Source organism: Acidobacteriota bacterium, assembly GCA_009861545.1.
GTDB lineage: Bacteria > Acidobacteriota > Vicinamibacteria > Vicinamibacterales > UBA8438 > WTFV01.
In genome coordinates this window covers 1-115,343 of the sequence record VXME01000160.1, presented here as the reverse complement: position 1 = coordinate 115,343, position 115,343 = coordinate 1, and the positions used below count along the sequence as shown (strand labels likewise).

Genomic DNA, 115,343 nt, shown 5'->3' with positions numbered 1-115,343 from the left:
GTAACGGATCGGGCGACTACGCGATCGCCTTCTCGACCGCGGCGGGCGTGCGGCGGCGGCCGGACGACCGGGTACGGACCGTGGAGGACCTGTCGAACGGCAACATGTCGGCCCTCTTTCAGGCGACGGTGGAAGCGACCGAGGAGGCGATCTACAACTCGCTGTTCAAGGCGGTCACGGTGAGCAGCCGACGGGGGACGCGCGAGGCGTTGCCCATCGAGGCCGTGATGGAGGTGCTCGAACGCCACGGCGTGATCCGGCGTTGAGCCGCGGACGGCGGCTCCGGCGTCGAGGCTCGTGGGTGTCCGGCGCAGACGCTCAGGGCTGGGCGGCGGTGTCGGAGTCCTCCCACGTCACCGCATCGCCCACGGTAATCTCTCCGTCGTCGAGCACTTCGGCGAACGCGCCGCCGGCCCACGCCGGATCCAGCGCACCGCGCAGGCCGGGGCGGGCCGCGTCCATGTGCTCGCAGGGACGGGTCTCGCCCCATATCCGCAGGCGGCACGATCCGACGCGCAGGGTCCGGCCGCGCGTGTCGTCGAGGTCGATACCCTCGATGAGCATGTTGGCGCGGCGCAGGGCCGGATCGATGTCGTCGGTCAGCGCCTCGTTCACGCCGTCCCACCGCCGGCGGGAGATGATCGTGACCTGGCGCTTCCCGCCCTGGTCGGCGTTGCCCACCAGGCCGCGCCCGGCGCGCAGCGTGGCGCGCTCGACCGCGTCCATGGGTCCCCGGTGAAACCGCTTGATCCACAGGCGTTCGAGTCGTGCAGTCATGCCCGCTAGTGTAAGATCACCGGTTGATGAGTACGCTGACGACCGATTTACAGGGCAGGGCCGACGCGGCGCGCGCGTCGCTCGACGCCTGGGTGCGCGAGGTGGTCGCGTGGCATTTCGACCCGGCGACCGGCTGTCCGTTCTGGCTGGAATGGGCCGAGAAGGCCGGTTGGGATCCCCGCAAGGAGGTCGAGCGCTTCGACGATCTCCGCAAGTTCGGCCACTTCGAGGATGAATGGCTGCGGGGCGGCCCGGTGCGCCGCTGGGTGCCGCGGGCCTACGCCGACAAGCCGATCTTCGTCTTCGAGACGGGCGGCACGACCGGCATCCCCAAGAGCCGCATCGCCATAGACGACTTCCGAACCGACTACGAGCTGTTCTCCGACACGCTGCCCGACGAGTGCTTTCCGAAGGGAGCCAACTGGTTGATGCTCGGCCCGAGCGGGCCGCGGCGGCTGCGTCTGGCGGTGGAGCATCTGGCGCAGCACCGCGGCGGCATCTGCTTTTGCGTCGACCTCGATCCACGCTGGGTGATCAAGCTGATCAGGAAAGGCTGGATGGACCACCTGAAAGCCTACCAGGCCCACGTGATCGATCAGGCGATCACCGTGCTGTCGGCCGGCCACGACATCAAGTGCCTGTTCTCGACGCCGAAGCTGATCGAGGCGCTGGCGAACCGCCTGGAGGAAGAGGGCTCGAGCATCCGCGAGACCGGCATCACCGGCATCTTCGCCGGCGGCACCGAGTTCACGCCGCAGTGGAACCGGTTCGCGAACGAGGAGCTGCTCGACGGCGTCTACATGACGCCCACCTACGGCAACACGCTGATGGGGCTGGCGGCGAGTCCGCCGAGCGGAGCGGCCGAGGGCTACAAGATCACGTATCATGCGCCGCAGCCGCGGGCCGTGCTGCAGGTGGTCGATCCCGACGACGCCGATCGGGTCGTCGACCACGGCGGCACCGGGCGCGTGATGCTGACCACGCTGACGAAGGAGTTCTTCGTCCCGCGCTTCCTCGAGCGCGACGAGGGCGAGCGGGAGCCGCCCTGTGAACAGTATCCGTGGGACGGAGTCAGCGGCGTGCGGCCGTTCAGCGCGCTGGCGTCCTCCACTACCGTCGGGGTCTACTAGTCGGGGCGCCGGCCGGGAAATCGCGATGAAGTCCGCCGCGCGGTCACGGTGTCGAAACACCGGCGCGGCGGGTTCCTGCGAGCAACCAGCGGACGAGCATCCCATGCAAGGAGCGGGTGTAACGATGCGAACCGATCTACTACGCGTCAACTGGAAAGTCATGGCCTGCCTGGTCCTCGTGCCGGCGCTCGCGGTCTTCGGCTGCGGCGGCGGTGGCGGCGGCATGGAGGCTGAGCCCGAGGTGGCCGAAGAGCCGATGGAGGAGGAGGCGCCCGCGCCGAGCGGACCGCCGCGGGTCTTCTTCGTCGCGCCGCTGGACGGCGATCAGATCTCGAGCGACCACGACGTGGAGGTCGAGTTCGGCGCCGAGAACTTCATGATCGCGGCCATTCCCGAGGGGTTCGACCCCGAGGCCGACGCGCCGCGGGCCGACGTGGGCCACTATCACCTGGGCGTCGATACCGGTTGCCTGCCGGCCGGGGAGATCATCCCGGAGGGCCAGGGATGGGTGCACTTCGGCGACGGCTCGAACGTGTTCACGCTGCAGGTCGAGCCGGCGGCCTACGAGCTCACCCTGCAGATCGGCGACGATCTGCACCGCACGCAGGAGGGGCTCTGCGAGACGATCAGCATCGAGGTAGCCGACGGGATCTGACCGGATCCCGTCCCGGACGATTCGGGATGCGTCCGGCGAGGCGGTGGGAAGCCGTCTCGCCGGGCCTTTGAAGGAGCGAGAGCGTAATGCGATTCGACAGTTTGAGAACGATTGCGGCGACCGGTCTGGCGATCGTGATGTTGGCGGCGGGCGCTGCCGGCGCGGCGGCCCGGGAGGAGGCGCGGGTCTTCTTCGTGTCGCCGGCCGACGGATCACAGCATGCGGACGACGTTGTCAGCATCGAGTTCGGGGCCGAGAACTATCCGATCTCCGCCATTCCGGAGGGCTTCGATCAGGAGACGGGCACGCCGCGCGACGGTGTGGGTCACTACCACCTGGGCTACAACACGGGTTGCCTGCCGGTGGGCAAGATCATCCCGCAGGGCGAGGGCTGGCAGCACTTCGGTGACGGCTCGAGCACGACGACCCTGGAGAACGCGCCGGCCGGCACCTACGAGCTGACCGTGCAGATTGGCGACGATCAGCACCGGACGCAGGAAGGCCTCTGCGCGACCATCAGCATCGAGGTGACCGACTAGGAGCCGGCGGCCGGCCGACGGACTGCCGGGAGCGGAGAGCACCGTGATTCATTTTCCAGCACTCCGGTGGGGCACGCCCTACCGGAGCCTCGACATCGACAAGGTCGTCCACTTCGACACCGGCGAGCCGGTGGCCGAGGTCAGCCAGGCCAATCCCGGCATCGTCGCGCGCGATCTGCGCAAGGCGGCACGCGCCCGGCAGGTGCTTCGCCAGGCGCACCCGGCCGATCTCCTGCAGATGGTGAAGAAGGCGGCCGAGCTCTTCTCCACCGCCGAGCTGCCGCTCGGCGACGGCACGCAGACGCCGGACGAGTTCGTCCGGCAGCAGTCCGCCACCACCGGGCTTCCCGAGCACATGTGCCGGATGAACATGGAGAAGCTCCGGTACGTGCTCGAACACATCGATGAGATCCTCGCCTCGCTGACGCGCCATCTCGACCCCGGCATCCTCGCGCGGGGTTACGGAGAAGAGGCCGGCGTGATGCGCAGCTATCAGGCCACCACGTCCGTGCTCGGGATGGTGCTGCCGTCGAACTCGCCGGGCGTGCACAGCCTGTGGCTGCCGATCATCCCGCTGCAGATCGGTCTGGTGCTCAAGCCCGGACCGCAGGAGCCGTGGACGCCCTGGCGCATGACGCAGGCGTTCTTCGAGGCGGGCGTGCCGCGCGAGGCGGTGGCGCTCTACCCGGGCCAGGGCGAGGTGGGCGCCGCCGTGCTCAACAACTGCCCGCGCAGCCTGATCTTCGGCGGGACCGCCACGGTGGAGCAGTACGCCGGCAACCCGGGCGTCCAGGTGCACGGACCCGGCTTCAGCAAGATCCTGCTCGGCGACGACGAGGCGGACAACTGGGAGCAGCACCTTGACCTGATGGTCGACAGCGTGCTGATCAACAGCGGACGGAGCTGCATCAACTGTTCCGGCATCTGGACCCCGCGCAACGGCCGGGCGATCGCCGCGGCGCTGGCCGAGAGGCTCGGGCCGATCGCGCCGTTGCCGCCCGAGGATCCGAACGCGGCCCTCGCGGCGTTCACGGTGCCGGGGCAGGCGCCGGCCATCTCGGCCGACATCGACGCCGCGCTCGACGAGGGAGGCGTGGACGAAGTGACGGCGGCGCACCATCCCGACGGGCGTCTGGTGTCGCGCGAGCGGTGCGACTACCTGCGCCCGACGGTCGTCTACTGCCCGTCCCCCGACGTGGCGATGGCGAAGAAGGAGTACATGTTCCCCTTCGTCACCGTGGTCGAGTGCGAGCAGCGGAAGATGATCGGCGCGATCGGCCAGACGCTGGTCGCGACGGGGCTGACCAGCGATGCGCGGTTCGAGCAGGAGCTGCTCGACGCGCGGAACATCGACCGTCTGAACCTCGGTCCGATTCCGACGATCAAGCTCAACTGGCTGCAGCCGCACGAGGGCAACATCGTCGACTTTCTCTTCCGGCCGCGCGCATTCCAGCGCGCGTCGTAGGCACGGCAGGGAACGGGGGGCTGCCTTGCTCGAAGTCAGCCAGCTCAGCAAGACATACCCGACGGTCCGCGGGCCGTTGCCGATCCTGACCGACGTTTCGTTCTCGCTCTCGCGCGGGGACGCGGCGTCGATCATGGGTCCTTCGGGAAGCGGCAAGAGCACGCTCCTCTACATCGTGGGCGGACTCGAGCCGCCGACGAGCGGGAAGGTGACCCTCGACGGCGCCGACCCGTTCGCGCTCGACGAGCGGCAGCAGGCCGCCTTTCGGAACTCGCAGGTCGGTTTCGTCTTTCAGGACCATCTCCTGTTGCCGCAGTGCACGGTGCTGGAGAACGTGCTGGTGCCGACGCTGGTCAATGCGCCCGATGCGGCGGTCACCGACCGCGCGCGATCGTTGCTGGAGCACGTCGGGTTGCAGGACCGCCTGGACCATCGGCCGGCCGAGCTGTCGGGCGGCGAACGCCAGCGGGTCGCCCTCGCACGGGCGCTCATCCGGAAGCCGCCGCTCGTCGTCTGCGACGAGCCGACCGGGAACCTCGATCGCCGGTCGGCGGACACCATCACGTCGCTGCTCTTCGAGCTGCACGAGCGGCAGAACAACGTGCTGCTGGTCGTGACGCACAATCCGGAGCTGGCTGGCCGCTGCCCCATCCGCTACCGCCTCGACAACCAGAAGCTCGCCCCCGCGCCCGCCTAGGCGCGGCCGGGGAGGAGGCGCGCATGAGCCTGCTCGCACTCATCCGACGGAACGTCCTGCATTACTGGCGGACCAATCTCGCGGTCGTGGCCGGCGTCGCGGTGGCGGTGGCGGTGCTCGCCGGCGCGCTGCTCGTGGGCGCGTCGGTACGGTCGAGCCTGCGCGCGCTGGCGCTCGAGCGCCTGGGCGCCATCGACCGCGTAGTCACCAGCGCACGCTTCGTGCCGGCGTCGATCGGCGCGGACATGCTGGCGGCCGACCGGCTGGAAGGGCGGTTCGAGACCGCTGCGCCGGTGGTCGCGGTCGAAGGCTTCGTGACGCACCAGTCGAGCGGCCGGCGGGCGTCGGCGGTCCAGGTCTACGGGGTCGACGAGCGCTTCTGGGCCTTTCACGGTCTGGATCCGGCAGCGTTCGCGCTGGGGCGCAACGCGGCGTTGGTGAGCAGCGGGCTGGCCGGTGAGCTGGAGGCCGCGCCGGAGGATGCGCTGCTGGTGCGCGTGGAGAAGCCGTCGGCGGTGCCGCTGAGCTCGCTGCACGGCCGGCGCGACGACGTCGGCCGCACGTTGCGCCTGGGTATCGAGCGGGTCCTCGACGCTGCCGAGTTGGGCGAGTTCTCGTTCCGGCCGCAGCAGGGTCTGGCGCGCTCGGTGTTCGTGTCGCTGGAGCGGCTGCAGGGCGAGCTGGAGCAGGAGGGGCGGGTCAATACGCTGCTGCTCGGTCATGGCCCGGCAACGGGGAGCGACGACGGCGGATTCGGAGCCGTCGAGGACGCGGCGCGGCAGGCAGCGGCCGAAGCCGCAGTGCGTGACGAAGCGACCCTCGAGGATCTCGGCCTCCGGGTTCGCGCAATCGCCGACCATGGCGCGGTGGCCGTCGAGTCGGAAGCGGGGCTGTTGACCGACGCCACGGTAGCCGCGGTGGAGAGCGTGGCGTCCGGGCTGGGCGTGCGGGCCGAGCCGGTGCTCTCGTACCTGGCGAACCAGATCCGCAGCGGGGAGCGGGTCACGCCGTACTCGGTGATCGCGGCGCGGGACCTCGCGGCAGTGGGCGACGCGGACCTGACCGCCCCTTCCGAGGCGGCTGCGCCGGTCATCCTGAATCAGTGGACGGCGGACGATCTGGATGTCGGGCCGGGTGATCCGCTGACGATCGAGTACTACCTCTGGGCGGACGAGGGACGCCTGACTACGCACGAGGCCGAATTGCGCGTGGCCGGCGTCGTGCCGATCGCCGGCGCGGCCGCCGATCCCGATCTCACGCCGGACTATCCCGGGATCACGGAGGCAACCAACGTCATCGACTGGGACCCGCCGTTTCCGGTCGACCTCGAGTTGATCCGCCCGGTCGACGAGACGTATTGGGACGACTACCGGACGACGCCCAAGGCGTTCATTCCCCTGGCCGCCGGGCAGCGGATGTGGGCGTCGCGGTGGGGACAGGTGACGTCGGTCCGACTGTATCCGGCGCCGGGCGAGGACCTCGCGGCGACCCGCGACCGGCTGGCTGCCGCCCTGCGCGAGGCGCTCGACCCGCTGGCTCTGGGTTTCGTCGTCTACCCGGCGCGCTCCCTGGCGCTCGAGGCGTCCGCGGGGGTGACCGACTTCGGGCTCTACTTCATCTACTTCAGCTTCTTCCTCGTGGTGTCGGCGCTGCTCCTGGCGAGCCTCTTCTTCCGCCTCGGCGTGGAGCAGCGCCTGCGCGAGCTGGGGCTGCTGCGCGCCACCGGGTTCCCCGCAGGTGCCATTCGGCGCGTGTTCCTGGCCGAGGCGGGCATTCTGTCGGTAGCCGGGAGCGCGCTCGGCGTCGTCGGCGCGGTGCTGTACGCGGAGCTCATCATGCTCGGCCTGCGGACCTGGTGGGTCGATGCGGTGGGGACGACGCGGCTCACCCTCGACGCCTCGCCGGCGATGCTGGGCGCCGGCGCTGCCGGCGGCGTGCTGGCCGCCCTGGGATCCATCGCCTGGACGCTGCGCGCTCTGGCCCCGGCCTCGCCGCGCAGCCTGCTGACCGGTGCGGTCGCGGAGGTGACCGGGGTCGCGGAGGTCGTCGCCCCGGAATCGCCTTCCGGATCGCGGGCCTGGCGGGTCGGCGCCGCGCTGACGGGCGTCGGGTTCGTCCTGATCGCGCTGGCGGCGGCCGGGTCGATCGGCGCCACGGGCGGGTTCTTCGGCGGCGGCCTGACGCTGCTGGCCGCCCTGCTCGTGCTGGCGTGGGCGTGCCTGAACCAGCGTCCGGGCCGCTCCTCGGACGGCTCCTGGTCGGTGTCGCAGGTCGGGTTCCGCAACGCGTCGTACCGCCCGGGCCGCAGCGTGCTCTGCATCGCCCTGATCGCGTTCGCGGCGTTCATCATCGTGGCGGTCGATGCATTCCGCCGCGAGGGCGCGGGCGACGCGCTCGACCGGTCCTCGGGCACCGGGGGCTATACCCTTCTCGCGGACACGCTCCTGCCGGTGGTGCACGATCCCACGACGCCGGAGGGACGGAGCGAGCTCTTTCTGGACGACCTGTTCGCGGAGGGCGAGCCGCTCGCCGGGGTGACCTTGGCGCGTTTCCGCCTGCGCCCCGGCGAGGACGCCAGTTGCCTGAACCTGTACCAGGCGAAGGACCCGCGCGTGCTGGCCCCGTCCGCGGCGTTCGTGGCCGAGGGCCGCTTCGGCTTCGGCGCCACCGCCGCCGAGACCCCGGAAGAAAAGGCCAACCCGTGGCTGCTGCTCGACCGCGAGTTCGACGACGGCGCCATCCCCGCCCTCGCCGATGCCACGTCGCTGGCCTACGCGCTGCATCTGTCGATCGGCGACGACTTCGTGCTGAACCGCGACACCGATCGCCCGGTCACCCTGCGCATCGTCGGGGCGCTCTCGGACAGCATCTTCCAGCGTGAGCTGCTGATCGGCGAGCGTCACTTCGAGCGCGTGTTCCCGGACTACGACGGCTATCGTTTCTTTCTCATCGACGCGCCGCCCGAGCGCGCGGGGGAGGTGAGCGCGGCCCTCGAGGACCGGCTGGTCGACTTCGGTTTCGACGTCGTCTCCGCCGCGGAACGCCTGGCGGCGTTTCATCGCGTCGAGAACACCTATCTGGCGACGTTTCAGACCCTGGGCGGCCTCGGCCTCGTCCTCGGCACGTTCGGGCTCGGCGCGGTCCTGCTGCGTAACGTGCTGGAACGGCGCCGCGAGCTCGCCCTGATGCGGGCGGTGGGCTACAACGCCGGCCACCTGTCGGCGATGGTGCTGGCGGAGAACGCCTTCCTGCTCTTCGCCGGGCTGGCCATCGGCGCCGGATGCGCCATCGTCGCCATCGCGCCGGCGTGGCTGGAACGGGGGGGCGGGGTTCCGCTGCTCTCCCTCGGCGGCCTGCTCTTCATCGTCGTCGCCACCGGCCTGGCCGCGTCGCTGGCCGCTACGGTCGCGGCGGTGCGGTCGCCACTTCTCGGATCGCTGCGCGCCGAGTAGCGTTGCGGTCCGGCGTGACGGGTCGAGGCCGCGTCCGACGTCGGATGTATAGCGTGCGATGTATATTGGAGGCAGCGCCGGCCTGTTTCGGCAGCGCGCGGCAGCGCCACGGCAGGCAAGCGCCGGGCTCGGAGCAGGACACGGAGTTCTCGAATGATTACCACCGAGACTCGCGATCACGTGACGGTCGTCCGGTTGGAGCACGGCAAGGTCAACGCCTTCGACGTCGAGTTGATGAGACGCTGGATCGCCGAGCTCGCGCGGCTCGAACAGGCTGACACGCGAGCCGTGGTCCTGACCGGGACCGGCACGGTCTTCTCCGCCGGCGTGGAATTGCGCCGGCTGACGGACGGGGGCCGCGAGTATGTCAAGGCGTTCCTGCCGTTGCTCGGCGATGCCTTCTTCAAGACGTTCACCTTCCCGAAGCCGCTCGTCGCCGCGGTCAACGGGCACGCCATCGCCGGCGGCTGCGTCCTGGCCTGCGCCTGCGACTACCGCTTGATGGCCGAGGGCAAGGGCCGGATCGGAACCCCCGAGCTGTCGGTCGGCGTGCCGTTCCCGAGCATGGCGCTGGAGATTCTGCGGCTCGTCGTGCCTGCGCACCGTCTGCAGGCGGTCATCTATCGCGGGCTCACCTGCACGCCGGACGATGCCGTGGCGAACGGCTTCGTGGACGAGCTGTCCGCTCCGGACGCGCTCCTCGGGCGCGCCGTGGAGGTCGCCGCGCATCTCGGTTCGCTGCCGAGCGCCTCGTTCTCGCTCACGAAGCGCATCATCCGCCAGCCCAGCCGGGATCGCGTGGTGCGCGCCATGCGATCGGTGGACGAGGAAGTGCAGGAGGCGTGGATGTCCGCCCCGGTGCAGGATGCCGTCCGCGCGTACGTGGAGCGAACGCTCCGCAAGTAGCCCGCGGGTGGTCCTCGGCGCATCCGGTGTCGGCGCCGGGGCCAAGTGCCGAATAATCAGTATGGTGTGCTGCGTCCGTTGCGCGGCGCCGGGACTCTTCCGTGGCGACGCCTCGCGTCGTGACCGAAACGCCGCGCGAGGGCTTATCGTCTGGCAGGATGGATGCGAGGGGTTCGCGTCCGTCCGCGACCAGGAGGCAACATGCTCCGACGACTTCCGATTTCGATGGTGACGTGGCTCGGCGCCGTATGCATGACGGCGGCCGCGGCAGCGCCCGCGTCCGCGCAGACGAAGCTGCTTCGTTTCCCGGACATCCACGGCGACCAGGTGGTCTTCAGCTACGCCGGGGACCTGTGGCTCGCCTCTACCGAAGGGGGCCTGGCGGCCCGGCTGACCGCCCATCCCGGCCTGGAGCTGTTCCCGCGGTTCTCCCCCGACGGCTCCCGTATAGCATTCACCGGGCAGTACGACGGCGACGAGCAGGTCTACGTCATCCCGGCGTCCGGCGGGGTGCCGCGGCAGCTCACGTACTATCCGGCGCGTGGTCCGCTGGCGCCGCGCTGGGGCTACGACAACCAGGTCTACGACTGGTCGCCCGACGGGCGGGCGGTCCTGTTCCGGTCGCTTCGCTACAGCACGGACCTTTCGGACAGCCGGCTATTCCTGGCCTCCGCCGACGGCGGGCTGCCGGTGCCGCTGCCGATGCCGGAGTCCGGGGCGGGAGACCTGTCGCCGGACGGGACGCGGGTCGTCTACTCGCCGCTCTTCCGCGACTTCCGGACCTGGAAGCGCTACGAGGGGGGCTGGGCGCAGGAGCTCTACATCTTCGACCGCGAGACGCACGTGGTCGAGCGGGTCACGACGCACCGGCGCGCCGACCGCGACCCGATGTGGATCGGCAACGCCATCTACTTCACCTCGGACCGGGACGGCACGCTCAACCTGTACAGCTACGAACTCGCGTCGCGCGAGACGACGCAACTCACCGATAGCGACACCTGGGACGTGCGCTGGCCGGGTGACGACGGCGCCGGCCGGATCGTCTACGAGTTGAACGGTGAGCTGCAGATCTATGCGATCGACGAGGGGACCTCGCGGCCGATCTCCATCACGGTTCCGGACGACGGCCTGGCGATGCGGCCGTCGCGGGTGGCGGCGGCCGACCTGATCGAGGATGCGGAACTGAGTCCCAAGGGAGAGCGGGCGCTCTTCGTCGCGCGCGGAGACGTCTTCACCGCCCCCATCGAGAACGGCCCCACCCGCAACCTGACGCGCAGCTCCTCGGCCCACGACAGGTGGGCGCGCTGGTCGCCGGACGGCGGCCGTATCGCCTACGTGTCGGACGCGACCGGCGAGGACGAGATCTACCTGATTGCCCAGAACGGATCCGGCGACCCGGAGCAGCTCACCACGGGCGGGCAGGCGATGCTGTACGCGCCGGAGTGGTCGCCGACCGGGAAGCACCTGGCCTACAGCGACAAGGACGGGCGGCTCCGCGTCATCGACGTGGAGACGAAGGAGATCGTCGAGGTCGCGGACGAGGCGCGCGGTCCGCTGCGCGACTACGTCTGGTCTCCCCGCGGCGGCCATCTGGCGTTCTCGATGACCGATCCCACCGAGTTCAGATCCATCTGGGTCTGGAGCCTGGCCGACGGCGCGCTGCAGCGGGTCACCGACGAGCTCTTCCACGAGTGGAATCCGGCGTGGGACCCGGACGGCGACTATCTCTACTACCTGTCCGACCGGCAGTTCGCGCCGCAGCTCGGCTCGTTCGAATGGAACTACCTGGTGGATCGCGAGACCGGCATCTATGCGCTGGCGCTGCGAAAGGACGTGGAGCATCCGCTGCCGCCGCAGAGCGACGAGGTGGAGGTGACCGGGGACGACGAGGCGGACGAGGACGCGGCCGACGACACGGCGTCGGACGCTGCCGGGGACGATGACGGCGATGACGGCGACGGCGGGGACGACGAGGCACCCATCACCATCGAGTTCGACGGGTTGTCCCGGCGCGTCGTGCGCCTGCCGGTGACCTTCGACAACTACGTGGGATTGAGCGGGGCGGACGACGGCGTCTTCTTCATCCGCGCAGGTGCGCAGTACTACGGGCGGGGCGCCGACGTGCAGCCGGCGCTGCAGCGCTTCACGTTCGCGGACCGCGAGACGGCGACCATCGCCGGGGGCATCGGCGGGTACGCGGTCTCGCGCGACGGCGAGAAGGTGCTGGTGCGGGAAGGCGGCGGCTGGAACGTCTACCCGGCGGGCGGCGGCGACGCCACCACGGTGTCGACGCGCGGGCTGATGGTCGACCGCGTGCCGGCCGACGAGTGGGCGCAGATCTTCGACGAGGTCTGGCGTCGGTTCCGCGACTTCTTCTACGTCGAGAACATGCACGGCTACGACTGGAAGGCGCTGCGCGACCGGTACCGGCCGCTGCTGGCCCACGTCGCCCACCGCTCGGATCTCAACTACGTCATCGGCGAGATGGTGGCGGAGCTCAACGTGAGCCACGCCTACATCGCGGGCGGCGACTGGGAGACGCCCGACCGGCCGCAGGTCGCCCTGCCGGGCGCGGTCTTCGAGCTCGACGCCGCGGCCGGCCGCTACCGCATCGCCGAGATCTTCACCGGCCACAACGAGGAGCCGCGCTACCGGGCGCCGCTCACCGAGATCGGCGTCGACGCGGGCCTCGGCGACTACGTGCTCGCCATCGACGGCGAGGAGCTGCTCGGGTCCGACAACCCCTACCGCGTGCTGCTGCACCGCGCCGACCGGCCGGTCCGACTGACGCTGAACGACGAGCCGACCTTCGACGGGTCGCGCGAGGTGACGTTCACGCCGGTCACCGAGGAGCGCAGCCTGCGCTACCTGACCGAGGTCGAGGCCAACCGCCGCAAGGTGTCGGAGATGACCGACGGCCGCGTCGGCTACCTGCACATCCCGGACATGGGCGCGCAAGGCATCCAGGAATTCGTCAAGTGGTTCTACGGGCAGGTCCGCAAGGAGGGACTCGTCATCGACGTGCGCGGCAACGGCGGCGGCAACGTCTCGCAGATGCTCATCGAGCGTCTCGGCCGCCGCGTCCTCGGGACGAGCTTCGCGCGGACCTACGACACGCCGGGCACCTATCCGGCCGTGGCGTTCCACGGCCACCTCGTCTGCATCCTCGACGAGGACTCCGCCTCGGACGGCGACATCTTCCCCTACCGCTTCCGCGAGGCGGGTCTCGGGCCGCTGATCGGCAAGCGCTCGTGGGGCGGCGTCATCGGCATCACCAGCCACGGCCCGCTCCTCGACGGCGGCTCGGTCAACGTCCCGCAGTTCGGCACCAACGGCGCCGACGGCAGCTGGGTGGTCGAGAACGTGGGGGTCGAGCCGGACATCGAGGTGGAGAACGACCCGCGCTCGGTCATAGCCGGCCGCGACCCGCAGCTCGAGCGCGCCGTCGAGGAGGTCCTGCGCATGATGCGGGAGGACCCGAAGGCGCTGCCGGAGCGCCCGGCGCCGCCGGTCAAGACGCCGTAGCGTAGGCGTCGTCGACCGACGGGGACGGAGACGCCATGGGGCTGACGCGCGTCGAGCTGGAGAACTTCACGGCCTTCAGGAGCCTGAAGCTCGACCTGTGCCCGGGCGTCAACGTCCTCGTCGGCGCCAACGGCACCGGCAAGACGCACCTGATGAAGGTGTGCTACGCGGCGTGCAATGTGTCCCGGAATCGTGGCGACGACTTCGGTCACAAACTGGTTGCCGTCTTCCTGCCGTCGCGCCGGAACCTGCATCGCCTCGTGAGGCGGCAAGAGGGCGTCGCAGGCGTAGCGACCATACTGGTAGCGCGGGGAGCCCGACAGTTGAAGGCCTCGTTCGTCAGTCATCTCGTCGCCTCAAAGCCGGTACCGTTGCGTCCGTCGACATTCACGGCCGATGAGCCTGACGACGATGCGGAAGAACGGGCTTCCAAGTCGATGGAGAGTGTCTATATTCCCCCGAAGGAAATGCTCTCGAACGCGCCCGGCTTTCGGTCGCTGTACTCGAACCGCGAAGTACACTTCGAGGAGGTCTACAGAGACATCTTGGATCGGGCGTACCTGCCCGCGCTGCGCGGACCGATTGGCAACGATGGTGAGTGCCTCCTGGAAAAGCTTCGAGAGGCCATCGGAGGCGAGGTCGCAGTTGAGGGCGAGGAGTTCTTCTTGCGCAGCGAACAGGGGGATCTTGAGTTTTCTCTGCTGGCCGAGGGGGTCCGCAAGCTGGCGCTGCTCTGGCTCTTGATGCGGAACGGCACGCTGCAGCCTGAATCCGTTCTGTTCTGGGACGAACCGGAGACCAACCTGAACCCGAAGCTGTTCGGCGTCGTGACGGATGTACTCCTGGAGCTGCAGCGCCAGGGCGTGCAGGTCTTCCTTGCCACCCATGATTACGTAGTCCTCAAGGAGCTCGACCTTCGCGCTACGGCCGCCGACAAGGTTGCCTATCACGCCCTATACCAGAAAGAGCCGGCGCGCGGCGTCCATTGCGATACGACGTACAGCTACCGGGACATCCACCCGAACGCGATCGCGGATACCTTCACCAACCTCTACAACCGCGAGATCAGGCGCAGTCTGCAGGGCGCGGCAAGATGAGGTTCGCGGAAGGCGACCTGGAGATGGACATCCCGGACGTGGTGGACGGCGGGAAGTTCGACGACGACGGCCATGGGCTGAATCGTTGCATGAAGGCAGTGGACTTCGTAGTCGAGCTTGCCGATCGGTATCTGTTTATCGAGTTCAAGGATCCTCAGCACCCGCACGCAACTCCGGAGAGCCGCGACGAGTTCATCCGAAGATTGGACGCCGGCCAACTTGACGAAGACCTCAAGTACAAGTACCGGGACTCATTCCTCTATGTAATGGGCATCTGGGCGCGCCGGCAAGCCTATCGACTACCTGGTTCTGATTGCTCTGGACACGTTGGACGAGACGCAGTTGTTGACCCGGACGGAGGCTCTGGAGCGGAATCTGCCGCAGCATGGACCCGATGACCAGCCCTGGCCTCGCGAGATTGTGCGTGCGTGTGGCGTCTTCAACCTCGAATCGTGGAACCGTGAACTGCCGCACTATCCCGTCACTCGTATCGGTGCCGGCCCTCGAAACACGGGGAACGCACCATGAGTGGCGAGGACAGCGGAGCCGCGTTTCCGACGCGTGGCGGTTTCGACACCAGCGTCCTCGATAGGGCCATACGAGATCGGCGACGGCGGCTGGTCGCCGAGCAGGCCGCGTTGTTGCCACGGGTTCGTCAGGCCCTGCTGGAGCTTCGGGAGCCGCTCGGTGTTCGGTCTGCCTACATCGTGGGCCCCGTTCTGCGGCACGAATTCTGGAGCGAAACTTCGGCTATCGCCGTAGCGGTGGCGGGCTGCTCGTCCGCCGTACTTGAGGTTATGAAGGCAGTCGAAGACGCAACCGGCCGCGTTGTCAACGGGCGGTGGTCAGGCGTGGCCGTCTGAGGAAAGGGATGTTCACCTGGACGCAGAAATGCGTGTCTTCGTGAAACGACCGGACATCCACACGACTTTCGTGGAACGATACAATTCCCTTTGGCACTTGCGCCTTTGCTTGGCCGCCTCGTTGCGGCACGACTACCGGGACTCGCCCGACAAGTCGTGGAACAGGCCGGGGTAGACGAAGGCATTCCGGATCGCATTGCGGTCGGTCTTGGTGACGCTGGCGCGTTGCATGGTCGGTTCCCACTCCACACGCACCGTCTCCACAATCCGCTCGAAGATGGCCGATGCATCCTCGTCCCGCAGCAGGAACCGGCCGCAGCCGCTCAGCAGGTTCGCTCTATTGGCATGGCGGCCAAACCGGCCGCAGGTCATGGCGAGGTCGCGGTGGTCCAGCGCGACGACCGGGGACGGCGTCAGGTCGAACGCCGGACTCAGGCGCCACCCGTGGTCTCCGGCGATGACCGCGTGATTGCGAGGGTGATCGTCGAGATTGGACACGGCGGCGTTGAAGCACATCCGCCCGAACAGCTCCCGCAGGTCGGTGTGCGGATCGGCGCTGGCGCGACGGATCTCGTCGGCCAGGAGCAGGTAGGACCAGTCCCTGCGGTCGACGGGACTGTCGCCGGTCCGGAGCAGCGTCAGGGCGCTGACCATGCGGTGGCGGCGGTAGCCGGTGTCCAGCCGCTCGCGGTCGAAGCGGCGGACGAGCAGCACATCGCGATCGGCAACGGTCTCGACGCGGCTGTCGGCCGCATGCAGGCCGCAACCGCGGGCCAGCGCGAGCATGCCGTGCTCGACGCGCGGGTGGTTCCAGCGGTCGGTCTGTCGTCCGAACTTGGCGATCCAGAGGCCCCGGGGGTCCTGTACCACCGCCTTGGGACGTGCACCGCCCAGGGACGTGCCAGGCCACAGAAGCTCTTCGACCCGCGCACCGGCGGAGCCGGCACGTGCGGGATCGCCGGACATCACGGAATCGGCTGTGCTCTGCAGTCTGTCGAGGTCCAATGTGCGGTCGAACGTGGACGCGGGCGCGGGTGGGGTAGTAGCGGGGCCGAAGCCGAGGGCGCCGGCCCGGTCGTCCGGTCCCCGCAGGAGATAGTCGAGCTCCTCCAGGCGAGTGAGACCGGCATGGCGCTCGATCACCCGTCGTCCCCAGGCATCGGGCATCGCGTCGCGAATGGCGCCGAAGAAGCCCTCCATGCGCGCGGTCTCGTAGATGCGCGCGGAGAGCCGCAGCTCGACCGGATCGAATTCCACGGCGTCCGCCCGCTCGCGGTAACGGCGGCCGTACACGAACGCGCCCACTGGGTCACCGGTCGCTCCCGCGGTGACGCGGAAACGCCCGGCGGTGAGGAACCCGGTGGCGCCCGGCGGAACGATGTAGACGAAGCACTCCCGCTCAGAAGTCATCGCTGAGGCTCCGGGCGCGCCGCGCCGTTCTGGGGCTCCGCGAGCGTTCGAGCGCCTTGCCTTCCTCGTCGCGGTCGGGATCGGCCACTGCCTGCAGATGCGGCAGCAGGCCGAGCGCCCAGAGCACGCCGAGGTGAGCGGCGATGCCGGTCGTCGGCTTGCCCTTCTCGATGTCGGCGATGACGAAGCGCGACACACCCACGCGTTCGGCGAGGACCGCCTGCGGCAGCCTGCGGCGGAGACGTGCGGTGCGCAGGTTGCGCCCGAGTCGTTGCAGCGCGTCCTGGACGGCGGCTGGCGGCGACTCGGCGATCCTTGTGCGGCCCGACATGTTATTTTAAATCTACTTTATACGGACTATTGTTGTATATGTATAACAGAGACGTGCGTTGCCGCATCCGCGGAGGACTCCGCGACGACTTCCAGCTCCAGGCTCGGCGCGCTGCCCCGCCGGGACGGTCGGCCGCGACCAGCGCGAGATCCCGGACGCGGCGCCCGCGGCCGTCGGTTCTCGCAGGTTTCTCCGGGATGCGCGCGGTTGCGTCCGGGCTATAATGCCCGTTGCCTCTCGTGCCGCCCAGTGCGGTGCGAATCGCCCGGCGCGTGTCTGAAGGGACTGACCATGTCGAAGATGCTGATTGTGCGTCTGGCGGGTCTGGCAGGACTGGTCGTGGCGGTGAGCTTCCAGCCGCTGGTGCAAGCCGCCTCCCCGAGCCCGCAGGCGGGTGCGGTCGCCGAACAGTCACAGGCGCCCGAGCCCCCGTCGCGGGCGCTGTTCGACCGCTACTGCGTCACCTGCCACAACGAGCGGCTCCAGACCGCCGGACTGATGCTCGACCGGCTCGACGTGAGCCAGGTCCACGCCAACGCCGAGACGCTGGAGAAGGTCGTCCGCAAGTTGCGTAGCGGGCAGATGCCGCCGGAAGGCCGGCCGCGGCCCGACGCCGAGGCCATCGACGCCTTCGCCGGCGCCCTCGAAGCGGCGCTCGACCACGCCGCGGCCGTCGATCCCAACCCCGGCCGGGTCGCTTCGCGGCGGCTGAACCGGCTGGAGTACGTCAACGCGGTCCGGGACCTGCTGGACCTGGAGATCGACGGCGAGGCGCTGCTGCCGAGCGACATGGCCGGCTTCGGGTTCGACAACAACGCGGACGTCCTGTCGATCACCCCGGCGCTGATGGGCCGCTACATCGCCGCGGCCACCAAGATCAGCCGCACCGCGGTCGGCAGTCCCGACAACCGGCCGGTCATGCAGGTCTACAAGGTGGGCTACGAGCGCCGGGACATCCGGCGCAGCGAGGACATGCCGTTCGCCACCCACGGCGGGCTGGCGGTGCGCCACACGTTCCCGCTCGACGGCGAGTACCTGTTCGCGATCCGGCTCAAGCGCAACGAGACAATCGAGACCATCGACGGCATCGCCGAGGACGAGCACCAGATCGAGTTGCGCATCGATCACGCGCTGGTTCGCCGGTTCGACATCGGCGGCAGGTTCCCGGGGCCGGATCCCGGGATGCTGATCGCGGTGCCGGAGGACGACGTAGAGGGTCAGCGGCTGCACGAGTACCGCATGACCGCGGACCACGCGCTCGAGATCCGGGTGCAGGTATCCGCGGGCACGCGTCTGGTGTCCGCCGGCTTCACCGACTCGGCGCCCTCGCCGAACGTGCCGGCCGACCTGCCCGGCATCGACATGCTCTACATCTCCGGCCCGTTCAACGGAACGGTGCCGGAAGACACACCGAGCCGGCGGCGCATCTTCACCTGCCGGCCGGCCGACGGCAGCGCGGCGGCGGAGCAATCCTGCGCCCGCGACATCATCGGCGCACTGGCCCGGCGGGCCTACCGGCGCCCGGTGACCGACGCCGACATCGATCCGCTGATGTCCGTCTACCGGGAGGGGCGCGCCGCGCGCGATTTCGAGGCGGGCGTCGAGCGCGCCCTCGAAGCGCTGCTCTCGATGCCCAGCTTCCTGCTGCGGGTCGAGCGGCAGCCGGTGGACACGCAGCCCGGCGTCATCTACAGCCTGACCGACCTGGAGCTCGCCTCGCGGCTCTCTTTCTTCCTCTGGAAGAGCATCCCGGACGACGAGCTGCTCGATCTGGCGGCAGACGACCGGTTGAGCGATCCGGACGTGCTCGCCGCGCAGGTCCGCCGCATGCTCGCCGACCGCCGCGCCACCCGGTTCATGAACGACTTCGTGGGCCAGTGGCTGGCGGTCCGCAACATCCACTCGCAGGATCCGGACGGCGCTTTGTTCGCGGGCTTCAACGACTCGCTACGCGCCGCTATGGTCCGAGAGACGGAGCTCTTCTTCGAGAGCCAGGTGCGCGAGGACCGGTCGATTCCCGAGCTGCTGCAAGCGGACTACACGTTCCTGAACGAGCAGTTGGCGCGCCACTACGGTGTGGACGACATCTACGGCAGCCGGTTCCGGCGCTACACGTGGAACGACGACCGCCGGCACGGGCTGCTGGGTCACGCCAGCCTGCTGACGGTGACGTCGTACGCCAACCGGACCTCGGTGGTGCTGCGCGGCAAGTGGGTGCTGGAGACCCTGCTGGGTTCGCCGCCGCCGCCGCCGCCGGCGAACGTCCCGCCGCTGGAGGAGAGCGACCGCGGCAATCCGAGGTCGCTGCGCGAGCGGATGGAGCTGCACCGTAGCAGTCCGGTCTGTGCGAGTTGTCACCGCCGAATGGATCCGCTCGGATTCGCGATGGAGAACTTCGACGCGATCGGCCGCTGGCGGGAGGACGACGGCGGGGCGGAGATCAACTCGACCATCGAGCTGTCGGGGCGCACCATCGACAGTCCGCGCGCCTTCCGTGAGGCGCTGCTGGCCGAGGGCGACAACGAGTTCATCAAGGCGGTGGTGGAGAAGCTGCTGATCTACGCGCTCGGACGCGGCGTCGACTACTACGACGCGCCCGCGATGCGGCGGATAACGCGCGAGCTGGGGGACGACGGCTACCGTTGGTCGTCGCTCGTGAGCAAGGTCGTCGCGAGCGACCAGTTCCGGATGCGGCGTGCGCAGCTTCCGGAGGAGAGCGTAGTAGCGAATCAGCAGTAGGGAGTCTGCGCCTTGGAAGGCGCGGACCCCCGGAGGAAGGGTCGGGCGGTACGGGAGCCGCAAGGCGAGGGTTCAGGGCGAGCGATTCGAACGGATCGCACACGCGCTTGCCGAAGGGAGTTCCGGCATGTTCATCACGAAGACGCATCTGCCCCGGCGCACGGTACTGCGCGGCCTCGGCGCGACCATCGCGCTGCCGCTGCTCGACGGCATGGTCCCCGCGCTGACGGCAACCAGCCGCACGGCGGCGGCCCCCATCAAGCGGTTGGGCGTCTTCTACGTCCCCAACGGGATGTCGATGCCCTACTGGTTCCCGAGGGCCGCGGGGCCGATGGAGAACCTGCCGCCGACGCTGCAGTCGCTCAACCACATGAAGGACCGCGTGCTGCTGTGCGGCGGGCTCGACGACGAGCCGGCCAACCTGGTCAAGGGGGGCGGCGACCACGCCCGGTCGGCCGGGACGTTCCTGACCGGCGTGCCGTTCAAGATCACCAACGGCGCCGACGTCTACGCGGCAGTGTCGATGGACCAGATGGCGGCGCGCGAGCTCTCGAAGGAGACCCAGATCGCGTCGCTGGAGCTCGGCATCGAGTCGAACGCGATGGTGGGCAACTGCGACGGGGGCGCGAGTTGCGCCTACACCAACACCATCGCCTGGCGGACACCGACCACGCCGCTGCCGATCGAGAACGACCCGCGCGCGGTGTTCGAGCGGCTGTTCGGCACCAGCGGCAGCACCGACCCGGAGGCGCGCCGGGAGCGGCTGCGGCGCGACCGCAGCATCCTGGACGCGGTCGGCGCGGAGCTGCAGGACCTCGGGCGCGTCATCGGACCGGGCGACCAGGTGAAGCTGGACGAGTACCTGGACGCGCTGCGCGACGTCGAGCGCCGCATCCGGATGGCCGAGGAGCAGAGCGCGCGCGAGCTGCCCGTCGTCGATCAGCCGGTCGGGGTGCCCAACGACTACCAGGAGCACGCGCGGCTGATGATGGATCTGCTGGCATTGGCCTACCAGACCGATCTGACCCGCATCAGCACCTTCATGCTGGCGCGGGAGGTGAGCGGGCGCGCCTATCCGGAGATCGGGGTGTCCGACTCGCACCACCCGCTGTCGCACCATCAGGACGAGCCGGCCAAGCTGGAGCGGCTGCACAAGATCAACGAGTACCACTTCCGGCAGTTCGCCTACCTGGTCGAGAAGCTGGCCGGCCTGCCGGAGGGTGACGGCACTATGCTGGACTCGACGCTGTTCCTCTACGGGACCGGCATCAGCGACAGCAACACCCACTTCCACGACGACCTGCCGATTGCGCTGGTCGGCGGCAAGGCGGCCGGGATCGAGGGCGGGCGCTACATCCGCTACGCGGACGACACGCCGCTCGCCAACATGCACATCACCATCCTGGAGAAGCTGGGGGTGTCACTGGAGGCGCTCGGCGACAGCACCGGCAAGGTCGACCGGCTCACGGGCGTCTAGAGGAGTCGAGGCGTGAGGAGTTGCAGCGCCCCCGTTCTCGCGCTCGGTCTGGTCGCCGCGGTATCGGTGTCGGCCGGTGCGGGGCTGCGCGCGCAGGACGGTCCGAAACCCTACCCGATCTACACGGCCGATCACTTGGCCGGCACCATGGAGACGCTCGGCCCGAACTTCGCCGCGGCGGTGCGCGCTCTCGAGGCGGCCGACTACCCCGCGGCGAAGGAGCGGCTCGCGCGCGCGCGCGAGCAGCTCGCCACCACCATCACCTTCTGGCGCCAGCACGAGCGGGCGGACGGCATAGGCTTCGTCCGGACCGCCGTCGGCGCGATGGACGACCTCGACGCGGCGATGTCGGCGGACGTCGTCGACGCCGCGGCCGCCTCGGGCTTCGCCGCCGAGGTGCAGGCGACCTGCAACGCGTGTCACGCGGTCTATCGCGAGCCGGACCCGGAGGGCGGGTTCCGCCTGAAGCCAGCGGCGCTGGAGCCGTAGCCGCAGCGCGCGGGCCGACTTTAGCGCGCACCCTTCCGGCGAAGGCTGCTGTCCGGTATTTCAGCGCAGACCTCACGGATCATGGACCACGACGCGACGATGCACACCGGGCCGCTGGGTTCCACCATTCATGTTCTCCGCGCCGATGCCGCGACGGTGACGGCGCTCGCGGCGATTGACTGGAACCGTTGGTTTCCGCGGGTCTGCCTCGATCCCGTTCGGGGTTTCATCACGTTGATGACGCCCTCACGACTGCACGAGAACCTGGCCGAGATCCTCGTGCATGTCGTCGACACCGCCGCGTCGGCCGTGACAGGCGCTTCGAAGGGACTGCTCTCGACCCGTCTCCGGGGGCCGGCAGAGCCGCCCGGCACGGGGATGGAGCCGGACTGCGCCTTCTACGTCGGCGAGCGCGCCCGGGGCTATCAGGCGGCACTCCTCGAAGGCGATGCGGCGGCGGATGCCTTCCTGGAACGGACAGCACCCGATCTGGTGGTGGAGGTGGAGATCACCAGCGCCGACGAAGGCAAGATTGGACGTTACGCGGAGCTGGGTGTGCGTGAGCTATGGCGGCTGCATGGCCGAAAGGGGACCCGCGATCTGCGCGTCGACTTGCTCGCGCTTCGAGCCGGAACGGATCCGCGCCCAGTTCCCGCTTCGGACCTCCTCGGCGGTCTCACGTCCGACGATGTCTGCGAGGCAGTGGACGGCGTGCGGTTCAGCATGACTGCGCAGGAGCGAATCGACGCCGTCGCCCGTATCGTCCGTCGCCGGCAGCGCGCCAGCGTGCGGGTGCGCGAGGCCGACACGCCGTATGCCGCGCGTTCGGGTTGACCAGTCCACCGCGGTCGGACCGCGCGTGCCCGGCGCCGCGGCATCTCTTCAACGGGCACGCAGCACGAAGAACTCGTAACCGTAGAAATCCGCGTAGGCGCGCCAGACGTCTATCTCGTGCTGACACTGGTTCGCCAGATCCCGGGCGTCCGGCGCGTCGGCGTAGCGCGTGCGGAAGGCGGTCACGTTCGCCTGGAGAGGTCGGTAGTAGTCGTCCCACCAGGCCGACGCGGGGAGCGGGAAATGGCCCACCGTGTCGTACCCGCACGCATCGATGGCCTCCAGAAGGGCTGGCGCGTCGCGGATCGCGGGGTACTCCCGCTGCCAGAACGCCGCGCATTCGGCGGGCCGGTACGGCTTTCTCCAGCACACCTCGGTCAGGGCGATGTGTCCGCGGGGTGCGAGCAGCCGGCGCCAGCCGCGCAGGCCTGCTTCGAAGCCCATGCTGTAGATCGCGCCCTCGGACCAGATCAGGTCGAAGCAGCCGTCGGCGAAGTCGAGCTTCCGCATGTCGGCCACGCGGGCTTCCAGCCGATCCGCGACGCCGAGGCGATCCGCTGCACGATTCAGGGCGTCGACGAACGGCGGGTGGTTGTCGACGGCGACGATGCCAGCCGCCGTGTTGCGGGCCAGCACCAGGGTCTGACAGCCGGTGCCGCACCCGATGTCGAGCACGCGCGTCCGCGGGCCGACGCCGGGCACGAGCGCCAGGGCCCGGAGCGTGCTCGCGGTGTCTCCGGGTCCCTGCCGGGGCAGTCCGCTGAACAGCTCGAAGAACAGCGTCGTCATTCGGTCCGGCGTCATGACCGCCCTCCGAGACGGCGGGGTCGGAGCGACGTTGCCTACTTCAGGCCGTGCCGGGCCTTGAACGCGGGCCAGTCGCGTTTCAGCTCCAGGAACGCATCGAGATCCGCGCACAGCAGGAACGGATTGGTCCGCTTCTCCAGCGCCAGGGTGGAACTTGGCCGCACGCCGTAGTCGTGGCCCGGCCAGACGGTGGCGTCGTCCGGAAAGGTGTCCATGACACGCTGAAGACTGTTCCACTCGGTCGCGGCGTCCTCGTCGTTCCCGGTGCCGCCCACCTTTCCCACGAACACGAGGTCTCCCGTGAAGAGCAGCCGGTGCGTCGGCTCGAAGAGGACGAGGTGGTCCGCTGCGTGCCCCGGCACGTGGAGGCAGTCGAGGGCCAGCGCGCCGATCGACAGCAGCGCCCCGTCGTCGAGCCGGACGCCGGGGTCGACCGGACAGGCGGGATGCGCGGCCACCGCCGCCCCGGTCAGACGCACGGCCTCGGCGTTTCCTTCCGTGTGGTCGGGGTGTCCGTGGGTGTTGACGACGTGCGTTACCTCGAGTCCCTGCGCGGCGGCCCGCTCGGCCAGCACCGCCGGTGAGTACGAGGGGTCGATCAGGACGGCGGCCCGCGCGTCGCGGTCGCCGAGGAGGTAGCCGAAGTTCCGGTCTCCACCGGTGCGGATCTGTTCAAAAACAAGCTGCACGGTTGTATATTTTATGGTCCGCGCGGTTGCGGGGCACGGTGCCGGGGGTACGGTGCGGCACGGCGTCGCCCGGACGTGCTGCGCGCACGAAGATCCGACCGCCGGGGAGCTTGGGACGCCAGGAACACTCTCGAAGGAAAGGGAAGCGTGAACCATGCGTAAGTCTCTTCTCGTCATTGCCGTGGTGGTCGCGTCCGGCCTGTTCGCCGGACCGGCCCTGCTGACGCAGGTCTCCGGTCCGTACGAGGCGGTCGACGGCTGGCTGAAGCCGTTCGCGCCGGCGGGGTACGCGTTCGGATCGGCCACGGGCGTGTTCGCCGAGTCGCCGGATCGCATCTTCATCGCCCAGAGCGGCGAGATCCGCCTGCCGGACCCGGTGCCGGACGGGTTCACCGGCTATGTCGGCTCGATCGGCCTGAACGCGCTCGAGGCGGGCGAGAACCGCGTCTGGCGCAACTCCATCTTCGTGGTCGACGGCGACGGCAACCTGATCGACGCCTGGACGCAGTGGGACGAGATGTTCGAGGGGGGCGCCGGCCCGCACAAGATCAAGATCAACCCCTTCGATCCGGATCGCAAGGTGTGGGTGGTCGACGAGACGAACCACCAGGTGCACGCCTTCTCCAATGACGGTTCGGAGCTCGTGATGTCGCTCGGCGCGGGTGGCGCGGGCAGCGACGAGACCCACTTCGACAGTCCGCGGGACATGGCGTTCCTCGAGGACGGTTCCATCTTCGTCGGTGATTCCGGCAACTCGCGCGTCGTCAAGCTCGACGCGGCGGGCAACTTCGTTACCTCGTGGGGCGTGCAGGGCAACGAACGGGGTCAGTTCAACGGGGTCCACGCGGTGGCCACCGACAGCATCGGCCGGATCTACGTCGCCGACCGGGACAACGACCGGGTGCAGGTATTCAACGAGACGACCCGCTCGACCTGGTACCACCCGAACATCTCGCCGGTCGCCACCTGGCCGGGATTCGAGTCCGCCAGCGACATCTACGCCACCGGCTACGAGGTCTGGATTGCCGACAACGGGCCGACGCGGATGGTCAAGCTCGACTGGAACGGCAACCCGCTGTACGAGTTCGGAGCCGACGGCGACTCAGCGGGGCAGTTCGGCGAGCTGCACCAGTTCTCCGTCGACGCCGAGCGCAACTTCTACGGGGCGGACAGCGTCCAGGGCCGGGTGCAGAAGCTCGTCCCGAGCGAAGGGGCCGGCTTCACCGAGCTGATGGGACGGCCGGACCCGGCGCTGCGCTAGGAGTCTGCGCCGTAGAGCGGCGCAGATTCCTGGTCAGGCCCGGTTGGGCGGCAAGCGGAGCCGTAGGCGAGGCTTGGCGGGCCGGGCGCTTCGGGGCACGGCTGCAATCGCGGCCGGCGACATGCCACGCGCGCGCCGCCCGCTTGGCCGTGAATTCGGGAAGGCCTGCCCGTGACCGGCGTGGGCAGGCCTTCGTTGCCGTTCCGATGAATTCCGCGGCCGCCTCCGGTCTTGACCACGTAACCGAAGCTCGAAGCGGTGGTGGGGAGGAGACTTCCGATGCAACAGACGAGACGTGTGCTCCTGGCGGCGTTTCTCGTCGCGATCGGCCATCCCGGCGCGATTGCGGCCGCGGGCGCACCGGCCGGCGCTTCGGTTCAGGAGGTTCGTGCCGGCGCTGCGGCCCCGGACCACGCCGCCTGTGACGCGCTCTTGCATCTGCGCAACCTGACCATCACCCACGCAGGGTTGTCCACCACCGCCGGCGGCGTCTCCTACTGCTACGTGCGCGGCATCCTGCCGCCTGCGATCCATTTCCACGTGCAGTTGCCGTTGCCGGCCGACTGGAACGGCCGGTTCCTCAAGTGGGGAGACGGCGGCAAGGACGGGGATCTCGACTACGCCGACCACCGCGTCGACGAGGGCTACGCGGTGGCCAACAGCAATACCGGCCACGACAACGGGGCCGAGCCGGGCTCGTCGTTCGCCTACGACAACCGGCAGGCCGAGATCGACTTCGGCTACCGTGCAGTGCACCTGACGGTGGCCGCGGCGAAGACGGTGGTGCGCAGCTACTACGGCGACGATCCGGCCTACTCCTACTTCGAGGGTTGCTCCACTGGCGGCCGGCAGGGTCTGATGGAGGCGCAGCGCTACCCGACGGACTTCGACGGCATCGTGGCCGGGGCGCCGGCGAACCACTACCAGGGGATGAACGCGGTCCGTGTCTGGCTGCTGCAGCGGATGTTCCGCGACGATTTCGCAGGGGCGCTCGCGTTCGACACCGACGGCGACGGCCGGTTCGACAGCGTCCGCAAGATCGATCTGCTGGCCGACGCCGTGCTCGCGGCCTGCGACGCTGACGACGGGGTGCGGGATGGGGTCATCGACGACCCGGTCGCCTGCGACTTCGAGCCGGACCGCGACCTGGCGGCGCATCGCTGTCCGGAGGGCAGGGATGGCGAAGGCTGCTTCACGGCGGCGCAGATACGGACCATCGAGGACTTCCACGCCGGGCCGCGCGATCGGGACGGCCAACCGATCTACGCCGGCAAGCCGTTCGGTTCCGAGCGCCAATGGGCAGGCCTGTTCATTCCCTATACCGGCAACCGGTTCGCGCCGGGCGCGGTGCGCCTGGGCGGCGACCACCTCAACTACCTGTTCTACGAGAACGATCCCGGCGTTCCGCCCGCGGACCTCCTCGACACCACGGTGGAGCTGGACCGCAACGTCACGCCGCCCGAATGGGCGTGGTGGGAGTTCGACATCGCCGACGTGACCGCGGGGAGGGGCGATCTGATGAAGGGGATCACCGACGCGGTGGATCCGGATCTGTCGCGGTTCCTCCTGGGGCAGGACGGCAAGCTGATCCTCTACCACGGGTGGGCCGATGCCCTGGTGGTGCCGCAGCCCACGGCCGCCTACTACGAGGACGTCGTCGACACCACCTTCGGCGGGGACGTGTCGGCGGCCCGCGAGCGGGCGCGTCTGTTCATGGCGCCCGGGATGAACCACTGTCGGGGCGGGGCGGGGCCGGACACCTGGGACCGGCTGAGGCCGCTGGTCGACTGGGTCGAGCGCGGCGCCGCGCCCGATGCGCTCATCGCCACGCACGCCACGGGCGGGGTCGTCGACAATGAGCGTCCGATCTGCGCCTACCCCGAGCGCGCCGTATACACCGGTCCGGACGGGGGCGCCGACGACCCCGCAAACTGGGTCGCGGGGAACTTCACGTGCCGCTGAGCGAGCGGGGCGACGTTCCTGTTCGACCGCCGCTGAGCGAGCGGGGCGAAAGGCACTCATGAGCAGGGATCTGTACGACGCGGGAATGACGATCCGGCGGCGCGTGCTGGGCGACGACTACGTCGACCGCGCCGTGGCCGGGGCGGATGCGTTCAACGAGGAGTTCCAACAGCTCGTGACGGAGTACTGCTGGGGCAAGGTCTGGGGGCGGCCCACGCTGACCGACAGGGAGCGCAGCCTGATCAACCTCGCGATGATCTCGGCCCTCAACCGGAGCGCCGAGTTCAAGGCGCACGTCCGGGGCGCGCTGCGCAACGGCTGCACCGTGGCCGAGATCCGCGACACGCTGCTGCAGGTCGCGGTCTACTGCGGCATCCCGGCCGGCGTCGAGGCCTTCAGGCTGGCGCGCGAGGTGCTGGAGGCAGAAGGGGTCTCGATAGAATGATTCCGCCGCCTGGCCACGGAGGCGGCGCGGGGGCGCCCGGCCGATCCCCGACCGCGGGACACCGAGCGGGCGGAAATCCCGCTACTGGGGCACGTAGGCGGGGGCGGGTCCGGCGAACTGGACGGACTCGTTCCCGGAAGGGGCGTTCCCGAGCATGCGGGCGGGCCGTTCGTTGACGGTCGGTGGAGAGCCGCTCGTCAGCACCAGCCAGTCGGAAACCGTACCCGCGTCGAGCGGACCTATCCGCAGCTCCGCGATGTCGTCGACCGCTTCGCCGAATGCGCTCTCCTCGAGCGCGCGCCACTCGACGCGCACCGAGGTGTCGCCCTTGTTGGTGAGCCGGTAACGGTACTCGTAGCCGTCCGCGGTTCGCTCGACCTCCGACTCGAAGACGACGTTGACGTAGTACCACAACTCGTACTCGACGTCGAAAGCGCGGGTCCCGCGCGAGGTCACGAGCGGCTCCCAGGTCTCCGCCTGCCGCGCGCCGGCGGGCAAGCCGAGTGCCAGGCAGCTCAACCCTCCAACCACGATCGCCGCGAAGAGACGGCCGCCGATGGTGGGGATGACGTGCCGGTCACGCCGTGCGCAATGGGCAGACATGCGCCCATTCTATCAGGGGCGCCGCAGGCCGCGTCACCGTTCGCGGAGACCGCGAACCACCGGCATCTGCCGACCCGGCCGGCGCGGCGCGGCCGCGAGGCTCGGCACGGCGCGGACCGCTGGACGCGCATCGGCGCGGTCGACGTCGACAGGCCGCTGCTGGCGCCGGTCGGCTGAGCGCCTGCCCCGACGTTGCCGTCTTCGCTGCGTCCGACTAGACTTGCCTGTTCCCCACAGGCGTTGTCCCATGAGGTGTGGTTGCCGATACCGTGAGCGTGTGCGCCGGGTCCCACTGGTCGCCGCGGCCGTGCTGGGCTGGTTCGGTCTCGGGCTTCCGGCGGCGCCGGCCGCGCAGCCCGTGGACGTGGTCCTGGTGGTTCCGTTCGCCAACCTCAGTCGGCAGGCTGCGGACGAGTGGATTGGTGCGGGCATCGCCGAGACCGTGTCGAGCGATCTGCGGAACCTGGGCGTGCCGGTGGTCGTCGATGACGGGTCGGCGGGGCCTGCGCGCGCGGGCCGTGCCGCGAGTGACGGGCAGGCTCTCGCCGCCGGCCGCATGCTCGGTGCGCGGTGGCTGGTCGCCGGCGGTTATCAACGGGTCGGAGACCGGCTGCGGATAACCGCGCGGCTGGTCGACGCGACTACCGGGATGGTGCGCCGGCACACCAGGGTCGACGGCTATCTCGCGGACCTGTTCGACGCACAGGACCGGATCGTTGCGGCGCTCGCGGATGCGTTCGCGCCCACTCGCTCGCCGGATGCGGACCCGGCGGATCGCGGGCGGGTGCCCGGTCTCGCGGCCGGGCGCGTCGATTCCATCGCGAACGGCGCCGATCGCGAAGACGTGGTCCCTGACCTGGGCGGCGCGGGACCGTTCGCCGGCGGCCGCGGCCGGCCGGGAAACGCCGCCGCCGGCGGAACCGGCGTGACCGGTGTTCTCGATCTCGGCGAGGCGGGGGCGGCGCTGTCTCCCGCCGGCAACGGTAACGGCAACGGACTCGGCGGCGCCGTGGACGGCGCGAGCCAGCCCCGTCGAACGGCCACGGTGTCCGAGCCGCGGCGCGGCGGCGGGTTCGCCGCGGTGCCGATCGCGCGGCGGCGCGTCACGATCGGCCGTGCCGCGCAGCCGCCGAACCTCGACGGCCGGCTCGACGACGCGGTCTGGGAGACCGCGACGTACATCGACGACTTCGTCCAGATCGCGCCGGTGGAGGGCGCCCCGGGCACGGAGGAGACCGAGGTCTGGATGGCGTACGACCGTGATCACCTCTACTTCGGGTTTCACGTCCACTACACCGATCCGGGGATGATCCGGGCCAACCGGGCGGACCGGGACGAGATCGGCGGCGACGACCGCATGTCCGTGCTGTTCGATCCGTTCCTCGACCAGCAGCGGGCATACCAGTTGAGCGTGAACGGCTACGGCGTTCAGAGCGACGAGCTGGTCAACGCCGACGGCAGCCGGGGCGCGTCGCGCAGCCGGTCGCCGCAGCAGTCGCGGTCGAGCGGCGGCGGCCGGGGCGGGCGGTCGAGCGGCGGCGGCAGCGGGCTGAGCAACTCGGGGCAGTTCGGCATCCGCGGCGACCGGTCGTGGGACGCCCTCTACGAGACGCGCGGACGGATGGTCGATGACGGCTGGACGGCCGAGATGGCGATCCCGTTCAAGAGCCTCCGTTATCCCGCGCTGGCGGGCGAGGGGGGGCGGCGCTGGGGCTTCCAGATCACCCGCGTGATCCGCGGCAAGTCCGAGGCGCAGTCCTGGTCGCCGATCTCGCGCGGGGTGGCGGGACAGTTGACGCAGTTCGGGATCCTGGAGGGGCTCTCGGACCTGTCGCAGAGCCGCAATCTGGAGATCCTGCCGGAGCTGACCGGCGCGCGGCTCGGCGCGCTCGACACGTCCAACGGGGCGTTCGACAACCAGGATCCGTTCGGCGACCTCGGGGTGAGCGTCAAGTACGGCATCACGCCGAACCTGACCGCGGACATGGCCTACAACCCCGACTTCTCGCAGATCGAGTCGGACCAGCCGCAGATCGAGACGAACCAGCGCTTCGCGCTCTTCTATCCCGAGCAGCGTCCGTTCTTCCTGGAAGGACAGGAGATCTTCCAGACCGCCACGCCGCTCACGCTGCTGCACACGCGGACCATCGTCGACCCGCGCTTCGGCGGCAAGCTGACCGGCAAGGTCGGCCGGACCACGCTCGGCGTCATCGTCGCGGACGACGAGGCGGCCGGTCGCTTCGACGACAGCGCCGATTCGCGCTTCGGGACCACGGCCCAGACCTTCGTCGGGCGGGCGCGCTACGACCTCTACTCCGAGTCGTACGTGGGCGCCATCATGACGGCGCGAGAGTTCGGGCACGACTACAACCGGGTGGGCGGCGTCGACGCGCGCTTCCGGCTGGGACGCACGCACCGCTTCAGCTTCATGGGCGTCGGCTCCGAGACCCGCAGCGAGGAGTACGGCTTTCTCCGCGGGCCGGCGTTCGAGGCCGACTTCACGCGCCAGGGGCGGAACCTGAGCTACGGCGCCGCCTACGGCAGCGTCGATCCGGAGTTCTGGACCGAGACCGGCTTCCTGCCCCGCTGGAACCTGCGGCAGGCGACCGCCAACGTGGGGTACCGCTGGTGGCCGGAGTCCACGCTCATCACCTGGGGGCCGACCGTCAACTACCTGCGGCTGTACGACCACACCGGCGTGCTGCAGGACGAGCAGATCCAGGGCATGGCCAGCTTCCAGTTCCGCCACAACATCTCGGTGACCGCCAACGTCAACCGCGACCTCGAGCGCTTCGAGGAGGTCGGCTTCCGGAAGAGCGGGTACGGCGCCTTCGGCGTCATCAGCTCGCGCCTCGTCTCGATCGTCGGCGGCATCAACCGGGGCGACGGCATTCTCTACAGCTACGACGGCTTCACGAACCCGCTGACCGCCAGTCCCTACCAGCGCGCGATCCTCGGCGAGTCGACGACCGGCAACTTCCTGATCAGCGGCCGGCCGTCGTCGCGGTGGCGGTCGGACCTGACCGGCATATTCAGCCAGCTCGTCGACCCGACCGCCGCGTTCGAGGTGATCGACGTCAAGATCTTCCGGACGCGCACCACCTACCAGTTCACCGACCGGCTGCTCCTGCGCTACATCCTGGAGCACAACACGTTCGGCAAGACGCTGGGCAACAACCTGCTGATGACCTACCGCATCAACGCCGGGACCGTGGCGTTTCTCGGCTACGACGACCGCTACCGGCAGGGCCGGCGCATCGACGAGCTCCTGTTTCCCACCGCGGCGCTGCAGCGGACGAACCGCGCCGTGTTCGGCAAGCTCTCGTATCTGTTCCGCTACTAGGAGCCCCCGTCCTGGAAACGATGCCGACGCGGACGACGCTCACCTGACCGGGTCTGGACAAGTACCGATGCTCTTCGATTCCGCGCGGCGCCGTCTGGCAGGCCTGATGTTGCTGGCGGCGTTCGCGCCGGCCTTCTCGTCCGCGCAGCGGCCGGTACGCGTCGACCCGGTGCTGCTGGAGCAGTACGTCGGGCAGTACCGACTGTCGGCGAACTATGTCCTGAGCATCCTCGTGGACAACGACCGGCTGTACGTGCGTGCCCCGAACCGCGGCACGCGGCTGCTCGTGCCTACCTCGGAGACGGAGTTCGTCGAGGTGGAGTCGGGGCTGCGCATCACGTTCCGCATACGTGCCGACACCCGCCGGGTCGATCACCTCGTCTTCGAGCAGCAAGGGTACGGGCGGCGCGCCGACCGGATCTCGGCAGAGGTCGACGCCGACCCCGCCACCCGTCCCGCGCTGACGTTGCCCGAGGCGACGCTGGCCCGCTACGTCGGGCGCTACGAGGAGCAACCGGGGTTCGCCATCGCCATCACGCGCGAGGGCCAGCAGTTGCTCGCGCGGATGACCGACCAGGATCCGGCGGCGATCTTCGCGGAGTCGGAGACGGACTTCTTCTACCGCGATCGCGACGCGCGCATCACGTTCCGCGTCGAGGGCGGCACGGTCGAGGCCCTGGTCTGGCGTCAGGCCGGGGCAGCGCTCGAGATGCGCCGCCTGGATTGAGTCGACTCTACTCTGTCAGTCTCCGGCCAGTTCGCCGTAGACCGCGGTGAGGAAGCGCTGCGGGTCGCCCCACTTGGCCTCGTAGTCGGATGTCGGGCCCGCGGCCAGCACCTCGTCGTAGCTTGCGCCGCCTTCGACCAGCGCCGTCACCTGTGCCGCGACGTCGATGATCATGTCGCGGAACTCGATGACGTCCTCGCGGCCCGACACCACACCGTGCCCCGGCACGATCTTCGTGTCCGGACCGGCGATGCCGGCCGCGATGCCGAGCGCCTCGATGGTCCCGTCGAGCGTCCCGCCGTTGCCGCGGTCGATCACCGGGAAGGCGACCGTCCGGAACACGTCGCCGAGGTGCAGCACGTCCGAGCCCTTGAAGTGGATGAAGCTGTCGCCGTCCGTGTGGGCCGGCGGCACCGGCAGCAGCTCGACCTCCTCGCCGTTCAGATGAATCCGGATCGCGTCGCTGTAGGTCAGCACGGGCAGGGCAATCGCCGGCAGGCGTTCGGCCAGACGCAGGCGCACGCGGTCCTGGGCCACGATCTCGACGCCCAACCGCCCCATGTTCTCGTTGCCGCCGACGTGGTCGCCGTGCACGTGGGTGTTGATCAGGTAGCGGATGTTGCCGTCGGAGATCCCGTTGATCGCCTCGACGATGCGCTCGGTCAGCGGCGCGAACTGATCGTCGATCATCACGACGCCGTCGTCGCCGATCGACAGGCCGATGTTGCCGCCGCGTCCCGCCAGGTAGTGGACGGTGCCGGCCACGTGGTGCGTGGAAATCTCCACCGCGTCCCAGTCGACGGGCTGCTGGGCGCGGGGGGCGAGGCCCGCGATGAACACGGCCGCGCCTACGAACGTGACGCCGACGAGCATGCTGCGATTCATGGACGTTCCCTCCAGAACGAGAAGACGACTCGGCCTCCGTGAATGTTGCGAAACGGATTGCCGGGGCCAGACGATGATACGGTCGATCGCGTCCCGGCGCGAGTCCCGCCGTGCGGCCCGCGCGGGCCGCCACGTCTCGTGCGCACGGCGCTGCGGCAGGACCGTGGACTATAGTGAGGGGCTGGAGAGTGGATCAGCGCAGGAGGATGCAGTGAGCGCCACGAAATCACACGCGACACGCGGGCGGGCTTCCGATCGTCGCCGTTTCCTGAAGCGGGCTGTCGGTGCGGGCGCCACGCTGGCGGCAACCGGCGTGGGGGCCGCCGTCGGTCGCGCCCAGGCGTCCGACGGGTTCGTCCGGTTCGACCACGTCTCGTTCCCCATGCGCAACACCGGGGCCATGCTCCAGTTCTACCGCGACCTCGGCTTCGACGTGATGGAGGGAGACCGCATCTGCTCGGTTCACTTCGGCGACGCCAAGATCAACCTCCACCGGCCGGAGATCTGGGAGAGCGTCGAGTTCACGCTGCGGGCGCCGCGGGCCGTGCCGCCGTGCGGCGACTTCTGCATCGTCTGGGGCGGAAGCGCGGCCGACCTCGAGCGGACGTTCGAGCGGATCGGCGCGGTGGTCATCGAGATGGGGCCCCGGCAGGGCGGGCGCAACGGCGGGGTCGACACGGGGACGAGCCGCTACATTCGGGATCCCGACGGCAATCTGCTCGAGTTCATCACCTACCCGTGAGGCGTGCGCTCGTCCCGCGCGTGCGCTCGTCGGCGCCCACCGCCCGCGGGGTGGTGGGCGGCTCGCCGAAAGCTACGACAGGTTCGACGCCAGCGTGATCAGGCCGAGCACGAACAGCACCGCCACCCCGGCGACCAGCGCCTTGGCCCCGAAGTCGCTCGCACCGGGGCTCAGTGCGTTGAGCAGTCCCACCAGCGCCGCGCCGGCCATCCCGACCGCCGCGATGCCGAACAGCCCGAAGAACAGGTTCGCCAACGCCAAGGTCACCATCTCGCTCACGTGACACCTCCCGCGGCAAATCCGACGGCCGCCGCAGCCGCCGGGGGAAGGACTGTACCATGATCGGCACATGCAGCGCCGACTTCTCGTAGACACCGACTCGGCCGTCTTCAACGACGACGCCGCCGCGCTGGCGATGCTCGTGCGGCGGCGCGACCTCTTCGAGCTGCTCGGGATCACCGTCGTGGCGGGCAACCACACGGTGCCGCAGGGCGCCGAGCACATGCTCCACCTGCTGGAGCTGACCGGGGCCGCGGACGTGCCCTTGCACCTGGGCGCGCATGCGCCGCTGGTCAACACCGCGGCGCGGGCGGCCCGCTGGGAGGCCGAGTGGGGACCCATCGGGTTCAAGGGCGCCTTCGCGGCCGAGCCCGGGGTGCGTCCGCCGCACGGCGGGCGACTCGCGTCGACCCGGCCGCGATCGAGCGACGCGGTGGCGTTCCTGATCGAGGCGATAGAGCGTCACCCGGACGAGGTCACGCTGGTGGCGCTCGGTCCCATGACCAACGTGGCGCTGGCCCTGCGGCGCCGGCCGGACTTGGCCCCGCGCATCCGCAGCCTGGTCTTCATGGGCGGCAACGCCCGCGTGCCCGGCAACGTCACGCCGGCCGCGGAGTTCAACTTCTGGTTCGATCCGGAGGCGGCGGCCGCGGTGCTGGCCGCGCCGATTCCGCGCATCGTGATGTTCGGCCTCGACATCACCAACCACGCGCCGCTGCACAAGACCCGCTTCGACCGCATCGTCGCGGTCGATACACCGTTGACCCGCCTCATGCGGTACGACATGGGGCCGCGGTTCGACGGCGACCCCGCTGCCACGGCGTACGTCTGGGACTGCATCACCGCCGCCTGGCTCATCGAGCCCTCCATCGTCACCGCGTCCGAGGGGCTGTCGATCACGGTCGACACGACGTTCGGTCCGAACTCCGGCGCAACCGTCGTCGGTCCCCGTGGCGTTGATGACGGCCGGCACGTCGAAGTGATGCTGGACCTCGACGTGGAGCGGTTCTACGCGCTGTATTCGGATCTCCTAACGCGGCCGGTCGGGTAGCATCAGCGTCCCGGTTGTCCAGGACTGAGACACCACTGCTGCTCGCGGGTTCGCGCCCCGGCGCTCAATTCCCCGCCTGCCGCTCCCTCAGCGCCTTGACGAGCAGGTGGATGCCGAGGCCGAGCGGGATGACGGGCCACCACGCGGCGAGCCAGTCGAGCGGGATGCCCAGCAGCGTGTTCGAGAGCAGGACGACGCCCAGCACGATCAAGCTCACGGCGCCGCCTATCGAGCTCCCCAGGCTCGGGAGCGAGATGTCCATGTCCATGTTCGGAAGATCGATGCCTTCACCGCCGTCGAGGGCCAGGTTGTAGAGGGTGGCGCGCCGGCTGGCGTCGACGATGTTGTAGATGACGAAGAAGGACAGGAAGATCGCCATGGCCGGGAGCAGCGCAGGGAACGGACCGCCGCCGGCGGCCAGAAACGCGATCGTCGTCCCGAACACGACGTTGTGGATGAACCCGACCTTGTAGTAGCCGACGTAGATTTGGCCGGCGCCGGGCATCAGCGACAACAGCCCGGCGATGATGGGCGACTTGGGTTGCAGGCCCGGCGTCGCACCGGGGGGGGGCGCGTAGCGCGTCCGCTCCCCGGCCGGCCGGGAGGGCGCCGGGGTCGTCCGCGCGGCGGGCTCCGGCGCCGCGGGAAGTGGCGACGAGGCTGGCCGATCCGGCGCCGTGGTCGGCGGGGTGTGCGGAGGCTCCGGGGATCCGTTCATGGTCTGCTCCTTCCGGCCGGGATTGGCGCGGCCTCGGTGGTCGTGGACGAAGAGAACGGCGGGAACAGCAGCTCCGCCAGCATGGCGCCGGCGTCACGGCCGATCGAGTGCAGCGCGTCGACCCCGCCGAACAGGTCGCGGTCCCGCACCGCCTGCAGGAACTGCCGCCAGTGCCGGTCGAGCTCCGGCGCCGCGCTCGCCGCCCGGCGGCGCCACGAGGACAGGCCCGAGAGCCGACCGGACACTTCGCTCGCGCCGTCCGCCGCGACGCGCACGGTTTCCTCGCGCAGCGCCGCGACGGTACGGTCGAGCGCGGCGACCGACCGGGCGCCCGCCGCCTGGGCGCCGGCCGCACTGCGCTCCACGAGGGCCTGCGCCGCCACCGCCGTGCCGCGTAGCGGCGACCAGGAGGCACCGCAGATCAGCCACACCAGCAGTGCGGCGACGCAGCCGGCCTCCCAGGCGACGCGGGGGCGCGCCAGCAGCCGGAACCCTGTTTCCCGCATCCGTTCCCGGAAGACGGTCCACCACGGTCGTCCTGGCCGGGTGAGAACGAGGATGTCGTCCACGAGCGGGGGATCCGGCGGCAGCGCCGCAAACGACGGAAGGTCCTCGGCCAACCGTACAAGGGCGGTCAGGATGGCGGTGCAGGCGGGGCAGTGCCGCAGGTGCGCATTGCACAGGTCCTGGTCCGCGGCGTCGAGCGCGCCGTCGAGCAGGTCTCCGAGCAGGGCTCGTGCCCGCCCGCATGCAGGGCCGCTCGTCTGCGCGAGGATCGCCTCGGTCAGGTCGCCGGGCGCTGCGATCGCCGGCGCGAACGCTTCCTGCATCGACGCCAGGAGCGCGCGGCAGTCGGGGCAGCCGGCGGCGTGCGCCGCGGCGCGCAGTCGCTCGTCCTCCGGCATCGCGCCGTCGACCAGGGCCTCGATTCGGTCGCAGAAGAGGCGGCAGTCCATCGCATCATCCCCGTGGACGGGAAGTCCGCGCGTACGAGGGGTCGACGGCCACGACCTGTCTCGCCAGCTCGATCCGCGCGCGGGTCGAGCGCGACTTCACGGTTCCGAGAGGCAGGCCGAGCAGGTGCGCGATCTCGTCGAGCCGCAGGCCCTGGATCTCCTTGAGCAGGATCATCTCGCGGCTTGCGGCGCTCAGCCGCGCGAGGGCCGTGTGTACCGTTCGTTTCCGGTCGTCGGTCAGCCAGGCCTGCTCCGGATTCGGCGCGGCGTCCGGCGGCAGCGCGCTCTCGTGCTCGTCGGCCCGCAGATCCTCCGCCGGCGGGCGCGCCTTCCGGCGCCGGAGCTGATCGATGCACAGGTTGCGCGTGATGCGCAGCAGCCACGCCAGGAAGCGGCCTCCCTCGAAGGCGTCGAGCTGCCGGTAGACGCGCACGAAGGCCTCCTGCGTCACGTCCCGTGCGTCCTCGACGCTGCGCAGATAGTGCCAGGCGAGGCCGTAGACGCGTCCCTGGCAGTCCCTCACGAGCTGTTCCCACGCGAGGTCGTCGCCCCGGCGGCAGCGCTCGACGAGGGCCGCGTGCGGGTCCGGGCCGGCCTCCTGCGTGGTCATCGTGAGAAGGAACGCACCTGGACGGAAAAGGTTCGCCGGCGCCGCCGCGGCGGGGGCGCCGACTATAATCAGGCCCGCGAAATCATCCTTCGAAGCTCAAGGAGGGCCTCATGCCGTCTCCGGCCTCTCGCGCATATCTCGTCTGCCTCGTCGCGGCCGTCCTGCTGGCCGCTTCCGCGTTCCCGGCAGGGGCGCAGGACCGGGACTTCACGCCGGTCTCCGATGCCGTGCTGCAGGATCCCGATCCCGCCGACTGGCTCAACTGGCGGCGCACCCTGGACGGCTGGGGCTACAGCCCCCTCGACCAGGTGGACCAGGACAACGTCGGCGATCTCCGGCTCGTCTGGTCCTGGGGCCTCGAGCCGGGCGTGTCGCAGACGACCCCGATCGTGCACGACGGCGTGATGTACATCGCGAACCCGGGCAACGTGGTGCAGGCCCTCGACGCGGGAACCGGCGACTTCATCTGGGAGTACCGGCGCGAGATGGACGAGCGGCTGCGGCCCGCCGCGCAGATGCGCAGCCTCGCGATCTACGAGGACCTGATCATCCTCAATACCCGGGACGCGCATGTCGTCGGCCTCGACGCGCGGACGGGCGAGGAGCGCTGGGACACCGACGTGGCGCCGGACCACGACGGCTACGGGTTCTCGAGCGGGCCGGTCATCGCCGACGGCACGGTCGTGGCTGGGTTGCGCGGCTGCGAGCGGTTCCGCGAGGACACCTGCTACATCGTCGGCGTCGACGGCCGCACCGGGCGCCTGATGTGGCGAACGTCGACCATCGCCCGGCCGGGAGAGCGCGGCGGCGACACCTGGGGCGACCTCCCGCTGCTGTTCCGCGCCGGCAGCGACGCCTGGATCCCCGGCGCCTACGATCCGGTCACCCGCCTCGTCTACTACGGCACGGCGCAGGCCAAGCCGTGGTCGCGGGACGCCCGCGGCACCGACGGCGACGCCCTGTACAGCAACTCCACACTGGCCCTCGATCCGGAAACCGGCGAGATGCGCTGGTTCTTCCAGCACATCCCCGGCGACAGCCACGACATGGACGAGACGTTCGAGCGGATCCTGATCGACTACGACGGCCGGCAGTCGGTGTTCAGCATGGGCAAGCTGGGCATCCTGTGGGAGCTCGACCGCACGACCGGGGCGTTCACCAAGGCCGTCGATCTCGGCTACCAGAACCTGGCCGACATCGATCCGGAGACCGGCGAGTTCACCTATCGCGAGGGCATGGTCTCGGGCGTGGGCGAGATGCTCTTCTTCTGCCCGAGCACCGGCGGCTTCAAGGCACTGCGGGCGATGGCCTACCACCCCGACACCGGCGCGCTGTACGTGCCGCTGAACCTGCAGTGCGAGACGGCCGCGTTCGGGCCGGTGGAGCAGCGGCCGGGCGGCGGCGGCACGGGCGGCGTGCGGGGCCGGCTGAACCACTTCCATCCGGACGCGCCGGGTCAGCTCGGCGAGTTCCAGGCGCTCGACATCCGGACCGGCGAGGCGCTGTGGAAGCACCGGCTCCGCGTCCCGTACAACACGGCGGCGCTGACGACGGGCGGGGGTCTGGTCTTCGTCGGCGACTGGGAGCGGCACGTCTTCGCCTACGACGCGGCGAGCGGCGAGCAGCTCTGGCAGAGCCGGCTGACGACGATGGCCAACGGCTATCCGATCACCTACGCGGTCGACGGCAGGCAGTACATCGCCTTCGGCGCGGGCGGCCCGCTGGGCGGCTCGAGCTGGACCAGCATCATCCCGGCCGACCTGATTCCGGAGAAGCGCAACCCGCGCCAGGGCAACGGCATCTTCGTGTTCGCCCTGCCCGAGGAGGATTGAGCACCCCCCCGGGGGAGCGCACGCTCGGAGAGTGGTTCCGGCCCGGCCGCAGGCCGGGCCCATTGCCGCGGAGGGCAACCGTGAGAAAGCACAATGTTCGCCGGTTCGCCGTCGTCTTCGCCGTCGTCGGTTTCGCCGCCGTGGCGGCCGTGCCGGCCTGGCAGTCGGCCGCGAACTACACCGAGGTCTCCGTGTGGCCGAAGCTGGCCACGACCGCCGCCGGCACGCCTTCGGCCTGGAACTTCGGCCAGGTGGTCGCCGTGGCCACCGGCGCCGACGGCAACATTCTCGTACTGCACCGTGGGGCCCAGCCGATCCTGGTGTTCGAGCCGGACGGCACCTTCGTGCGAGGTTGGGGCGAGGGGCTGTTCAGCAACGGCAAGGTCATGGGGGTGGCTCCCGAGGACCGGGCGCCCGGCGCGTCCGGCTACACCGCCGTCTACGGCCCGGCGGGCTGTCAAGCCTGCGGCGCGCACGCCATCCGCGTCGATCCGGAAGGCCACGTGTGGGTCGTGGACGCGCCCGGCCACGCGGTCTACAAGCTGCGCGAGACCGGCGAGGTGCTGATGCACCTCGGCACGCCCGGGGTCCCGGGCGCCGGCCACGACACGTTCAATCTGCCCACGGACATCGCCTTCGCCCCCAACGGCGACATCTACGTGAGCGACGGGTACGGCAACGCCCGCATCGTGCGGTTCTCGAAGGAGGGGCGCTATCTCGGCGACTGGGGCTCGCGGGGCGCCGGGCCGGGCCAGTTCGGCCTGCCGCACGGGGTCGCCGTGGCCGGCGACGGCCGCGTCTACACCGTCGACCGCGACAACCGCCGGGTTCAGGTCTTCGATGCCGAGGGCAAGTTCCTCGACCAGTGGACGGATCTCACCGGCGTGCAGGCGCTCTTCGTGACAAGGGAGCAGCGCATCTGGGCCGGCGGCGCGCTGCGCACGCTGGACGGCGAGATCCTGGCCGAGCTGACGGGCGGCGGGGGTGGCCACGGGATGACCGTCTCGCACGACGGCGGGGTGTTCGCCGCGCAGCTCAGCGGGCGCGTGCAGAAGTTCGCGGTGCGCTCGCCCGACTGAGCGATCGATCGGGTGGCTGCCCGCCCCTACGGAGTCGGCGCCGGTGGCAGGACCAGGTCGAGATCCGTTTGCGCGAAGTCGTCGCTCTTGCAGAGGAGCGGCTCGCCGAGCTGGCGGGCGAGCGCGTAGGTGAAGCAGTCGCCGTAGTTGAGTCCGGCCGGGTGTCGTCCCTTCCCGAAGTCGACGAACGCCCGCCGCGCCATCCGGGCCTGAGCCGGATCGACCGTCATCACCTCGATGCGCGCGGTCTCCAGCAGCATGTCCAGGCGTTGGACGCCTTCCGCTCCGTAACGCGACTGCAGGACCATCGACGCTTCCACGAAAGTGGCGGCCGAAGTCCGCCGCACGGCCGCCGCCCCGATCGCCTCGGTAAAGGAGCGGCGGTCGGGCTCGTCCTGCAGAATCGCGAGAAACGCCGACGTATCGATGACCATCAGCGGGGAACGCCGTACTCGTCGTACCCAATGATCTCGTTCGCGGGGCGTCCGTCACGTACGGGGAGCTTCGCGCAGCGCCGCCCGATCTCGTCGAGCTCGTCGGCCAGCGAGCGTCCGCTGCGTTCACGCCTGAGCCGCTCCAGACGGTCTCGAATAGCCTCGGCCACCGCCTCGGTCTTGGTCCGCCCGCTCAGCAGCGCCAGCTCCGCCACCAACCGTTCGGTTTCCGCGTTCCTGATGTTGAGCGCCATTGTGTTACATGTATAGTAGGCAATCTACATTGTATCACCCGCTGTGTGATTTGGGGACCACCGGTCCATGCGACTTGTCAACGTGCTCATCGCGCTCGGCGCGACCGCGCTCATCGCGGGTCTCGCGCAGTTGGTCCTTGATGTCCGTCCGCCGCTGTTGGCGGTCCTGGCGATCTACATCACGTCGCGGTGGGTGGTGGGGAGGCTGCGCGGGCCGGCGCGCGGGTCGGAGTCGGCGGATGCGCCGGACCTGCGTGAGAGCTGGCCGATCTCCGGCCCGATCGGACGTTTCGGGCCGCGCGCCCCCGACACAGTGTGGGCGTGGACTCAGTGGTTGATTCTCCTCAATCCGTTCCAGGTCCTGGAGATGGTTCGCCAGTCCGAAGGCGACTCGGCCCTGGTCGCGCGGGAGACGCGCAGCGGGGACGACTGCCGGGGTTACGAGACCAGGGCTGTCTACACGCTGCCTTTCGAGGGTGAGTGGCTGCTGTGCAATGGCGGCGCCACACCCGAGACCTCGCATTCGTGGGACGTGCTCGGCCAGCGCTTCGCGCTCGACTTCGTGCAGGCGAACGAGGCGTTCGAACGCCACACGGGTCGGGGCACGCGCGCCGCGGACTACTTCTGCTACGGGCAGGACATCCTGGCGGCGGCCGACGGCACCGTCGTTCGCCTGGAGAGCCGGGTACGCCAGGCGTTCCTCGGCTGGGGCATCTGCGACTTCACGGCACGCAGCTTCGTGGGCAATCACGTTCTCATCGAGCACGCGGAGGGAGAGTTCGCGTTGTACGCCCACCTGATTCGGGGCAGCGTCACCGTCGCGCCCGGCGACCGGGTGACCCGCGGACAGGTGATCGGCCGCTGCGGGCACAGCGGCCACAGCACCGAGCCGCATCTGCATTTCCACTTGCAGGACTCGAGAGAGCTCTGGGAAGGAATGGGTCTGCCGGTGCGCTTCTCGGGCTTGCTCGTTGACGGGGAGCCGGCCGATGAGATGCTCCTGACCGCCGGGAACCGCGTGCGCCCCAGACACTGACGGGGCGATGCGGTGCCGCCCGTTCATCGATGGCGGTCTCGCCTGTCAGGTCTGGGGCAAGGACCGCCGACGTCAGCGGCCTTCTGTAGCAACTGTATATGCTGATTTATGAGTATTAGAATGCAATATATTGATTCTTATGGGGCCTAGAGTCCACCCTCCCTCGGTCCAGCGCGCGCTCCGTGCGCTCGGCCGCGATATCGGCATCGCCCGCCGGAAGCGGCGCCTGCCCGTGGCGGACTTCGCAACGCGCATGGGCGTGTCGCAGGGCACGCTGATGAGACTCGAGAAAGGCGAGGCCGGCGTCTCGATCGGGGCGTTCGCGATGGCGCTATTGGCGCTGGGTGAATTGCACCGCCTCGATGAGATCCTGGACGTCTCGCGAGACGATACCGGCCTGATGCTCGACGTCGACAGCCTCCCGCGGCGCATCCGCCGGCCGAGGCCTCGTTCCCTCGGATAGCGTTACCCGCCATGGCCAAGACGACGCGGCGCGTGCGGGTGGCGCTTGGTGAAGCGCTGCATCCGGTCGGCGAGATCGTGTTCGAGTGCGACGGCCGGCGCGAGGCGTGCATGTTCCGCTACGCCCCGGAGTGGCTGGAGAAGCGGGGGGCCTTCGCCATCTCCCCGGCGACGATGCCGCTGGCCGGAACGCCCTTCTACTCCAGTGCGTCGCGAGAGCGCCCCCGCTCTGCCTTGCCGGGACCGATCGCCGACGGTGCGCCGGATTCTTGGGGGCGTGGTCTCATCCGCAAGGCCTCGTCCGGGGTGCTCACGGAGCTGGACTACCTGCTGGCGGCGGACGATGCGACCCGACAGGGCGCCCTCCGCTATCTGGACGAGGAGGGTCGGCCGCTGGCGCGAACGTATCCGCCGACTCCGCGCCTGGCCGAGCTGGACGAGCTGCGGCGCCTGACCGGCCTGGGCGCCGACGACTTGAACCGGGATCCGGACGCGTGGGAACGGCTGTTGGGGAGCGCCGGCTCGCTTGGCGGCGCAAGGCCCAAGGCGAGCGTCCGCGACGAGCGCGGCAACCTGACGATCGCGAAGTTCACGTCCGACGACGACACGATGCCGATAGAAAAGGGCCGAGGTGGCGGCGCTGGGGCTGGCGCGTGCCGCCGGCGTGAACGCGGCGTCGGCCCGCATCGAGCTCGGCGACACGGACCGGCCGGTAGCGCTTGTCGACCGGTTCGACCGCGTCGCGGGCGACAGGGTCCACTATCTCTCCGCGCAATCGTTCCTCGGCGCGGAGACCGGGACAGGGGCGTACTACACGGACATCGCCGACGCGCTGCGGGCGCATGCGTTGGACCCGCGGGTCCAACTGACCGAGCTCTTTCGAAGGATGTTGTTCACGATTCTCGTGTCGAACAACGACGATCACTTGAAGAACCACGGGCTGTTGCATGCCGGCGGGGGGCTCTGGGTGCTGTCGCCGGCCTTCGACATCAACCCCCAGCCGCACTGTCAGCGTCAGTTGGAGACCGGCATCAGCGAGATCAGCGGGAACGCAGCTTCCATCGAGGCCGCGGTAGACGCCGCTCCCTTCTTCGACATCGAACGCAAGGCCGCCGTGGTCATGCTGTCAAGCATGGTGTCCATCATCGACGAACAGTGGCGGGCGTGCTGCCTGGCCGCGGGCATGACCCGTGTGGAGATCGGGACGTACGAGCCGGCCTTCGATCACCAGGAGACTCGCGTCGCGCGCCGGATGGCTCGGGCGCGGTGACCGGCGCGACGGCCTTTCCTTCGGCTCGGCCGATCGTGGACGGGGAGCTCGCGGGCGCGGCCGCCAGCGGCGAGCCGGTCGGGCGCCAGGTCCCCATGGCGCCTCCGGTTTCCGGTTGACCCTTCCAGACGCGCGCCGACAGTACGCCCCTGGTCGCCCCGGCCGGGACGGTCCACATGAAGATAGGCGACTTGGCGCAGTAGCCTGTGGTATGCATTGCGTGATCGAGGCGGCCGACCGGGCGTTCGTGGAGCTGGCCGAAGAAGTGAGCACGCTGGTGGAAGCCCAGCGGAACGGAGGCTGACATGCAACCGAGTGGTCTTGCCGGGCGAGACGCCCTGCTTGCGGCGGCGGTGTTCCTGGCACTCGCGCCGCTTCCCGCCGGCGCGCAGGACGAAACCTCCGCGCCGTTCGTTCCCGTTACCGACGCGATGCTCGAGGATCCGGCGCCGGGCGACTGGCTGACGTGGCGCCGCACGCCGGACGGCTGGGGCTACAGCCCGCTCGATCAGATCGACCGCGAGAACGTCGGCACGCTGCGCCTGGTATGGACGCGGGCCCTGGGCGTCGGCAACCAGGAAGGGACGCCCCTGGCCTACGGCGGCGTGCTGTACATGCCGAATCCGAGCGACGTCATCCAGGCCATCGACGCGGCGACGGGCGACCTCCGCTGGGAGTACCGCCGCGACCTGCCGGACGACATCGACGACTACGTCAACGGGTCGATGACCAACCGGAACATCGCCATCTACGGGAACCGCATCCTCGACACCAGCGCCGACAACTACCTCTATGCGCTCGACGCCGAGACCGGGCGGCTGGCATGGGAGACGCAGATCCTCGACTACTTCGTGAATCCCGCCCGGCACTCGTCGGGTCCGATCGTCGCCGGCGGCAAGGCGGTCTCCGGCCGGAGCTGCCGGCCCCACGGCGGGCCGGAAGCCTGTGTGATCACCGCCCACGACGCGGAGACCGGCGCGGAGGTCTGGCGCACGCGCCTGGTGCCGGCCCCCGGCGAGCCGGGGGACGAGACGTGGGGCGGCGTTCCCTACGAGGAGCGCGTGCACGTCGGGTCCTGGATGGCGCCGAGCTACGATCCGGAGCTGAACCTGGTCTACGTCGGCACGTCGGTCACGTCCCCGGCGCCCAAGTTCCTGCTCGGCGGGATCGAGAACAACTACCTGTACCACAACTCGACGCTGGCGCTCGACGGCGACACGGGCGAGATCGTGTGGTACTACCAGCACCTCAACGATCACTGGGACCTCGATCACCCCTTCGAGCGGCTGCTGGTCGACACCGCCGTGGCGCCGGACCCGGCGGCGGTGAGCTGGATCAACCCCCGGCTCAATCGCGGCGAAGTGCGCAGGGTGCTGACCGGCATTCCGGGCAAGACCGGCGTGGTCTACACGCTCGACCGCGAGACGGGCGAGTTCCTGTGGGCGCGGCCGACGGTGACGCAGAACGTCATCAGCGCCATCGACGGCGCGACCGGTGCGGTCACCGAGAACGCGGAGCTCATTTTCACCGCCGAGGGGCAGGAGGTGCTGACCTGTCCGACCTGGTTCGGAGGCAAGGACTGGGAGGCCGGCGCCTACAGCCCGCGGACCAACCGGATGTACATGCCGCTGCGCAACACCTGCGCCCGCATGATGGCTACGCGCGAGGCGCGCATCCACTACGCCCTGGCGCTGCGCCACCAGCTCGCGCCGGGCACCGATCAGCTCGGCACCATCCAGGCGATCTCGGCCGAGACCGGCGCGACGGAGTGGCTCTACGAGCAGCGCGCGGCGACGATGTCTCTCGTCGCGACCGGCGGAGGACTGGTGTTCGGCGGCGACACGAACGGCCGCTTCCGCGCCCACGACGACGAAACGGGCGAGGTGCTGTGGGAGATCAACCTCGGCTCGCCGGTCAGCGGCTTCCCGATCACCTACGCGGTGGACGGCCGGCAGTACGTGGCGGTCAGCACGGGCGCTTCCGGGACCGCCTCCGGCTTCACGCGCCTGACGCCGGAGCTGCGCCCGAGCGTCGGCAACAATCTGTTCGTGTTCGGTTTGCCTTGACACGCAGCCATGAGTGGTAGCTTCACCCTGAGGAGCGCATGGCTCATGAAGGGAACTCGTACACGTGCGATCGTGGGGTCGTTAGTCTTCTTCTGGGCGGCTCCCGGTCTCGTTGCTGGCGTCGGCCCGTTCGTCCTGGTCGGTTGGACGATGCAGCCGCCACTGCTCGGGCTGCCGGGCGGGCGGATGGCGGGTGCCGCGGCGGTCGCCGCGGGTCTGGCCTGCCTGCTGGACTGCTTCGCCCGCTTCGCCCTCGAGGGGCGTGGCACCCCGGCCCCAGTGGCGCAGACCGAAGTGCTGGTGGCGTCCGGTCTCTATCGGTTCGTGCGCAACCCGATGTACATCTCCGTGCTGCTCATCGTCTCGGGGCAGGCGCTGCTCTTTGGGCAAGCCCGGCTGTTGGCGTACGCAGGGGTGCTGCTGGTCGCGTTCCACTTGTTCGTGCTGCTCCATGAGGAGCCGTCGCTCCGTTGCAGGTTCGGAGAGTCGTACGAGACCTATCGCCTGCACGTGGGTCGATGGCGGCCACGTCTGACGCCGTGGTGCGGATCGCAGCCGTTCAGCTGGTGATACCGTCTTGCGCTCTTTCGATGATGCCAAAGTTGATAGAAGTAGCCACAAGAGACAACATTTGTCCAATAGGAAGCAGTTTCTTCTCCGCTATTCATGAGAATCGACAGGAAAGAGTCGAAAAGGTACCACCAGCAACGAACGATGCGACCGACATGTCGGCCGCGGCAGCGTCTCGGGTTCAAGGTCGCTACGGAGCTGGACGCGGATCGGTGGAGATGACCGAGGTGCTACGTCGATTCCAGCGCCAGCGCGCGGCAGCGGACGTCCCGCTGGTCTTCTACTCGGGCCACGGCATCGAGATGCGTGTTCCGAATCCGTGGCGGCCCTTGCAGCCCTGGGGTGATCTCTGCTAGCGTGAGCGCCGATGGTCCAGAGACGACGCGCGCGCACGGGGCTCGTACGGCGTAGCCGTGGCTGGCGCGCATGGATCGTCGTCCTGGTGATGGCGGTGGCCGGCGCCGGCGCCGCCGAGGTCTTCTGTCACGAGGAGCACGCGGCCGATCAGCGTTGCGCGGTCTGCCAGCTCCGACACCACCCTGCCGCCGAACTCTCCGGCTCGTTGCAGGTCGAACTCGCCGACGTTGTGGGGGCGCTCGAGCAGGCTGCCGACGGCGCATGGATCGCGTCCGGTCACTCCCGCCGCCTCCCCGCCCGCGGCCCGCCCGCGTAGTTCCCGTCACGCGCTGCGTTTTCGTCCATCGTTCGTCGACGGCGCATTGCCGCAAGCGCAAGAGCGTGCGCGCTACGGCAATGGTGCTTGTCCGCGTCCTATTGCGGTTCAGGATGGCGTCTCCCCGACACTGGTAACGCGGTGTCGTGCCTCGCGCCCGTCCAGGGCGCCGGCTCCTGGCGCGTTCGCGGCTGTCCTGCACGATGGAAACGGAACAGGGTCACGAAGAGTGGGCCTCGGGAGGGGGAAGGTGATGGACCGATTGACTGCAAGTGGCGTGAAGGAAACGGTTCGGGTGAGCCGATGACGAAAGGAGCCCGCTCGTTCGACATTGTCGTCGTCGGCGCCGGGGCCGCCGGTCTCGGCTTTGGTGCGACGCTGCGCGACCTCGGAATCGAGAACTTCGTGATCCTCGACCGTGCCGCCATCGGCGCCTCGTTCCTGCTTTGGCCGCGGCAGATGCGCTTCATTACGCCGTCGTTCAACAGCACCCAGTTCGGCGCCCTCGACCTGAACGCCGTCTGTCTGCACACCTCGCCGGCCTACTCGATCGGCGTCGAGCACCCCACGGGGGAGGAGTACGCCGGCTATCTGCGAAAGATCGCGGAGCATTTCGACTTGCCGGTAGAGACCGGAGTCGACGTTCTCTCGGTCGCGACGGGAGCTCGACCCAAGCGGTTTCGGGTGGCGACGAGTCGCGGCGACTTCCACGCGCGGTTTGTGGTCTGGGCGGGCGGCGAAATGCAGTACCCGCGGACCAACGGCTTCCGCGGGGCCGAGCTGTGCCTGCACAACTCCCAGGTGACCTCGTGGGACGATCTCGGCGGCGACGAGAGATACATCATCGGCGGATCCGAGAGCGGCGTCGACGCCGCCGTCGGGCTGGCCGCCGCCGGTCGACGAGCCATCGTCTTCGACCGCGAGGAGCCCTGGACGCGAAAAGGCCCGGACCCCAGCCAACTCTTGTCGCCCTTTACGAAGGCGCGTCTGGATTCGGCTGTCGACTCGGGTCGGGTGACGCTGCGCGGCGGCTGTCCGGTCATCGGCGTTCGCCGCAAGGACAACGGTTATCAGTTGGCGCTCAAGGGCGGTCACGTCGTCGACTGCGCCGAGAAGCCGATCCTGGCCTCCGGATTCGTCGGTTCGGCAAGCCTCGTTCGCTCGTTGTTCGATTGGCGAGACGACGGTTTTCCGCTGTTGACGGAAGACGACGAGTCCACCGTGACGAAAGGGCTGTTCCTGGTCGGGCCGCAGGTGCGCCAGGGCGATGTCATCTTCTGTTTCATCTACAAGTTCCGCCAGCGCTTCGCCGTGGTCGCCAACCAGATCGCTCGCCGCCTGCGGGTGAGCGTGGAGCCCCTGGAGGAGTACCGCCGCTACGGAATGTACCTCGACGATCTATCGTGCTGCGGCGACGAATGCGCTTGTTGAAGGGGCCGTGAAATGCTCCCGACGCCAGTTCGAACCGTGGTTCTGTTGGGTAAGGAAAACGTCGGCAAGACGCAACTGGCGGCGTCGCTGGCGGGTGCGCCCAGCGCTGCCTCGAACTTCCGGGGCGCCACCGTCGGCTGCGACTCCTACCGGGTGGACGACTGGGAGCTGATCGATACGCCCGGGTTGCTGCGCAGCTCCGACGTCGAGACCACCCGACTGGCCCTGGAGCGGCTGCGCGGCGACGATACCGTCCTGCTGGTCGCCCAGGGGACCGCACTGGACGCCGACCTGGCCGACCTGCTGCCGCTCGCCGCCGGTCGACGCGGCGCACTGGTCGTGACCCGTCGGGACCGACTCGCCCGCCTGGAGGTGGAGGAGCGGCTGGGAGAGCTGGCGCTCCGGACGGGTTTGCCGGTGGTCGCCGTGGACGCCCGGCGGCTGAACGCCGACGATCGTCGAAGGCTGATGCAGGCGCTGGAAGCGCCCGGCCCGGTCCCTGCCGAAACCGGTTTGAACTTCGGCGATCTGAACGTCCGTCCCCGTCCTCTCTTCCTGGAGCGCTCCGCCCTTGGGCCTTTCTGGGCGCTGTTGCTGTTGTTGACGCCCGCCGGGATCGCGGTGGACGCCGCCAACCGTCTCGCGGATCGAATCGAACCCTGGGTCGGCGCCCTGACCGGGCCGCTGGCCGGGTTGCTGACGCGCTGGCCGCAGCCGCTTGCGGAGATCCTGGCCGGCGACTACGGCTTTGTCACGATGGGGCCGCTGCTGTTGGTGTGGGCAACGCCGGTGGTGGTGCTCCATGCGCTGCTGATGGGTGCGTACAAGGCGAGCGGCCTGCTCGATCGCCTGACAACCGCCATGAATCCGTGGCTGCGGCCGTTCGGCATGACGGGCCGGGAGTTGGCGCGGGTCGTGATGGGTTTCGGCTGCAACGTGCCCGCCGTCATCAGCGCGCGCTCGTCGTCGGCCTGCTCGCGGGGCGTATGCGTCTCGGCCATTGCCTTCGGTTCCGCCTGTTCGTATCAGTTGGGGGCCACGCTGGCAGTCTTTGCCGCGGCGGGACGACCCGATCTGGTCGTACCCTACCTGCTTTATCTGGGCGCCACCACCCTCGCCTACGCCCGGCTCATCGCGCCGCCAGCGGCTCGTTCTCCCTTCAATGCGCTGTTGACGGAGGGCCGGGTCTTCTTGACCTGGCCGCGCCCGAAGGCCGTCTGGCTCGAGGCGCAGGGCGTCGTGCGGGAGTTCTTTCGCCGGGCCTTGCCGGTCTTCTTTCTGATCACGGCCGCCGCTTCGCTGTTGCATTGGCTCGGCGCGCTGCAAGCTGCGTCGGCTGTCGTCGAGCCGGCGATGACCGTCTTTCGATTGCCCTCGGAGGCGGCCCTGGCGGTGGTCCTGGCGAGCGTGCGCAAGGACGGCATCCTGCTGCTCGCGGAGCCGGGCGTCGCCGCAGGCCTCGGCGCCGCCCAACTGTTGACGGCCGTCTACCTGGCCGGCGTGCTCCTGCCTTGCCTGGTCACCTGCCTGACGATTGCGCGCGAGCAGGGCCGCGGGTTTGCGCTGCGGTTGGTGGGTCGGCAGGCTGTGGCGGCCATCGGGTTCAGCGCTTTGCTGGCCTGGGCGGGAGCATGGCTGTGAACCCGATCTCCGGCGCCCGCCGACGCAAGGGGCAGGAGCTGCTCGACCGGCAGTGCTGGAACTGGGGCCGGGACATCGAGCGTCCGCAAGGCAACCTCCTGCTCGAAGCGGGCTTCTGCAGGCGACGGCCACCCGAAGGAGAGACAGGATCGAGCTGCTACACGCTGGCGCTACCCGGCGGCGACAGCCTCATGTTGTGGGGTTTCGGCCTCCTGTACGGAACGCCGCGGAAGGGCGGCGTCTTCCTCAACCGTTACCAGTTTCGACCCGTTTGGCTGCCGTCGGAGACCGTCCGCGAGCCGATCTGGAAGCCCGACGCAATCCCGGCCGCACGGACGCCTCCGTCGCCCCGCGTGCCGGTCGACCTGACCGTCGCCGCCATTCGGCGCATCGCGGACTACGAGGAGTGGACGCTCGCGCGCTGCGGTCTGGAGTATCGTCGCGCCGTCCTGCGCGAATGGAAACGGAGTTCCAAGGGACTGCCGCCGCAGGCGGTGCCCGAGGCTTGGCGTGCGCTCGCCGACGCCATCGACGGCCAACCGCATTCCGAGCCCGTGGAGAAATCGAATTGAACGACTCACGCCTTCCCGTAACCGTGCTCTCCGGCTTCCTCGGCGCCGGCAAGACGACGTTGCTCAACCACGCGCTGCATAACCGCGAAGGCCGCCGTGTCGCGGTCATCGTCAACGACATGAGTGAGGTCAACGTCGATGCCCAGCTCGTTCGCAACGGCGGCGCCGAGCTCAGCCGCGTCGACGAGCGGTTGATCGAGATGTCCAACGGCTGCATCTGCTGCACGCTGCGTGAAGACCTGCTCGACGAGGTTGCACGCCTGGCGCGGGAACGTCGCTTCGACTACCTGCTGATCGAATCGACCGGTATCTCCGAGCCGCTTCCCGTCGCGGCCACCTTCGCCTTGTCGGACGAGCTTGGCGCCCAACTGGGCGAGCTGGCCCGTTTGGACACGATGGTCACCGTCGTCGACGGCCCGCGCTTTCTTCGCGACTTCGAGTCCGGAGAAGACCTGCTCGATCGCGGGCTGGGGGTCGACGTCGAAGACGACCGCTCCATCGCCGAGCTCCTCGTCGATCAGGTCGAGCTTGCCAACGTTCTCGTGCTCAACAAGACCGACAAGATGAGCGGGAAAGAAGTCGCACGGTTGACCGGGATCCTGCGCAAGCTCAACCAGACGGCGACGTTCGTGCAGGCGACCTACGGGCGGATTCCGCTCGATCTGATTTTCGATACGGGCCTGTTCGATTTCGAACGCGTCGAGCAAACAGCGGGTTGGCAACAGGAGCTGCAAGGCGGTCACACGCCGGAGACCGAGGAATACGGCATCGGGAGCTTCGTCTATCGGAGGCGACGGCCCTTCCATCCAGCGCGGCTGGCGGCGCTCTTCGAAGGTTGCTTCGAGGGCGTGCTGCGGGCGAAGGGGGTCGTCTGGCTGGCCACCCGCCATGAGGTGGCCGGCGCGCTTTCGATCGCCGGAGACTCGCTGACCCTGGAGCCCGGAGGCCATTGGCTCGCCGCGCTGGACCCGGCGGAGCTCGCCGGCGACCCGGAGACCCTGGAGTGGGTCGGCCAGGTATGGGAGCCCGACCACGGCGACCGCCGCCAGGAGCTCGTCTTCATCGGAATCGAGATGCCGAAAGAGGCCATCGAGGCCGCGCTGGACGGCTGTCTGCTGACCGACGCCGAGATGGCCTCCGAAGCTTCCGGGTGGGCTTTGTTGGACGACCCGCTGCCGGAGTGGATAGAAGAAGAAGATGAGCCGTAGTGCTGCGCAACGGCAAGGCGCTCAGCACGGCCGGCGGATGTACCCGACGCCGAAGACCGTTGCCCCGCGAGTCAACGGGGTCGCCGCCTGACTTCGTTCTTGAACGCTCCGCGGCGATGTCTCTCACGCACGGACTGGACCGCATCCCGCGCGCAACGGACCAGGCCAAGACTGCGTACGTCGGCGCCCTGCGCGCTGGCGACGCCCTCGAGACGGTTGAGCCCCCGCAGGACTTCCTCCACCGCCACGGACAAGTCCACCGCCGCAGTTCTCGCGTCGACCGCTCGCTGCGCAGGTGCCCCGAGCACCACGGCTCCGGGTTCCTTGGGTGAGTCCACTGTCAGCGCCTCGACGAACCGGCTTCGTTCATCCCTCCGCTTCGCCAGGTACCTGCGCCGGCCGGCGCAGGCTCGATCCCGAGAACCTCAGTGGTCGGGATCGTCACCAGCGGTTGGCCGTCGACGGTCCGAAACACCCACCAACCGGCTTCGGCGACGACCGTCTCCGCCTCAATCACGAGAGGGACGTGTTCGCGCCGGTGCACGGAGAACAACGCCATAGGTCCAGTCTTTCGGTCGCAACCGGCCCGCTCGACAGGAACGAGACGGACAGGGTCACGAAAATCGCGTAAATATCTCGAACTTTCCCAGCGCAATCGCGAAATTAGCGCGCTCAGTCCGCTCCGCTTGCCATCGATGATTGGATGCTCGCGCCGTTGCGCGCGCGAACCGAGCGGTCGAACCACGCACGGCGTCGCAGAACTCGTTTCGTATACGTCCTGCGGCGCAGACTCCTGGACAACTGCAGTGCATTGTCAGGTGGTGGGATTCTTGGACATTACTTTATCACCTTTTTTTCGCAGGATATCCTTTTGTGATCGCTGCTGGACGAGCAAACGTCCCGATCGAGCCGCCGCCGACGTGCACGCACGGAGCCATGAGGTAATCTGTAACGCACGATGGCTTCCGCTCCGGCCCCCCTGTCGATCTCCGCCGCCTCGCCCGCCGACGTGCCGCTCATCCTGGCGTTGATCCGGGAACTGGCCGACTACGAGCGGATGTCCGCGCAAGTGGTGGCGACCGAGGCGGACATCGAGCGGGCGCTCTTCGGGGAGCGCCCGTGCGCCGAGGCGGTGATCGCACGGATCGGTGACGAGGCGGTCGGGTTCGCGTTGTTCTTCCAGAGCTTTTCCACCTTCGTCGGGCGCCCCGGCCTCTACCTGGAGGATCTGTATGTCCGGCCGCCGCATCGCGGCCACGGCATCGGGCGGCGCCTGCTGGCGCACCTGGCGCACATTGCGGTCGAGCGGGGTTGCGGCCGCTTCGAATGGTCGGTGCTCGACTGGAACGAGCTGGCGATTGCTTCGTACCGCCGCGCCGGCGCCGTGCCGATGGACGAGTGGACGGTGTACCGCCTGACCGGGGAGCCGTTGCGCGCCCTGGCGGCGGAGGCGGTGTCGCGGTGAGTGCGGCGGACGGCGGCGAGGAGCAGCGCGTCCTCGCCGAGCAGGTTGCCTACTACCGGGCGCGGGCGCCGGAGTACGACGACTGGTTCTTTCGCCGTGGGGAGTACGACCACGGTCCCGAGTGGAATCGGCGCTGGCGCGACGAGGTCGGCGAGCTGCGGCGGGCCCTCGACGCGGCGCAGCCGTCCGGCCGGATGCTGGAGCTGGCCTGCGGCACGGGTCTGTGGACCGAGCGGCTCGCCCCGCGGGCGGCGGCGTTGACCTGCGTCGACGCCTCGCCCGAGGTGATCGCCCTCAACCGGGCGCGTACGGGCGCGGCGCACATCGACTACGTCTGCGCCGATCTGTTCGCGTGGGAGCCGGTCCGGCGGTACGACTTCGTGTTCTTCGGCTTCTGGTTGTCGCACGTGCCGGCGGGGGCGTTCATCCCGTTCTGGAGCCTGGTGGCGCGGGCGCTGGCGCCGGGCGGGAGGGTCTTCTTCGTCGACAGCCGCAACCATCCGGCTGCCCGCGAGGGGGGCTACGATGCCCGGGCTCCCGCCGCGCCGCCGTCCCGCAGCCGCCGCCGTCTGCGGGACGGGCGCGAGTTCGAGATCGTGAAGATCTTTCACCGACCGGACGAGCTGGAGGCGCAGTTGCGTACGCTCGGCTGGTCTGCCGTCGTGCGCGGCACCTCCAACTTTTTCCTGCACGGCCTGGCGACGCGTGACGACTCGCCGCCGGCGGCCGGCCGGCGGAGTGATCGACCATGCTGAGCCATCAGGTGACCGCGTACGGCGAGCCGCTGGAGCGGACGGAAGCGGCGCTGCCGGAGCCGCGCGGTGAGGAGGTCCTCCTGCGGGTCGGCGCGTGCGGCGTCTGCCACAGCGACATCCACCTGTGGGAGGGGGCATTCGATCTCGGCGACGGAAAGCGGCTCGATCTGACGCGGGGCAGGGACCTGCCGCATACCCTCGGCCACGAGATCGCGGGCGAGGTGGTGGCGGCCGGTCCCGCTGCGGCCGGCGTCTCCGAGGGCGACCGGCGCGTCGTCTACCCCTGGCTCGGGTGCGGCCACTGCCCGCGGTGCGCGGCCGGCGACGAGCACCTCTGCCCGACCGGCCAGCCAGTCGGCGTCGGGCGCGCCGGGGGCTTCGCGGACCACGTCCTGTTGCCGCATCCGCGGTGCCTGTTCGAGTACGCGCCGCTGCGCGAGGCCCTCGCGGCGACGTACTCATGCTCCGGCCTCACGGCATACGGCGCGCTCCGCAAGGCGGCGTCGGGCGCGGCGTCCGGAGAGCTGTTGATCGTCGGCCTCGGCGGTGTCGGGATGGCCGCGGTCGGCCTCGCCCCCGCGCTGACGGATACGCCGGTGCTGTGCGCCGACGTCGACGCTGCGCGGCTGGAGCTTGCCCGCACGCGCGGTGCGGCCGAGACGTTCGACACGTCGGCGCCCGATGCCGTCAAGCAGGTTCGAAGGCGCACCGGCGGCGGGGTGGCGGCGGCCATCGACTTCGTGGGGTCGGAGCGGTCGGCCGCCTTCGCCCTCGGTGCGCTGGCGCCGGGCGGCACGCTCATCGTGGTGGGGCTCTTCGGGGGCGCCCTGAGGCTCTCGTTGCCGCTGCTGCCGCTCAAGCACCTGACGATACGCGGCTCCTACGTCGGCAGCCCGGCCGAGATGGGGGAGTTGCTGGCCCTGGGCCGCTCCGGATCGATTCCCGAGCTGCCGATCGACGAACGCCCTCTCGCCGCGGCGCAGGCGGCGCTCGACGACTTGCGGGCGGGCCGGGTGATCGGCCGCGTCGTCCTGCGGGCCTGACTTCCCGTTGCGCCGCCCCGCCCGTCGCGCTCGGGCCGCCCGTCCACCCGGCCGTGCAGTACGAGCTTGTTGCGCCTGTCCGTCGGCATCGAGGACGCTGGCGACCTCGTCGCCGATCTCGAGCAGGCGCTCGACGCCGCGGGATAACCTGTGCAGGATAGGTAGCCGCGTCCGAACGGAACGCCAACGAAGCGCGTATCCTGAGGCGGCGAACTGTATCGCGGAGGCTCCTATTCGATCTTCAGTTCCGCGGACACCGTGGCGAGCAGCGCGTCCAGCGCGGCCCTGACGCTCTCCGAGACGTGCCCGTCAGCATCCTGGTTCAGCGTTGCGCCGACACGAAAGCGCAAGTCGTTGCCGGCGCTCGCCTCCAGCAACTTCGGGATCAGTTCGGCGAGATCCTGGATCTGAGAGCCCTCGAGCACCACTCCCGTAACGGACGGAACGGGCGGCGGGGTGGCGGGATCGACTATCGTTTCCGGGCGCTTCAGGCGCAACTGCCCTGCTTCGTCGTACCGGCAGTGCACGGCGACGCTGCCGTCGGCCACTTCGATCCAGCGGCTCTCCACACCGGCCTTGATGCCTTCGCGTACGAGACCCCAGGGCAGCGTTCTGCGCCGGGACTGCGAGAGCGCCCGCGCCAGCGTGACGCCGTTGGTCGTGCCGTCGCGCCAGGCGCCGGGCAGCGCGTTCGCGGCGAGCTCCTGGGCGGCGATGGGATCCGGTCGGGGGTGCAGGACGGCGTCGTCATCGAGCACGCCGTAGGGGATCTGTTCCTTCCAGACCGAGGCGGGACCGTTCGTGAGCCAGACCACGCCCTGCTCGACCGCGCCGCGCACGGCTTCGTGAACGGCCTGTTCATTGCATTCCGGGATGACCTGCGTTTCTTCGTAGCCTTCTCGGGAAACCCGCACCGTGCGCCCTCCCGCGAAGTACTCGCGGAGCGCGCTGATGGTCACCTGCCCGTCGCTCCACAACTCCGGCAGGACGCCGGGGCCGAGCAGGGCACCGGACAGGGCGCCGAGCTCGCATCTGTCGGGCAGGACGACTTCAAGGAGCGGATCCTGGCGCGCTTCCGGGCCGACGGCTTCACGCCACCACGTCCGGGCGCTGCCGTCCGGACGGACCAGCCGCGCGACGAACAGGCCACGCTCCACGCCTTGCAGCACCGTATCGAGCAGGACCTTCGGGTGCAGCAGCTTCGGCAGGCGCGGATAACGCGCGAAGGCGCCCACCAGATCCGTCACGCGACGGGCGTCGTCGTCGTGCCACAGGTCGTACGGACCGTCGGGCAGCAGCGCCTCGGCGTCCACCGCCGTCTCCTTGATGCGCGCCCGCTCGTCGTTCTTGATGGCGGGAAAGAGCGGTCCGGCGCCCGCCGGCAGCTTGAACGCCTGCACCTCGTTCTGCTCGTTCACCGTCACGACCACGGCATACGCTTGGCGGACGATCTCCGGAACGCGCTCCCGGGCCTCCCGGAGCCGCCGTCGCAGGCGCTCCGCCTGGAACGGGTCGACCTGGTGGGCCTCGAGCTGTCCCGCGACGTCTTCCCAGCCGAGGAGGGCCCGGACGGCGGCGTGCGCCGCTTCCAGGCCGTCGCGCGACGGGACCGCCAGGACCACCGCGTTGCGATGGACGCGTGGCCGGTCGGGTCCGGTCGTCTCGTCCAGCACCCGCTTCGCCGCACTGCTCGGCTTCCCGGACTCGGACGCGGCGCCGGCGTCCATGACGACGTAGCGGAAACTGCCGTCGTCGCCGACCTCTCTGGGTGAGCCCGGCAGCAGGTGGATGGTGGCGCCCACCGCCTTCGCGCCGTCGGTGAGCGTTCGTGCACCGCGGATTTCTTCGCGGAGCCGCTCGTCCACCTTTTCCTGACTGACTCGTTGCTGGCACGCCTCGTCGTGCATCTGGCGCAGGTTGGGGCGGTTGCCGAGGCGCCACGACTTCGGCAGCGCCGGCGTAGCGCTTCCCGCGTCCAGGTCCGCGTCCTCGTCGTCGAGGAACCACGAAATCTCGCGCCAGCGGCGCAGCCCCTTCTCCAGCTCGATGCCGTCGGGAGCGGTGCTGCCGGCCATCCGAATCAACTCCGGCGTGTATGCCTTCCTGCCGGTCGGCTGCGAATGCAGAAACACGGTGACCACCGCCTGCTCGGCCTCCCGGCCGGGACGCAGGGCCGGCGACTCGTGCTGGATCTGGCGGGCCTTCTCCAGCTCGGCTTCGAGCAGCGTGCTCCAGTCGGTGTGGCTACCCTCGACCGTTCCGGACGTGGCGACGCCGGCGAGCTCGCGCACCGCTTCCGAGATTCCCGGCTTGTCAGGCGCGGCCAACAGGGCCGACGGACCGATCAGCGGCGCGGTATCCCACCGCTCGGCCTCGCGCAGTGCGGTCGCCAGCGTGCGCAGGATACCGCGCGTCCGTTGGAATCCTTCGAGCTGGGTCCAGCGGCTGTAGAAAGCGTCGGTCAGGTCGGGGTGAAAGGGAAAGCTCGCGATAAAGCGCTCCTCGGCCGCCGATCGGTTCCTGGCGGTGGTTTCTTCCAGCTTCGCCAGATCCCGCACGATGCCGATGACGTGCGAACGGAATCCATCGAGGCTGCGGATGTCGTCGGGTTCGAAGAAGCGCCGGCGCAGCACGACCGGCACGTCTTCCTTTTGTACGGGTTGCACGCCCTCCTCGCGTTGCCGCCGGAACACGTCGGACAGATCGGAGGTCAGCCGGCTGCCCAGCTCGCCGCGCTGCTTGTGCGGGTCGGTCGCGAGTATCGAGGCGACCATCGCCGCGGTGTCGACCTTGCCCACGGCCTGTGTCAGATACTGGAAGAAATCGACGATGCGCCCGCGCCAGACGGGATCGAGGCCCGCCTTCTCGCGGGCGTACATCAAGACCTCGTCGGCCAGAACCAGGGTCGCCAGCCCGCGCCGGCGGGGGACCTCCAGCAGTGCGGCCAGCAGCGGCTCCGCGGGCGGCGTCTCCCGCTCCGCATCCAGCCCGTCGGCGTGTATTGCGCGCAGTCCATCCGCGCCGGCGAGCTGGAACGCCAGCACGCTCCACGGATGGCGCAGAGTGCGGGTTTCCCCATCCGGACCGCGCACTCCCTCGACACCGCGCTCGGCGTCGATCTTGTCGAAACAGAGCGTTACCGGGAACGCCGCCGGCAGATCCATGCCGACGTGCTCGCGGAACTCCTGCACCGCGGGCAGATCCGGCAGTGCGCGCGGATCGCGGAACAGATGATGGAGCGTGATCAACGTGTGCGTCTTCCCGCCGCCGTAGGTCAGCTCGAGCTGCCGCACCGCCTTGTCGCTCCGTCCGGCGAGCCGTGCCGCAACGTCCTTCACCAACTCGCGCAACGCGTGGGTGGGATAGGTCAGCGCGAAGAACTTCGCCGGGTCCTCGTAGACCGGCCGGCGTCCCTGCGCCTGCGCGACCTCGTGCAGGTCGGCGGCGAATTCGGCGAGCGCAAGCTCACCAGTCCGCAGTTCTTCCTTAAGGCGAACGACTGTGTGCCAGGGCTGGAGGCGGTTCGTCTTGGTCATCGTTCTGTCTCGGGCGGGAACCAGGCGCGCAGGGTGCGCGTGAGCTCGACAAAGGACGGGTCCTCACAATCGGTGAAGTCCACCAATGTCGCGAGATCGCGAAACTTGCTCGGAGACCGGCGGGCCTTCGGCCGGAGCCTCGCCCGTTCCATTGCCTTCCGCATCGCGTCCTTCGGGTCTTGCGGTTTGCGGTGATTGGGAGCCCATAGATTCTCCGATACCAACCAGCGTCGAAGCGCCTCGAAATCGTTGCCCCAGCCCAGCACTGCCGCCACTACCGGTGAGCGACTCCATACCCAGACCTCAATCTCTGGATCGATGACGATGACTTTCGACCGGTTCTCCCAACCGTTGCGCGTCAGATCGCTCTCGACTTCTTCCTGGATTTCTTCACGTGTCCCCCGGCTTCCACAACCGTGACGGTCGAATGTAACCAGTGCGTAACGATACGCCCTCAAATACGGCTGCAGGTAACTGGCCGCGTTGGCCCTGCATCCGCTATCCCTGTTGACGTGTCGTCGGATTTCGAAGTCCACGGGTGCGATGTCGATGTTGTCGGTGCGGACGAGGAGGCCCTTCATTGCCTGCTCGATATCCGCGTCGGGAACGAGCACAAGTAGATCTTTCATCTGGAGACCACGATCACCCGATCACGCCCGTGGCGAAGAGCAAGTCCATGTCCGCGGTCCCGTGCCAGTCCTTCAGATGAGGGTGCTCAGTTCCCCGGACGATGTCTATGGCGCCGTCGGCCGTCCTGGCAAAGCAGAGAGCCTCTTCCGGCTTGGCCAGCCCCAGGAGCGTCGGCGAATGCGTGGTCACGAGAACCTGACCGCCATAGACCGAGGCCAGCGAGTCGTAGATGGCATCGAGCGCCAGCGGATGAACGCCGTCTTCCGGCTCCTCGACCAGGATGATTTCGTGAAGGAACCGCCGGTCACTCGGGTACGAGTCCGCCACGGGCAGGTAGGCGAGCAGCGTCAGAGCCAGAAGCTTGAGGGTGCCGTCGGAAGTCATCCAGGAGGGGACCTCGACGCCGTTTGCGTAGCGCAGCATGAGATACGCGTGACGGTCGTCCTCGCGTTCGACCACACGGACGCCTTCCAGCTCGGGAAGCACTGTCTGCACGTGTCGGATCCATTCCCGGTAGTCGTCTTCCTGTATTTCCTGAAGGTACCGTACGTTCCACGGCAGACTTGCTCCATCGCGGGTGAACGCCCGGTCGCTGTCGAGAGAGCTGGCGCGGCGCAGACGCGAGCCATCGAGTACGACTCCGCCGCCGAAGCCGGCGAGCATGTATATGACGTGAGAGGCCGCAGGATACAATGCGCTCGATATGTTGCCGGGTGACGCCGCCAATCCTGACGATCCGAAAGGAATACCTGTCACCGGATTCTTTCTGGCCCGTGGGGTGGTTTCCGGGCGGAACACGCGTCCGCCTTGCCGCTCCTGACTGAACACGGTTCGTGACCCGCGCTTCCCGCCACCGTTCGTTATCGTAGTGGGAACCTTGGAATTCTCCGGAAACCGGGGGCTGCGCCGCCGAGTCGGCCGTGCTGGATCCCCTGCCAGGAGTCCGCGTTCGCGTGCGACGCTCACCTCGCCGCCGCGCTCCTCGATCGCCACTTCGTAACGAAACGCCTGGAAATCTTCTCCAGTTGGTCCTTTTGGAAGTTGTCTTCTCACCAGCTCCGGAATCGTCATTTCCACTGCCAGCTCGAATCGCGGATCGACTCCTGGGCGTCCCCAGGCCAGATCCTGGAAGTTTCGAGTGCGGCTGTCTATCGCTGCCCGGAGTCCATCCCGCATCATGTCCCCAAGGAAAGAGACGACGTCGAACAACGTGCTCTTGCCGCTCGCGTTGGGGCCGACCAGGACGTGGAAGCGGTCGAGCGAGACGTCGACATACCGAAAACAGCGGTAGTTCAGCGCTTGTATGCGGCGAATCATCGGGTGTCCTGCGGTCGGTAGTCTGGGCGCATCAGTCGCAGTGTGGGGTGTCCGCCCGCTCGCACGGATGAACCTCGCATGTCGCTGATCGACGGTGATCGTATCGTGGATGTCCGTCGAGCGGGTCGTTCATGACGCGTCTCCGTAGTCGAACCTCATGGAACGCGGAACGGCGGCGCCGCCGTGGGTCCGGACGTGGGTCTGGATGGACTCCAGCAACTTGCGTTCGTCCGATCCCCGTTCCGCCAGCTCGGTGACGGCCTGCACGACGCGGGCGAAGATCTCGTGCCGCCACAACCCGCGCGCTTCGAGGTAGGCGTCCACGCGACTCTGCTCGCCGGACCTCCAGAGCTGCATCAGCTTGTGGACGCAGTCGACGAGGGGTGGCGGGCTGCCGTCCGGCGACGGCTCGCCCAGGTCGCGGGCGCGGCGCTGGCTCCACGTCTTGAGGCGCACGTCGCTGCCCGATGTGTCACCGTTCTCGTCGCCATCCTCGTCCGTGGAGGTAGATCGTCCGCCGGCGAGCAGGTCCAGCCGCCCGGCCAGGTCGGCGTCCGACACGTTGCACGACAAGGCGTACAGGATGCAGGCGCCAGCGGGGGCCGGGGCGAGGCCGAAGTCCTTGCGGTGCAGCAGGTAGTAGGTGGTCGGATCGTCGAGCTCGCCGGTGGCGCCTGCCTGCTGGTCAAGGAGCCGACTGACGACGAACCCGACCACCATCCGCCGCACGCGGCGCAGGAAGTCGTCGACGGTCAGCAGCCGGCCCGGAGCGTCGGCTTTCCTGACCGCCGGATGCCGGCTGAACGCCTCCAGCGCCGGCCCGGTCGCCGCCCAGACGAAGTCCGGTCCGCGAATGCCGGCGTCCCAGAAGGCGCGCAGGTGCTCGGTGACGTTCGCCTGCATGTCGGCCAGCACTCGGTTGTCCCAGCCGGGGCGGGCCGTTGGGGCGCGCTTCCGGCAGACGAGCCAGATGGAGGACGACAGGCGCGCACCGCCCGCGACCTTGCTGTCCCGCTCCGTCTGGATCGGCCACGAGGCGTCGACGACGAAGCCGGCCCGGATCAGCGCCGACACCAGCGTCGCCCAGGCCGCGGGCTGCTTGTTGGCGAACACGACGACCAGCCGCCCGTCGTCCCGAAGCGCGTCGTGGCAGCGGCGGAACGTGCGCAGCATGCCGTCTTCGTACGCTTGCCTGGATTGTGCCTTGTCCGTACCGAAGCGGCCCGGCTGATCGACCAGCTCGCCGTCGTTCGCGCCGGCGTTCCACTTCGGTCCGAGCGGCGCGGCGAAGGCGGCGTCGACGTCCGGCGAAAGCCCGTGCAGCGTGCGCCGCAGCCAGACGTGGAAGAAATCCATCAGGTCGGAGTAGGGGATGGCGTCGTAGTAGGGCGGATCCGTGCACACGAGGTCGAAACGATCCTGCCGCGCCTCGGTCGCCGACCGCTGCTCCACGCGGGGTGGGGGCGCCGCGGCGGTGGCCGTCTCCGTGTGCTCGACCACCCGGGCGATCCACTCGACGGCCTGGATGAAGCCGCCGGTCGTGTCGGCCAGTGGACAGGACTCCGCGAAGTCCCAGACCATCGGCAGGGCGAAGCGTGCGAAGGTGTTGCGAATCTGTTCGAGGTTGTTGGTCCAGGTGGCCACCGCGCTGCCTCTGTCGGCCAATCGACTGATCGAAGGCGCCAGCCAGGCGACGATTGCCTCGCGCCACTCGTCCGGGTAGTCACCCATCGCCGCGGCGCAGCCGCGGATCGCGCGGACGAACGTGCCGAGCGCCAGAAGCTGCCGGTCCGTGAAGAGCGTGCGCCACGTGTCGAACCCGTAGCGCGGGAGACCGGACGCGCCTCGCGAGTTGGGGGACGGCCGCTCCGCGACGATGGACTCGTCCGGCAGGCCGAACGGGACGCCGGCGTAGAGCGCTTCGATCTCCGCCCGCTCCACGCGCGCCGCGTCGAGTTCCGCCGCCGTCGGCAGGCGGTACTCCTTGCCCGTCTGGCCCTCCACGACGACTGCCGTCATGCGTTCCCCGAGCCGTCCCGCCAGTCCTTCCGCGCGGATGTCCTTCGTCGTCGCGATCGCGCCGCAGGCGGGGCAGCGGGCGCCGCTCGCGCTCATGGTGCCCGCGCCTAGCGTCCGATCGTGCTCGCGCTTCTGCGCGGCGTTCCCGCTGTCGTCGGGAACGTCCCGTTCGATGCCGAAGTCCACGCCGCTACGGTCCATCCGCGGTTCCAGGATGAGCCGAACCCGCTTCTTCGCCTTCTTGCAGAGCCAGCGGGTCTTCAGCAGCGGAATCTCGGCCCGGCAGCCGCCGCAGCGGACCGTGCGCGCCCACAGATACGCGACGGCCGGCTTGGCGATCCAGCGGGGATTGGCTTCGTTTTCCAGATAGAGCGAGTCGAACTCGGTGTTGAGCGATGTGGTCGATACCCGCCCGTCGGCGTCCGGTTCCAGCAGCAACGGCGGCCGCCGCCGCCAGCGCACGTTTCCGACCGCTCCGACTTTCCGCCGCCCCTTCCGCCGCACCGGTTCGAACTCAGCGTAAGTCGGATAGCGGGTCGCCAGCTCACGCCGAGCAGCCGCCAGCACATGTCGTCCCCAGGCCCGCAGATGCCACGCGGCGCCCGCGTTCGAGGCCGGAGACTCCCCGTCGGCTAGTGTTGCCGCCTGTACCGGCTCGCCGTCGCCGTGTCCCAGCCGTGCCAACGCTTCCCGCAACGCCGCGGTCCGTCGAATGCCCTGCGCCTTCAGAAACGCCTCGGCGAACGCGCGGTCGCCCGCGGCATACGCCGGCAACGGTCGCTTCCGGCCGGCCAGCAGCCGCGGATAGTGCAGCGTGCACCGGAGGATGAACCATGCCACGGGGTTGAGGTCCGCCGCTACCGTCTCGCACCCGAGACGCATCGCCTCCAGTGGAATCGCCCCGCCGCCAGCGAACGGATCCAGCACCCGCGGCGCCCGTCCGCCGAACGCGGCTCGAATCTCGGACCGAAACCGGTCGAGTTCGGCTGCGCCCTCCGGCTCGCTCTCCCGTCCCCAGTGCAGGATTCCGCCTCGCGTTTCCTTCCGGTCCCGTTTCCCGCGGCCTGCTACCCGGCCGGACGGCGCCGGCTCCACGGTTCCGGCCATCCGAGCGAGCAGTTTGTCGCCTTCCTCCTGGTTCTCCGAATCGCGGAGCAGCGTCGCCAGCAGCGTCGCGCGGCTGGCTGCCAGCGGCCGCCGCGCGGGCCAGATGTGCAGCGTGGATATGTGCCCGTGCCGGACGTTCTTCTCGTGGACGGAGTCCAGGGAAACCTGTTTCAGGGGGAAGGCGGTTTCGATGAGGCGGCGGTCTTTCACTTCTTCGCTCCGCTTTGTTCAGCCTTTCCCATAAAGACAATTGCCGCCGCCGTCATGTGCAGCACGTAGCCGACCAGGAATGCGGGAACGGACGTCGGCACGGATCCTTGACCATGACCACTGAGTCGGTTCCGTCCGGTCGGCACGCTGCTCTCCAGTAGGCTTCGCAGCGCAGAGAAATGCTGCTTCCAGAACGCGGGAACCAGTCCGTTGTCGAAACAAATGTCAAGTAGCTTTTTGGCGGTTGCGTTCTGTTCGTAGGTCCACCCTTGCCGGTCGCACACGGTCTTCATCGTGCTCTCGAACGCCTTCAGGCATTCGTTGAGCGCCTCCTTGGCTTTGCCTGCCCGGTAGTGCTCATGAGCATTCAGGAACTCCTGTTGTGCGCCAGCGTAGTGTTTCCCGCTGAGAAGTGTGAGGGCCGGCTTGACGACTTCCGAATGGATCAGTTGTGAATCGATGCGGACGATTCGTCCGTTCTGGAAGCAGTACCCCACGCCGTGCTCCTGGAACCGCTCATTGATCTCTCGCAACGCGTCGTCCGCCACACCAGACGCGTTGGACCTCCTCATGTATCTCCAGTCTCTGGTTCCCTGATCAATGACGCGAAAACACAACTCGACGACGTCCAGAGATCGTTCGACGTTCTTTTCCTGAAGAAAGAAGTTCACGAGTTCCTGCAGGTACATTCGTTCCCCGTGGTCATGATGCTCTTCAGGAAGTCGAAATACCCCGTACTCTCGACACAGAATATCTACGATAGCCTTATAAGTTGCTCGTACTTGACTATCTTCATATTGGACGGAGGAATAGTACTCCTGTGGATTTCCAAGGGCGCCCAACACTATGTGCACTATCTGCACCTTGAGCGGCTCAGGAAGAACGTCGTACGAGTACACGTCCGGCACGTCACCCCGGAGTTTCATCTGTCGTTTTGAGAAGATGTCGAGTATCGGCACATCAACCTCTCTTTTGAAATAGTGATAAATAGTGGTTGCTGTCCTTCCACACGTGCCTTGCCACATGGCTTTCATCTGGAACTGCGTATTCGTTGCGCGAGTCACTCAGCCGGTCGGCGGACAGCTTCTTCAGTTGCTGGTTCAGAGGGTCGACGATCAACGACAGCGACCACTTGTGATTCTGTCATGTGTCGTCCCTGTCATACGACATCGCGGTCGTCCTCGTACGTCGCGGCGTAGATCGTCAACTTCGTAGCCTGTCCGATCTGCTCGAGCTCGGGTCGCCGCCCGGACAGCCGCTGGCTGTCCCGTACCAGGTTCAGAAAACCTTCGCCGCGGGCTTCCATGTAGCTGGTCCCGGTGAGCGCGCTCTTGTAGTCGCGCATGAACCCGGCCAGGAACTGGTTGCGGCGGGCAGGCTGGCAACCGGCGTAGACGTTCTCGATCGTCAGCGTGTTGTAGAGCGCGCCCGGGTTCTGGAACTCGATGCGATCATGGAAAAGCCGGATGATGATCTGGGACCCCCTGACTTCGTAGTCGCGATGCACGACGGCGTTCACCACGGCTTCCTGCAGCGCCGTGTGCACGTAACTCGGGAAATCGCGGCGGCCGTCGCGGTCCTTTCTGGACGCGGTCGGGATCAAGGGAGAAGACCCGAAATAGGTCAGAACCTGTCCTATCTGTTCAGGCAGCGGTCCCGTGACTTGTCGGCTGTCCGAGGTATTCCCATCGGCCGCGCCATGCCGATAGGCCGCGACGTCGATGTAGGCGCCGGGGAGGTGCCGCTCGGGGCGTTCCGCGAACAGCAGTACTCCCAGATGGGTCGGAATCACGCCGGCGTCAGTGGTGGCGGCGAGCTTGTGGGCCAGCAGCGTCGAGGTCCAGTCTCCAGGCCTGGTCCATTCCGGAAAACGGTTGCGGAAGTACGTTTCGAGGCGCAACTCGTGCAGATCGTCCAGGCGGCTGCCGAATACCGGCCGCTCCTTGATCGGGTCGATCATCCGCCGTGCGCTGAACATCCGCGACAGTCGTTCGGGGGGAATCGGGTGGCGGTGGCTGCCGATGCGCTGCAGGAATCGCCCGTCGCCGGTCTGGTGGACGTCGAACCGCGACACCGGGACGTCGATGATCAGGCAGAGCTTCGGTTCATCGTCGTCTCCTGGCAGGTATTCCCAGTTCAGCGCCGGGACGATGAGCGGGTTGCAGTTGGTGGTCGCGACGTTGACCACGAACTGCTCCAGGAGATCGCGCTTTCGAGGATCGACGCCGACCACGACGCGGTCGGCGTCACGGACCCCCATGACGAGAGTTCCGCCACGGGTGTTCGCCATGCTGACGAAGACCTCCGCGAGCTTTGACGCGGCGCGGCCGGTTTCCGATCCGAACGCGATCCGGTCTCCCCGGAAGACGACCTCCTTCAATTCCAGATCAGTGTCTTCACCGGCCCGAATGGAGGACATGAGCGCCTGCGTGTCCATCGTTCTGCTGTTCAAGCCGGCTCCGCGGCGTCGAGCAACGACCTTGGGGAAATGACGTAGACGGACGACTCGCGGCTCTTCGCCAGCAGTCGGCGGAACGGATCGCGCACCCGGACGAGGCGCGGGTCGGGTGTCGCGCAGTCGAAGACCACGTATAGCCAGTAGCGGTCCTCCAGATGGCACGCCTGTTTCCACTCGTTGAGCTCCATCTGGATGGCCGATTCGCCGGCCCGCCCCTTGACTTCGATGTTCCGCACGTCGCCGTTCGGCTGGGCGGCGAGCAGGTCGAACCCGGGCCAGTCGGGCAGGCCGGCGAGACGGGCGGCAGCGGGTCGGGAGACGTCGCGCACGGTGCCGCCCCGCTCCTGCTCCCACGCGGTGGCGATGCGCACCGCGATCTCCTCCACACGAGCATCGTAGCGTTGCAGCTCGTCGGAGGCGCGGGCGGGCACGACGAGGGCATGGGCGAGAAAGTGAACTTCGCCAGCCACGATCCGTTCGGGTGCGGTCTCGGTTCGGGCGAGGACCTCCCGTCGTTCCGTGGAGAGCGCCCGCTGCTCCTGCTTGATCGCGTCGAGTTCGCCGTCCGTAGCATCGCGTCCGGTGCCGGCGGCCAGCTTCGCGCGCCGGCCAGCCAGCTCCGCGGCGCGCAGATCGAAACCTGCACCGATCCGGTGGCAGCGCACCGGCAATTCGGTGCGCAACGCGGCCCGGCGGTCCTCGACCATCCGTGTCGAGAGGTCGTGCTCGGCGTACGCGGCCGCCGTTGCCCGCATGCCGATGCCCCGACCAGCGAGCGACACCGCTCCCGGCGCGACGCCGGGGGCGCCATGCAGCAGCAGCAGATGCTCCACGGGAGATTCATTCAACGCGCCGTCGCCCGCGTGCCGCAGTCCGAACAGGCGCCGCTCCAGGATCCGGGACGTGCCCGGTTCCGTCGGGTCCCCGGCCGTCGGTTGCATGTTCGAGCGTCCGCCGTCATCGGGTTCCTGTTCGACCGAGGCCAGGCCTAGATGGAACAGGTAGGGGGCGTCCGCCTTGGGGTCGGTGAAGATGCCGCCGCGCAGCGCGTCGCGCCTATAAGTGTGCAGGATCTGATCCATCAGCGTGTCGAAGACCGGTTCGCCCGGATGGAGCCAGATGCAGGGCTCGTCCGTCGTGGGCCGCCGGACGCACAGGTTCTCGCGCGCCGGCGGTGGGTAGCGTTCGAGCGCCGGCAACAGCGCGTCGAGTGCCCCGGCCCGGCCGGGGGCCAGGGAGAAGACGCCGTCGAGGTCACCGTCGATCTGCAAGTCGAGCAGCGAGGCGCTCTTCTGGACGAAGCGCCGGACGTAGCCGGGCAGGAGCTGCAGGTAGCGTTCGCGCTCCACGTCGATCCGCAATCCACCGAGACGCTCGGCCACCTCCCCTGGTCGGCCGTAGATGCGCGCCTCGTTGTCGGCGACCGCGTCGACGCGGCTTACGGTAAGCCGGCTCGTGACGTGGTCGACGACGCGGCGTTCTCCGTCGTCGGTCAGCGCTTCGATCATGTGCTCGCGGAGGGACCCGTTCTCGAACAGCCGTCCGATGACGTCGAACACCTTGTCGGATCGAAGCTCCGTGCGGATGGCGTCGAGCTTGTCGAGCAGCACCTCGAGCACGCGTCCCTCGTGCGTGCTGCCGGCGACGAGGTTGAAGACGTGCACGTCGCACCGCTGTCCATAGCGGTGGATGCGGCCCATGCGCTGTTCGAGGCGCGCCGGATTCCACGGCACGTCGTAGTTGACCATGAGCCGGCAGAACTGGAGGTTGATGCCTTCGCCGGCGGCGTCGGTCGCCACGAGGAAGCGGGAGCCGTCCGGGCGCCGGAAACGCTCGACCTCGATCTCTCGGGCAGGCCAGGCCAGGCCGCCGTGTATCTGCCCGACCTGGCCGGAGTACCCGAATCCCTCCAGGCGGCGCACCAGGTAGTCTGCCGTGTCCCGGTGCTCGGTGAAGACGAGCCACTTCTCGCCGGCATGGCGCGGATCTTCCAGGACCTCGCGCAGCGCTTCGAACTTCGACTCCCGGCCGGAAGCGACCAGCCGGCGCGCCCGCGCGCCGAGGTCGGCGAGCACGTCGAGTTCATGCTGCAATTCCTCGATCGTGACGGCGACCACCGCCCCGAGCAGCGCGTCTTCGTAGTCTTCGTGCCGCTCGCCGTCGCCGGTATCGCGCGCGTCGTCTTCGGCGCCGTGCGTGTCGAAGAAATCCTCGTGGTGCTCGCGGTCGAGCCGTTTCTGCCGGCCCTGCAGCTCCGAAGTGGTGACCCTCCCGGAACGCAGGTCGTCGATGGTCTGCTCGATCCTGCTGATCCGCCGTTCGAACGAGCGCAGGACAGCCAGCGTCGAACTGGCGAGCCGCCGCTGGAAGACTCCCATCGCGAGCCGTACCGCCGGGCGGTTGTCGAGGGCCCGGTTGTACGCGTGCCGGAGGTAGGCGGTGGTGGCGTCGTAGAGCGCCTGCTCGCCGTCGGGGCCGGGGCTCAAGGCGTAGCTGAACGTGTCGCACGTGCGCCGCCGGTACAGCGGTGTTCCGTCCAGACCGACCATCTCTTCCTTCGTCCGGCGGATGAAGTGACGGTCGCGCGCCTCCGTAGGGAAACGCCGGAACGCTTCTCCGGTGGCGAACACCCGCGGGTCGAGCAGCCGCCACAGGTAGTGGTACGGCGTGTCCTTGCCCATGTGCGGCGTCGCCGTCAACAACAGCAGGTGCAGCGCCGACCAGCCGAGGCCGGCGTACCGGGTCGCGGGACCGGCGCATCCGGCCAGGGCCTCGGCGAGCTCGTACCGCCGGCGCTTGCGCACGCCATGTTGCTGCCTGACGACGCTGAGCTTGTGCGCCTCGTCGAACACGACGAGGTCGTAGGGCGGCACGGTGGGCTGCCGGAGCGCGTCGAACGTGCGCTCGCTGGTAAGGGTGTCGAGGGACACGATCACGAGGTCGCTTCCCGGTCCGCGGAACGGGTTGGCCGCCGTCACGCGATCCACCGCGGATCGGGACGCGCCCGCGCTGGAGACGATGCGAAACGGCAGGCGGAACAGTGTCCGCAACTCGCGTTCCCAGTTGCCCACGAGGCCGGCCGGAGGCACGACGAGGACCCGGCGAATCCGGCCGCGGGACAGCATCTCGCGAACGTAGAGGCCGGTCATGATCGTCTTGCCGGCCCCGGCGTCGTCCGCCAGGAGGAAGCGCAACGGTTGTTGCGGGATCATCCGCTCGTAGACCGCGATGCGCTGGTGGGGCAGCGGGTCGATGCGCGAGATCTCCGTGGCGAACGCCGGGTTGAACTGGTGTCCGTGGGACAGGCGCACGCCCTCCACCACGGCCGATACGGCGTTCGGGTCGCCCGCGAAATCGAGTGGAACTGCCGGCAGGGAAGCCGTTGCTGCTACCGACGTCGGGTCGGCGGACTGTCCGGCCAACGCATCTTCCAACTCGCGGAGGCGGTTCTGCGCCAAGCGTTGCGGTCGGGACTGGCCTGATTCCCAGCGATGGACCGTGAGCGGCGTAACCCCCAGGCGCTCCGCGAACTGGATCTGCGTCAGCCCCATTCCTCTCCGGATGCGCCGAACGCCGAGGCCTCCCTCCGCAGCGGGTGGGGTGTCTGCGATCTCGTCCACGCATCGAGATTAGCACGATACATCTTCATAGCGCCTTGAACTTTACTATCAAATGTTGTTTCAGTAACGACATTCGTGAATTTTTCGCTGTCGAAGGCTTCGCGCGACTTGGAATCGGCGCCGACCGAGGCCCGTCAGGCCGGGCTCGTGCTCATTCGACATGCAGGAACGCGTGACACCGTCTCCGAGAGTGACAGCTTCGCGGACATCGAGCGGGCGTTGTTCGGGGAGCGTCCGTGCGCCGAGGCGCCGGCGATCGGCGCGTCGTCTATCCCTCGCTCGGGTGCGGCGCCTGCCCGCGGTTGCGCGGCGGGCGACGAGCACCACTGTCCCGGCGGCCAGCCGGTGGGAGTGGGGCGGGCCGCGGATTCGCGGACCACGCGCTGCCGCCGCATCCGCGCTGTCGCCTTTGGGGCCCCGGCCGCGGGGGGCATGCTGATAGTGGTCGGGCTGTTCGGCGGCGCGTTGCAGCTCCCGTTGCCCCTGCTGACGCTCAAGCAGGTGACCATCCGCGGCTCCTACGTCGGCAGCCCGGCCGAGATGGGGGAGTTGCTGGCCCTGGGCCGCTCCGGATCGATTCCCGAGCTGCCGATCGACGAACGCCCTCTTGCCGCCGCACAGGCGGCGCTCGACGACCTGCGAGCCGGACGGGTGATCGGCCGCGTCGTCCTGCGGGCCTGACTTCCCGCAAGCGCGCACTCGGACCTGGTCGCCGAACGCCACTACCACCCTGACGTCGCCGTCGAAGTCCGCTCGCGAGGGTCATTGCGTCGCTCCTCGTCACGCTGGCCCGCCGAGCCCTCGCCCACGCATGCCGCCCGGTCGGCCCCCGCCACGGGCACAGCGCCCCTCGCTATCAGGTGGGCGTTGTCCTACCGATCGTCTCCACCGCTCCGGCGCGATCCGAACTCCGCCTCCACCCAGGTCACCGATTCCGCAACCTCCGCCGCCGTCCTGTCTCCCGCCGCCGCGCCATCTTCCTCCCGCTGTGCCCTTTCCCTCCCCAACCGCCGAAAGTACGCGCCCAAGCGGCCCACGTCGTATCCGTGTTCACGCGCGATCTCGTCCTTGATCCGCAACACTTTCTCGATAATCTCATCAGCCATCATCGCTCGCCGCAGTGTTCCGAAATGAACGTCCGCGCCTCGTCGCGCAGGCGCACGATCTCCGACCAGTCGGACCCCGCCGCCCGCAGAGGCGCGCCGAAGGTCACCGTCACGCGGCCCCGGCGCAGAAGCCACGTCCCGGCGGGCCAGATGTGCCGCGTGCCCCGGATCGCCACCGGGACCACCGGGCAGCCGGCGTCGACCGCGGCCCGGAAGGCGCCGAGCCGGAACGGAAGCAGCCGGGGCGCGGCCAGGAAGGTCCCCTCCGGGAAGACGAACAGCGAGGTGCCGGCGTCGAGCGGGGCGCGGAGGGTGTCGGCGTTCTCCACGCGCTCGGACTGGTCGCGCTTGCCGAGCGGGATGTGGTTTCCCTTGCGGATGGCCAGGCCGATGAGCGGGTAGGTCGCCAGACGGGCCTTGACGGCGAAGCGGACCGGGACCGGCAGCGTGCTCATCATTATCGGCGAGTCGATGAAGCTGGCGTGGTTGGCGACGAAGACCACGGGCGTATCGACCGGCACGCGCTCGCGGCCGACGATATCGAGTGGCGTGCCGGCGAGCCGCATCACCAGGCGGTTCCAACTCCCGACGATCCGGTCCGCCCCGCCGCCGCGCGGAACGATGAACAGCAGGGCCCAGCCGATGGGGGTGGTGCCGAGCACGATGGCCTGCACGTAGCCGGTGAAGAGCGCCTGCGCGGCGCGCGACGCCCACTCGCCAAGCGCGGATCGGATCCATGCCGCGCCGAGCCGCAGCCACTGTGCCGCCACGCCGGCCCGCCCGCGGCCGATGCTGCCGGCGAGCCACGCATCGCGGGTCGCACCGCGCCGGATCTTGCCGCTGGAGGTCTTGGCCACCGACCCCGGCGGCGCCAGCACCACGCGGTCCGGCGCGACGCCCAGCGCCAGGCCGACCTTCCGGCTCACGGCTTGCGACAGGGCGGCGCGCGCGGCCTCGTCGGACGCGCGCGTCTCCGCCACGACGACGAACTGCTCCGTGCCGCGCTCGGCGTCGGCCGCGCCGAACGCCGCCACGCAGCCGGTGCGAACGCCCGGAACGCTGCCCGCGAGCGCCTCGACCTCGTGGGGCTGGAAGTTGCGGCCCGCCTTGATGATCAGGTCCTTGGCGCGGCCGGTGAGGAAGAGATCGCCGTCCGCCAGGTAGCCGAGGTCGCCGCTGTCGAGCCAGCCGTCGGTGCCGACGAGGTCCCGCGTGGCCTCCGCGTTGCGGTAGTAGCCGCGCGTCGTGGAGGGACCGCGGAAGCGGACCCGTCCCTGGACGCGATCGGGCGCCGGGTTTCCGTCGCGACCGAACACCGCCAGCTCGTGATCCGGCAGCGCGCGCCCGCAGGAGACGAACCGCAACGCGCTTCGGTCGTCGTCGGCGGCGCGCTCGGCCCGCCCCGACGCCTGGAACTTCGAGCGGTGCACGCGGTCGATTCTGATCGGGTTCCCCAGGGCGGGCGTCGCGAGCCCCAGCGAGCACTCCGCCAGTCCGTAGACCGGGTAGACCGCGTGGGGATCGAGGCCGCAGGGGGCGAACCGCTCGATGAAGCGGTGAAGCGTCTCGGGAGACACCGGCTCCGAGCCGTTCAGCAGCACGCGGGCGGCGCTCAGGTCGAGTCCGTCGAGCTCTTCGTCCGCGATGCGGATCGTGCAGAGGTCGAACGCGAAGTTGGGCGCCGGCGACAGCGTGCCGCGGTGCGCGTCGAGGGCCTGCAACCAGCGTATCGGCCGGGCCAGGAAGGCGAGCGGCGACATCAGGGCCAGCGGCGCGCCGAAGTAGAGCGGCCCGAGCCAGGCGCCGATGAGCCCCATGTCGTGATAGAGCGGCAGCCAGCTCACGCCCACGTCGCGCGAGGTGATGTCGAACCGGCGTTCGAGGGCGCGGATGTTGGCGAGCAGGTTGTCGTGCGAGAGCAGGACGCCCTTCGGCTGCCCGGTGCTGCCGGACGTGTACTGGATGAGGGCCGGGTCTCCCGCGGTTGCCGGGACGGGGCGGCGCGGCTCGCCCCGCACGTCTTCGGCCGACACCACGGCGTCGAGTGACGGCACCTGCCGCACGAGCAGCCCGGCTACGCGCGCCACGTCGCTGAAGGTCACGAGGATGCGCGCGCCCGCGTTGCGCAGGATGGCCGTCTGACGGAGGACGTACTCTTCGATGCGGTCGAGGCGGAAGGGCGGATACAAGGGGACCGGTACGCAGCCGGCCATCAGCGTACCGATGAAGGTCGGGAAGAACCGCTCCTCGGTCCGCAGCATGATGGCGACCGCGTCGCCGCGGCCGAGCACGGGCTCGGCGAGGCCCCCCGCGACGGCCTGCGCCTCGCGCCACAGCCAGCCGTAGGTGAGGGGTGTTTCGTCTCCGTCTTCCTCGCGCAGGTGGATGTGGATGCGTTCGGGTACGTGCTCGGCATGCCAGGCCAGCGCTTCGACGACCGTGCGGGCGTTCGCCGCGGACGCGACGCCGGAACCGCTCGCGGCGGATCTCTCGGTGCGTCGCTCCTCCAACGTGTCGTCGGCGACGGCGACGGCCGTGGCGAGGTCCGCCGGCGTCTCCGCGTCCGACATGGCCGCGTCCCCGAGACGGACGCCGAACGCGCGTTCGAGGCGGATGAGCAGCTCGACGCGTTCCAGGCTGCTGATGCCGAGGTCGGTCTCGAGCGAGTCGCCGCGCGCCACGGCGGCGGGCACGCCGCCCCGCAGCTCGGTCACGAGCTCGGCGACGACGTCGAGCACCTGTTGCTCGATGCTCCCGCCGGCGGAGGTCGGGGGGGACGGATGCTGCATCGCCCCCCTATTGTGGCCCTCAGGGATCGATGCGTCGAATCGTGCGGATGACGACGCTCTCGCGGGGCACGTCGTTCATGCGGTCCACCCGGGTGGTGCGGACGCGCGAGATGTCGTCGACCACGTCCATGCCGTCCACGACCCGTCCGAAGACGGCGTAGCCGAAGCCGTCCCGCGTCGTGTTGCGGTGATTGAACATGTCGTTGTGGCCGACGTTGATGAAGAACTGCGCCCGCGCGGTGTTCGGCTCGCCGAGGCGCGCCATGGCGATGGTGCCGCGCCGGTTCTGCAGGCGGTTGGTCGCCTCGTTCAGGATGGGGCCTCGAAGTCCCTCGACGCGCGGGGTGTGGTCCTCCTCGAGCCCGCCCCCCTGGATGATCAGGTTGCGGATCACCCGGTGGAAGATCGTGCCGTCGTAGAATCCGGTCTGGACGTAGGTCAGGAAGTTGACGACCGAGACCACCGCCCGCGTGCGGAAAAGCTCGACCGTGATATCGCCCATCGACGTCTCGATCACGACATGGGGATTGGGCGGCGGGTCCTGCGCGTGGACCGCGCCGGGCGCGGCCAGCAGGACGGCGACGGCCGAGGCGGCGGCCAGTGATCGCAGCATGACGCGTCCCACCCTACTGGACCGTGACGGAGTTGATGACGACCGGCTCGACGGGGACGTTCTGATGCGGTCCCTGCCGCCCTGTCGACACCCCGGAAATGGCGTCGACCACGTCCATGCCGGCGGTCACGCGTCCGAAGACGGCGTAGCCGTAGTCGCGGGGAGACGTGCCCCGGTGGTCGAGGCTCCGCGCGTTGTCGACCGTGTTGATGAAGAACTGGGCGGTGGCGCTGTCGACGACGCTCGTCCGCGCCATGGAGATCGTGCCCCGCGCGTTGCTCAGCCCGTTGTCGGCCTCGTTCCGGATCGGCGGGCGCGTGGCCTTCTCCGAGAGATTCGCCGTCAGGCCGCCGCCCTGGATCATGAACCCCGGGATCACGCGGTGGAAGACGGTGCCCGCGAAGAACCCGTCGTTGGCGTACTGCAGGAAGTTCTCCACCGTGACCGGTGCCGCATCCTGCAGCAGCTCGATCGTAATGCTCCCTTGGGTGGTCTCCATGACCACGACCGGGTTATCCTGCGCCGACGCGCCGAGTGTTCCTGGCGTCATGACACCTACCATTCCGAGAATGCCGGCCAGCATGCGAAAAGACATCGGCCTCGCTCCCTGCGATCGCTCCCGACCGCGCAGTGGTTTCCAAGATCTGGGATTCTGGATCCAACAATCGGGATCCAGAACGGTGCTCGCGTGACGAAGCGCAGCGTCGAGCGGCTGAATGCGGGTATTTTCCGGGAGCCGGCTCGCTGCCCCGATTCCGGTCCCGAGTATGCATAATCCACCCAAGCCTGTCCACCCATCCGAGTCATGAAGCTGCTCGAACGACTGCGCGCTCAACCGGCTTGGCAGAGTGACGATCCCGCGGTGCGGGTCGGCGCCGTGCGCGATCTCCCCGAGGACGCGCGCGACGTGCTGTTGGAGATCGCGAGGGGCGACCCCGACCCGGGAGTGCGCCGTGCGGCGGTCGAGCGAATGCCGGATCTGGCAACCCTGGTTGCCTTCCTGCGGGACGCCGGCGAGGCCGGCGATGCGAGTGACGACGCGCGCGTCGAGGCGATCGCCGCCGTGCGCGACACGCTCATCGAAGCGGCCGACGCCGCGGCTGCCGTCGCCGCGCTGGATGTGCTGGTCGACGAGCGCGATCTGGCCGCCGTCGCCCGCGCGGCGGAGCTCGAGGCGGTGGCCCGTGCCGCGCTGGAGCGCCTGTCCGGCGACAAGATGCTCGCCGCCGTCGCGCGGCGGGCGGGCCGCGCCGAAATCGCGCTGGACGCCGTCGCGCGGCTGAAGGATCGGGACGAGCTGCTCTCGGTGGCCGTCAAGGCGGACGACAAGGCGGCGGCGCTGGCGGCTTGCGAGCGGCTGGTGGACGGCGGTGGCCTCGATGACGCCGCGCTGGAGACGATGTCCCGTCAGGCCCGTCACAAGGGTGTGGCGCGGCGGGCGCGCGCGGTGCTGGCGGCGCGCTCCGAGGACCGCGCGTCCGATGTTGCGGCGGTCCCGGGCGTCGACTTGTGCGCCGCGCTCGAGACGAGGGCGGCCGCGGTCACCTCGCTGGAGGAGGGCCGCAAGGCGCTGGACGACGCCGTGCAGCGGTGGGCGGGCGTCGACGGGCCGATCGAGCCGGCGGTGGCCGAACGGTTCGCCGCCGCCCGGCGGGCGCTGGAGGACCGGTTGCTCGCGCTCGACGCCACTGCGGTCGAAGCCCAGCGCGCCGCGGCCGAGCGGACCGCGGCGGAGTCGTCGCGGGCCGCCCTGTGCGAGCGAGTGGAAGCGTTGGAGGGAGACGCCGCGCTCGATGGGTTGCGGCAGGCGCGGGCGGAGTGGGAGGCGCTGGCCGTCGATCCCGACGCGAGCGGCGAGGCGCGGGCGGTGATCGAGTCGCTCGGCGCGCGGTTCGAGAGGGCCGCGGCGGCGTGCGAGGCGCGCCACGCCGCGCTGCAGCGCCGCCATGAGAGACTGCGCAAGCTCGACGCCCTGGCGGCCGAGATCGAACAGATCGTCACCGGCGAGGACGAGTCGGAACGGCGCGTTCGGTGGCGGGCGCTCGACGCGGCGTGGCGGCGCGAGATTGCGGCGGTGACCGGCGACGGCGCACCGCCGGACCCCGAGACGACCGTGGCGTTGGCCGAGCTTACCCGGCGCAAGGCGGCAGCCGACGCCCGGCATCGCGATCTCGAGGTCGGTCTGAAGGCTTCACGCGACAAGGAGCGCCAGAGGAATCTCGCGCGCGTCGGCAAGCTGGCGGACGGCGTCGAGGCGGCGATCACGAACGAGAAGCTGACGCTCGCCGAGGCCGAGAGGCAATTGCGGGTCGTGCGCCAGGCGCTGGAGAAACTGCCGCCGCTCCCCTCGCGGCGGGATCACGACCAACTGACACGGCGGCTCAAGGAGGGCGCCGGCACGTTGCTCGGCAAGGTGCGCGAGCTGCGGGATTTCGCCGACTGGCAACGATGGGCGAATCTCGGAGTTCAGGAGGAGCTCTGCCAGGCGCTGGAGGCCCTGGCCTCACCGCCGGAAGGGGCGCCGGAGCCCACCGACGCGGAAGTCGTCCGGCGGTTCACCGAGCTGATGAAGCGCTGGCGCGAGGCGGCCGACGTGCCGCAGGACAAGGGACAGGCGCTGTGGGAACGCTTCAAGAAGGCGCACGACGCCGTCTATCCGCGTTGTGAGCCGTTCTTCGCGGCGCAGCGCCAGGAGCGGGAACAGAGCCTGGCCCGTTACACGGCGCTGGTGGAGGAGGCGGAGAGGCTCAGCGAATCGACCGACTGGCTGAAGACGGCCCAGCGTCTGACCGCCCTGCAGGCGGAGTGGAAGACGCTCGGGCCGGTGCCGCGCCGGGAACAGCAGGCGTTGTGGGGGCGGCTCCGGCAGGCATGCAGCCGTTTCTTCACCCGCCGGAAGGCCGACCTCGCCGGACGCAAGCAGGAGTGGTCCGCCAACTACGAGAAGAAGGAAGCGCTGTGCGTGCGCGTCGAGGCCTTGCTCGAGGCCGAGGACCTGAAGGCCGCGATCGAGGAGGTCAAGCAGGTCCAGCGCGAATGGAAAACGATAGGTCCGGTGCGGCGGAATCGGTCGGACGCGATCTGGCATCGGTTCCGGCAGGCGTGCGACGGCGTATTCGATCGGCTCAACGAGGGCGCGCGCCGGGCCGCGGCCGACCGTATCGCGGTGCGCGAGGCCCTCTGCGCCGAGCTGGAAGCCCTGGCGCCGCCGCCGGCTGCTGCCGTGGCCGAGCCCGAGAGCGGCTCGACCGGCGGCGACAAACGCGCATCCGCGGAGGGCGGCGTCGTCGAGAACGCCGGGACCGCGGAGTCCGCGGCCGTCGAGACCACCGAATCGTCGGGCGAGGCTGCTGCCGAATCGTCGGGCGAGGTTGCTGCCGAATCGTCGGGCGCGGCTGCTGCCGAACCGGCGGGCGCGGCTCCTACCGAACCGTCGGGCGAGGCTGCTGCCGAATCGTCGGGCGCGGCTGCTGCCGAACCGTCGGGCGAGGCTCCCGCCCAAGGGGCGGGCGCGGAGACGGCCGTCGCGCCCGCCGCGGAAGCCGTGCCTGCCGCTCCTGAAGATCTGGTCAGGACCGTTCGCGAGATCCAGGAGAAGTGGCGGCGCGCCCCCGAAGTGCCGCCCGACGTCAAGCGGAAGCTCGCGGCGCGCTTCGGCCGCGCGATATCGCGCGTCGTCGAGACGCACGCGGAGCAGTTCCGCGGCACCGACTACGATCCGGCGCAGCGTCTCAAGCAGTTCGAGCGGCTGTGCAAGCGGGTCGAGGCGCTCGTTTCCACCCAGTCGCGCGGCGACGCCGATGTGTCGCCCGCGGAGCTGTTGGCGCGCAAGTGGCGCACGCAGTTGGCCGCCAATACGATGGGAGTGCGCGTCGACGAGGAGGCGAAGCGTCGGGCCGCGCGTGAGGACGTCAAGCGGCTGCAGGCCGAGCGGCGCCGGCTCGGCACGTTGACCGGCTCCGAGGCGGACGCGCTGCAGGCGCGGTTCCAGAGGGCCTGCGACCGCGTCTTTCGCGAGAATCCGGCCTGAGCCCGACCCGGGGACGCGTTCCGCTTCGCTGCCGCACGACCCGGTCCCTCCGGTTGCGTTCCAGCGCTGTTTCGGTCAGCATGCAGCGGGGGGTGTCGATGGCGCTGCGGATCGGCCAGCGGGACGTCGGTTCCGCAACGATTCTCGATCTCACCGGAAAGCTGGCCGGCGAGGCGAGCGAGACGCTCGCGGATCGCATCGACGATCTTGTCGACACCGGACGCACCAGGCTGATCCTGAATCTCCGTGGCGTGGCGTTCATCGACAGCGCGGCCCTCGGCACGCTGCTGTCGAAACGCGCGGCGGTCAAGAACGCCGGGGGACAGCTCCGGCTCCTGAATCTGACCGAGCGGGTCTGGGACCTGATGGTGACGACCAAGCTCGAGCTGGTGTTCGAGACGTTCAGCTCGGAGGCGGACGCCCTGGAGGGCTTCGCGCCGCGTTGAGCGGCGGGTGAGGTTGGGAACTGTTGCCGAGTCGAACCGAATCGCGGCCCGTGCGCGTGCTGCTCGTCGAGGACGAGCCGAACGACCTCGCCCGCGTCAACGGCGTTCTGGACCAGGCTGCCGCCTCGTTCGCCGTCAGGGCGGTGCCCGAAGTACGAGCCGCGGCGACCGAGCTCGGCGCGCGTTCGTACGATCTGGTCCTGCTGGGGCTGGCGCGCGCGGAGATCGGGGACGGTGACGGCTTCGAGGCGATCCGGCGGCTGGGAAAGACCGCGCCCGTCATCGTGCTCAGTCGTCTCGACGACGAAGACATCGCCGTCAAGGCGGTGCAGCGCGGCGCGCAGGACTACCTCGTCAAGGATCGCTTGACGGTCGACCTGCTGGTTCGGAGCATCCGGTACGCCCGCGAGCGGCATCGCCTGCTCGCGGAGCAGAACCGGCGGCTCGAGCACGAGCTCAAGATCGCCGCGTTCGTGCAGCAGTCCTTCCTTCCGGGACGCGTGCCGGAAGTGCCCGGGCACGACATCGGCGCGCACCTGCACAGCAGCGGGCAGGTGGGCGGCGATTTCTACGACTTCATCGATCTGCCGCCCGATCGCGTGGCGATCGCGGTCGGCGATGCATCCGGCAAGGGTATTCCGGGCGCAATCCTCATGGCGGAGACGCAGGGCGTCCTGCGGGCGGAGGCCGCGTCGTGCGCGACTCCGATCGAGCTCGTGCGCACGCTCAACCGGGCCCTGCTGCACGACCAGGACCAGGACCGGTTCGTCACGCTCTTCTACGGCGTGCTGGCCTTTCCGACCGGGCGGTTCACGTTCGTGAACGCCGGGCATCCCCGGGCCCTGCTGCTGGATGGCGCGACCGAATCGACCCTGGTGTCGACCGGGCCTCCCCTCAGGCTCTTCGCCGACGCCGCCTGGGAAGAGAAGACGGTGACGCTCCACGCCGGAGCGCGGCTCGTGATCTACAGCGACGGCGTGACCGAGGCGCAGGACGACGCGGACCGGTTCTTCGATCTGGAGGGCGTCCGGGCGGTGATGACCGGGGGCCCGGACCGTCCGGCCGTCGAGCTGGCGCGGGACCTGTGTCACGCCGCCGAGGAGTTCGAGCGCGAAAGCCCGGACCCCGGCGACGACAAGACGGTCGTCGTCATCCGTTCGCGGTGAATCCGCGACGCGCCGGCGGGACCGTCAGTCGCGGGCCGTCGCCACGGACTCCTGGCGCCGCTTCAACAGCGTCACCTCGTTGCCGGTGTGGTTGTAGCTCACCTCGTCGAGGAAGGTCTTCATCAGGAAGATGCCGCGCCCGCTCGGCCGCGCCAGGTTTTCCGGCGCGGTGGGATCGGGGACCGCGCCGACGTCGAATCCGCCGCCGTCGTCCGCGATGACGAAGCGAACCGCGTCCGCGGAGAGGTTTGCATTCACGCGAATCCGGCGGTCGCGGTACGGGGCGCTCTGCCGGCGCTGCTCGGCGAGCGCGCGGTAGGCCCGCGCGTCGTGCTCGCGTATCTCGGACCGCACTTCGAGGTTGCCGTGGTAGTACGCGTTCGTCAGCGCCTCGTCTAGCGCGGTGGTAATTCCGTGGCAGTCGGATTCGCCGAACATGCCGGAGTCCCGCAGGACCTGCGTCAGATAGCTGACGAGCGACGATATCAGCTCCAGGTCGTTCTCCAGCGTGAACGAGGCCGCCTGCAGCCGCCCGAGCAGGCGCGTATAGCTCTTGTGCTCCCGCGAGGCGTCGAGGATGCGTTGCACGACCTCGACGAGGTCGCGTATCAGCGCTTTCTTCGGGACGTAGCTGGAGGCGCCCGCCTCGAGGGCCCGCACGGCGATCTCTTCGCTGCCGCGCGCGGTCATCAGCACCACTGGGACCAGCGGGTAGTCGATCTTCGCCTGCTGAACGAACCCCAGGCCGTCCAGATCCGGCATGACCAGGTCGGTGAGCACCAGGTCCACGTCGTCTTCCTGCATCCGGGCCAGGGCCTGCCGGCCGTCCCCGGCATGGATCACGCGCCACGGCTGTTTCGCCAGCAGACGCCCCGCCAGCTCGCGGTCAGCGGCCGAGTCGTCCACCACCAGAATGCACGCCACGATGCCGCTCTCCCTGCTATCCCGACATTCGTCGCCGGTGGCTCCGATTGCCGCCCAACCGGGCCTGACCAGGAGTCTACGCCGTTTCCACGACGCAGACTCCTAGGCCTGGTTGCCGACCCGATCCCGGAGCTCGATAACGACCGTCGCCAACTCCGGCTCGAGCGTGCGCCAAGCCGCAGCCACCTGATCCGGTGTTCCTCCGTGGCAGCGCTCCTCCAGATCGTGCGCGAGTGCAACGACACGAGCGTCGTGGAACAATCGGAGCGATCCCCCGACGGTGTGCGCCACGCGCTTCACCACCGCCAGGTCGCCGGTCCCGAGCGCCTCGCGCAACTCGGCGACCAGAGCCGGGTGCTGGCCGAGAAAGCCCTCCACCACCGTCGCCAGAAGCTCCGGGTCGCCGTCCAGGGCCGCCAGGGCGGCATCCCAGTCGAGACGTGCACCCGGCGTCGGGCCGCCGGCCGGCGGCGTGGGCGCCGCGGTCGGTTCCGTCCCGCCGACCTGCGCGGCGATCGCGTCGAGCAGCTCTCGCGAACGATACGGCTTGGGCAGATAGCCGTCGAAGCCGGCGGACAGGCACAGCGCTTCGTTGCCCATCGACGCGCGCGCGGTCAGGGCCACGATCGGCGTCCTGGCGAGACCCAGTTCCCGCTCCCGCCGCCGGATGGCGCGGGTCGCGTCGTAGCCGTCCATCCGCGGCATCTGGAGATCCATCAACACGACGTCGAAACGCTCCGCACCGCACGCCTCCACCGCCGCCGCCCCGTCGGCCGCGACACGGACGGTGTGCTTCGCCTTCTCCAGCATACCCGTGGCCACGCGCTGGTTGGCGACGCTGTCCTCGACCAGGAGCACGCGGAGCGGTCGCAGCTCGACGATCGGCCCGCGGTCGCCCGTCGCCTCGACGGCTTCCGCCGCGGCGCGTCCGAACCGCGCCGTGAAGTGGAACGTGCTGCCCGTTCCGGGTTCGCTCACCAGACCGATCCGGCCGTCCAGCGCGTCCACCAGCCGGGAGGCAATCGCCAGCCCCAGCCCGGTGCCGCCGTAGCGCCGCGTCGTCGAGGCGTCGGCCTGCACGAACTCCTCGAAGATTACCCGCTGCTTGTCCGCCGGAATGCCGATGCCGGTGTCGGCGACCTCGAACCGCAGCGTCACCGTGTCGCCGGTCAGCTCCTCGGCCCGCACCCGCAGCTCGATCGTGCCTCGCGCCGTGAACTTGATCGCGTTCGAAAGGAGGTTGGCCAGCACCTGCCGCAGCAGGCGGGCATCGCCGACGAGCGTGTCCGGCGCGTCGTCGGCGACGTCGGTCGACAGCGTGACGGGCTTGTCGTGGAGACGGGGCGCGAGCGACATCACCAGGTTGTCCAGCCGCTTGCGCAGTTGGAACGGCTGCTGCTCGCTCTGCAGCCTGCCCGCCTCGATCTTCGAGTAGTCGAGGATGTCGTTGATGATGTCCAGCAGCGCCTCGGCCGATTCGCGGACGGCGGCCAGGTGGTCGTGCTGCTCAGGCGTCAGGCCGGTGTCGGCGAGCAGCTCCGCCGTGCCGATCACGGCGTTGAGCGGCGTACGAATCTCGTGGCTGACGTTGGCCAGGAAGGTGCTCTTGGCCCGGTTGGCGCGTTCGGCGGCGTCCCGGGCGTCCCGCAGCTCGGCCGCCTGGCGTTGCAGGTCCTCCTCCGCGCGCTTGAGGGCCGTGACGTCGGTGTGGCAGCCCAGCAGGCGGATGGGCTCGCCGCGCTCGTTGCGGACCGCGAGCCCGCGGCAGCGCACCCATACGGTGCTGCCGTCGCGGTGGCGGTAGCGCACGATCTGGTCGTACGGGTGGTGCGGGTCGGCGAGGTGCTTCGCGAAGTTGTCGAGGGCGACGTCGCGGTCCTCGGGGAAGATGTTGGCCTGCCACCACTCGGACGTGTTGGGGATCTCGTCGTCGCGGTAGCCGAAGAGCTCCTTGAACCGGGGGCTCATCCATTCCTGGTCCTGCCGCTCGACGTCCCAGTACCAGATGCCGTCGAGCGAGCCGGCCTGCAGGAACTCGAAGATCGCCGGATCGCTGCGGACCAGCTCGTAGAGCTCCTGCTTGAGATAGTGCTCTTCGCGGCTCATGCGAGCTCCTGTGCTGCCTTGCAGTTCCATCCTACCGCGCGTGCTGCCCGATGGATCGCATTTTCGCCTGCCCCCCATCGCCAGCGAAGCTGCGTGCGACCGCCACGTTCCGATCCCACGCCTGTCGCTGCCGAGCAGGACGCCAACGAGGAAGCGAGCTCGGCGGCCCGGCGGGCGGGCTGCTTCAGAGTTACACTTCCGAGTAGTGGAGCTTGCGGACACGCTGCGCAAGCCGGAGGGCAGGACGCTGGAGTCGAGCGGAGCCCGTCGCCGGACCGGTTCCCTGCGCACAGTTGTCGCCCTCGCCATGGACGCCGCGCAATGACCTCATCGCGTTCGCTGATGCCAGGCGCGCGCAGCGGCGGGCCGGTTGCGGGGATGGACGGCCTCCATCCCCTCACCGCTACCTGGTTCGGGCGGCGGTTCGACGCCGCGACACCGGCGCAGCTCGATGCCTGGCCGCGGATCCGGGCCGGCGGCGACGTGCTCATCTCCGCGCCGACCGGGTCCGGCAAGACGCTGGCGGCGTTCCTGAGCTGCCTCGACCGGCTGGTGGCGCTCGCCGCGAGCGAGGCGCTCGAAGATCGCACGGCGGTCGTCTACGTCTCTCCGCTCAAGGCGTTGAGCAGCGACATTCACCGGAACCTGCAGGAGCCGCTCGGCGAGCTGGCGGAGCTGGCGTCCGCCGCCGGCCAGGCTTACCCGGAGATACGCACGGCGATTCGGACCGGCGACACGCCCGCCTGGGATCGCGAGCAGATGGTGCGCCGTCCGCCCCACATCGTCGTCACCACCCCGGAGTCGCTGTTCATCCTGTTGACCGCCGAGCGGAGCCGGCGGATGCTCTCGACCGCCGAGACGGTCATCGTCGACGAGATCCACGCGTTGATCGACGACAAGCGCGGTTCCCACCTCGCGTTGAGCCTGGCGCGGCTCGACGACCTGGTCGTCAAGTCCGGGGGTGCGAAGCCGCAACGGATAGGACTGTCGGCGACGGTCAAGCCGATTGGCGAGGTGGCGCGGTTCCTCACCGGCGTGTCGGCCCGCGCGGCGGCCACGGTCGGCCCCGGCGCGGCGGGCGGCACGGGACGGGAGGACGAAGAGCCGGCGGCCGCGGGTGCGCCGAACGCCGGCGCCGGCGAATGGCCTCCGGTCGCGATTGTCGACTCCGGTCACCGCCGCGAGCTCGACGTTGCGGTGGAGGTGCCGCAGGACGAGCTCGGCGTGGTCGCCACCAACGAGATGTGGGGCGAGATCTACGAGCGCATCGCCGAGCTGGTCCGGGCGCACCGCACGACCATCGTCTTCGTCAATACCCGGCGCCTGTCGGAGCTGGTCGCCCATCAGCTTGCCGAACGGCTCGGAGAGGACGCGGTGCTGGCCCATCACGGCAGCCTGTCGCGCCAGCTTCGCCAGGCGGCGGAGGCGGCGCTCAAGGAGGGTCGGCTGCGCGCGGTGGTCGCCACCGCATCGCTGGAGCTGGGGATCGACGTGGGGTCGGTCGATCTGGTGTGTCAGATCGGTACGCCGCGCTCGATCGCCGTGGCGCTCCAACGGATCGGACGTTCCGGACACAAGGTGGATCGGGCGTTCGTGCCGAAGGGCCGCTTCTTCGCGACGACCCGGGACGAGCTGATCGAGTGCGCGGCGCTCGCACGCGCGATCCGGCGCGGCCTGCTCGACGAGCGGCGGCTGCGGCCCTGGCCGCGCGACGTGCTGGCCCAGCAGATCGTCGCCGCCGTCGCGACCGAGGCCTGGCAAGAGGACGACCTGTTCGCGCTGTCGCGGAGCACGGCCCCCTATCGCGACCTGCCGCGCAGCGAGTTCGACGCGGTGGTGGCGATGCTCTCGGACGGGATCGCGTCGCCTCGCGGGCGGCACGGGACGTGGCTGCACCGCGACCGGGTGAACGGCGTCGTGCGCGGGCGGCGGGGGGCGCGGCTGGCGGCCATCACGTCGGGCGGCGCGATTCCGGACAACGCCAACTACCTGGTCGTGGCGGAGCCGGAAGGGACGACGGTGGGGACCGTCGACGAGGACTTCGCGGTCGAGAGCATGGCCGGCGACATCTTCCTGCTGGGGACGACGTCGTGGCGCATCCGCCGTGTCGAGTCCGGACGCCTGCGGGTGGAGGACGCGCACGGCGCGGCGCCGTCGGTGCCGTTCTGGCTCGGCGAGGCGCCCGGGCGGACGCCCGAGCTCTCCGCAGAGGTGTCGGACGTGCGCGAGCGGTTGGCCGCGCCCGACGACCCGTCCCGCGGCGGCGACGCCGTGCAGTTCCTGATCCGCGAGTGCGGCCTCGATCAGTCCGGCGCCGAGCAGGCGGCGGCCTACGTCCGGGCCGGCGCCGCCGCGCTCGGCGCCGTGCCGTCCATCCGGACCCTGGTGGCCGAACGCTTCTTCGACGAGGGGGGCGGCATGCAGCTCGTGCTGCACGCTCCGCTCGGGGCGGCCGTCAACCGCGCCTGGGGCCTGGCGCTGCGCAAGCGCTTCTGCCGGAGCTTCAACGTCGAGCTGCAGGCGGCCGCGACCGACAACGGCATCGTGATCTCCCTGTCGGAGCAGCACAGCTTCCCGCTCGAGGTCGTGTTCCGCTTTCTGCACCCCGAGACCGTCGAGGAGGTGCTGACGCAGGCGATGCTGCCGGCGCCGATGTTCGGGGCGCGCTGGCGGTGGAACGCGTCGCGGGCGCTGGCCGTGCTCCGCTTCGCCGGGGGGCGCAAGGTGCCTCCGCCGCTCCTGCGGATGCGCTCGGACGACCTGCTGGCCGCCGTCTTTCCGGACCAGGTGGCGTGCCAGGAGAACCTGACCGGCGACATCCGGATCCCCGACCATCCGCTCGTGGACGAGACCATCCGCGACTGCCTGCACGAGGCGATGGACCTGGACGGGCTGCGGGCCGCGATCGCGGGGATCGAGCAGGGAACGATAGCGACGCGGGCCGTCGACACCGCCGAGCCGTCGCCGCTCGGGCACGAGATCCTGAACGCCAATCCGTACGCCTTTCTCGACGACGCGCCGCTGGAGGAGCGGCGGGCGCGCGCGGTGCAGCTCCGCCGCACGCTGGGCGACGACGGCGGCGAGATCGGCGCGCTCGACGCCGAGGCGATCGCCGAGGTGGCGGCCGAGTCGTGGCCGGTGGTGCGCGATCCCGAGGAGCTGCACGACGCGCTCCTGACGCTGGGGCTGGCGCCGCCGCGCGAGGAGTGGCGGACGTGGTTCGCGCGGCTGGTCGAGATGCATCGCGCAACGTCCCTGCAGGTCGGCGACACGCGCTTCTGGGTGGCGACCGAGCGCTCCCGCACGACGCTGCTCGTGCACGCGGCCGGCCGGCTCGATCCCAGCGTGCCGGAGGTCGATCAGCCCACGCCGGACGGTTCCGACGCGGCAACGACGGAAGTGCTGCGCGGTTGGCTGGATTCGAGCGGGCCGTTGCGGGAGTCGGAACTGGCCGCGCTGCTCGCCGTGCCGGCCGAACGCGTGGCCGCCGGGCTGGCCCGTCTGGAGGGCGAGGGGCAGGTGCTGCGCGGGCGCTTTACCGCCGCGGCCCGTGACGAGGGGGCCGAGATCGAGTGGTGCAACCGGCGCGTGCTGGCCCGCATCCATCGGTTGACGCTGGGACGGCTGCGGCGGGAGATTGCGCCGGTCTCCACCGCGGACCTGGTGCGGTTTCTCGCGCGCTGGCAGCGGCTTGCATCGGGCACGCGCCTGCATGGGGCGAGCGGGCTGCTGCAGGTCGTCCGGCAGCTCCAGGGCTGCGAGGTGTCCGCCGGCGCCTGGGAGCGTCACGTGCTGCCCGCCCGCATCGAAGGCTACGAGCCGGAGCTGCTGGACCAGCTCTGCCTCTCGGGCGAGGTGATGTGGGGCCGCCTGTCGCCGCATCCGGCGTTCGACGCGGTGGAGGCTGATGCCGCCGGGTCCGCACGACCTTCGGCTCGGCGGCGGGTCCGGCCGACCCGGGTGGCGCCGGTCGCGCTCTTCCTGCGGGAGGACCTCGAGTGGCTGATGCCGCCTGTCGGGGACGATGCCGGCCCGGGCGAGGGGCCGGGCAGCGTGCTGTCCCACCCGGCCGAGGCGGTGCTCGACGCGCTCCGCCGCCGGGGGGCCTCCTTCCTGCGCGAGCTGGTCTCCGCGACCGGCCGGCTGCCGAGCGAGGTGGAGGACGGCCTGTGGGAGCTCGTGGCGGCGGGGCTGGTCACCGCCGACGGATTCGACAACCTGCGCGCCCTGATCGATCCGAAGCGGCGCCGGGGCGAGGGTCGCTTCCGCGCCGCCCGCCCGCGTCACGCGGCCGGCCGGTGGGCGCTGCTGGCGCCGGCGCGCGGGGAGGGCGAGGCGTCGGCCGAGGCAGGTCGTGCGCGGGAGCGGGAGCGCCCGTCAGAACGGGCGGATGCGTTCGCGCGCCAGTTGCTGGAGCGCTGGGGGGTGGTGTTCCGGGACCTCGTGCGGCGCGAGTCGCTCATGCCGCCGTGGCGTGACGTGCTCGGCGCCTTGCGGCGCATGGAGGCGCGCGGCGAGGTGCGCGGCGGCCGGTTCGTTTCCGGGTTCGTCGGCGAGCAGTTCGCGCGGCCGGACGCTGTCGAGCTGCTCCGGATCGTGCGCCGCGACGGGGACCGCGAGCAAAGCGTCCGGGTCGCCGCCGCCGATCCGCTGAACCTGGCCGGCGTAGTCACACCGGGCCCGCGTGTCAGCGCGCTGTCGGGCGAGGTGGTCGATCTGCTGACGCCGGCGGTCGCCCTGGCCGGCGCGGCCGCGTCCTGATTCGGCATCGTCCGGCGCGCATCGGGTAGAGTGGGCAGCATGCATCCGCTCGTCCGGCCCTTGGCGCGTCCGGCTGCCGCAGCGATCCTGTTGGCGATCGCGGTCGCGCCGGCCGTGTCGAGGCCCGCCCAGCCGCCGGCGCACCGCGCCGGGAGTCCGGTAGGCGAGCCCGGGATGCCGGCCGTGCCTCCTGGCGCGTTGCGGATCGTCAAGGTTGCCTGGCACAAGGGACGAGCCGCGATCTGTGCGGAGGAGCCGGGCGCGGCGGTGGAGCGGGCGGGGCGTTCGATCCGGCGCACGCGCGTCTGGGTGCGGGACGGGACGAGCGATGGACAACTAGGGCTGGGTCCCGGTGCCTGCGATCCGGCCTGGTCGCCGGACGGACGTCGTTTGGCGGTGGTGACCCCGGATGGTCTCTGGGTGCTGTCGGCCGACCTGCGCCGGACGACCCATCTCGTCGACGTGCGCCACACGGACGAGCCGCGCGGCGCCTTCGAGCACCGCACGCTCGGCGGGCCGGGGTGGGCGCCGGACGCTTCGGCGCTGGCGTTCGTGGCCACCAACGGCCGGACCGGTTGGGTGGAGGTGGTCGACGCGCGCACCGGGGCGCTCCGCTACGCATCGGATCCGGACATCTACGAGTTCGAGTGGGGAGCCGATTCCCGCTCGTTGCGCTTGGGAACCCGCGTGGTTCGGCTCCCGTGAGCCGTCGCGCGCTTGGAACCGATACCGAGGAATCACCGATGTCATCGAATATCAGTCGATTCGTTCTTTCGATGTTGCTTCTGTCGTTCGGCGTGGCTGGGAGCGCCGCGGCGCAGGAGACGGGAGCGCTCGACACGCGGGCGATCGTCGAGTACCTGGCCGACGACAAGCTCGAGGGGCGTCTGACCGGTTCTCCCGGCATCCGCATGGCGGCCGACTACATCATCGAGCAGCTCGAGGCCGTTGGCGCCGAGCCGCTGCCGGGGATCGGCGACTTCCGGCAAGCATTCTCCTACACGGCGGGGGTGTCGGACACCGGCACCGCGCTCCGCATCGAAGCCATCGACGAGGCGCGCATTCGCCGGTCGGATGGTGAAGAGGCAAACGTGCTCACCGCCTCGTCAGGCGCGACGCCGGTGGCGAACCTCCAGCCGTTGCCGCGGGATCCGCCGCCGGATCCCCAGGCACCCGGGTCGACCGGCGCCGACGCGGCTGTGCCGGCCGTGCCCCCGGCCCAGGATGATCCCGACGCAGCGTCCATCCGGGCGCTGTCGTTCTCGGATACGGGCAGGGCGCAGGGACAGCTCGTCTTCGCCGGCTACGGCCTCTCGGTGCCGGAAACCGATGATTTCAGCTACGACAGCTATGCCACGCTGGACGTCACCGACAAGATCGTCGTCGTGTTCCGTTACTTTCCGGAGGACACCCAAGGGGAGTTGCGGTCGATGCTGGCGCGCTACTCGGGCCTGCGCTTCAAGGCGCTGGCCGCGCGCGAGCGGGGCGCGGCGGGTCTCATCGTCGTCACCGGGCCGCGGTCGCCCAACGCCGGCGCCCTGGTGCCGCTGAGGTTCGACACGGCGGTCAGCGACTCCGGCATCGTGGCCGCCACGGTGAACGGCGAGCTGGGCGCCGCGATCATCGAGAGCGCTGGAGAGTCCATCGAGGCGGTACAGGCCTCTTTCGACACCGGCAATCCCCACGCCGCCGGCTTCGATCTGCCGCTGGAGGGCTCGCTCGAGGTGAGCCTCGCGAAGCGGGAGTCGACGGGCCACAACGTCATCGGGTACCTGCCGCCGGCCGGGACCGCCCCGCTCGACAAGCCCTACGTGATGCTCGGCGCCCACTACGACCACCTCGGTCGCGGACGCGGCGGCGACTCGCTGGCGCGCGGCAGCGAGGCGGGAGAGATCCACAACGGCGCGGACGACAACGCTTCCGGGGTGGCCGCCGTGCTGGCCTCCGGCGCCAGCCTGGCGGGCGCGGAACGCGGGCGGGGAATCATCCTCGCGTTCTGGTCCGGAGAGGAGCTGGGCCTGCTCGGGTCCACCGACTTCGTCGATCAGGCGCCGGTGCCGATGGATCAGATTGCCGCGTACCTGAACTTCGATATGGTCGGCCGGCTGCGCGACAACACGCTCAACCTGCAGGCGGTCGGGAGCAGCTCCATCTGGACCGGGCTGGCCGAGGAGCTGAACCAGCCGATCGGCCTGAACCTGACGTTCGTCGCCGATCCCTACCTGCCGACCGACGTCCGCAGCCTCAATGCGTCCCGCGTGCCGAGCCTGAACTTCTTCACCGGCAGCCACGAGGACTACCATCGGCCGACCGACGATGCGCATACCATCAACTACGAGGGCCTCGACAGCATCATCGAGCTGGGGACCGCTGTCACCGCGAACCTGGTGACCCGGCCGGACGCGCCGGACTTCATCCGGGTGCAGGAGGTGCAGCAACGGACCGGCGGTGCGGCGACGATGCGCATCTTCACCGGCACGATTCCCGACTACACGCAGGAGGTGGAGGGATTGTCGCTGTCGGGCGTGGTCGGCGGCGGCCCGGCCGAGCAGGCCGGCCTGCAGGGCGGCGACGTCATCGTGGGCCTCGCCGGGCAGTCGGTGACGAACATCTACGACTACATGTACGCGCTCGACCTGCTGAAGGTGGGCGAGCCGGCCGAGGTGATCTTCATCCGCGACGGCGAGCGGATGAGCGTGGAGATGATACCCAGCGTGCGCGAGTAGGGTCAGTTGAACAGCGCGACGTGGCGGGCGGCGGCAGCCTGACCCAAGCGCCGGTCGAGCGACGCTATCGGCAGCCCGCGCCGCAGGGCAACTTCGATGTAGGCGGCGTCGTAGACCGACAGGGCATGCTGGCGCGCCAGCGACAGGATCGTCACGTCGTCATGCTCCTGGTCGACCGAGATGGACATCTCTTCAACGTCGGTCAGGATTGCGACAGTATCCGCCGCATCGAGTCGACCCCGCCGTTCGTTGACGATCAGTGCGTTTCGCAGCTCGTACCACCAGATGCCTGGTACGACCGCGCCGCCATCCACAACGCGCCGCATGGCCTTGTCTGCCATCGGATCCGATTCGTCGGTGAGGCACCAGCACAGGACGATGGAATTGTCGATGACGATGGGCGTCAATACCGGTGTCCCTCGTGGAGCGAATCGATCAACTCCGCCAGCGGAGCGGACTTCAGACGTTGGCGACGTTCGACGATACGCCGCGCCGCCCGGCGGGCGCGGTCGCGGTCATCTTCTTCGACCGGTACCAACCGCGCTACAGGACGGCCGTGACGGGTGATCGTGAAGCTCTCACCCCGCGCGATCCGGTTCAGCAGGCGGGGCAGATGCGTCTTTGCTTCGTAGGCGCCGATGCTGTCCATCGCGGATAAGCCTGAATTTAGACTAGTCGTACAAACCAGTCTATCATCGATCTGCCTTGGCCAGGTTGCCAGCGAAGTGGCGATGGATGCTGACTGCCCGCCGCGTTGAGTCGGCACGCTGCAGTCGGGGAAACCAAGGCCGACCGCGGCACGCGAGTCGGCGCCGCGCGGAGGGACGCCGTGGCCCGTCGGCTTACCCGAAGTAGTCGGGCTCGTTGCCCGGTTTCCACTTGATGTTGCAGCCGATGCTCGGCTTCTGCTCGCCGGCGGGCGCCTGGCCGGCAACCACAGTGTCGACCGCCGCGCGCAGGTCGCGTCCGGTCACCGGAGCGTCGCTCTCGGGCCGGCTGTCGTCGAACTGCCCCCGGTAGACGAGCTTCAGGTCGGCGTCGAACACATACAAGTCCGGCGTGCACGCCGCACGATAGGCCTTGGCGACCTCCTGACTGGCGTCTATCAGGTAGGGGAAGGCATAGCCGAACTTCGCGATGTCCCGGGCCATCGCCTCGCGGCTGTCCTCCGGATGGGTCTCGGCGTCGTTCGAATTGATGCCGATGACGGCGACCTCGCGCGTCGCGTATTCGTGCGCGAACTCCGCCAGCGCCGTCTTCATGTGCTTCACGTACGGGCAGTGGTTGCACATGAAGACGACCACGGTGGCCGGCGCGCCGGCGAACTCCGCCAGCGCCACCGGGTTGCCGTAGGCGTCGGGCAGCGTGAAGTCGGGCGCCCGCGTCCCGAGCTCGAGCATCGTCGATGGCGTCAGGACCATGGGCTCAGAACGGCTCCGACTGCGCGCCCTCCTGGAACGCCCAGATGCGGTTCCGCGTCAGGATGTAGAGCACCCCGTCCTTCGTGACGGGCGTGCAGTAGACGGCGGCGCCGAGGTTGTACTCTCCGATCATCTCCATCTCCCGGCCGGCCCGCAGGACCACCACGTCGCCATCCTCGTCGCCGAGGAAGACCTTGCCGTCGACCACGAAGGGCGAGCCCCAGACGGCTGCGAAGGTGTCGTAGGTCCAGAAGTGCTCGCCGGTCTGCGGGTCGAGCGCATGCAGGAAGCCGGACAGGCTGGAGATGTAGAGCACGCCGTCGGCGATGGCCGCGGTCGACATGGTCCGGTAGAAGTCCTCGCCGCCGCGGTGCCAGACCACGTGCGTGTCGGTCACGTCACCGGTGCCGGTCGCGTCTATCGCATAGAAGTGGCCGGGCGCCTCGCCGTGCTCCGGGTCCTGGCCGACTCCGATGTAGACCTTGTCGTCGTAGACCACCGGCGTCGCGAGGATGTTGTTGCGCGTGCCGCGGCCGCCGAGGATCCACTCGGAGTCCTCCGGGTTGCAGTCGAACTCCCAGATGAGCTCGCCGGTCTCGGCGTCGAGGGCGTAGACCACGCCGTTGCCGCCCGCGAAGATGACCTGCCCGCGGCCGTCGATCTCCGCGTAGGCCGGGTTCGTCCAGGCGCCGTGCAGCACGTCCTCGCCCACCGGGGTGCTCTCCCACAGCAGCTCCCCCGTGTTCTTGTCGAGGGCGATGAAGTCGGGCGAGAAGGGCGACGGGACGTTGACGTGCCCTTCGTCGACGCCGTTGCTCGTCACCGTGTACAACACGTCGCCGATGACGAGCGGCGAGCCGGTGGCGAGGTTGTGCGGGAAGACGTCCAGCTCGCTGATCATGTCGTACGACCAGATGACGTCGCCGGCCAGGGGCCCGGTCTCGATCTCGTCCATGAACGGCCCGTCGTTGCCGTCGGCCAGCCCCTTGGCGTCCAGGCAGACGATGTGCGCCTCGTTCGAGATGTAGTAGATGCGGTCGCCCTCCATGAACGCGGTCGAGCAGACGCCCTGCAGCGGCCAGTCGTTCACGCGCCCGGACGACAGCTTGGGATGGACCATCTGCCAGATGAAGTCACCGCTCGCCGCGTCGAACGCCATCACGACGCCCTTGTCGCCCTCGATCGCCGGATCGCGGCGCCCCTCGTTGTTGGTGCCGACGTAGACGCGGCCGTTGGCGACGACCGGGCCGCCGTAGGCCTGCGAGCCGACCGGCTGCGACCAGAGGACGTTCCTGCCGGTGTCGACGTCCCATTCGCTGACGATGCCGGTGTCGTCCGACACCATGTTCCGGGACGGCGTGTTGCCGAACATCGCGACATCCTGGGCCGCCGCGGTGGCGGTGCCGGCGAGCAGGAGGGCGGTGGCGAGAAAAAGAGCCTGTCGAGTCATGGGTTCTCCATCACGCGGACGTTGTCGTAGTAGATGTCGATCGGCGAGTAGCCGATGAGACCGGGGCTTCCCTCGCGCACCGGCTCCGGATCCTCGACCGTCACCGTCCAGTCGTCCGGCTCGGCCTCGTCGCGCGGCCAGACCTTTCCGCGAATCAGCGCCCGCTCGTCGTCGGTGTCGACGCGCAGCTTGATCGTGTACCAGACGTTCGGCTCCCACGCGAACGGGAAGCGCTGGGCCATGCGCAGTTCGGCCGCCCACGACCGGACTTCGATCCGCTGGTGGTTGCCCTGCATGTCCATGGTGTAGCCGCTGTTGATGAGCCCGATGTCCGGCCGCCGGCGGCCCCGCTCGGTGGACATCACGTCGGCCTGTACCGTGTAGTCCGACAGGTAGGACGGGCCGACGTAGACGGCGTGGCGGTGGATGCCGGTGCGTGACGCGCCCTTCCGGAAGACCTGATCGCCGTCGAGCTCGACCGCGGCCAGGCTCCCGCCCCCGCCGATCCAATGCGGCGGGCGGCCGTTCTCGAAGTTCTCGGTCCAGGGCAGCGGCGAGAAGACGCGCACACGCGCCGCGGCGGAGACGTCGCCGATTCTCGCCACCACCTGCCCGGCCTGGTTGGTCGACTGCGGACTCGACTGGAACTCGCCGTTGACGCGCAGCCGCGATCCGGTCAGGCCGTCGAGGGTCCAGACCGCATTGGGGGCGGACACCGGCTGCCCGTTCTCGTCGAACGCCCGCAGGCGGAAGTTGATGGTCTCGCCGGCGGCCGCGATCACCTCGGCCGGCACCACCTGGAGGCTCGCCACCGCGCCGGTCGCCGCGGTCTCGGCGCCGAGGTCGGGACTGGCGGCCGGCGTGGCGGAGAACGGTGCGTCCGGATCGCCGATGCAGTAGATGCCCGACTCCGCCGTCACGTAGAGCCGCCCGTAGGCCGGAGCGAACGAACCGTAGATCTCCGCGTAGCGGCCGTCCGCCACCGCGAGCTCGTCGTGGTCGAGAGCGGTCGGACCGTCCGGACCCGGCCGCAGGATGTGCACGTTGCCGTTGGTCTCGGTCACGTAGAGCTTGCCGTCGGCCCAGACCGGCGACGCCTTGCCGACGTTGCCGACGCTGTACTCCCACTGGATCTCGCCGCTCGCGGCGTTCAGGGCGACGAGGTTCGCGGAGTTGTCGATGACGTACAGCGTGCCGTCGTGAATCAGGGGCGACGAGAATCCGACGGCGAGGTCGTTTACGCGCCACAGCTCGCCGGTCGACGTGATGTCGCCGCTGCCGGTCGCGTCGATAGCCACCACGCGGCCCATCGTGCCCCGGTCGATGTTCTCCTCGCTGTGGGAGACATAGACGGTGGTGCCGTCGATGACGGGCGACACGTTGATGCCGCGCTGGCTCAGGTGGAACTCCCAGACCTTGACGCCGGTGCGCGCCTGAATCGCGTAGATGTGCCCGTCGGCGTTGCCGTCGATGATCAGCCGCCGGCCGTCGACGACGGCGACGATGGGGACCGATTGGGTGTTCATATCGGCCGGTTGGCCGCCCGGCGTCGACACCCAGCGCACCCGGCCGGTCCGCTTGTCGAACGCCACGTAGCGGTGCCGCGGCGGTCCGCCGAGGCTGCCCCAGGCCGAGCCGATCACGCTCAGGATCAGCCGATCCTCGTCGATGATCGGCGTCGACGTGCGTCCCCCGTAGCCGGAGGCGCGCCCGAGATCCTCGCTGAGACGCCAGCTCCAGACGATTTCGCCTTCGCGATCGAAGCAGTTCAGGTGGCCGTCGACGTTCAGCGCGTAGAGGTGGCCGGTTTCGGGATCGCCGGTCACGCTGCCCCAGCCGACCCGGTTGAAGGGGACGGTGGTGTTGAGGACGCTGAAGGTGTGCTCCCACAGCTTCGAGCCGTTCTCGGCGTTCCAGCAGGTGACGATTTCCTTCTTCTCGACGCCGTCGCCGGTGCGGCCGTTGGCGCACACCCGGCCGTCGAAGACGGCCGGGGTCGACCGGGCGATGTACTCCTGGAACCAGATCAGGTTCTCGCCGTCCACCGACCAGCTCGACACGAGTCCGGTCTGGTCCGAGACGCCGGTCTGCAGCCGGCCGCGCCAGCTCGGCCAGTCCTGGGCCGTCGCGGCGCCGGCCAGGAACACGAGGCACGGAACGAGGACGGCCACGCGCAGGGCGGCGCGGTGAGCGGTCTTGGTCATCCGGCAATCCTTCATTGACATGGAGTGTTCGATCTGCGGCGAGAGATTTTATCACGCCGCCCCGCAACGGTCGGACTGCGTTCCGCCGCTCCTCTTGACCGACCGATCCGGCCGGGTATAGGCTCGTAAATATGAGACTGAGACGCATTCTCATAATGCCATGACCGCGCTCCCGCGATCGCGGCGCAGCTCCGTCCGTGCCGCAATGCCGTAGTATCGTGCAGTTCCCGTGCGCAATCGGGCAGCACATCAGCGAGGAGGTTGCACGTCTTGAGGGCTACGTCATCTTGGATCGACCGCTTGCCGGGGCCGTCGACACCCGGTCTTCGGAGCGCGGACCGTTGAGCGTCTTCCACCGGATGAAGGAGCGGTGGGGCGTCGGCTTCTGGGGCCTGGTCGCCATCCTGCTGGCCTTCTCCCTTGCCGGCATGACCACGCTGCAGTTGAAGGGCCTGGTGATGGGGTTCATCATGCCCGCGACGGCGCCCGGATGGCTGCAATGGGCGGTGTATCTGGTCGTAATGCTGCCCGTCTATCAGGTGCTGCTCCTCGCCTACGGCACGCTCCTCGGGCAGTTCGACTTCTTCTGGAGCAAGCTGAAGGCGGTCGGCCGGCTGATCGTCGGCAGGCCCGCCCGCGTGTCCGGCTGACCCGCCGATCAGGGTCACCGGAGCACGCGTTCGACGGCCCAGAGCAGTCCCACCAGGGCGATGCCGGCCGAGGCCGGCACCACCAGCCGGGTCCGGTACCACGGTTCGGAGCGGAACCAGCCGCACGCCAGCGCGGCGCCGGCGATTACGGCGAGTTGACCCAACTCGATCCCGGCGTTGAAGCTGACGAGCGCCAGCAGGCGTTCCTGCTCCGGCATCCCGAGCTCTCCGAGCACGCCGGCGAAGCCGAGCCCGTGCAGCAGGCCGAACCCGAAGACGGCGGGCGGCCGCCAGCGGGTCATGCGGTCGGTCAGGACGTTCTCCACCGCCACGTAGACGATCGACAGCGCGATCAACGGCTCGACCAGCCGCGGCGACAACGCCACGACGTCGAGCGCCGCCAGGGTCAGCGTCACCGCGTGGGCCAGGGTGAACGCCGTGACCTGCCAGACGAGCGGCCGGAGCCGCGCGCTCAGCAGGAACAGCCCCAGCACGAACAGGATGTGATCGAGCCCTTCCGGGACGATGTGGATGAACCCGAGGCGCAGGTAGCTTTCCGCCACCGCCGCGCGACCGGGCGGGGTGACCGGCACCGTCAGATCCAGGGGATCGCTGCGGGCCCCGGCCTCGAGCACGGCGCGGGCCTCGATGCCCCGCGCCGGGTCGCGGATCGTCAGGTGGACCTCGCCGAACGCCCGGGAAGCGAAGAACCCGACGGTGACGGCGCCCGCCGGAATCGCGCCGCGGAGCCGGGCGGTCAGGCCCAGCACGGTGGGGATTTCGGCCTCGGTGGCACGCGGGGTGCCGTGGTCGGGGAACGAGACGTCGAACGGGACCGGGTCGCCGTCGAAGCGGACCCGCACGCGCCGTTCGAACAGCCGTCGCAGCCGCCCGAGACGCGACTCGAAGGCGTCCGGCGGGAGACTCTCCAGCGCCGCCGCCAACTCCGCGTCGTCCGTGTCGATGGGGGCGCCGAGGGCGAGGGCGTCGAGGTCGTAGATGACGTCCGCTTCGAAGCCGCCGTCGGCGCCCAGCGTGAGCGTCACCTCCGTGAACGAGATTGGATGGGCGAGGGCCGTTGCTGCGCCGGGCAGCCAGAACAGGCCGGCAAGCGCCGTGGCCCGGACGAGCGCGTTTCGTGGATAACTCACCACCGGGCGAGGATAGCGCGCGGACACCCCGTACCGGCGGGTCGCGACAGGCAGCCGGGAGCGGCTCCGAGCGTGCTCACAGGGGACCGTCGGCCCACGGGCCGGTCACCGCGAACGTGATGCCCGGCGTCTGCGCGTTGAAGAAGAGCCAGCGGCCGTCCGGGCTGTACGTGGCGCCGGCGAACTCGCGGGTGCGGAAGTCGCCGGAGATGCCGTTCTTCTCGCCGTCGAGGAAGACGTTGTTGCGGGCGAAGGAGAAGATCGAGCCGTCGACGGTGAGTCCCCGGACGAAGTTGTCCACGCCGCCGTCCTCGCACAGCACGAGGCCCCCGCGCGGGCTCACGCAGAGGTTGTCGGGCATGTCCAGCACGTCCTTCCCGGGCGACTCGAAGATCAGCCGCACGCGTTCGCCGCGCGGGTCGTACTCCCAGACCTGCCCCGCCGCGGCCTCGCCGCCAGTGGTCGACACGATGTAGATCCGGCCGTCGCCGTACCAGGTTCCTTCGAGCCGCGCGAAGGCCGCCCCGCCTCCGGCGACGCCCTGACCGAACACGCTGCCCTGGTCGACCTCGGCCGGGTCCGGATCGTCGATTGGGGCCCAGGACACCGGCCGCCACAGTTCTGCCGACTGGCCGGTGCGAAGATCGGCTCGCGGCGTGTCCGCGATGCAGAGCATCTCGAGGCGCCCGCCGGCGGAGAGCACGCCGGCCTCTTCGGGCAGGAACCGATAGAACCCCGAGGCTCCCTGGTCCTCGGTCTCGTACACGATGCCGGTTGCCGGATCGATGCTTACCGCCTCGTGGACGAACCGGCCCATCGCCCGGTACGGCTCCGCCGACGCGGATCCGTCGGCCGGGACTTCGAACACGTACCCGTGCGGCTTCTCGTAGTCCGGGGTCGCGAGCCGCTGGCGCAACGACTCCAGAAACGAGGGCTCGGCGCCCGGCCCGAGGACGGTCTCCTCGCAGGTGAGCCACGAGCCCCACGGCGTCGGGCCGCCCGCGCAGTTGACGGCCGTTCCGGCCAGGCTCGTCCATGCCTCGTGGACCGACCCGGCCGCCGTATCGAACTCGATGGTGGTGGTGCCGCCCCCGCCGATCGCGTCGTAGAGCGGGTCGTCCGCGAACGCCCCGCCCGAACGGATCTCGTGGTTGCGGATGAGGCGGATGCGGCTGCCCGTTGCCGCGAAGGCCGCCATGCCGTCGTGTGCCGGCGGCGTCGCCCGTCCGTCGGCCAGCGGGTCGCCGGTCCAGCCGAATGTCAGGTAGCGGAAGCCCGCCGGGAGGTGCAGCAACGGAAGGCCCGTCGTCTCGTCCCGGACCGGCTGGAGCGGGCCGTAGCCGACCTCGGCCGGAGTCCCGCCCCCGACGGACGACTGTCCACGAGTGGCCGCCGCGGCGCGGCCGGCGAGCGCGTGAAAAGGTGCGGCGCCGAGAGCGACGCCGGTCAGGGACAGGAAAGTCCGGCGATTCACGCCGTGAGGCTGTGTAGACATGACACCAGTTTAGCGACAAGTCGTGACGAACGCGTGACCGCGTCAGCGCCGCAGCTTGATTCGGTAGGGGCGGCCCCGCCGCAGGAAGTTGATCTGGGTGTCGCTGTCCGTGCCGACGCTCGCCAGGCCGGCCCCGGCGTCTTCGGCCCCGGCTACGTCGACGCCCGCGACGCGATAGATCACGTCCCCCGGCTGCACGCCCGCGACGGCCGCGATACCGTCGTCCTCGACCTCGACGACCAGCGCTCCCTCCCGGGTCTGCAGATTGTCCGGCTCGGCGCGCCGGGCCAGCAGCGTCGTCGGCTCCGCGTCGCACAGGTCGAGCCCGAGCGTCGCCACCGCTACCGGTTCCCCGGCCGCGCATCGGTACAGTGACTCCTGGGCCGGCTGCGCGTCGGACGACGAGGGAGCGGCGGCCGACCCCGCTACGGCGGTCAGCGCGAGCGCCGACGCCAACCCGGCGGCCCTCACGATCCGCGCAACCGCGCTACGCATGCGCATGACGAGACAGTATACGCGGCCCGGGCCGACCGGCCGCCGATTTCACGCGGGGCCGGGCCGGCCGGGCCCGAACGCCACCGCAGCGTCCCGCGGAGGGTCGGACCGGCCGCGCTCGACTACGGCGCAGACTCCTAGGACTCCAGGACGGCGTTCAGCGAGATCTCCGCGTTCATCAGCTTCGAGATCGGGCAGCCGGTCTTCGCGCCGTTCGCCGTCTCGTCGAAGGCGGCCTGGCTGATGCCGGGCACCCTGGCCGAGCACTCGAGGTGGATCTTCGTGACCGCGACCCCGCCCTCGACGGGCTCCATCGTCACCGTCGCGGTGGTGCTCACGTGGTCCGGCGTGTTGCCGCCCTTCGCGAGCTCGTTCGACAGCGCCATCGAGAAGCAGCCGGCGTGCGCGGCTGCCACGAGCTCCTCAGGGTTCGTCCCCGGGCTGCCCTCGAACCGTGTCGCGAACGTGAACGCGGCGTCGGACAGGACGCCGCTGTTGGCCGAGATCGTGCCGCTGCCACCCTTCAGGTCGCCCTTCCAGACCGCCGATGCCTTGCTGTCCATGCTGCCTCCTGGCTGCCCGCTCGCCGCCCGCGCGGCCCGGAGCCGGGCATCATCTTTTGTCAACTGTGGTGTGTGCGGTGCACCCGGAGCGCGGGAGCCGAAGTGCACTGGACTCTAGATCGACCGGTTCGCGTGGCGCAACACCGGAGGTCGCGGGTCGCTGACGCCTCCGCATTTGCTGCCGGCCGGCGTGTTGGCGTGCATCCGATTCGTGTGTCAACATGACACGCATCGACCGCCAGGGCCCTGGCCGGCCGGGCGGCCTGACCGCCGCTCGCCCGGCACAGGCTGTATCGGTTTCCGGATTCTCGCGACCGAACGTCCACCGATGCTCGTCAGCCTGTCCGTCAAGAACTTCAAGAGCATCCGGGAAGCGCACGTCCGCTTCGGGCCGTTCACCTGCTTCATCGGCCACAACGGCGTCGGCAAGAGCAACCTGTTCGACGCGATCCACTTCCTCGGCGCACTGACCGAGCGGGACATCGCTGACGCGGCCACCGAGGTGCGGCGCACGAGCGACGGCGGCTACTCGCCCCTCGACCTGGTGTTCGGCCGGGATCCCAGCCGCAGGATCGAATTGTGCGCAGACATGGTGGTGCCGCCGGAGGTGGAGGACGATTTCGGCCAAGTCGCTAAACCGAGCACGACGCTCCTCACGTACAGGATCCGGCTGCGATATCAGCCGGAATCGGATCGCCTGCTGGTAGAGCACGAGAGTCTGACCCACGCGAAGCTGGAGGACTACAGGAAGTTCATCGGGTTCGACTCGTCGAAGGACTTCAGGAAGTCGGTCGCTCTGGGGGGGCGGCGCGGCGGGCCGCTGATCTCGACCAGGGAAGACAGGATTCAGCTCCACGGCGACGGTGGGAGCCGGGGGAGACCCTCGCCGGTGGGCAGGTCTCCGCTGACAGTAGTCGGCGGCACGAACACCTACGACTACCCGACCGTCCTGGCCGCGAAGCGGGAGATGTCATCCTGGCGCATACTCCACCTCGAACCGAGTGCGATGCGCACCCCCGATACCCGGTCGGCGCCGACCCACGTGTCCGCGTCGGGCGGCCACATACCGGCCACGCTCCATGCGCTGGTGGGGAGGGATCCGGCGGCGGAGGGCGAGATCCTCTTTCGCCTCCGCCAGCTCAACTCGGACATCGCCGAAGTGGGAGTCTACGCCGATGACATTCGAGACCAGCTCGCTCTGCGCGCCCGGGTTCCCGGCGTGGACAACTGGCTGTACGGCCGTTCTCTCTCGGACGGCACGCTGCGGTACATAGCCCTGGTCCTGATGTTGGTGGACGTTCAGGATCGCGCGGTCCTGTGCATAGAGGAGCCCGAGAACGGCATCCATCCCTCGCGGGTGCCCAACTTGGCCGAGTTGTTGCGGGACTACGCGGTCGACGTTGGCGATGCGGTCGGCCCTGACAATCCCTTGCGGCAGGTCGTTCTCAACACCCATTCTCCCGAGGTGGCGCGACAGCTCTCCTTCGACGAGCTCGTATTCGTCGAGCGGGCGCTCACGAAGCAGGACGGGCCAATCAGCACGTTCCGACCCATCACGGGTGCGTGGAGGACGCACCAGCCGGACGGAACGGAATCGACCACACAACCGATTGACCGGCAGGCGGTCGTCGACTTCATCGGAGGCTCGCCGGTCAATGCGGAGTTCGATCAATTGAGGCTCCAGTTCGGATCGGCCAAGTGAGCCGACAGTTGACCTGGTCCATAGTGGCCGATGGCGGAACCGACCTGATGCTCGTCCCGGTCATCCAGTGGGCGATACACCGCCTGGATCCCGCCGTCGAAATACTGGAACCCGAGTTCCGGAAGCGACGCGGAGGTGTCGAGGACTTCCTTCGCACCTATGACTCCGGCGCAATGGTCGTCTTCGTGCATCGGGACGCGGAGAACCTCACGCTGGAGAATCGCCTGGCAGAGTTCGATGGCGTCACCCGGGCAGACGTGGTGCCTGTCGTACCGGTTCAGATGTCGGAGGCCTGGATTCTCTTCGACGGAGCGGCGGTGGCGAAGGCAGCCGGCTCACCGGCTGCCGAGGTGATTGCTCCGGCGATCGCCGAGATCGAGAACATCGCGAATCCCAAGGAGCGCCTGGACGAGCTTCTCTTGCATGCCGCCGGGTTGCCGGCCGGGCGCCGCGGCAGGAACTTCAAGCGCTCGATAGCGAAGCGCCGCGTCAGCGTTGCTGCCTACATTACGGACTACAGGCCGCTCGAAGGTGTTCCGGCGTTTCGCAGATTTCAGGAAGTCCTCGCGGAGCGCTACCCCTACAGGAATCTGCTTGGGCAATAGACCGCAGGAACTACACACCGCGATGTCGGCGAGAGCGCCCGCCGGATGGATTGAGCGGTGTTCTCTGGATCCATACGCGCCCCACGGTGGAGGGTCGCCGGGGGTGCGACAGACGACCCATCTCGCCGCCTACGCTTCCTGCCCGGCTCCCGCCAGCGCCGGTTCCGGCGATGCCCGGCCGCCGACCGCGCCCGATCGCAGCATCCGCAGGCCGTTGAACGTGACCAGCAGCGACGCGCCCATGTCGGCGGCCACCGCCATCCAGAGGGTCGCGGCGCCGAAGGCCATGAAGGCGAGGAAGAGCGCCTTAGCGCCGAGGGCGAACGTGATGTTCTCGATGATCACCCGCCGAGCCCGGCGGGCGTGGCTTACCAGGAAGGGGAGCTTCTGCAGGTCGTCCTGCATCAGCACGACATCGGCCGACTCGGCCGCTACGTCGGTGGCGTTGCCGCCCATCGCGATGCCGACCGAGGCGGCCAGCAGCGCCTGGCTGTCGTTGATTCCGTCGCCCACCATCGCGGTCGGTCCGTGGCGCTTCATGAGCTTCCGGATGGCGTCCGCCTTGCCGTCGGGCAGCAGCTCGGCGCGCACGTCCGCCACGTGAACGCGGGCGCCGACGCTGCGGGCCGTCGCCGCGTTGTCGCCGGTGAGCAGGGCGGTCCGGAGGTCCTGGCGGTGGATCTGCTCCACGCTGGACGGCGCTTCCGGGCGCACCGGGTCCGCCAGCGCGACGAGCGCCCAGACATCCTCGCCGGCGCCGCAGACGACGACGGTCTCGTCGGCCCGCTGCATCTGCGCGAGCTCCGGCTCGAACGATTCGAGGGCGGTCTGCTCGCGGGCGAAACGCGTGCTTCCCACCCAGAACCGCTTGCCGTCGATTACCGCCTCGGCGCCGCGCCCCTCGACGGCCGCGAAGTCGGTCAGCTTGGCCGGCTCGACCCCGCGCTTGCGCGCATGACGGATGATGGCGCGCGACAGCGGATGCTCGCTACGCAGCTCGATGGCCAGCAGGCGGGACAGTACCTCGTCCTCCGAGCGGCCGTTCGCGGGCCGCAGTTCGCGCACGTCCGGCTCGCCGCGCGTGATGATCCCGGTCTTGTCGAAGGCGACCGCCCGCAGCCGTCCCAGTTCCTCGAGGTGCGAGCCGCCCTTGATCAGCACGCCGTGCCGCGTGGCCGACGTGATGGCCGCGGCGATCGTCACCGGCGTCGAGATCACCAGGCCGCAGGGGCACGAGATCAGCAGGATGAGCATCGCCTGGTAGAACCAGTGCTGCCAGTCGCCGCCGAGCAGCAGCGGGGGAGCCGCCCCCACGGCGAACGCTACCGCGAACATCAGCGGCGTGTAGTAGCGGGCGAACTGATCGATGAAGCGCTCGGTCGGCGCCCGGTGGTGATGGCTCTCGCCGACCATGCGGGTGATGCGGGCCAGCATCGTGTCCGATGCGGTCCGCGTGGTGCGCAGATCGAGCACCCCGTGGCCGTTCACCGTGCCCGCGAACACCTCGTCGCCGGCCGTCTTCCAGGCGGGTATGGATTCGCCGGTGACCAGCGCCTGGTCGACGTAGGAGCTGCCGTCGGTCACCACCCCGTCGCACGGAACCCGTTCCCCCGGTCGCACCCGCACGTGCGCGCCCACCGCCACGCGGTCCACCGGCGTCCGGTGCTCGTGGTCGCCGTGCACCACCGCCGCCGTCGCCGGCGTGATGCGCAGCAGCGAGCCGATGGCGTTGCGCGCCCGCCGCGCGCTCCAGTTCTCTAGTAGTCCCGACAGCCCATACAGGAAGGCCAGTACCGCCGCCTCGGCCCACTCGGACAGGAACAGGGCGCCGACGACCGAGACCAGCACCAGCGCGTTCATATCCGGCCGCAGGCGCACGAGAGACGCCACCGCCTTCGGCGTGGCGTGGAAGAGTCCCGCGACGATACCGACCAGCAGCAGCAGGAGGACGGAACTGTCTATGCCGTGCGCCCCGTGCGCGTGCGCGAGCAGGGTCTCCAGCACGCTCCCGCCGGCCACCGCGATGTGCAGGACGAGCCCGCCGACGAGCGCCAGTCCGCTTGTCGCCACCAGCGCGTGGCGGCCGTGAGCATCCCACCACGACTCGGCCCGCGGCGCCGCGTCCCACGGTTCGGCTCGCATTCCCAGCCGGGACACCGCCTCGGCGACCCGCTCGGGGCCGAACACGTCCGTGTCGGCGTCGACGGTCATGCGGGCGTCGACGACGTGGAACGAGACGCCGTGAACGCCGTCGCGGTCCCCGAGCGCGTCGCGCAGCAGGGTCGCTTCCTCGTTGCAGTCGAGGCCCTCTACGCGGAAATCCAGTTGTTCGCGGATGGTGTGCTCCTGGTTACGGCGGAAGATCTCGCCGGTCCCCTACCATCATGACCCGAACGACGCCGCCGCGTCGACGGGCCTGCCGCCGCTCTCGCCGGAAGGGGCGCGCAGGGATGCGCTCAGTAGCGGAACAGGTAGGACAGCTTCCCGAAGAACGCCCGGTTCGTCCGCTGCAGCGAGTTGAACGGGAACAGCAGGCTGTCGATTTCGGTGCCGCGCTGGAAGCGGTCATCGTAGCCGAGGAAGACGACCGTGCCGGCGTTGATGCGGTAGGTGAAGAGGATGTTGTTGCCCACCGTCACGGACTGCGTGTTGTGCTCGGCGATGTGGCGCACGAGCAGCCGGTCGGTGAACTGGTAGGTGTTGCGGCTGCGGAAGATCTTGACGTGGAAGATGCCTTCGCCGCCGATCGGATTCACGAAGTCGCTCGAGACCATGTTGAACTCCGTGCGCAGCCGCGAGGTGGGCTGGAAGCGGAAGTTCACGTTGCCGATGGTCGAGCGGCCCAGGTATGGGTCGTCCGCGTAGAGGATGCCGTCGCCCCAGTTGTAGCCGCCGTAGATCGAGAGGATCCGCGCGCTCATGACGCCGAAGAAGCCGTAGCCGGTCTTGCGGAAGTCGATTGCCCCGTAGCGCTCCAGATCCCGGTTGACCATGCCGGTGATGGCCATGTTGTTGCGGAACGAGAAGCTCGCCATGCCCTGGAGCTGCTCGTCCTGCAGCACGCCGGCGTGGTCGTAGAGGCGCAGGTAGGTGGCCGACGGGCCCCACGTCATCAGGTTCGATTCGGGCCACCAGCGGTACGACACGGTGCCGCTGGTCTGCTGCAGATCGACCCGCGGCAGGAAGCCGGTGTTGGTGTGGAAGCCCGGATCGATGCTGCTGTAGGCGACGTTGTAGCTGAGATTGCGTCCCTGCTTCGAGAAGTCCGCCTCGACCGCCGCTCCGGAGAGCGCGCCGAGGTCGGCGTCCCGCGTCTCGGATCCCGCGGCCAGGAAGCTGATGCGGTGCGTTCGCCCGAGGCGGAAACGCCCGTCCACGCCGGCCACCCGGTTGTGGTCGTTGCCGAACTCGCGGTCGGTCATGATGGCGCCGAGGTACGACTCGGCGTAGAAGTCGTAGCGGGCGCGTCCGAGGACGGTCTGCGCGGTGCCGCCGTACTCGGGGTGCGTATCGTCGACGAGCCGGCCCGCCGCCACGTCGTCGGCGACGACCACGCCCAGCGTCGTCCGGCCCACCTTGCCGGTCAGCTTCCCGCCGAAGTCGGGGTCGGCGATCGTGCGGGTATGGACGAGGGTCAGCGGCGTCGCCGTCTGGAAGATCTCCTGTCCCTCCAGGAAGAACGGGCGCTGCTCCGGATAGAAGAGCTGGAAGCGCTGGTTGGTCTCGATCTGCGGCCGGTCCGACTCGATCTGCGAGAAGTCGGGGTTGAAGGTGATGTCGGCAGTCAGGTTGGGCGTGATGCCGTACTTGACGCCGAGCCCCGGCTCGCCGCCCGGGTCGCCGCGATCGAAGACGCCGGTGTCCCTGTCGAGCGAACCGAGGCGGAACCCGGTCAGCTCGGGGAGGAACTCCAGGTTGCGGCTCCGGGACATGTCCGACAGGCCCTCGAGCACCCCGAACTGCGTGAGCTGACCCGCGACGCCGCGCGAGATCGGCGACCACGACTGCGCCTCCGACTTGTCCCGGATGACGCGCGTGATCTGGAAGCCCCAGCGGTGATCCTCGCCGCCGGCGCGCGACGGGTAGCGGAGGCTCTTGAAGGGGATGCGCATCTCGGCCGTCCAGCCGTCGTCGACGACCTGCCCGGCGGTGTCGAAGAGGGCGTCCCAGGACTGGTCGCCGCGGATGCCGAACTGTCCGGACTGGCTCATGCCGCTGCCGCCGCTCCGCCGCGGTCCGCTGCCGCCCCGTGAGGCCGACGAGCTGCCGCTCGATCGCGAGAAGCCGGTGCTGCCGTCCGCGTTGACGAGCGAGTCGGACTGCACGCCGTAGCCGTTCACTTCGAACTGGTAGGCGCGCTGCTGATCGAGAAAAGGGTCGAAAAGCACGGACATCCGGTCGTCCCCGCGGATCTCCTCGCGGTCGGCCCGGTTGATGCGCATCACCTCCGGCCGCGTGTAATGGGCATAGAAGGCGAAGTAGAGATGGTCGTTGTCGTACGCCATCCACACCTCGGTCTCCTCGGTGCCGGGCGCGCCCTCGATGGGCGCGATCTGGATGAAGTCCGTGATGTGGGTGGCGGTCTCCCAGACCGAATCGTCCAGGCGGCCGTCGATGTCCGGCGGGTTGCTCGTGCGCCCGATGACGACCGTCGGGCGGGTTCTGGGCGTTGGAGTGAATCCGCCGCCTCGGCCCGGACGCCTGCCTTGGGGGCGGGCTGGCGGCGCGCCGGCCCCCGCTTCGCCGAACGCGAGCGCACCGGTCACGTTCCGTTCGGGCTCGGCCGGAACGATGCGGGCCGGCGCCGCGGACGCGACGCTCTCGGGTCGCGGGGTGGATGCCGGCGGGGCCACACCTGCCGCCGGCGCCCTGCCGGCCGCCGTTCTCGAGTCGGTCGACAGGTGCCCGGCGAGCGCCGCACCCAGCTCGTCCTGGATGTCGAACAGGTCGCCGAAGTCGCCGTCGACGCGGGTGCCGAACGCGGTCGCGCCGGTAGCGACATCCACGAGGCGGGTCGTGATCCGCAACCGTTCTCCCACTCGCTGAAGTGTTCCGTCGACGAGCCAGGCGACACCGCGCCGGTGGTAGGTGTCGAGCGCAGTGCCGTCGAACCAGCCGTTTCCGTTTCCGTTTCCGTTTCCGTACCTTGCGGGGGCATCGGCGGCGTCGACCGTGCCGTGCCCGACCACGCTGAGCCCCGCGTTCCGCAGATCGGCTGCGATGGTTTCGGCGAGACCGGCGCCGATCCAGTCGTCGGCCGGTTGCCGGCTCACGTTCGCGAACGGCACCACGATGATCGGGCCGGGCGTTTGCGCCGCCGCCGGCACCGCCGGAGCGAGGAGGCTCGCGCCGGTCAGGGCAACCGCGACCGAGCGCCGACGCATTCGCGTCGCGGCATGCGCGATCAGGCGCATGCTCGGTCCGGCTCGGCGGCCTGGACGCCGCTCGATGTCGGGCATTGCTGCGCCTAGTCTACCGGCAGTTCAGCTATCCGTGTTGGGGTGGGGCTACCAACCGACGCCGATCCCGGCGAGGCTGGAGGCCCGCTGTCGCCAGAACTCCGGCGTCATGGCGTTGACCGTCTCGTTGTGGGTAGGCGAGCCGTACGCGATCGCGCCCCCCGTGCGCCCGCCGAGGAGCGAGGTCCAGCTTTCCACGTTGAACCCCTGGAGAACCTCGACGGCCTGGGCGCGGGCGTAGACGTCGACGCGCGCGGTCAGACGCAGCAGCAGTCGCCCGTCGTCGGCGGGGAGGGCCGCCATGCGACGCTTGATCCGATCGAGAGAGACCGTAGGAATGCGGGTGTCGATTGTCGCCTCGTCGACGGATGCGGGCTGCTGCTCCGCGACCGCCGGCGCGGCGAGCAGCACGGCGACCATCGCAACGCAGGCCATCGGCGCAATTCGCATGCGTTTCCCTCACCAAGGGCGCCTTTCACGCTACGGGGGCGCGCGCCGTCTGTCAACTCCGGATCGATGGCGGCGCCCGCGCCGCAACGCGCCGGATCCGTGGCGCCGCGGATCCGGCCTTCAGACGCCGGCGTACCAGTGGAACCCGTAGTCCGCGCTCAGTCCGCCGCGGCCCCGGCCGAACCCGGCGATCGAGTCGACTACCTGGAGCGTCTTCAGGAACTTCACGTTCTTGTAGCCGCACTGCCGCTCGACCCGCAGCCGAACCGGCGCACCGTTGCCCAGCGGCAGGTCTTCGCCGTTGAGGCCGTAGGCGAGGATCGTCTGCGGGTGCACGACGTCGAACATGTCGATGCTCTCGTACCAGCCGTCGAAGGTGTGGAAGACCGCGTAGCGCGCCTCGGCCCGCACGCCGCCGGCCGCCTCGAGTACCCGCAGCAGCGGGGCGCCGGTCCATTCGGCGATCGCCGACCAGCCCTGCTCGCACACGTGGGCGGTGATCTGCGTGCGCGACGGCAGACGCCGAATATCGTCGAGCGACAGCGACGCCGGCCGTTCCACGAGGCCGCTCACCGGCAGGCGCCAGTCCCGGAAGCCGTCCCGCCGCAGCCGTTGGTACTCGTCGTCGTCGGGATTGGTCTGGCCCCAGGTGGGAAACTCCGGGGCGATGTCGTCCGGCCCGTACTCCCGCGCCAGCGGCTGGTCCCTGAGCAGCAGTCGGTTCGTGCTCATGGTCAGCACGTCGGCCGCGCCGATCAGGCCTCCCCGGACGTTCGGCGGCATGTATCGCTCTCGCGTACATCCGGCCAGCAGCCCTCCCAGGGCCGGAACGCTCGCCAGGAGGCGGCGGCGCGAGATCGGTCGCGGACCGGGGGGACCGACGATTCGCGGTGCTTCGGAAGTCGGCATACTCATGGCCCCTCTCCCGTTGACAGGAACTTGCCGGTGATCATCGAGCGGATCCGGTTGGCTGCACCGGCCGCCAGAACCTCCAGCACGTGCACGAATACGAAGACGACGAACACGACGGTGCCGATGCTGTGGAGCGTACGCGCCGACTGCCGCCCGCCGAACAGGTCGAGCAGCCACGGCATCGCCGCAGTGAAGCCGGGCGACTGCGCCAGCCCGGTCAGGGTCATCAGCGGTACGAAGAGCAGGAGCAGCAGGAGATAGGAGAGCTTCTGCAGGACCCCGTAGCGGGTGGCCGCGGCCCGCGCCTGCCCCCGTCCGGGCAGATGATCGCGCAGCTCGGCGCGCAGGTGGCGGGCCGTGAGCTCATCGCGGCGGGGCAGCAGGCGGTCGCGAAAGTGGCCGGTCGCGAGGCTCCATCCGGCGTAGACGAGACCGTTCAGGAGAAACACCCAGGCGAACGTGAAATGGTAGTTCCGCCCCCACATCCGGTTCCCCAGCGCGCCGGCCTCGTCCCAGGAGATGCCCCAGTCCGCGAGCCGGAAGATTGCCGGGTAGCCCTGGTAACCGGTATGGCCCCAGTACAGCTCCGGGAAGTCCAGGAAGATGTGGATGCCGCTCAGCAGCAGATAGGCGCCGGCCACAACGTTGATCCAATGGCAGATGCGGACGTTGTACGAGTGCAAAGCGATCCACCGCGGCGCGCCGGGACGGGCCTTGTCGGACATCGGTGAGCCTGTCCGCCATCCTACCGCCCAGGTGCGCGTGGGGCAACGGACGCGGCCGTGGTCCCGCCGTTGCGATACGCTCGCGCTCCGCTTCGCATCCGGGGGTTGACAGCGCCCGAAGCGGCCGTAAGGATAGGAGTGATGCTTCACTGCATCGCCCGCCTGCTGCTCGTCGTGGCGCTGGTGTCGTCCGGTGCGACCGCACCCTTCCTGCACGTACACGCGCACGGCGCCCACCACGGTGCGTCGCACGCAGGGCGCGCCGACGAGCATTGCGCGCACCATCACGCCGAGGGTGCGCACTGGCACCTGGGCGGCAGCCCCGCTTCTCGCACCGGCGGCGCGTTAGCGACCGGCGCCGCGTCGCACCGGCACGCCGCGGTCGCGCTGTCGGCGGCGGCCGTCGAGACTGCGTCGGCGGGGCTTGATGCACCCCGCGCGGTGGTCGATGCGCCGGCGTCAGCCGTCCCTGCCGGCCCCGGGGACCTGCGTGCCCGAGTCGCAGCGGACGCCGGTCCCGACCCCCCGCCTCTGATACTCCTCGCCGCACGCGCTCCTCCCCTCCGCTTCTGACGCTCCGTCCGCCGCGGGTGTGGCTACCGCTGCCCGCGAGTGGACGTTTCGTGATCGAAGGAGGCCGTCCACCGTTCTTGCGGACGGATCAGGAGAGGGCAACGCATGCGTTCAGGAGGCCGTGGCACAACTCGCGCTGCATTCGGTCGGCGATGCATCTCGCGATCACTGCTTCTGGCGGGGATCCTGGGGGTGACGGCTCCCGCGGCGTCCGGTCAGCCGCTGACCGAGGAGGAGGCGCTCGACCGGATGCGCGCCGGGCATCCCTATCTGCTGGCGCTGCGCCTTGCCGTGCGCGAGGCCGAGGCCGAGGCGCGGGAGCGGGGCCTGCTCGCCAATCCGACGGTTGGCTACACGCGGGAGGACATCGGTCTCGCCAGCGACGATTTCCTCCTGTTCTCCCACGAGTTGCCGGTGCGGGGCCGCGTGGGATTGCTCCGCGAGGCGGCCGGGCATACCGGGGCGGGCGCCAAGGCGCGCGCCGACGCCTCCCGGCTGGCGTTCGAGTCGCGGTTGCGCCTGGCCTTCACGGACCTCCTGCTGGCCCAGGAACGGGTGGCGGTGCTGGAGGGCGGACTGCGGGAGCTCGCCCGCCTGGTGGAAGTGCTGCGCGCACGCGAGCGGGAGGGCGAGGGCTCCCGCTTCGACCGGCTGCGCACCGAGCGGGAGGTGGCCGACGTCGAGACCGACCTCGAAGCGGCGGTCATCGGGCGCCTGACGGCGCAGGCGCGATTGGCGGCGTATCTGGAGCCGGGGACCGATCCGAGCGGGCTCTCGGCAGTGGGCGGGTTGCTGGATACGGCGCCCGTTCCGGACCCGGCCGCGCTGGTGGCGTCGGCGCTGGCGCAGCGGGCTGACTACCGGGCGCTGGCCTCGCGGGAGACGCGTTGGGCGACCGAACGCCGCGCCGCCGAGCGGTTGCGGCTGCCGTCGGCGGCCGTCACCGCCGGGCTGAAGTGGAGCGGCCCGGCGCGGGGCCGCGAATCGGGCTACGTGGTGGCGGCGACCGTCGGGGTCCCGTTCTTCAATCGCGGGCAGGCGCAGGTGGCGCGGGCCGAGGCGGCGCGGGCGAGAACGGATGCCGAGCGGCGGGCGCTGCGCGCCCGGATTCGGAGCGAGGTGCGCGCGGCGCACGTTGCCGCCTCGCGGTACCGCGCGCTGGCCGACCGCTACCGCGTCGCGTCGGTCGAGCCCGCGGCGGAGTTGGCCGTGATCGCCACGGCGGCCTACGAGGAAGGCGAGTACGGGATTCTCGAGCTGCTCGACGCGCGTCGGGTGGTGGTCGGCGCGGGGCTCCGGCTCCTGGAGCTGTCCGCTGCCGCGCGCCGGGCCGCCATCGATCTCGACCTGGCGATGGGAGGGGAGGCGGCGCCATGAGCATCATGAGCCGAACGTTGATCGGCGGCGGCTGGGCGTTGACGGCCTGTCTCGCACTTGCGTGCGGCGGCGGAGCCGGCGCCATCGAGGTGGTCGACGCGGAGGAGATTCCTCCGGTGGTCGAGACGCGCTGGACCGGGCGGAGCGAGCTGTTCATGGAATATCCCCCGCTGGTCGAGGGCGAGACGAGCCGCTTCGCCATCCACTTCACCGATCTCTCGACGTTCGAGCCCCTGCGGGCGGGCCGTGCCGAGGTCCGCCTGGCCGGAGGGCGGGAGGAGGCCTTCACGGTGGATGCCCCGGGACGCCCGGGCATCTTCGGGATCGACGTCGCGCCGTCGCGCGCCGGGCGCTACCGTCTTTCGGTGGTCCTCGATGCGCCGGGGCTGGCGGACCGCCACGATCTGGGCGAGGTCACGGTGCTTGCGCCCGCCGCGGGCGCGGCCCTCTCCGCGGTCGAGGAGGAGGACGACAGCTCGATTACGTTCCTGAAGGAACAGCAGTGGACACTCGATTTCGCGACGGCGGAGGCCGGGACGCGGCAGATCGCCGAGAGCCTGGTGATTGCCGCCGAGATCGAGCCGCGCACCGGCGGCCGCGCCGACGTGACGACACCGGTCGCGGGCCGGCTGGCGGACGACCTGCCGGCGCATCCGGTCGGATCCCACGTAACCCGCGGCGAGTCGCTGGCGGAGATCATTCCCCACAGCGGGCACGGGGAGGATCGCCCGGCACTGGAGCTGGCCGTGGCCGAGGCGCGCAACGCGCTCGAGCTGGAGCGGGCGGAGCGCTCCCGGGCGGACAGGCTGGTGGTGGCGGGGGCCCTGCCCGAGCGGCGGCGGCTGGAGGCGCGGGTGGCCGAGCAGACGGCCGAAGCGCGGTTGGCCGCGGCCGAGGCGCACCTGGCCCAGCTCGACCTGACGCGGACCGGCGAGGGGGAGGGTGGACGCGACACCCGTTTCGTACTCCGCGCGCCAATCAGCGGCGTGGTGGCCGCGTCGGACGCTACACCCGGAGCCAGCGTCGACGCGGGGGCGCGGCTGTTCCGGCTGATCGCGCTCGATCGGGTGCACGTGGAAGGCGCCTTGCCCGAGGCGGCCCTGGCGCGAATCGACGAGCTGGCGGGGGCCGAGCTGGAGGTGCCGGGCTTCGGCGCTCCCATCGCGCTCGACCGGCTGGTCTCGGTCGGACGCGTCCTGGAGCCCGAGGCGCGAACCGTACCGATCATCTACGAGCTGCGCGATCCCGACCGACGGCTGGCCGTGGGGCAGGCCGTGTCGCTGCGCATTTTCGCGTCCGCCGCAACCGACGCGGTGACCGTACCGGAGAGCGCCGTCGTCGACGACGCCGGGCAGCCGGTGGTCTTCGTGCAGGTTGGGGGCGAGAGCTTCGAACGCCGTCCGGTACGGCTGGGCAACCGCGAGGCGGGGCAAGTGCAGATCGCCGGCGACGTCGCGCCGGGCGAGCGCGTGGTCGTGCAGGGGGCCCCGCTCATTCGCCTGGCGGCGTTGTCGCCGCAGGGTCCGGCGCACGGGCATACGCACTGAAGCCTGGGCCGCTTGGAATATTCTGCATACGCGAAGACAACTGCAAGGAGCTTCGTGCAGGCAGTATTCAGGCGGAAGCCGGGAGGAAACGCTGTGGATCAGATCGAGAAATACGAAGCCATCGCCGACGCCTACCAGGAGTCCATGCGGCTCCCGTTCCGGGACGCCATCGAGAGGTACACCCTGGTGGAGATGCTGGGAGACGTCACCGGCGCGAAGGCTCTGGACATGGCCTGCGGCGACGGGTACTACACGCGCCTGCTCAAGCGGGCCGGGGCAAAGGAGGCGACGGGCGTGGACGTCTCCGCGGAGATGGTGCGCCGGGCCGAGGAGCTGGAGAAACGCGATCCGCTGGGCTGCGCGTATCGGCAGTCGGAAGTCGCCGCGTTCCGGCCGCCGGAACCGGTGGACGTGATCGTGGCCGTCTACTCCCTGGGCTACTCGCGGACTGCCGAGGAGCTCGGGCGGTTCTGTCAGTCCTGTCATGACGCGCTGCGTCCCGGGGGGAGGTTCGTGGGTCTCAACGACAACGCGCGGAATCCTCCTCCGGGAACCGGCTCGTTGGAGAAGTACGGCCTGCTGAGGACCTGCGCGCAACCGCCGTCCGAGGGGGACGTCGTGCAGTGGACCATCACCAACCCCGACGGCCGGCGGTTCGATCTCGAGAACTTCTATCTCACGCGCGAGACGTACGAGAACGCCTTTCGCGCGACCGGATTCAGCGAGTTCCGTTGGGTCGACCTGCAGTTGCAGCCGTCCGAGCGCGGCAATCCGTTCTGGGACGACTTCCTGGCGCAGCCGCCGATCGTCGGGTTCGCCGCGACGCGCTGAGGACGTCGTGCACGTCGGGACGGAGGCGGGGTCGACGACGGACGAGTGATGGGAGAGACCCATGTTCCTCGACGCGCTCATCCGGTGGTCGTTGCGCAACCGGCTGGCGGTGCTCGCCTCCGCCGCGGCGTTTCTCGCCTGGGGCGGCTACGTGGCGGTGCGGATGCCGGTCGACGTGCTGCCCGACCTCACCGCCCCGACCGTGACGGTGCTGGTCGAGGGGCACGGGATGGCGCCGACCGACATGGAGGCGCTGGTCACCTTTCCCGTCGAGGCGGCCCTGAACGGCGCGGCGGGAGTGCGGCGGGTGCGCTCGTCGACCGCCGTCGGCATCGCGGTCATCTGGGTCGACTTCGACTGGAGCGCCGACGTGCGGCTTGCGCGGCAGACGGTGAGCGAGAGACTGGCCAGGGTTGCGGCGACGTTGCCCGACGACATCGCCGCGCCGATGATGGCCCCGCTGTCGTCGATCATGGGCGAGATCATGTTCGTCGCCCTGCAGTCGCCCGCCCATACCTCGCTGGAGCTGCGCACGACGGCGGAGACGCTGGTCCGCCGGCGGGTGCTGGCGACGCCGGGCGTCGCGCAGGTGACGGTGATCGGCGGCGAGCGGCGGCAGTTCGAGGTGCTGGTTCGGCCGGAGCGGCTCGCGGCCTACGGCGTGCCCCTGAGCGCGGTGGAGGTTGCCCTGGAGCGCGGCAGCCGCAATACGTCGGCCGGGTTCCGCCGCGCCGGCGGTCAGGAGTATCTCATCCAGGGGGCCGGCCGCGCACACGACGCAGAGAGCATCGGCGCCACGGTGATCGCGACGCGCGACACCCGTCCGATCCGGGTACGGGACATCGCGGACGTGCGGGTGGGGGAGTCGCTCAAGCGGGGCGAGGGTTCCCGCAACGGACAGCCGGCGGTGATTC

Annotated in this window: 94 protein-coding genes and 2 pseudogenes (1 of these 96 running past the window's edge); 55 read left to right on the top strand and 41 right to left on the bottom strand. The window is 69.6% G+C overall.

Annotation, left to right across the window (positions count from 1 at the left end; translation table 11 throughout):
• On the top strand, positions 1-266 hold the end of the coding sequence (locus tag F4X11_25150) for a P1 family peptidase (protein ID MYN68265.1). The gene continues 916 nt to the left of window position 1, outside the view; 266 of the gene's 1,182 nt are visible here — the last part of the coding sequence; its start codon lies beyond the left edge, outside the window; it ends in the stop codon at positions 264-266.
• A gap of 52 nt (positions 267-318) precedes the next feature.
• Here F4X11_25150 and F4X11_25145 read toward each other — a convergent pair whose 3' ends face one another.
• The gene (locus F4X11_25145) at positions 319-777 is read right to left on the bottom strand and encodes an MOSC domain-containing protein (GenBank protein ID MYN68264.1); all 459 of its coding nucleotides are present in this window, start codon (positions 775-777) and stop codon (positions 319-321) included.
• Between the two features lie 26 nt (positions 778-803).
• On the opposite strand from F4X11_25145, the gene F4X11_25140 reads away from it, so the two are divergent.
• From F4X11_25140 to F4X11_25095, 10 genes are all read left to right on the top strand, one after another.
• Complete coding sequence (locus tag F4X11_25140) at positions 804-1,907, top strand: hypothetical protein (GenBank protein ID MYN68263.1); 1,104 nt, start codon at positions 804-806, stop codon at positions 1,905-1,907.
• A gap of 124 nt (positions 1,908-2,031) precedes the next feature.
• On the top strand, positions 2,032-2,562 hold the full coding sequence (locus F4X11_25135; protein ID MYN68262.1) for a DUF4399 domain-containing protein: 531 nt from the start codon (positions 2,032-2,034) through the stop codon (positions 2,560-2,562).
• Between the two features lie 86 nt (positions 2,563-2,648).
• On the top strand, positions 2,649-3,101 hold the full coding sequence (locus F4X11_25130) for a DUF4399 domain-containing protein (GenBank protein MYN68261.1): 453 nt from the start codon (positions 2,649-2,651) through the stop codon (positions 3,099-3,101).
• A 43-nt stretch (positions 3,102-3,144) separates the two neighbouring features.
• A complete protein-coding gene (locus F4X11_25125; protein ID MYN68260.1) occupies positions 3,145-4,566 on the top strand; it encodes an aldehyde dehydrogenase in 1,422 nt (473 codons plus the stop codon).
• Positions 4,567-4,591: 25 nt separating this feature from the next.
• Entirely contained in the window at positions 4,592-5,263 is a 672-nt protein-coding gene (locus F4X11_25120; protein MYN68259.1) for an ABC transporter ATP-binding protein, read from the top strand.
• A gap of 23 nt (positions 5,264-5,286) precedes the next feature.
• Entirely contained in the window at positions 5,287-8,715 is a 3,429-nt protein-coding gene (locus tag F4X11_25115) for an ABC transporter permease (protein MYN68258.1), read from the top strand.
• Positions 8,716-8,868: 153 nt separating this feature from the next.
• Positions 8,869-9,621 carry an enoyl-CoA hydratase/isomerase family protein gene (locus tag F4X11_25110; protein ID MYN68257.1) on the top strand — a complete coding sequence of 251 codons (753 nt, stop codon included), beginning with the start codon at positions 8,869-8,871 and terminating at the stop codon, positions 9,619-9,621.
• Between the two features lie 162 nt (positions 9,622-9,783).
• Positions 9,784-13,146, top strand: a complete 3,363-nt coding sequence (locus F4X11_25105) for a peptidase S41 (GenBank protein ID MYN68256.1) — start codon at positions 9,784-9,786, stop codon at positions 13,144-13,146.
• Between the two features lie 35 nt (positions 13,147-13,181).
• On the top strand, positions 13,182-14,243 hold the full coding sequence (locus F4X11_25100) for an AAA family ATPase (protein ID MYN68255.1): 1,062 nt from the start codon (positions 13,182-13,184) through the stop codon (positions 14,241-14,243).
• Positions 14,240-14,641 carry a hypothetical protein gene (locus tag F4X11_25095; GenBank protein MYN68254.1) on the top strand — a complete coding sequence of 134 codons (402 nt, stop codon included), beginning with the start codon at positions 14,240-14,242 and terminating at the stop codon, positions 14,639-14,641. The genes F4X11_25100 and F4X11_25095 overlap by 4 nt, the downstream gene beginning before the upstream one ends.
• A 597-nt stretch (positions 14,642-15,238) precedes the next feature.
• Here the strand turns inward: F4X11_25095 and F4X11_25090 are convergent.
• Positions 15,239-16,516: a type II toxin-antitoxin system HipA family toxin gene (locus F4X11_25090; GenBank protein ID MYN68253.1), complete on the bottom strand. Its 1,278-nt coding sequence runs from the start codon at positions 16,514-16,516 to the stop codon at positions 15,239-15,241.
• Positions 16,506-16,847 (bottom strand): helix-turn-helix domain-containing protein, encoded by a 342-nt coding sequence (locus F4X11_25085; GenBank protein MYN68252.1) that lies wholly within the window; start codon positions 16,845-16,847, stop codon positions 16,506-16,508. The genes F4X11_25090 and F4X11_25085 overlap by 11 nt, the downstream gene beginning before the upstream one ends.
• A 291-nt stretch (positions 16,848-17,138) precedes the next feature.
• Here F4X11_25085 and F4X11_25080 point away from each other — a divergent pair, with 291 nt between their 5' ends.
• From F4X11_25080 to F4X11_25065, 4 genes are all read left to right on the top strand, one after another.
• Complete coding sequence (locus F4X11_25080) at positions 17,139-19,586, top strand: DUF1592 domain-containing protein (protein MYN68251.1); 2,448 nt, start codon at positions 17,139-17,141, stop codon at positions 19,584-19,586.
• A 127-nt stretch (positions 19,587-19,713) separates the two neighbouring features.
• Positions 19,714-21,063: a DUF1552 domain-containing protein gene (locus tag F4X11_25075; protein ID MYN68250.1), complete on the top strand. Its 1,350-nt coding sequence runs from the start codon at positions 19,714-19,716 to the stop codon at positions 21,061-21,063.
• A gap of 12 nt (positions 21,064-21,075) precedes the next feature.
• Positions 21,076-21,552: a hypothetical protein gene (locus F4X11_25070; GenBank protein ID MYN68249.1), complete on the top strand. Its 477-nt coding sequence runs from the start codon at positions 21,076-21,078 to the stop codon at positions 21,550-21,552.
• 81 nt (positions 21,553-21,633) lie between these two features.
• Complete coding sequence (locus F4X11_25065; GenBank protein ID MYN68248.1) at positions 21,634-22,386, top strand: hypothetical protein; 753 nt, start codon at positions 21,634-21,636, stop codon at positions 22,384-22,386.
• Between the two features lie 48 nt (positions 22,387-22,434).
• On the opposite strand, the gene F4X11_25060 is transcribed toward F4X11_25065, so the two are convergent.
• Positions 22,435-23,190: a class I SAM-dependent methyltransferase gene (locus F4X11_25060; protein MYN68247.1), complete on the bottom strand. Its 756-nt coding sequence runs from the start codon at positions 23,188-23,190 to the stop codon at positions 22,435-22,437.
• A gap of 38 nt (positions 23,191-23,228) precedes the next feature.
• Complete coding sequence (locus tag F4X11_25055; protein ID MYN68246.1) at positions 23,229-23,882, bottom strand: hydroxyacylglutathione hydrolase; 654 nt, start codon at positions 23,880-23,882, stop codon at positions 23,229-23,231.
• Positions 23,883-24,036: 154 nt separating this feature from the next.
• Between F4X11_25055 and F4X11_25050 the strand changes: the two genes are divergently transcribed.
• The 3 genes from F4X11_25050 to pcaC all read left to right on the top strand — a co-directional run bounded on the left by F4X11_25050 (position 24,037) and on the right by pcaC (position 27,550).
• A complete protein-coding gene (locus tag F4X11_25050) occupies positions 24,037-25,143 on the top strand; it encodes a hypothetical protein (protein MYN68245.1) in 1,107 nt (368 codons plus the stop codon).
• A 279-nt stretch (positions 25,144-25,422) separates the two neighbouring features.
• Positions 25,423-27,105, top strand: a complete 1,683-nt coding sequence (locus tag F4X11_25045; protein MYN68244.1) for a tannase/feruloyl esterase family alpha/beta hydrolase — start codon at positions 25,423-25,425, stop codon at positions 27,103-27,105.
• Positions 27,106-27,163: 58 nt separating this feature from the next.
• Positions 27,164-27,550, top strand: a complete 387-nt coding sequence (pcaC, locus tag F4X11_25040) for a 4-carboxymuconolactone decarboxylase (GenBank protein ID MYN68243.1) — start codon at positions 27,164-27,166, stop codon at positions 27,548-27,550.
• 81 nt (positions 27,551-27,631) lie between these two features.
• Here the strand turns inward: pcaC and F4X11_25035 are convergent, their stop codons facing one another.
• A complete protein-coding gene (locus tag F4X11_25035) occupies positions 27,632-28,153 on the bottom strand; it encodes a hypothetical protein (protein MYN68242.1) in 522 nt (173 codons plus the stop codon).
• On the opposite strand from F4X11_25035, the gene F4X11_25030 reads away from it, so the two are divergent.
• The 3 genes from F4X11_25030 (at position 28,142) to F4X11_25020 (ending at position 32,223) form a co-directional block, all read left to right on the top strand.
• Positions 28,142-28,330 carry a hypothetical protein gene (locus tag F4X11_25030; protein MYN68241.1) on the top strand — a complete coding sequence of 63 codons (189 nt, stop codon included), beginning with the start codon at positions 28,142-28,144 and terminating at the stop codon, positions 28,328-28,330. The genes F4X11_25035 and F4X11_25030 overlap by 12 nt on opposite strands.
• Before the next feature lie 100 nt (positions 28,331-28,430).
• Positions 28,431-31,496 (top strand): hypothetical protein, encoded by a 3,066-nt coding sequence (locus F4X11_25025; protein ID MYN68240.1) that lies wholly within the window; start codon positions 28,431-28,433, stop codon positions 31,494-31,496.
• A gap of 67 nt (positions 31,497-31,563) precedes the next feature.
• Entirely contained in the window at positions 31,564-32,223 is a 660-nt protein-coding gene (locus F4X11_25020) for a DUF3471 domain-containing protein (GenBank protein ID MYN68239.1), read from the top strand.
• Positions 32,224-32,238: 15 nt separating this feature from the next.
• On the opposite strand, the gene F4X11_25015 is transcribed toward F4X11_25020, so the two are convergent.
• Positions 32,239-33,108, bottom strand: coding sequence for an MBL fold metallo-hydrolase (locus tag F4X11_25015; GenBank protein MYN68238.1), 870 nt, complete (start codon positions 33,106-33,108; stop codon positions 32,239-32,241).
• A gap of 211 nt (positions 33,109-33,319) precedes the next feature.
• Between F4X11_25015 and F4X11_25010 the strand changes: the two genes are divergently transcribed.
• Positions 33,320-33,850: a hypothetical protein gene (locus F4X11_25010; GenBank protein MYN68237.1), complete on the top strand. Its 531-nt coding sequence runs from the start codon at positions 33,320-33,322 to the stop codon at positions 33,848-33,850.
• 72 nt (positions 33,851-33,922) lie between these two features.
• Here F4X11_25010 and F4X11_25005 read toward each other — a convergent pair whose 3' ends face one another.
• A complete protein-coding gene (locus F4X11_25005) occupies positions 33,923-34,129 on the bottom strand; it encodes a hypothetical protein (protein MYN68236.1) in 207 nt (68 codons plus the stop codon).
• Positions 34,130-34,199: 70 nt separating this feature from the next.
• Between F4X11_25005 and F4X11_25000 the strand changes: the two genes are divergently transcribed.
• Complete coding sequence (locus F4X11_25000; protein ID MYN68235.1) at positions 34,200-35,180, top strand: nucleoside hydrolase; 981 nt, start codon at positions 34,200-34,202, stop codon at positions 35,178-35,180.
• Positions 35,181-35,244: 64 nt separating this feature from the next.
• On the opposite strand, the gene F4X11_24995 is transcribed toward F4X11_25000, so the two are convergent.
• The 3 genes from F4X11_24995 to F4X11_24985 are packed head-to-tail and all read right to left on the bottom strand — an operon-like array spanning position 35,245 to position 37,464.
• Entirely contained in the window at positions 35,245-35,898 is a 654-nt protein-coding gene (locus tag F4X11_24995; protein ID MYN68234.1) for a hypothetical protein, read from the bottom strand.
• The gene (locus F4X11_24990; GenBank protein MYN68233.1) at positions 35,895-36,854 is read right to left on the bottom strand and encodes a zf-HC2 domain-containing protein; all 960 of its coding nucleotides are present in this window, start codon (positions 36,852-36,854) and stop codon (positions 35,895-35,897) included. Before F4X11_24990 ends, F4X11_24995 begins: the two co-directional genes overlap by 4 nt.
• 4 nt (positions 36,855-36,858) lie before the next feature.
• Positions 36,859-37,464, bottom strand: coding sequence for a sigma-70 family RNA polymerase sigma factor (locus F4X11_24985; protein ID MYN68232.1), 606 nt, complete (start codon positions 37,462-37,464; stop codon positions 36,859-36,861).
• A gap of 110 nt (positions 37,465-37,574) precedes the next feature.
• Between F4X11_24985 and F4X11_24980 the strand changes: the two genes are divergently transcribed.
• Positions 37,575-39,296, top strand: coding sequence for a PQQ-binding-like beta-propeller repeat protein (locus F4X11_24980; GenBank protein ID MYN68231.1), 1,722 nt, complete (start codon positions 37,575-37,577; stop codon positions 39,294-39,296).
• Between the two features lie 80 nt (positions 39,297-39,376).
• Positions 39,377-40,375 carry a hypothetical protein gene (locus F4X11_24975; GenBank protein ID MYN68230.1) on the top strand — a complete coding sequence of 333 codons (999 nt, stop codon included), beginning with the start codon at positions 39,377-39,379 and terminating at the stop codon, positions 40,373-40,375.
• A gap of 26 nt (positions 40,376-40,401) precedes the next feature.
• Here F4X11_24975 and F4X11_24970 read toward each other — a convergent pair whose 3' ends face one another.
• Together F4X11_24970 and F4X11_24965 are read right to left on the bottom strand one after the other, a co-directional pair.
• Positions 40,402-40,809 carry a type II toxin-antitoxin system VapC family toxin gene (locus F4X11_24970; GenBank protein ID MYN68229.1) on the bottom strand — a complete coding sequence of 136 codons (408 nt, stop codon included), beginning with the start codon at positions 40,807-40,809 and terminating at the stop codon, positions 40,402-40,404.
• Positions 40,809-41,063 (bottom strand): PSK operon transcription factor, encoded by a 255-nt coding sequence (locus F4X11_24965; GenBank protein MYN68228.1) that lies wholly within the window; start codon positions 41,061-41,063, stop codon positions 40,809-40,811. The genes F4X11_24970 and F4X11_24965 overlap by 1 nt, the downstream gene beginning before the upstream one ends.
• A 67-nt stretch (positions 41,064-41,130) precedes the next feature.
• Between F4X11_24965 and F4X11_24960 the strand changes: the two genes are divergently transcribed.
• The 7 genes and pseudogenes from F4X11_24960 (at position 41,131) to F4X11_24930 (ending at position 46,823) form a co-directional block, all read left to right on the top strand.
• Complete coding sequence (locus F4X11_24960) at positions 41,131-42,099, top strand: M23 family metallopeptidase (protein ID MYN68227.1); 969 nt, start codon at positions 41,131-41,133, stop codon at positions 42,097-42,099.
• Between the two features lie 139 nt (positions 42,100-42,238).
• Positions 42,239-42,562 carry a helix-turn-helix transcriptional regulator gene (locus F4X11_24955; GenBank protein MYN68226.1) on the top strand — a complete coding sequence of 108 codons (324 nt, stop codon included), beginning with the start codon at positions 42,239-42,241 and terminating at the stop codon, positions 42,560-42,562.
• A gap of 11 nt (positions 42,563-42,573) precedes the next feature.
• Positions 42,574-42,861: pseudogene (locus tag F4X11_24950) on the top strand (type II toxin-antitoxin system HipA family toxin).
• Positions 42,862-43,192: 331 nt separating this feature from the next.
• Positions 43,193-43,831 (top strand): HipA domain-containing protein, encoded by a 639-nt coding sequence (locus F4X11_24945; GenBank protein ID MYN68225.1) that lies wholly within the window; start codon positions 43,193-43,195, stop codon positions 43,829-43,831.
• Positions 43,832-44,136: 305 nt separating this feature from the next.
• Positions 44,137-45,897 (top strand): PQQ-binding-like beta-propeller repeat protein, encoded by a 1,761-nt coding sequence (locus tag F4X11_24940; GenBank protein ID MYN68224.1) that lies wholly within the window; start codon positions 44,137-44,139, stop codon positions 45,895-45,897.
• Positions 45,898-45,942: 45 nt separating this feature from the next.
• Positions 45,943-46,467 carry an isoprenylcysteine carboxylmethyltransferase family protein gene (locus F4X11_24935; protein MYN68223.1) on the top strand — a complete coding sequence of 175 codons (525 nt, stop codon included), beginning with the start codon at positions 45,943-45,945 and terminating at the stop codon, positions 46,465-46,467.
• A 218-nt stretch (positions 46,468-46,685) separates the two neighbouring features.
• Positions 46,686-46,823 carry a caspase family protein gene (locus tag F4X11_24930; protein ID MYN68222.1) on the top strand — a complete coding sequence of 46 codons (138 nt, stop codon included), beginning with the start codon at positions 46,686-46,688 and terminating at the stop codon, positions 46,821-46,823.
• Here F4X11_24930 and F4X11_24925 read toward each other — a convergent pair.
• Positions 46,820-47,104 (bottom strand): hypothetical protein, encoded by a 285-nt coding sequence (locus F4X11_24925; protein MYN68221.1) that lies wholly within the window; start codon positions 47,102-47,104, stop codon positions 46,820-46,822. The genes F4X11_24930 and F4X11_24925 overlap by 4 nt on opposite strands.
• A gap of 339 nt (positions 47,105-47,443) precedes the next feature.
• Between F4X11_24925 and F4X11_24920 the strand changes: the two genes are divergently transcribed.
• The 8 genes and pseudogenes from F4X11_24920 to F4X11_24885 all read left to right on the top strand — a co-directional run bounded on the left by F4X11_24920 (position 47,444) and on the right by F4X11_24885 (position 55,402).
• Complete coding sequence (locus F4X11_24920; GenBank protein MYN68220.1) at positions 47,444-48,571, top strand: SidA/IucD/PvdA family monooxygenase; 1,128 nt, start codon at positions 47,444-47,446, stop codon at positions 48,569-48,571.
• Positions 48,572-48,583: 12 nt separating this feature from the next.
• Positions 48,584-50,212 (top strand): ferrous iron transporter B, encoded by a 1,629-nt coding sequence (locus F4X11_24915; protein ID MYN68219.1) that lies wholly within the window; start codon positions 48,584-48,586, stop codon positions 50,210-50,212.
• Positions 50,203-50,784 (top strand): hypothetical protein, encoded by a 582-nt coding sequence (locus F4X11_24910; GenBank protein ID MYN68218.1) that lies wholly within the window; start codon positions 50,203-50,205, stop codon positions 50,782-50,784. The genes F4X11_24915 and F4X11_24910 overlap by 10 nt, the downstream gene beginning before the upstream one ends.
• Complete coding sequence (locus F4X11_24905) at positions 50,670-51,992, top strand: GTP-binding protein (protein MYN68217.1); 1,323 nt, start codon at positions 50,670-50,672, stop codon at positions 51,990-51,992. Before F4X11_24910 ends, F4X11_24905 begins: the two co-directional genes overlap by 115 nt.
• 958 nt (positions 51,993-52,950) lie before the next feature.
• Complete coding sequence (locus F4X11_24900) at positions 52,951-53,457, top strand: GNAT family N-acetyltransferase (GenBank protein MYN68216.1); 507 nt, start codon at positions 52,951-52,953, stop codon at positions 53,455-53,457.
• Positions 53,454-54,212 carry a class I SAM-dependent methyltransferase gene (locus tag F4X11_24895; GenBank protein MYN68215.1) on the top strand — a complete coding sequence of 253 codons (759 nt, stop codon included), beginning with the start codon at positions 53,454-53,456 and terminating at the stop codon, positions 54,210-54,212. The genes F4X11_24900 and F4X11_24895 overlap by 4 nt, the downstream gene beginning before the upstream one ends.
• Entirely contained in the window at positions 54,206-55,255 is a 1,050-nt protein-coding gene (locus F4X11_24890; protein ID MYN68214.1) for an alcohol dehydrogenase catalytic domain-containing protein, read from the top strand. The genes F4X11_24895 and F4X11_24890 overlap by 7 nt, the downstream gene beginning before the upstream one ends.
• Positions 55,256-55,321: 66 nt before the next feature.
• Positions 55,322-55,402, top strand: a pseudogene (locus tag F4X11_24885) (hypothetical protein).
• Between the two features lie 83 nt (positions 55,403-55,485).
• Here the strand turns inward: F4X11_24885 and F4X11_24880 are convergent.
• The 7 genes from F4X11_24880 to F4X11_24850 all read right to left on the bottom strand — a co-directional run bounded on the left by F4X11_24880 (position 55,486) and on the right by F4X11_24850 (position 70,083).
• The gene (locus F4X11_24880) at positions 55,486-58,791 is read right to left on the bottom strand and encodes an ATP-binding protein (protein ID MYN68213.1); all 3,306 of its coding nucleotides are present in this window, start codon (positions 58,789-58,791) and stop codon (positions 55,486-55,488) included.
• Positions 58,788-59,420 (bottom strand): hypothetical protein, encoded by a 633-nt coding sequence (locus F4X11_24875; protein ID MYN68212.1) that lies wholly within the window; start codon positions 59,418-59,420, stop codon positions 58,788-58,790. The genes F4X11_24880 and F4X11_24875 overlap by 4 nt, the downstream gene beginning before the upstream one ends.
• A 13-nt stretch (positions 59,421-59,433) precedes the next feature.
• Positions 59,434-60,738 carry an AAA family ATPase gene (locus tag F4X11_24870; GenBank protein ID MYN68211.1) on the bottom strand — a complete coding sequence of 435 codons (1,305 nt, stop codon included), beginning with the start codon at positions 60,736-60,738 and terminating at the stop codon, positions 59,434-59,436.
• 129 nt (positions 60,739-60,867) lie between these two features.
• Positions 60,868-64,074, bottom strand: a complete 3,207-nt coding sequence (locus F4X11_24865) for a DUF1156 domain-containing protein (GenBank protein ID MYN68210.1) — start codon at positions 64,072-64,074, stop codon at positions 60,868-60,870.
• Positions 64,071-65,033, bottom strand: a complete 963-nt coding sequence (locus F4X11_24860) for a hypothetical protein (protein ID MYN68209.1) — start codon at positions 65,031-65,033, stop codon at positions 64,071-64,073. The genes F4X11_24865 and F4X11_24860 overlap by 4 nt, the downstream gene beginning before the upstream one ends.
• Positions 65,034-65,233: 200 nt before the next feature.
• Positions 65,234-66,526, bottom strand: a complete 1,293-nt coding sequence (locus F4X11_24855; protein ID MYN68208.1) for a hypothetical protein — start codon at positions 66,524-66,526, stop codon at positions 65,234-65,236.
• Positions 66,523-70,083 (bottom strand): DUF3883 domain-containing protein, encoded by a 3,561-nt coding sequence (locus F4X11_24850; GenBank protein MYN68207.1) that lies wholly within the window; start codon positions 70,081-70,083, stop codon positions 66,523-66,525. The genes F4X11_24855 and F4X11_24850 overlap by 4 nt, the downstream gene beginning before the upstream one ends.
• A 501-nt stretch (positions 70,084-70,584) precedes the next feature.
• On the opposite strand from F4X11_24850, the gene F4X11_24845 reads away from it, so the two are divergent.
• Positions 70,585-70,833: a hypothetical protein gene (locus F4X11_24845; protein ID MYN68206.1), complete on the top strand. Its 249-nt coding sequence runs from the start codon at positions 70,585-70,587 to the stop codon at positions 70,831-70,833.
• A 191-nt stretch (positions 70,834-71,024) separates the two neighbouring features.
• Here the strand turns inward: F4X11_24845 and F4X11_24840 are convergent, their stop codons facing one another.
• Genes F4X11_24840 through F4X11_24825 form a run of 4 tightly spaced genes read right to left on the bottom strand, consistent with a single transcriptional unit; the run spans position 71,025 to position 75,255 of the window.
• Positions 71,025-71,258, bottom strand: coding sequence for a hypothetical protein (locus F4X11_24840; GenBank protein ID MYN68205.1), 234 nt, complete (start codon positions 71,256-71,258; stop codon positions 71,025-71,027).
• A complete protein-coding gene (locus F4X11_24835; GenBank protein MYN68204.1) occupies positions 71,258-74,047 on the bottom strand; it encodes an AMP-binding protein in 2,790 nt (929 codons plus the stop codon). The genes F4X11_24840 and F4X11_24835 overlap by 1 nt, the downstream gene beginning before the upstream one ends.
• Before the next feature lie 19 nt (positions 74,048-74,066).
• Positions 74,067-74,660 (bottom strand): peptidyl-prolyl cis-trans isomerase, encoded by a 594-nt coding sequence (locus F4X11_24830; GenBank protein MYN68203.1) that lies wholly within the window; start codon positions 74,658-74,660, stop codon positions 74,067-74,069.
• A gap of 13 nt (positions 74,661-74,673) precedes the next feature.
• Positions 74,674-75,255 carry a peptidyl-prolyl cis-trans isomerase gene (locus F4X11_24825; GenBank protein MYN68202.1) on the bottom strand — a complete coding sequence of 194 codons (582 nt, stop codon included), beginning with the start codon at positions 75,253-75,255 and terminating at the stop codon, positions 74,674-74,676.
• Between the two features lie 210 nt (positions 75,256-75,465).
• On the opposite strand from F4X11_24825, the gene F4X11_24820 reads away from it, so the two are divergent.
• The 3 genes from F4X11_24820 (at position 75,466) to F4X11_24810 (ending at position 80,302) form a co-directional block, all read left to right on the top strand.
• Positions 75,466-78,690, top strand: a complete 3,225-nt coding sequence (locus F4X11_24820; GenBank protein MYN68201.1) for a DUF349 domain-containing protein — start codon at positions 75,466-75,468, stop codon at positions 78,688-78,690.
• Positions 78,691-78,770: 80 nt separating this feature from the next.
• Positions 78,771-79,136 (top strand): STAS domain-containing protein, encoded by a 366-nt coding sequence (locus F4X11_24815; protein ID MYN68200.1) that lies wholly within the window; start codon positions 78,771-78,773, stop codon positions 79,134-79,136.
• Positions 79,137-79,159: 23 nt separating this feature from the next.
• Complete coding sequence (locus F4X11_24810; GenBank protein ID MYN68199.1) at positions 79,160-80,302, top strand: SpoIIE family protein phosphatase; 1,143 nt, start codon at positions 79,160-79,162, stop codon at positions 80,300-80,302.
• A gap of 24 nt (positions 80,303-80,326) precedes the next feature.
• Here F4X11_24810 and F4X11_24805 read toward each other — a convergent pair whose 3' ends face one another.
• Both F4X11_24805 and F4X11_24800 read right to left on the bottom strand, forming a co-directional pair.
• Complete coding sequence (locus F4X11_24805) at positions 80,327-81,226, bottom strand: response regulator (GenBank protein ID MYN68198.1); 900 nt, start codon at positions 81,224-81,226, stop codon at positions 80,327-80,329.
• 102 nt (positions 81,227-81,328) lie between these two features.
• The gene (locus F4X11_24800) at positions 81,329-83,641 is read right to left on the bottom strand and encodes a response regulator (protein MYN68197.1); all 2,313 of its coding nucleotides are present in this window, start codon (positions 83,639-83,641) and stop codon (positions 81,329-81,331) included.
• A 69-nt stretch (positions 83,642-83,710) separates the two neighbouring features.
• Between F4X11_24800 and F4X11_24795 the strand changes: the two genes are divergently transcribed.
• The 3 genes from F4X11_24795 (at position 83,711) to F4X11_24785 (ending at position 90,819) form a co-directional block, all read left to right on the top strand.
• Positions 83,711-88,093, top strand: coding sequence for a DEAD/DEAH box helicase (locus F4X11_24795; protein ID MYN68196.1), 4,383 nt, complete (start codon positions 83,711-83,713; stop codon positions 88,091-88,093).
• Positions 88,094-88,132: 39 nt separating this feature from the next.
• A complete protein-coding gene (locus F4X11_24790) occupies positions 88,133-88,798 on the top strand; it encodes a hypothetical protein (GenBank protein MYN68195.1) in 666 nt (221 codons plus the stop codon).
• Positions 88,799-88,869: 71 nt separating this feature from the next.
• Complete coding sequence (locus tag F4X11_24785) at positions 88,870-90,819, top strand: M28 family peptidase (protein MYN68194.1); 1,950 nt, start codon at positions 88,870-88,872, stop codon at positions 90,817-90,819.
• Positions 90,820-90,821: 2 nt separating this feature from the next.
• Here F4X11_24785 and F4X11_24780 read toward each other — a convergent pair whose 3' ends face one another.
• From F4X11_24780 to F4X11_24760, 5 genes are all read right to left on the bottom strand, one after another.
• On the bottom strand, positions 90,822-91,226 hold the full coding sequence (locus F4X11_24780) for a type II toxin-antitoxin system VapC family toxin (GenBank protein MYN68193.1): 405 nt from the start codon (positions 91,224-91,226) through the stop codon (positions 90,822-90,824).
• Positions 91,223-91,468: a type II toxin-antitoxin system prevent-host-death family antitoxin gene (locus F4X11_24775; GenBank protein ID MYN68192.1), complete on the bottom strand. Its 246-nt coding sequence runs from the start codon at positions 91,466-91,468 to the stop codon at positions 91,223-91,225. The genes F4X11_24780 and F4X11_24775 overlap by 4 nt, the downstream gene beginning before the upstream one ends.
• Before the next feature lie 193 nt (positions 91,469-91,661).
• Positions 91,662-92,240, bottom strand: coding sequence for a thioredoxin family protein (locus F4X11_24770; GenBank protein MYN68191.1), 579 nt, complete (start codon positions 92,238-92,240; stop codon positions 91,662-91,664).
• Positions 92,241-92,244: 4 nt separating this feature from the next.
• On the bottom strand, positions 92,245-93,690 hold the full coding sequence (locus F4X11_24765; protein MYN68190.1) for a PQQ-binding-like beta-propeller repeat protein: 1,446 nt from the start codon (positions 93,688-93,690) through the stop codon (positions 92,245-92,247).
• The gene (locus tag F4X11_24760) at positions 93,687-95,915 is read right to left on the bottom strand and encodes a PQQ-binding-like beta-propeller repeat protein (GenBank protein ID MYN68189.1); all 2,229 of its coding nucleotides are present in this window, start codon (positions 95,913-95,915) and stop codon (positions 93,687-93,689) included. The genes F4X11_24765 and F4X11_24760 overlap by 4 nt, the downstream gene beginning before the upstream one ends.
• Positions 95,916-96,181: 266 nt before the next feature.
• Here F4X11_24760 and F4X11_24755 point away from each other — a divergent pair, with 266 nt between their 5' ends.
• Positions 96,182-96,544 carry a hypothetical protein gene (locus tag F4X11_24755; protein ID MYN68188.1) on the top strand — a complete coding sequence of 121 codons (363 nt, stop codon included), beginning with the start codon at positions 96,182-96,184 and terminating at the stop codon, positions 96,542-96,544.
• Between the two features lie 14 nt (positions 96,545-96,558).
• Here F4X11_24755 and F4X11_24750 read toward each other — a convergent pair whose 3' ends face one another.
• From F4X11_24750 to F4X11_24735, 4 genes are all read right to left on the bottom strand, one after another.
• Positions 96,559-97,647 carry a HupE/UreJ family protein gene (locus F4X11_24750; protein MYN68187.1) on the bottom strand — a complete coding sequence of 363 codons (1,089 nt, stop codon included), beginning with the start codon at positions 97,645-97,647 and terminating at the stop codon, positions 96,559-96,561.
• Positions 97,648-97,771: 124 nt separating this feature from the next.
• Positions 97,772-99,190, bottom strand: coding sequence for a DUF839 domain-containing protein (locus F4X11_24745; GenBank protein ID MYN68186.1), 1,419 nt, complete (start codon positions 99,188-99,190; stop codon positions 97,772-97,774).
• A gap of 42 nt (positions 99,191-99,232) precedes the next feature.
• A complete protein-coding gene (locus F4X11_24740) occupies positions 99,233-99,691 on the bottom strand; it encodes a PDZ domain-containing protein (protein MYN68185.1) in 459 nt (152 codons plus the stop codon).
• 131 nt (positions 99,692-99,822) lie between these two features.
• Complete coding sequence (locus tag F4X11_24735) at positions 99,823-100,248, bottom strand: OsmC family protein (protein MYN68184.1); 426 nt, start codon at positions 100,246-100,248, stop codon at positions 99,823-99,825.
• A gap of 328 nt (positions 100,249-100,576) precedes the next feature.
• Between F4X11_24735 and F4X11_24730 the strand changes: the two genes are divergently transcribed.
• Positions 100,577-101,950: an AAA family ATPase gene (locus F4X11_24730; protein MYN68183.1), complete on the top strand. Its 1,374-nt coding sequence runs from the start codon at positions 100,577-100,579 to the stop codon at positions 101,948-101,950.
• Positions 101,947-102,555, top strand: a complete 609-nt coding sequence (locus F4X11_24725; protein MYN68182.1) for a hypothetical protein — start codon at positions 101,947-101,949, stop codon at positions 102,553-102,555. Before F4X11_24730 ends, F4X11_24725 begins: the two co-directional genes overlap by 4 nt.
• Positions 102,556-102,684: 129 nt before the next feature.
• On the opposite strand, the gene F4X11_24720 is transcribed toward F4X11_24725, so the two are convergent.
• The 5 genes from F4X11_24720 to F4X11_24700 form a co-directional block, all read right to left on the bottom strand.
• Positions 102,685-104,766 carry a heavy metal translocating P-type ATPase gene (locus F4X11_24720; GenBank protein ID MYN68181.1) on the bottom strand — a complete coding sequence of 694 codons (2,082 nt, stop codon included), beginning with the start codon at positions 104,764-104,766 and terminating at the stop codon, positions 102,685-102,687.
• A 245-nt stretch (positions 104,767-105,011) separates the two neighbouring features.
• Complete coding sequence (locus tag F4X11_24715) at positions 105,012-108,014, bottom strand: hypothetical protein (protein ID MYN68180.1); 3,003 nt, start codon at positions 108,012-108,014, stop codon at positions 105,012-105,014.
• A 48-nt stretch (positions 108,015-108,062) separates the two neighbouring features.
• Positions 108,063-108,464: a hypothetical protein gene (locus F4X11_24710; GenBank protein MYN68179.1), complete on the bottom strand. Its 402-nt coding sequence runs from the start codon at positions 108,462-108,464 to the stop codon at positions 108,063-108,065.
• A gap of 120 nt (positions 108,465-108,584) precedes the next feature.
• A complete protein-coding gene (locus F4X11_24705) occupies positions 108,585-109,373 on the bottom strand; it encodes a molybdopterin-dependent oxidoreductase (protein MYN68178.1) in 789 nt (262 codons plus the stop codon).
• 2 nt (positions 109,374-109,375) lie between these two features.
• Positions 109,376-110,101: a cytochrome B gene (locus F4X11_24700; protein ID MYN68177.1), complete on the bottom strand. Its 726-nt coding sequence runs from the start codon at positions 110,099-110,101 to the stop codon at positions 109,376-109,378.
• A 141-nt stretch (positions 110,102-110,242) separates the two neighbouring features.
• Between F4X11_24700 and F4X11_24695 the strand changes: the two genes are divergently transcribed.
• The 5 genes from F4X11_24695 to F4X11_24675 form a co-directional block, all read left to right on the top strand.
• Positions 110,243-110,674 carry a hypothetical protein gene (locus F4X11_24695; protein ID MYN68176.1) on the top strand — a complete coding sequence of 144 codons (432 nt, stop codon included), beginning with the start codon at positions 110,243-110,245 and terminating at the stop codon, positions 110,672-110,674.
• Positions 110,675-110,779: 105 nt separating this feature from the next.
• Positions 110,780-112,051 carry a TolC family protein gene (locus F4X11_24690; GenBank protein ID MYN68175.1) on the top strand — a complete coding sequence of 424 codons (1,272 nt, stop codon included), beginning with the start codon at positions 110,780-110,782 and terminating at the stop codon, positions 112,049-112,051.
• Positions 112,048-113,598: an efflux RND transporter periplasmic adaptor subunit gene (locus tag F4X11_24685; protein ID MYN68174.1), complete on the top strand. Its 1,551-nt coding sequence runs from the start codon at positions 112,048-112,050 to the stop codon at positions 113,596-113,598. The genes F4X11_24690 and F4X11_24685 overlap by 4 nt, the downstream gene beginning before the upstream one ends.
• 93 nt (positions 113,599-113,691) lie before the next feature.
• A complete protein-coding gene (locus F4X11_24680; protein ID MYN68173.1) occupies positions 113,692-114,429 on the top strand; it encodes a class I SAM-dependent methyltransferase in 738 nt (245 codons plus the stop codon).
• A 61-nt stretch (positions 114,430-114,490) separates the two neighbouring features.
• Positions 114,491-115,343, top strand: an 853-nt coding sequence (locus F4X11_24675; GenBank protein ID MYN68172.1) for an efflux RND transporter permease subunit, incomplete at its 3' end; no start/stop codon positions are given.

Bases quoted from the DNA above. Each gene is read 5' to 3' on its own strand.
- F4X11_24695 (MYN68176.1), top strand. From the start codon at position 110,243: ATGCTTCACTGCATCGCCCGCCTGCTGCTCGTCGTGGCGCTGGTGTCG.
- F4X11_24830 (MYN68203.1), bottom strand. From the start codon at position 74,660: ATGCTGCGATCACTGGCCGCCGCCTCGGCCGTCGCCGTCCTGCTGGCC.
- F4X11_25110 (MYN68257.1), top strand. From the start codon at position 8,869: ATGATTACCACCGAGACTCGCGATCACGTGACGGTCGTCCGGTTGGAG.
- F4X11_24790 (MYN68195.1), top strand. From the start codon at position 88,133: ATGCATCCGCTCGTCCGGCCCTTGGCGCGTCCGGCTGCCGCAGCGATC.
- F4X11_24845 (MYN68206.1), top strand. From the start codon at position 70,585: ATGCTGATAGTGGTCGGGCTGTTCGGCGGCGCGTTGCAGCTCCCGTTG.
- F4X11_24940 (MYN68224.1), top strand. From the start codon at position 44,137: ATGCAACCGAGTGGTCTTGCCGGGCGAGACGCCCTGCTTGCGGCGGCG.
- F4X11_24930 (MYN68222.1), top strand. From the start codon at position 46,686: ATGACCGAGGTGCTACGTCGATTCCAGCGCCAGCGCGCGGCAGCGGAC.
- F4X11_24710 (MYN68179.1), bottom strand. From the start codon at position 108,464: ATGCGAATTGCGCCGATGGCCTGCGTTGCGATGGTCGCCGTGCTGCTC.
- F4X11_24720 (MYN68181.1), bottom strand. From the start codon at position 104,766: ATGACCGTCGACGCCGACACGGACGTGTTCGGCCCCGAGCGGGTCGCC.
- F4X11_24880 (MYN68213.1), bottom strand. From the start codon at position 58,791: ATGACCAAGACGAACCGCCTCCAGCCCTGGCACACAGTCGTTCGCCTT.
- F4X11_24980 (MYN68231.1), top strand. From the start codon at position 37,575: ATGCCGTCTCCGGCCTCTCGCGCATATCTCGTCTGCCTCGTCGCGGCC.
- F4X11_25015 (MYN68238.1), bottom strand. From the start codon at position 33,108: ATGAATCGCAGCATGCTCGTCGGCGTCACGTTCGTAGGCGCGGCCGTG.
- F4X11_24970 (MYN68229.1), bottom strand. From the start codon at position 40,809: ATGGTCATCGATACGTCGGCGTTTCTCGCGATTCTGCAGGACGAGCCC.
- F4X11_24840 (MYN68205.1), bottom strand. From the start codon at position 71,258: ATGGCTGATGAGATTATCGAGAAAGTGTTGCGGATCAAGGACGAGATC.
- F4X11_24910 (MYN68218.1), top strand. From the start codon at position 50,203: ATGGCTGTGAACCCGATCTCCGGCGCCCGCCGACGCAAGGGGCAGGAG.
- F4X11_25130 (MYN68261.1), top strand. From the start codon at position 2,649: ATGCGATTCGACAGTTTGAGAACGATTGCGGCGACCGGTCTGGCGATC.
- F4X11_24825 (MYN68202.1), bottom strand. From the start codon at position 75,255: ATGTCTTTTCGCATGCTGGCCGGCATTCTCGGAATGGTAGGTGTCATG.
- F4X11_24740 (MYN68185.1), bottom strand. From the start codon at position 99,691: ATGCGCATGCGTAGCGCGGTTGCGCGGATCGTGAGGGCCGCCGGGTTG.
- F4X11_25045 (MYN68244.1), top strand. From the start codon at position 25,423: ATGCAACAGACGAGACGTGTGCTCCTGGCGGCGTTTCTCGTCGCGATC.
- F4X11_25065 (MYN68248.1), top strand. From the start codon at position 21,634: ATGGACCACGACGCGACGATGCACACCGGGCCGCTGGGTTCCACCATT.
- F4X11_24920 (MYN68220.1), top strand. From the start codon at position 47,444: ATGACGAAAGGAGCCCGCTCGTTCGACATTGTCGTCGTCGGCGCCGGG.
- F4X11_24870 (MYN68211.1), bottom strand. From the start codon at position 60,738: ATGATTCGCCGCATACAAGCGCTGAACTACCGCTGTTTTCGGTATGTC.
- F4X11_24795 (MYN68196.1), top strand. From the start codon at position 83,711: ATGGACGGCCTCCATCCCCTCACCGCTACCTGGTTCGGGCGGCGGTTC.
- F4X11_25030 (MYN68241.1), top strand. From the start codon at position 28,142: ATGGGCAGACATGCGCCCATTCTATCAGGGGCGCCGCAGGCCGCGTCA.
- F4X11_24905 (MYN68217.1), top strand. From the start codon at position 50,670: ATGGAAACGGAGTTCCAAGGGACTGCCGCCGCAGGCGGTGCCCGAGGC.
- F4X11_24915 (MYN68219.1), top strand. From the start codon at position 48,584: ATGCTCCCGACGCCAGTTCGAACCGTGGTTCTGTTGGGTAAGGAAAAC.
- F4X11_24835 (MYN68204.1), bottom strand. From the start codon at position 74,047: ATGCAGCATCCGTCCCCCCCGACCTCCGCCGGCGGGAGCATCGAGCAA.
- F4X11_25080 (MYN68251.1), top strand. From the start codon at position 17,139: ATGTCGAAGATGCTGATTGTGCGTCTGGCGGGTCTGGCAGGACTGGTC.
- F4X11_24735 (MYN68184.1), bottom strand. From the start codon at position 100,248: ATGGACAGCAAGGCATCGGCGGTCTGGAAGGGCGACCTGAAGGGTGGC.
- F4X11_24745 (MYN68186.1), bottom strand. From the start codon at position 99,190: ATGTCTACACAGCCTCACGGCGTGAATCGCCGGACTTTCCTGTCCCTG.
- F4X11_24850 (MYN68207.1), bottom strand. From the start codon at position 70,083: ATGGGGCTGACGCAGATCCAGTTCGCGGAGCGCCTGGGGGTTACGCCG.
- F4X11_25075 (MYN68250.1), top strand. From the start codon at position 19,714: ATGTTCATCACGAAGACGCATCTGCCCCGGCGCACGGTACTGCGCGGC.
- F4X11_24890 (MYN68214.1), top strand. From the start codon at position 54,206: ATGCTGAGCCATCAGGTGACCGCGTACGGCGAGCCGCTGGAGCGGACG.
- pcaC (MYN68243.1), top strand. From the start codon at position 27,164: ATGAGCAGGGATCTGTACGACGCGGGAATGACGATCCGGCGGCGCGTG.
- F4X11_24875 (MYN68212.1), bottom strand. From the start codon at position 59,420: ATGAAAGATCTACTTGTGCTCGTTCCCGACGCGGATATCGAGCAGGCA.
- F4X11_24900 (MYN68216.1), top strand. From the start codon at position 52,951: ATGGCTTCCGCTCCGGCCCCCCTGTCGATCTCCGCCGCCTCGCCCGCC.
- F4X11_24995 (MYN68234.1), bottom strand. From the start codon at position 35,898: ATGAACGGATCCCCGGAGCCTCCGCACACCCCGCCGACCACGGCGCCG.
- F4X11_24770 (MYN68191.1), bottom strand. From the start codon at position 92,240: ATGGTCCTGACGCCATCGACGATGCTCGAGCTCGGGACGCGGGCGCCC.
- F4X11_24775 (MYN68192.1), bottom strand. From the start codon at position 91,468: ATGGACAGCATCGGCGCCTACGAAGCAAAGACGCATCTGCCCCGCCTG.
- F4X11_25115 (MYN68258.1), top strand. From the start codon at position 5,287: ATGAGCCTGCTCGCACTCATCCGACGGAACGTCCTGCATTACTGGCGG.
- F4X11_24705 (MYN68178.1), bottom strand. From the start codon at position 109,373: ATGCCGACTTCCGAAGCACCGCGAATCGTCGGTCCCCCCGGTCCGCGA.
- F4X11_24760 (MYN68189.1), bottom strand. From the start codon at position 95,915: ATGTCAATGAAGGATTGCCGGATGACCAAGACCGCTCACCGCGCCGCC.
- F4X11_25100 (MYN68255.1), top strand. From the start codon at position 13,182: ATGGGGCTGACGCGCGTCGAGCTGGAGAACTTCACGGCCTTCAGGAGC.
- F4X11_25135 (MYN68262.1), top strand. From the start codon at position 2,032: ATGCGAACCGATCTACTACGCGTCAACTGGAAAGTCATGGCCTGCCTG.
- F4X11_24715 (MYN68180.1), bottom strand. From the start codon at position 108,014: ATGCCCGACATCGAGCGGCGTCCAGGCCGCCGAGCCGGACCGAGCATG.
- F4X11_25035 (MYN68242.1), bottom strand. From the start codon at position 28,153: ATGTCTGCCCATTGCGCACGGCGTGACCGGCACGTCATCCCCACCATC.
- F4X11_24765 (MYN68190.1), bottom strand. From the start codon at position 93,690: ATGACTCGACAGGCTCTTTTTCTCGCCACCGCCCTCCTGCTCGCCGGC.
- F4X11_24960 (MYN68227.1), top strand. From the start codon at position 41,131: ATGCGACTTGTCAACGTGCTCATCGCGCTCGGCGCGACCGCGCTCATC.
- F4X11_25020 (MYN68239.1), top strand. From the start codon at position 31,564: ATGCTCTTCGATTCCGCGCGGCGCCGTCTGGCAGGCCTGATGTTGCTG.
- F4X11_24690 (MYN68175.1), top strand. From the start codon at position 110,780: ATGCGTTCAGGAGGCCGTGGCACAACTCGCGCTGCATTCGGTCGGCGA.
- F4X11_24985 (MYN68232.1), bottom strand. From the start codon at position 37,464: ATGACCACGCAGGAGGCCGGCCCGGACCCGCACGCGGCCCTCGTCGAG.
- F4X11_24820 (MYN68201.1), top strand. From the start codon at position 75,466: ATGAAGCTGCTCGAACGACTGCGCGCTCAACCGGCTTGGCAGAGTGAC.
- F4X11_25000 (MYN68235.1), top strand. From the start codon at position 34,200: ATGCAGCGCCGACTTCTCGTAGACACCGACTCGGCCGTCTTCAACGAC.
- F4X11_24685 (MYN68174.1), top strand. From the start codon at position 112,048: ATGAGCATCATGAGCCGAACGTTGATCGGCGGCGGCTGGGCGTTGACG.
- F4X11_25060 (MYN68247.1), bottom strand. From the start codon at position 23,190: ATGACGCCGGACCGAATGACGACGCTGTTCTTCGAGCTGTTCAGCGGA.
- F4X11_24935 (MYN68223.1), top strand. From the start codon at position 45,943: ATGAAGGGAACTCGTACACGTGCGATCGTGGGGTCGTTAGTCTTCTTC.
- F4X11_25105 (MYN68256.1), top strand. From the start codon at position 9,784: ATGCGAGGGGTTCGCGTCCGTCCGCGACCAGGAGGCAACATGCTCCGA.
- F4X11_25095 (MYN68254.1), top strand. From the start codon at position 14,240: ATGAGGTTCGCGGAAGGCGACCTGGAGATGGACATCCCGGACGTGGTG.
- F4X11_25050 (MYN68245.1), top strand. From the start codon at position 24,037: ATGCGTAAGTCTCTTCTCGTCATTGCCGTGGTGGTCGCGTCCGGCCTG.
- F4X11_25085 (MYN68252.1), bottom strand. From the start codon at position 16,847: ATGTCGGGCCGCACAAGGATCGCCGAGTCGCCGCCAGCCGCCGTCCAG.
- F4X11_25140 (MYN68263.1), top strand. From the start codon at position 804: ATGAGTACGCTGACGACCGATTTACAGGGCAGGGCCGACGCGGCGCGC.
- F4X11_25090 (MYN68253.1), bottom strand. From the start codon at position 16,516: ATGACTTCTGAGCGGGAGTGCTTCGTCTACATCGTTCCGCCGGGCGCC.
- F4X11_24730 (MYN68183.1), top strand. From the start codon at position 100,577: ATGCTCGTCAGCCTGTCCGTCAAGAACTTCAAGAGCATCCGGGAAGCG.
- F4X11_24700 (MYN68177.1), bottom strand. From the start codon at position 110,101: ATGTCCGACAAGGCCCGTCCCGGCGCGCCGCGGTGGATCGCTTTGCAC.
- F4X11_24990 (MYN68233.1), bottom strand. From the start codon at position 36,854: ATGGACTGCCGCCTCTTCTGCGACCGAATCGAGGCCCTGGTCGACGGC.
- F4X11_24800 (MYN68197.1), bottom strand. From the start codon at position 83,641: ATGGCGAGGGCGACAACTGTGCGCAGGGAACCGGTCCGGCGACGGGCT.
- F4X11_24815 (MYN68200.1), top strand. From the start codon at position 78,771: ATGCAGCGGGGGGTGTCGATGGCGCTGCGGATCGGCCAGCGGGACGTC.
- F4X11_24965 (MYN68228.1), bottom strand. From the start codon at position 41,063: ATGGCGCTCAACATCAGGAACGCGGAAACCGAACGGTTGGTGGCGGAG.
- F4X11_24955 (MYN68226.1), top strand. From the start codon at position 42,239: ATGGGGCCTAGAGTCCACCCTCCCTCGGTCCAGCGCGCGCTCCGTGCG.
- F4X11_25145 (MYN68264.1), bottom strand. From the start codon at position 777: ATGACTGCACGACTCGAACGCCTGTGGATCAAGCGGTTTCACCGGGGA.
- F4X11_24785 (MYN68194.1), top strand. From the start codon at position 88,870: ATGTTGCTTCTGTCGTTCGGCGTGGCTGGGAGCGCCGCGGCGCAGGAG.